The organism is Caballeronia sp. LZ043, assembly GCF_031451075.1.
GTDB lineage: Bacteria > Pseudomonadota > Gammaproteobacteria > Burkholderiales > Burkholderiaceae > Caballeronia.
The window spans coordinates 1,362,231-1,460,402 of the sequence record NZ_JARUXT010000002.1 but is presented as its reverse complement, the minus strand read 5'-3'; the positions used below and the strand labels follow the sequence as shown (position 1 = coordinate 1,460,402).

Here is a 98,172-nt window from a genome sequence, read left to right as displayed (position 1 = left end):
GAACTCGCCCTGTGCGACGTCAAGATCGGTCGGCGCGAGCGCGACGAAGTCGCCATAACGCTTGCACAGACCGCTGATCTGGAGATTGATGGTTGCCATGCGGATCTCTTCCTTGATGAACGATGCCAGGCCTTAAGTGAGAATCCAGCGGTTGAAGCGCTCGAGCGCCACGCTTTGATTCTCCTGCCAGTACTTTGCATCGATATGCACGCCGGTCTTCATGTTGTCCGGGAACGTCGGGCAGTTCTTCGCCTGTTCCGGCTTCACGTAGTTAAAGGATTCCGGTTGCGTGAGACCCGCCGGGAAGTACTCGACGAGCGCGGCCTGACGCTTCGGGTCGCTGGCGAACTTGATGAACTCGCGGCAGGCATCGGCGTTCGGCGTGCCCTTCAGGATCGCCCAGTTGTCGCAGCCCCAGATGTTCTGGTTCCACACGATGCCCACCGGCGCGCCCGAGGCCATCGCCGATTGCGCACGCGAGGCCCACGTCGCGACCATCGCGACTTCGCCCGAGTTGAGCATCTGCTCGACTTGCGCGCCCGTCGTCCACCACACATCCACTTGCTTCGAGATCTTGTCGAGACTTGCAAACGCGCGATCGAAGTTGATCGGATAGACCTGGCTCGTCGATGCGCCATCGGCCATCATCGCTTCTTCCAGCGTATCGAACGGATACTTGCGGATCGAGCGGCGGCCCGGGAAGTCCTTCACGTTCCAGAGATCGGCCCACGAACTCGGCGCCTTGCGGCCCTTGAACGCATCGGTGCGATACGCGAGCACGGTCGAATAGACATTGGTGCCCACGCCATATGCCGACATGTATTGCTTGGGAATCTTGGCGATGGTCGGATCGGATTCGAGGCCGTGCTTCTCGAGATATTCCTTGCCACCCGAGGTCAGCAGAAGAATCGCGGGCTGGCTGATCTTCGCCATGTCCCACGCGTAGCTGCCTGCTTCGACCATGCTCTTGATCTGCGCGGTCGGCTCGGCATTCGCCTGCACGCCCACCACTTCGATGCCGGTCTTCTCGAAGAACGGCTTGTAGTACACCGCGCCGTACGCCTTGGTGTAGATACCACCGTCGTCACGCACGACGATGCGCTTGCTGGCCGCGCGCGAAGGCGTCCAGACAAACGGGAACGCGCCGGCCACGATGCCTGCGCCTACGGTCTTGATCGCCGAGCGGCGGGCGGGGTTGAGGATCGTTTTGTCGTTATCGTGCTTGGGCTTCATATAAGTCTCCTGCGGTAAGCGAGGGGCGGTGGTGGCTTGATGAGGGGTGGATCAGAGCGGCGCGGCGGGAAAGAGACGCCCCGGGTTCATGAGGTTCGCGGGATCGAGCGCGCTTTTCACGGCACGCATGATCGACAGTTCGGCGGCGGACTTGTAGTGCGCCATTTCCGGCAAGCCCGTCTGGCCGACGCCATGTTCCGCGCTGAACGTGCCGCCGAGCGCATGCGCGGCATCGTTCACTGCACGGCGCACGGCAGCGCCCGCGGCGGCCTGGTCGGGCAGCGCGCGCCAGGCATCGAAGGTGTACATCGGCACCAGATGGATATTGCCGTCGCCCATATGGCCGACGATCACGATGCCGATCTCGGCGTCGAGCGCGAGCACCGCTTGCGTAGCCTGCTCGATGAACGCGGGCACCGCCGACAACGGCACCGCGCAATCCGTGGTCAGTCCGATGCCGGCCTTCTTGTTGGCTTCCGTCACGCTGTGCCGCACTTCCCACAGTGCAGCGCGCTGACGGTCGCTGCTCGCGATGATCGCGTCTTCGAGCAAGCCCGCTTCGGCCGCTTCTTCCAGCGTGGCCTGCAACACGCTTTCCATGTCGGATGCGCCCTGCGTGTCGCCCAGCTCGACCAGCACGTGCCAGTCGTGCGCGCCTTCGAGCGGTGCGCGGCGATCCATCACGTGCTCGACGACCAACTGCAATTGCCGTGCGTTCATCAGTTCGAACGCCGAGAGGCGCGAGCCGCAGTTGGCCTGGAACATCCCGAGAATCGTCAGCGCGGCTTGCGGGTCGGTCGGCGCAAACCAGGCGAGCGCGTGATGCGTCGGCAGCGGATGCAGCTTGAGGGTCGCCGCCGTGATGATGCCGAGCGCGCCTTCCGCGCCAATGAAAAGATGCTTGAGATCGAGGCCGGTATTGTCCTTGCGCAGCCCGCGCAGGCCGTTCCAGATGGTGCCGTCGGCCATGACCACTTCGAGGCCGAGCACGTTCTCGCGCGTATTGCCATAGCGCAGCACGCTGGTGCCGCCGGCGTTCGTCGAGAGCGTGCCGCCGATCTGGCACGATCCCTCCGCGCCGAGACTCACGGGATAGAGTCGCGCGACATCGGCGGCTGCATCCTGCACGGTCTTGAGGACGCAGCCCGCTTCCACTTCCATCGAACCGTTCGCGGCATCGATGCTGCGAATGCGGCGCATGCGCGCCAGGCTGACGATGACAGGCGGTACGCCGTGCGTCGCCGGCACCGCGCCGCCGCACAGGCTGGTGTTGCCGCCTTGTGCGAGCAAGGGCACGCCCGCCGCCGCGCACAGGCGCACGACACCCGCGACCTGCTCCGTCGATGACGGCTGCACCACGCACAGCGCCGCACCGCGATAACGCCCGCGGAAGTCCTCGACGAAACCGCTCATGTCCTCCGCCACGGCGATGACCGCATCATCACCCAGCAGACTGCGCAAACGGCCGATCAACTCAGATTCATCAAACAAGGCAAGCTCCATTGGGGCAAGGGTTCCACCCGTCGTTTGAGGCAAGAATAGGAGCGCCAAAATTGAAATAAAATCACAGTGATCGAATAGCGATTACTTTGGTCATGCTGCAACGCATTTTTGCTTAAGTTCAAGGACTTGCGAACTTAAAAACTTATTGCAAAGCCTTAGGCCGGAAAGCACCGGGGCATTGGGTCCGGTCCGCGTTTCGTCGTACACTCGCGCATCCGCCATCACTACAAGCTCGCGCCCGTGCGCATCGCGATGACCTTCGACCCAGCACTCAACGGCAGACAGCGCGCACTGCTCGATCGTGTCGCGCGAGATGGCTTCGCGACCATCGAAGACCTCGCCGCGCATTTCCAGGTGACGCCGCAAACCATTCGGCGCGACGTCAACTGGCTTTCGGAACAGAACCTCCTGCGCCGCTATCACGGTGGCGCAAGCACGCTGACCAGTTCGGAGAACACGGCCTACACCGCGCGCCAGCAGATGTATCTGGAGGAGAAGCAGCGCATCGCGCGACGCGTGGCTGCGGAGATCCCGAATCAGGCGACGCTCTTCATCAACCTCGGCACGACCACCGAAGAAGTGGCGCGCGCGTTGTGCCAGCACACGGGTCTGCGCGTCATCACGAACAACCTGAACGTCGCGAACATCCTCGCGGACGGGTCGGACGCCGAGGTGCTGGTGGCGGGCGGCCAGGTGCGCGCGCGCGACAAGGGCGTGGTGGGCGAGCAGGCGGTCGACTTCATTCGCATGTTCAAGGTCGACTTCGGGATCATCGGCATTTCGAGCATCGAGGAAGACGGCACGTTGCGCGACTTCGATATCGCCGAGGTGCGCGTGGCGCAGGCGATCATCGAGCAGTCACGCACCGTATTCCTCGCCGCCGATCATTCGAAGTTCGGGCGCGCCGCACTGGTCAAGCTCGGGCATCTGTCGCAGATCGACGCGCTCTTCACCGACGCCCCGCCACCCGACTGGATAGCCGACACGCTCGCCGCCGCGGACATCGCCGTGCGCGTGGCGCACTGAATTCCAGTCGTTCAGACGTCCTGTATCGGCGAGCCGTCCTTGTGCACGAAGCGGCCGTCCGCGTTGGCGCTCATCATGTCGATGTCGGAACAGGTCGTGAGATCTTCATGGACGCGGCTGCCGACTTCCAGATACACCGCTACCGCGTTTGAGCGGTTGATCAGGTGATGACCGTTTCCGGTGCCCTTCGGAAAGGCCGCGCACTCACCCGCGCGCAACACGGTTTCGCCTTCGTCTTCTATCAGCACGAGTTCGCCTTCGAGCACCTGCACGAACTCGTCCTCGTGCGAATGCCAGTGCCGCTGGCTCGACCATCCGCCCGGCGGCAGGTGCATCAGGTTCACGCCGAAGTCGCGCAGGCCGCCTGCGTCGCCGAGACGCTGACGCGTGCGCGTGGCGCACGGCGCGGCGAAGGGCTTCGGATAACCCGATCCCGCGATCTTCGGAACAGCGGCGATATCGACCTTGGGCATGCTGGCTCCTTGCTTGCGCACAGGTTGAAGAGCATCGCTCAAAGAGCGGCGCATGTGCAACCACGGCTTGCCATCGGCGGCATGCTGGGTTGCAATGACGGGCCCGGCTTCAACCCTCCACCAACAAGGACGCGAACATGATGCAGGATCAACGGCGCTGGCTCACTATCGGCGGTCCGGTCGTGTTCCTGCTGCTCTGGTCGGCGGGCTTTCCGATGGCCAGGACCGGCCTGCACTACGCCTCGCCGCTGACGTTCCTCTCCATTCGCTTCGCACTGAGCGTAGGCGTGCTGCTCGCGGTCTGCGCGATCAAGCGTCCGCGCTGGCCCGCCGACGCGCGCGGCTGGCGGCATCTCATCATCGTCGGCTTTCTCGTGCAGGTGATGTACTTCGGCCTCAGCTATCTCTCGATGACCGCGGGCATCGCCACCTCGGTGCTGGCGCTGATCGTCTCGTTGCAGCCGATCCTCGTCGGCGTGCTCGCACCGAAGCTGGTCGGCGAACGCATCGGCGCGCGCCGCTGGGTGGGCCTGCTGCTGGGTCTCGCTGGCGCGACCGGCGTGATCCTCGCGCGCGGGCCCTTGCAGGCATCGTCGCTCGGGCCGGTACTGCTGGCAGTGGGCGCGCTGATCGGCATCACGGGCGCGATGCTCTACGAGAAGCGGCTCGGCACCGCGCAGGATCCGCTCACGTCGAATCTCGTGCAGTACAGCGTCGGCTTCGTGTTCTGCGCGCCCATGGCGCTGTGCTTCGAGCACACGCAAGTTCACTGGACGCCCACGCTCATGGCGACGCTCGCGTATCTCGTGATCGGCAACTCGCTGATCGCCATCACGCTGCTGCTTGCGATGACGCGCGCGGGCAAGGTCTCGCAAGTGGCGTCGCTGTTCTTCTTCGTGCCGCCCGCCGCCGCCGTGATGTCGTATCTGATGCTTGGCGAAGTGCTGCCGGTGAGCGCATGGTGGGCGATGGGCATCGCGGTGCTGGGCGTGGCGATCGCTACATGGCGGCCGCGCGCATAGCGTCTTGCGCATGAAATCGAGGCGTTGCCCACTCTGTGAGAATGCCCGATGAATAGCATGACTATATGCCTCCAATGGCCGGGAAAACGCTAATCGCACGCGTCGAAAGTGCTGCATATAGTTTGTCTATTGAAGCCGACGCGCGGCATTTCGCTTTTCCCAATTACTAGTTCAAATACGCCGCGTTTTCGCACAATCCTCTCGCGCACTGCCTGCCACGTCATGGTCTCTGGCGGCATCTTTCATCCGTGAAAGATGCCCGCTCATGACGTGCCGCTGAAACCCTGTATCTGAAAGCGATCGACGATCAGTCGACTCATCGACTCACGAAGAACAGACCGGAGGAAGACATGGCGCAGAATCGGGACGACGACACGAAAGACGGCAACGGCTTCATCAATTCGAGCCGGCGCGGGCTCATGCAAGGCGCGGGGCTCGGCGCCGCGCTCTCGCTGCTCGGCGGCGTGGCGGGCACCGGCGGGCTGATCTCGAGCGCGCAGGCCGCCGAAGCCGCGTTTCCGCAGCACAAGAAATGGAAGATCGTGTTCGTCAATCACGTGACGACCAACCCGTTCTTCGTGCCGACGCAATACGGCATTCAGGACGCATGCTCGATGTTCGGCATGGACTATCAGTGGACCGGCTCCGCCACGTCCGATGCCGGTGAAATGGTGCGTGCAGTGAACTCCGCCATCGCCGCGAAAGCTGACGCGATCGCCGTGCCCATCGTCGATCCGAACGCCTTCGACAAGCCCATCCAGGCCGCGCTCGACGCCGGCATTCCTGTCTTCGCCTATAACGCGGATGCACCACGCGGCAAGGTCAATCCGCGTCTCGCGTATATCGGCCAGGACCTGTATCAGTCGGGCTATCAGATGGGCGAGCGCATCGCGGGCATGATCGACAGCGGCATGGTCGCGCTGTTCATCGCGACGCCGGGTCAGCTCAACATTCAGCCGCGTCTCGACGGCGCCAGCGACGCCATCAAGAAGTCCGGCAAGAAGATCGACATCCAGACCGTGGCCACGGGCGCGACCGTCAACGAGGAACTCTCGAAGATCAAGGCGTTCTATCTCGGCCACCAGGACCTGAAAGGCATGTTCGCCGTCGATGCAGGCAGCACCCAGGGCGTCGCCCAGGTGATGAAGGAATCGAACCTGCCATCGAAGGGCGTGCATGGCGGCGGCTTCGATCTGTTGCCGCAGACCATCCAGCTCATTCACGAAGGCTTCCTCGATTTCACCATCGACCAGCAGCCTTATGTGCAGGGTTTCTATACGGTCATGGAAGCGTTCCTGTTCCTCGCTTCGGGTGGGCTGGTCGGGCCGGCGAACATCAATACGGGTCTCAAGTTCGTGACGAAGGACACCGTCGAGCCGTACCTCAATACGTCGACGCGTTATGAAGGCAAGACCACCAAGCCGGAAATCGTGCCGATGAAAGGCGCAATCAAGTCCTGATGAACACGATGAACCAACCTGGCAACGCAGCGACACCCGCGCGGATTGCAGCCCCGCGCGGGGCATGGATGTCGCACTGGGCGCCCGAGCTGCGCATCCTGCTGGTGGCCGTGCTGCTCTCGGCTTACTTTCAGTTCGTCAATCACGACTTCCTGCTCAGCGGTCCGAGTCTCGTCAACCTGTCGCAGTTCATCGCGCCGGTGGCGATCATCGCGTTCGGCGAAATCATGCTGATGATCGGCGGCGACATCGATCTGTCAGCGGGCATGGTGTTCGCCTTCGCGCCCTTCATGATGGTGTTCGCCAACGACGCCGGCGCGCCGATGTGGCTCGCGGTGATCGCGGGACTCGTCGCGGCGGCGATCATCGGCTTCGTCAACGGCGCCGTGACGGTGTTCCTGCGCCTGCCTTCGTTCGTGACCACGCTCGGCACGCTGTTCCTCATCAACGGCATCACGCTCACCGTGTCGCGTGGCACGCCGGTCGCGACACCGGGCACGCCCACGTTCGCCAACGTAATGGGCGCCTGGGGCTACAGCGAGATCATCTGGACCGTGGCGATCGCCGTCGTCATGCATACGCTGCTGCGCCACACGCGCTGGGGCCTGCATACGCAGGCGTCGGGTGCGAATGCGCTGGGCGCGAGCGAGGCCGGCATTCATGTGAACCGGCTGCGGCTCGGTAACTTCGTGCTCGCCGCCGTGCTCGCGGGCTTAACCGGTATCCTCGAAGGCTTTCGCATCACCTCCATCGATCCGCAGGCCGGCGGCAACCAGATCATGTTCCTCGCGGTGGCGGCGGCGGTGATCGGCGGCACGCCGCTGACGGGCGGTTCGGGCACGATCGTGGGCGGCCTGCTCGGCGCCGCGGTGCTCGGCATCCTGAGCGACGGCTTCACGCTGATCGGCATCAACGCGTTCACCTTCAACATCATTCTCGGCGCCGCGATCCTCGCCGCGATGATCTTCAATATTCACGTCGGGCGCATTCGCCGCAAGGGAGCGCGATGATGTCGGAAGTGCAAACAGCTCCCACTGATCTCGCGTTGCGTGGCGATCGTATCGTCAAGCGTTTCGGTGCAGTGACGGCGCTCGACGGCGTGTCGCTCACACTCGGCAAGGGCGAGATTCTCGGCATTCTCGGCGACAACGGCGCGGGCAAGTCCACGCTTGTCAAGATCCTCACGGGCTTTCATCAGCAGACCGAGGGCGCGCTGCACGTGCATGGCGAGGAGACGCTGCTCAAGTCCGTCGATCATGCGCGTTCGCTCGGCATCGAATGCGTGTATCAGGATCTCGCGCTGGCGAACTCGCTGTCCATCTATCACAACATGTTCCTCAACCGCGAGATCGTGCGGCGCGGACCCTTCCGTCTCGTCGATCACAAGCAGATGCGCGAACGCGCGGCGCAACTGCTCGACGATATCGGCGTGCATGTGCCTTCTGTTGACCTGCCGGTGGAGCGGCTCTCGGGCGGACAGCGCCAGGCCATCGCGGTGGCGCGCGCCGTGAATTCGAACGCGAGGATCCTGCTGCTCGACGAACCGCTCGCCGCGATGGGCGCACGCGAGGCCGCGCTCATCATCGACCTGGTGATGCGTTTGAAGGAGAAAGGCGGCCTCTCGATCATCATGATCATGCACAACTATGCGCAGACGCTCGACATCGCGGATCGCATCATGTTGATGCAGCGCGGACGCGTGACTTACGAGCAGCGCAGCGCGAACACGTCGGTGGCGGAGCTGATGGATATCGTGAGACGGGAATACCGGGCGATGCGCGCGACCACCGCGCATTGAGCGTCATCGACGTTTGAGCCAGTCGCGGTGAGCTGGCGGGACCAACATGGATTACCGCAATCCCAAGCAACGCAAGAGCATGCACGGACGCATCGTGCAGGAACTCGGCATGCAGATCGTGAGCGGGGTCTTTGCGCCCGGCCAGCGTCTGCCCGCCGAGCCCGCGCTCTGCGAAAGCTATGGCGTGAGCCGCCCCGTGCTGCGCGAGGCGACACGCGTGCTGGTCGCCAAGGGACTGGTGGTGTCGAAGCCGCGGGTGGGCAGCGTCGTGCGGCCTCGCGACGAGTGGCACATGCTCGATCCCGACGTGCTCGTGTGGACCATCAGCCGTCTTCCCGAAGGCGAGTTCTTCCGCTCGCTGATGACCGTGCGGCAGGTCATCGAGCCTGCCGCCGCCGCGCTCGCGGCGATCTCCGCTTCCGAGGAGGACATTGCGCGCATCAGCGCGGCCTTCGATCGCATGGAACGCGCACAAACCGCCGATGAACTGCTGGTGCCCGACCTCGAGTTTCATCGCGCGATCATGACGGCGACGCACAACGACATGCTCGCCTATATCGGCAACATGCTGTCGCTCGCGCTCAGCGAGTCGATCAAGCTGACGAGCCGCCATCCGAACACGCACGCGCTGTCATTGCCGCGACACAAGGCAATCTTTACGGCCATCGCCAACCGCGATGCGCTCGGTGCGCGGCAGGCCAGCGTCGTCCAGCTCGACAATGCCCGCGCCGACGCCAACTCGATCCTCGGCGGCGCCGCACTCGAATCCGCAGGGCCTTTCACACGTTAGGCGCTCGCGGGTTCATCGCGTGTCATTCCACGTGATACGCGTCTCAAGTTCATTTCCCTCTCGCCGTAAACCCTGACTAAGACCGGCCGCTGCTGCACGGTCTCCATCCTGCCCCTCCCTTCCCGCACTTTCTCTCGTGGAACGGCCATTGGGGTCTTGCGACGAGCACTCCACACCGTCGAGCGCCCCCTCTCCGGCGCGAGATGAAGGTCCATCATCGGTCCGTCCGTTTTTACGGACGACTCGCGGAACGCGCACCTGGTTCGTGGAAATAAAAAACTGACCATCGGGTAGTGCGTTTCACATGACGAACTTTGAATCTCTTCGTTCCTCGGGCTTCCGCTTTTCGCGCGTGCGCGGAGTTGCAATGTCCGCCGCTACGCTCGCGATGAGCGTGATGCTCGCCGCATGCGGCGGCGGCGGCGGTGGCGGTGGCGACAATGCAGGCACGGCATCCGCCGCGAGTCCGACAGCGAGTGCCGCAGCGAGCGGCACGTCGACGTCGGCCCAGGCTTCGACTGCGAACGCATCGGCGACTGGCGGTACGTCCGGCGCGAGCACGTCCACCAGCGGCGCCGCCGTGGCTCCCACGAATGCGGCCGCCGCGACCAGTCCGGTCGTCACCACGCCGGTGCCCGTCACCAGCAACGACACGTCGACCAGCCCGGCCTCACCGTCGAGCCCTGCATCGACGGCGACGCCTGCGTCATCCCCCCCCGGCGAGGTCACGTCGCCTACCAATCCCGTGTCCACTCCGAGGCGCTTCTATGGGGTGAACGGACACAACAACGAAGGCGGCGCCTACGACATCTCCAGCCCCGCCGTGCAACTGGCGCAGTTGCAGGATCTGGGCGTCAAGTACTATCGCAACGAGGTGTACAGCCCGGGCACCGCGAGCAAGCTCGCGAACATCGCCGCGATGATGGACGCGGGCGGCGTGACCGTCTATCCCGTCCTGCTGATGGACTACAGACTCTTCGCCAACGAGACGCAGGCCTATAACGCCGGCTTTGCACTCGGCCAGCAGACCGCGACCTCGCGCCGCTATCCCTATTACGAAGTGACCAACGAGATCGAAGCCGAAGCGCTGAACGGCAATGTCGACGGCGTCTATCCGCAGCAATACGACACCGGCACGTTCAGGATCGTGCGCGGCATCATCCGCGGCATGATTGCGGGCATCAAGTCGGTGGATACGTCGGGCAAGATCATCCTGGGCGGCGGCACGTGGCTGCACTACGGCTTTGCGCAGATGCTCGCGGCCGGCATGGAACCCGACGGCAGCATCAGTCATCCGACGGTCGACTGGGACATTACCGCGTGGCACTGGTACTCGGAGCAAGGCGACATCACGAACGCATGCGGCGGCACCGGATGCCATAACGTATTGCAGGCCCTCAACGCCTTCGGCAAGCCCATCTGGCTCAACGAGATCGGCGTGCGTCCGAACTACGGTTCCGATCAGGCGATTGCCGCCTACCTGACCGGCAACACGATGATGGCGCAGTTCGTGGCGCTTGCATCGACGTACGATATCGAATCGATCCAGACTTACGAGCTCTACGACGACCCCGTCGGCGGCGAAGGCAACTACGGCTTGCTCAAGAACGACGGCGTCACGCCGAAAGCCGCTTACTCGGCCTACAAGAACTTCGTCGCCACGCATCCGATGTGAGTCGTCTGCATGTCCGGATGCGCTAGAGGACGGCGATCCAGGCGAGCAGCGTGACGATCGAGAACAGCGTGGTCATCGAGATGACCGCGCCCACGACATGCTTTTCGATGTCGTATTCCACCGCGAGCACATATGCACTCTTCGCGGTAGGCACGGCCGCGCACACCACGGCCGCGACGGTCGCGGTGTGACCGAGGCCGGTCGCGAGACAAAGCGCATAGACGACCAGCGGCACGACCGCGAGCTTCAGGGCCGTGAGACAAGCGTAGCAGCCGAGCCGCTCGCGCAGTTCGCCGATGGTCAGATCCAGTCCGATGGCGAACAGCGCGCAAGGCGTCAGCGCTTCGCCGAGAATCGTCAGGAAGGCATCGACCGGCGCGGGCAACCGGACGCCGATGATCGACCAGAGCAAGCCGACGAGCGTCGCGAGGATCACGGGGTTGGTCGCGATCTGGCGGATCAGTGGAGCCGCGCGCAGAGTGTGTGAGCTATCGCGACGGCCCAGTTCGAGCAGCACGACCAGCATCGGAAACATGATGGCGCCGACGAACACGGTGGCCACCGCCGCTGCGAGCACGCCCGGCTGTCCATAGAGGGTCTTGAGTATCGGCAGCGCGACGAAACCCGTGTTGGTCATGGCCACCGCGGCGGCGAGCATGGCGCTCGTGCTCAGGTTCATGCGCGCGGGCCACGCGATGCGCGCGCCCGACATCATGGCCGCGAAGCAGAGCATCGAGCCGCCGCCGAATGCCGCGAGGAAGCGCCATTCGAGCAGCGAGTGCAGCGGCTCTTTCGCGATCGTCACGAAGACCAGTGCGGGCATCGCCACGTAATACGCGAAGCGCATCAGCGCGGCCGCCAGCGTGCGCGGCATGTAGCCGGAAGCGCCTGCCAGCCATCCCGTGACGATGATCGCGAAGATCGGAAGAATCATTCCGGCGAGATGCATGGCGGCTCCGACAAGGAAGGCGGACCTGCCCGCAGGCGCATGATGCCTTGCGGTGATTCGCCGCCATTATCGAAGAAAAGCCGCCTGCACCTTGCCGTGTTGCGCAATCACCGGTTTCCAGGCTTCACTGACCGCTGTAGATGTTGCAGCTCAGTCCGACGACGCATGCCTGATTCGTGCTCGGCGTCCACGCATCGCGCGAGGCGCCGCTGGCCTTGCTCGTCGACATCGTTCCGCCATAGCTCATATCGGACATGCTATTGCTTTGCGTGGTCTGCTGTTGCGCGGCGCCAGAATCCGGCGCCATCTGCATGTCCTGCGCGAAAACCGCAGCGCTCATCGCGAGTGCGCCCGCCGCCGCAGCGGCGTAGAGGAAGCTTGCTTTCATTGCCGTCACCTCATTGATCAAATCATCACATTCGGAGCCGCAAGCTTGCGACGGGCTTGCAGCCTGACCTTGCACGGCCGCGTCGAGCGGACTTCTTGTTTCATGCGTATGAGAGAACGCATTCATACGCTATACCGTCGGACGGTAAATTCAATTCCCGATCCATTCGAATCATGGTTGGCATGCACGACGTCGGGGGTGGGCGAGGGCTCGTTTAAGCAGACGATGAGTCGCACACGAAGCGCTTTCCGGCCGGCGCGCTTACGAAGCTTGCGACCGACTTTGCTATATTGGATTTCCCGCTCTGGAGTTGCTTGCAATGCGCGTCGGCAGACCTGTCAAACCGCTTCCTCACCCGGACTGCGACTATTGCGGCGCGCCCGCGACGCTCGCTCGCATGGGCGACGAGCCGTATCCCTATCGCGACGATCACGGACCGCTCTGGATCTGCGTGCCGTGCCAGGCATGGATCGGCATTTTCGCGCGCAGCACGCGCCATGTTCCGCTGGGCAGGCTCGCGGATGCGCAGCTGCGCGATCTGAAGACGAAGCTGCATGCGGCGCTTGAACCGCTCGTGCAGGCGAAGGTGCGACGCGATGGCTGCAACGTGTTCGAGGCGCGTTCGAAGGGCATGAAGTGGCTCGCGCAGGCGATCGATGTCGAGCCGGACAAGTGCAGCATCCATACGCTCGATGCGGAACAGTGCGAACGTGCTATTGCCATCGTCGAGGCATTCGAAAAAGAGCGCGGCAACCACCCTTCAGATTCTGCGGACGACGATCGTTAACCTGAAAACGATCAACCATCGGTCTTCGCATGTCACGCACCCTTCCCTTCCAGCGCTCGCCGCAAGCGACGCGCGCACGTCTCGGCAAAGCTCAGTTGCTTCCTATCCCGCGCGCCGTCGCCGACGAGCTCGCGCTCGGCGCACACATGGCGCTGGCTGCCTTGCGCTCGGGATCGCAAGATATCGCGCCCGCGCAGAGCATCACCGAAGCCATGCTTCTGGCGAAGTTTCTCGCGGAAGCGGGACATGGAGATTTCTCGCAGGAAGAGTTGATCCTTGCTGATCAGACTATGGCCTCTGTTTTCGATGATGGGCGTAAGTCGGGGCGTTGGACGTTGCCCGCTGAGGGATTCGAGCGTCTTGCCGCGATCGTGTCTCTCTATGATCACCAGTTGCGTCGCGCCACACTGGGTGCGCTTTCGGTTGCTAGCGAGCGGCTGGAGCGGTGCAAGGCGGGGGAGCCATATCAGGTGGTTCAGCCCGTGCGGGCGCGGGGGGCGGTGGGGGTTTGAGGTTTTTGGATCTGTTTAGCGGGTTTGATGCGCTTGAACGGAGTCAGGCCGGTCACTCTTTGTGCAGCTCGTCAGCCGTTGTGGGATTGCTGCCGGTTGAGTTGGCTCCTTTCGGTTTCCGTGCGCGATGAGTCGATCAGGTATTTATTGGCTCGACTTCGCGGTGGGTCGCATATTGGGCGTAATCCAATGCCGCTCGGTGTGGGCGGTTGGCGAGTGTGGACTTGCCGCGGTGCGGTCGGTGCGGTCGGTGCGCGGAGAGCTAGTTGGCCACTCGGCCGATCGTTTATGGTTTGGGCTCAAGTGTCTGGTTGAGCCTGGCCAGGTTGCTGGGACGCGCCACGCGTTCGCGTGTTACAGCGTGACGCTGAGAATCTACATACCAGACGCTCTTCCTGTCTTTCAGCAAAGGTCGCATAGCGTCGACGTTTTGCGTAGATACATTTCCAGTCATCCAAACCTCCGGCGCTGGACCACCATCATTACACTGGTTGTATCGTTTGATACGCTTCAGGTCAGTACCAGGCGCTCAACTACGCTTCTTGCCGCCATTAAGCGTTGTCCTCGGTCACTAGCTTGACACTCACGTGTTTTTCCGTGAAACAAGTTCAGGAATACTTTGTATCCTATTGATTTTTATAGCTTTAATTGGATTCTAGTTTCTTCTTGAATGTTTCACGCGCGAAACCGGTTGAATTGGATTAAGCCGGCCTTGCGGATCAGCGCGGAATGCGGATGGATTGGCTCGTTTCGTCGATTCCGGCCCGCAATACCTAGAGTCTTCTCTTTCGCCGCATCAAGCTCGGCACGAGCGATTGGGCTGCGTCGGCATTCTTGCGAATTCGGTTGAGCGACTAGCGCTCTCCTGCTGTTTGGCGTAAGAGCGTGGACTTGCTGGATTGGACCCGGACGTATGCTGCGCGTTGACTTTGAACATGGCCTGTCGTGCCAGTCCCGAGAGCGCGGACCGCTCGAATTCAGGACGCGTAATCCAAATCAGGTGCAGCATTTCAATGCGATGCTTGGTACGGAACTATAGGGCCTAACTATTTACCCCTTGGTCGGTGTCACGTCCGCGCATCAGCGGGCGAGAATAGGGTGCGTCAGATTGCGCCTGTACCGAGCCGCAGACATACTGATTTGCGTGTGGTTCTCACGCAACCCATCCGATACGCAGATTCATAGCTAACGCAACGCACCCCAGCCGCGCTCCAAGGTGCTCAGACAATTGGGCGCTATCGCTGCAACTCAAGTGAATCACCGCCCAACGCTTTTCAGCGGTGATCAAAGCTTGAGTATCGTTTGCGCAGCACGCTTGCTTATCGATTCAAACTTGGCAACCTTCAGGTCTTCTCTAACTCCTCGAGCGCCCTCGTCCGCGAGTCCTACGTATCTCGCTGCTGGTAAAAGTTTGGCGCCTTCATATCCCTGGACGCGCCGTTTCGCAGAATTTGGCTCTGCTGAATCCATTCGGATCTAATACAGGACGCTCCGAGCGTCCGAATTCGGACACTGTTGGTTGGCGACTATGGCCTCGCATAGAGATCCAGCAGCCTTCCTCTTCGCCTTGTCCATCTAGGTCTTTTGCTGGTGTCCGAATTCGGACACTGGCACCCGCTCGCATCGGATGCGTTTCTCGCTTATTGCAACTTGTGAACCGCGATCGTCCTCGGCCATGAAATAGAGCTAGCTCGCGCTATCTGTTCACGGTATCGTCTGTTCGCAGCGGTCGATTGCACACATCTGTCCGTCAAACTTAAGCGCCATCCAGACTTAGAAGGCTACGAGGCTCGGGACCTTCCCCCCCTAACAACCACTGATCGACAACCATCTGACGTTGTCCGAATTCGGACACTCGGTCGTGAAGCGTCTCGAAGGCGAATAACAAACCCGCCGAAGCGGGCTTTGATCATTCGAGCCGGCGCAGAGCTCTGGAGCGTCGTGGCCAATGTGTTGGCCCAATAGCGACTGCACACCCGCACTGTCCGAATTCGGACACTTAGTCCTCAAACCTCCCTTGAAGACCGCCTCCTCACCACTCCTTTAAGACCGTCCGAATTCGGACACGCCACCGCAAAGCGTCTCGCATCCCCAATAAAAAACCCGCCGAAGCGGGTTCTGATCATTCCGATTGGATGGAAAACATCTTCCCTATGTGTTCCCTCAGCTGATTTTCCTGCTCCTCCGTAACCACACCCGCTTTGAACTTGAAAGTAAGGCCCTTGACGTCCTTCGTAATGCTGCCCGCCTGAACCTTACCTGCGAAAATCTTGAGGATGCTTCTACCGCCGGCGTCGCTTGTCGGATTTCCCCGCGTAGCTTGAGCATTCATGCTCGCTGCAACCTTCGTCTGTACCAGATCTCCAGACACAACCTGCGGCCACAGTTCCTGAAGTGCCTTCAACCCCTGCTCACCAGTCTTCTTAAGCGCGTTGGCGATATCCTGCGCCGACGACGCGCCCAGCACCGATGGCTTGAGATCCAGATCACGCTTCACGAAATCGGGCAAGGCGTCGTACGCAAGGAAGCGATACAAGTCGCTCCTCGAGATTCCCATCGCCTCCGCAAGCCTTGTTCGATTCGGGAATTCCGACTCCGCTCGACGAATCGCAATCGCAATTTCATAGTCGGAGAGATCGTCACGAGTGACATTCTCCATGAGCGCCAACGCAGCCATGTCCTGATCCGTGCACTCGATTACCACCGCACGAACCGTTTCGCGATTGATCAGCTTGTGCGCTCGCCAGCGTCGTTCGCCTGCTACCAGCTGGAACGAGTCACCAACGCGACGAACCGTAACAGCCTGCAGCAGTCCCACTTCGCTAATCGAGCGAGCGAGTTCCGAAAGCTTTGCTTCACTGAACTGGCGTCGGGGTTGCCACGGGTTGGGCACAATCTCATCGACGCGAATTTCTGTTTCAACGCCTCGAGCTTCCAGCTCCTGAATCCGCAACTGTGCCGCAGCCAATGCGCTCGTAATCCCAGGCATCGTCTGCGGACCACGATTCGTCTTATCCTTTTTAGCCTCTCCCTTGAAGTCCGCAGGCTTCGGCAGATTGGCCGTCTTGGCCATGAGTTGTTCGCGTATGTTATTGCTCATGCCGACTCCTTCCAGGATTTCACAAACATGTCGTCCAGCCACTTGGCGTACTGCATCATCGGTTGCCGGACACGCTGAAGCGACTTTGCCGTCGAGTGTGTGCTGACCACGTCCAGTGCCGTCGAAAAAGACAATGCGCCGCCGCTCATGACGGAACTCGAGGGAATCTCGAACGGATCGAGCCATCGGCCATATGCGCTTTGCGCCCACTGTCGAACCACTGGCGCCGACGACGTCTTCCCGTAATCCACCTTCGACAACAGGATGGAGATAAAGTCATAGACCTTGTCTTCCTCGTAGGGAAGGAAGTCCTCAGCGACATCCGAGAAGAGACGCCAGAACGCCAATGAGCTGATGAAGTCGAGGTTCTCGGGAATCATCGGCATGAGCAACGCGTCGGCGGCCAAAAGCGCGTTCAAGTTCATATATGACAGCGACGGCGACGTGTCGATCAAAATATAGTCGTACTGCGATCGAAGCGGTTCGAGGCCTTCGCGAAGCACAGCCCAGAACCGATACCCTTGAATCGTCTTCTGCCGCGCAGGCAACAGGAACTCAGCTCCGTAGAGGAAAGTGTGGCCCGGTATGATGTCGAGTCCGTCCCAGTACGTCGATTGAACGCTGGCGCCGAGACCGCCTTCCACGTTCTGGTCATATATATAGGGCAGCACGGTGTCGTCGCCCGAAATCTCTTTCTCAGCGTAGAGTCCGCACAATTCCGAAGCCGATGCCTGCGGATCAAGATCGATGAGCAGCACCTTGCGTCCGAGCAGCGTCAGCGCCTGTGCGAGGCAAACGGTCGTCGTCGTCTTCGCCGATCCGCCTTTCAACTGAGCGGTCGTCAGCACCTTGCCCCGGAATGCGCCATCGCCTTCGTCGAGACGCGTCTGATAGATATCAGAGGCCATCTTCACCCACATACGAACTTCCGGCAGCGTAAACGTTCGGCTCCGGCCTGTCCCATTCAATGTGCCCGCGGGCAACCCGCCTTCTCCCTTCGTCACGAGATATTGAATCTGCTGCCGCGTCAGATTGCACATCTCGGCCAGTTCGCTGATCGTGTAGTAGGGCGCCACTTTCCTCGGCCGGGGCGCCAGGATTTGCTCTCGCAGGTTGTCCGAGAAGGGTTCCAGGTTGTCTGCGAACTCCGCGACTTCGCGGAGTGTGACCTTGCGGTCTTCCATCGGTAGCGTGCCAACGTTAGCCATTCTGCGCTTTCTCCATGTATTGACGTCGAAGCGCAGAATACACGAATATGCGTAAACGAGGTTGTAGCGCCGCGAGATTTCAGGATTTTCCAATCCCGAACCGCCTTAAACCCTTGATTTCACTGGTGCTGCGCGTCCGATCCGGCCGCATTCAGCACCCGGAAACGGCCCTCCGTACGTATCAAATTCGCCGCATCAAGCAACCCGAAACAGTATCCGCACAAAAACCACCCCGGGGGCGGTTTTTGTGCACGGATGTCCGAAGCTCAAATAATGATCAATTTCATAGACTTAGCACACGTACCTCACATCAAACCTGATGATTGCTGCCTGTGTTCGTTCGGTTATTTTGTAAACCTTAAACTCGCAAACCTACAAACAGAGAGCAGTAAACCCTTTCAAATCAAGCGACCGCCCTGTGGATAGGGACGGTTTTTGTGATCAGCAGGGCGGTTTTTGTGCTGGTGTAAACGCATTTTGGGCAACCCTGGGCGATTTTTGTGTCGACCGGGGCGGAAATTGTGCGCATCGGATGCTCGCCGGGGTGCTTTTTGTGTCGCTCCGAACGACTCCGGGTTGGACCGGCCACGGGGCGGTTTTTGTGTTGACACCTCTTGCTCGCCTGATAGAGTGCCCGTGGACCGCAGTCGACAAACGCATGGAAAACCGAGAACTCACCGTTACCCCTCAGCAACTGGCGCTGGACATCTACGAAGACATGTCCGCCCAGGGCTCGGCTATCTGCGAGTCGACGAGGGACATCGGTTTCCTGCGCAACAACATCTTCACGCGTGTCGGCGGGCTCGGCATCGCCGCGCGCCGCGTGCTGGACGCCGCTTACTTCATCGTCGCGACCAAGGCGCCGGAAGAGTTGATCGACGACAAGGTCTACACCTTTTCGGCCGACATCAACTACTTCAAGTGGCTGATGCGCTACGACAGCCGCAATCACAGCCACCTCATCACACAGATGCGCGCTGCGGCCCGGGCTCGCGTCGAAATCATGACGGCCCCGTCGATCGAGGAAATCACCGAAAAGGATTCGTGGGGCACCATCAGTCTGCTGGGCGATTGCTACATCGAACGCAACGTCGTGTGCATTCTGCTGGCGGGACGCGTCATCAAGTACCTCATCAGCCCCTACAAGGCTCACTGGCTCAGCTTGCGGGCCTCGACGGCCTTCTCGCTGTCGCTGTCCCGCGCCATTTACGACCGCCTGATTCCCTGCGAGGGTCACGGCGTGACCGAATGGTTCGCCTACGAAGAGGTACTCGAATGGCCGGGCAAAGTCGGCGAATCGCGCAAAGAGGTGAAGGAGTTCAAGAAGCGCTTCCTGGAACCCGCCATCGACCAGTTGAACGAGGTGTCGGATTTCGATGTCAGCTGGGAGCCCAACGCCGAGCGCGTACCGCCGGAGAAGCTCAAGATCCGTTTTCGCTTCACGAAGAAGCAGGGCGCGGATGCAGCGCGCGCCGGCATCCAGGACTCGATGTACCTCCTGCTGCACAACGAATTCGCCTTCGATACCCCTGACTTCGAGCGTCTCGCCAAGCAGCGCGACCTCTGGACCGACGAGCGCCTCGAGCAGGCGATCGAATACACGCGCTACAAGCTCAACGAAGGCAAGGTGACGGTGAGTCCGCGCGGCTACCTGTTCAAGGCGCTGGAGGGGAATTACCGGATCGGCGAAGCGGATCGCAAGATGGCGGCCGTCAAGGCTCGTCAGCTCGAGGACGATCGCAAGGATCGCCGTTCGCGCGATGCCGCGCAGGCCAAGCTCGAAGCCAGCATCCAGGTGCAGAACGACACGGCGAAAGCCAAGATGAGCGAGGAGGTCCGCGCGGGCCGCGAATACTTCGAGTCCGCCGATACCCCGTTGCGCCGCGATCTGTGCCACGCGTTCCTGAGCCAGCTGATTCCGCAGCGCCTGATCGAGAAGCAGGGGCTGTCGCGCGATGCGCTGAATGCCGACAACATCCTCACCGTGAACCGCGTGGTGTGCGATGCATTCTGCTCGCACGTGTTCGCGAAGATGAAGAAGGCGCGTCCGAGCCGTTGAAACGCGCCGGGCCGTGCGTCCCCGCTACCGGCCATCCAATGGCTTCTGAAGCGCCGCCAGCACCGCGCCGACCACGAGCACCAGCGCCGAATACACCAGTCCTCGCGTGAGCCCTGCGCTGTCCGAGATCTTGCCGATCACCACCGGCCCGACGATCTGCCCGAACGCGAACACGATGGTAAAGGCGTTGATGCCGCGCGCCCACTGGGCGGACGGGAGGTTGTGCCGCACGAATGCCGTCGTCGACGCCACGGCGGACAGGAAGGTCGCGCCGAACAGGGCGCCCGAGACGAAAGCCGCGAGCGGATGCACGATCATCGCGGGAACGAGCGTCGCGACGGCGAGCAGCGCGTTGAGGATCGCGAGCGCCTGGCCGCCGCGCATGCGATCGAGCAGCGTGGACCACATGCGCGCCGAGAAAACCGTCGCCACGCCGAGCAGCACATAGAAGCTGCTCACGACCGGCGCACTCATGCCTGCATTGCGCAGCAACGCGACGATGAAGGTCATGTAGCCGATATAGCCGATGCCGAAGCACGCATACCCCGACAGCGCGAGCGCGAAACGGCGCCGCTGCACGGGAGCGCTTTGCGCCGCGTGCGTCGCATGGCGTGCCGTCGACGCGGACTGCGCGCTATCTATCCGCCGCGCGGCCGACGCCGCCACCACTGAAAACACCGCGCAGCCGACGGCCAGCGCGAACCACGCGTAGCGCCAGCCGTGCAGGGTGGGCAGGACGGTGAACGGCACGAGGATCGACGAGATGACGATGCCCCAGCCGGTGCCGCCGTAGTAGATCCCGATGATGAGTCCGGCGTCGCGCGGCGAGAGCGAGGCGAGCCGGGCCGCCAGTACACCGCCGCTCACGAAGATGAGTGCGCTGCCGATGCCGGTCGCCACGCGCAGCGCGAGCAGCGCGCGGGTGCCGGTCACGGCGCCGCTCGCCGCCATCAGCACGACCGTGGCGATGCAGCCCGCGACGAACAGCGAGCGCGAGGTGAAGCGCGTCGACCATCGGGAGAAGGCGAGTGCCCCGAGCAGGTAGCCGAACGCATTCGCGGTGTTCATCGCGCCGGCCTGGGCGAAATTCCACGCCAGATCCTGGCGCATCGGCGGCAGCAGCAAGGCGTAGGAGAAGCGCGCGAGGCCAAGCGCGATCGCGCTGCCGAGCGATAACGCGATCGCGAGCTTCAATGCCTGCACGCGTTCCACTTCGCGCTCTTCATCGCGCGCGTCATTACGCTGGCTCACCCTCTGTCGTCCTCTTGTCGTTTTGCGCCCGCCGTATGGTATCGCGTCGAATGGTCACACTGCTTACACGAACGATGGCTAAGCTTCGCGACGCTGCGTCGATCGGCGCGCCTCTGCCGGAGAACCCGATGTCGTTCGTGCCAGGCCGCTGCATGGCGGCGGGAGTCGTCGTATTACTGTGCGCAATCGTTTGCGGATGCAGCCGTCCGGACGCGGATGCCGCGCGTCCGGCGCCGTCGTCCACCTCCACTGCGCTCGACAATCCGGCGCCCGCCCCGACCGACACCAGCGAGCTTCAGGACTGGGCCAGACAGGCTACCGGCAGCACCTCCGTCCGCCCGGCGCAGGCAGGCAGCGCGCAGGCATCGTCGGACGCGCTTGCGACCCCCGTGATTCATACGGTGGATTGACCTTTCCCCTCACCCTCCCCGCCTACCGATGAAAAACAAGAACCGTCGTGACTTCCTGCGCGCGTCCGCCGAAGCGGCCGGCGCGGCCGCCGCGCTGAACGTGATGCCGCTCGGCATCCGCCAGGCCCTGGCGATCCCCGCCAACAACCGCCATGGCTCGATCGAGGATATCGAGCACATCGTCGTCCTGATGCAGGAGAACCGCTCGTTCGATCATTACTTCGGCACGCTGCGCGGCGTGCGCGGCTATGGCGACAAGAGCGCGGTCACCTTGCCGAACGGCAAGCCCGTCTTCCATCAGCCGACGACAGCGGGCGCGGGCGAGCTGCTGCCGTTCCATCCGGCCGCGGCCAACCTCGGGCTGCAGTTCCTGCAGGGCTTGCCGCACGACTGGGTGACCGGACACGCCGCCTTCAACGGCGGCCTGTACGACCAGTGGATGCCCGCCAAGGGCACGACGACCATGGCGTACCTGCAGCGCAACGACATCCCGTTCCACTACCAGCTCGCGGACGCCTTCACGATCTGCGACGCCTATCACTGCTCGATCAACTCATCGACGGATCCGAACCGCTACTACATGTGGACCGGCTACGTCGGCAACGACGGCACCGGTGGCGGCCCCGTCGTCGATAACGCGGAAGCGGGCTACGGCTGGTCGACGTTCCCCGAAGTGCTGGAACGCGCGGGCATCTCGTGGAAGGTCTATCAGGACATCGGCACCGGTCTCGACGCGAAGAACAGCTGGGGCTGGACCGACGACGCCTACATCGGCAACTACGGCGACAACTCGCTGCTTTACTTCACGCAGTATCAGAACGCGCAGCCGGGCAGCCCGCTGTACGAAAAGGCCCGGCGCGGCACGAACGCCGCCGCCGGCGACGACTACTTCACGCTGCTGAAGCGCGACGTCGCGAACGGCACGCTGCCGCAGGTCTCGTGGATCGTCGCGCCGGAGGCGTTCTCCGAGCATCCCGAATGGCCGGCGAACTATGGCGCGTGGTACGTCGATCAGGTCCTGCAGGCGCTGACGTCGAATCCGGAGATCTGGAGCAAGACGGCGCTGCTCATCAATTACGATGAAAACGACGGTTTCTTCGATCACGTCGTGCCGCCGTTTCCGCCGGCGTCGAGCGCCAATGGCCTTTCCACCGTCGATACCACCAACGAGATCTTTCCCGGCAGTTCGAGCTACGCGACCGGACCGTACGGACTCGGCGCGCGGGTGCCGATGCTGGTCGTGTCGCCGTGGTCGCGCGGCGGCTGGGTGTGCTCGGAGACCTTCGACCACACGTCGGTGATCCGCTTCATCCAGAAGCGCTTCGGGCGCGCGCACGGTCTCGCCGAACCGAACATCTCGCCGTGGCGCCGCGCGATCTGCGGCGATCTCACGTCCGCCTTCGACTTCCGCCGCCCGAACGCCAATCTGCCGACACTGCCCGCCACGACCGCCTACGCGCCGCCCGACAAGCTGCGTCACACGCCGTATCAGCCGGTGCCGCCCGATGCCCAGACCGTTCCGCAGCAGGAGCCGGGCGTGCGTCCGGCGCGCGCGCTGCCGTACGAGCTGTTCGTGCGCGCGAAGACCCACGCGTCGAAAGATGCCGTTTCGTTCGATTTCATCAACACCGGCAGCGCGGGCGCCGTCTTCCTGCTCTACCAGAACGCCAGCACGACGGCCCCGCGCTCGTACACCGTGGAAGCGCGCAAGCGCCTCGCGGACCGCGTCGCGGCGGAGACGGACGGCAGCTTCGATTTCGTCGTGCATGGCCCGAACGGCTTTGTGCGCCGCATTGCGGGCACGGTCGGGAAAGCGCATTCATGGTGGTCGGGCGAGCAGGCCCAACCGGACGTCGCTGAAGGTTACGACGTCGCCAACGGCAACCTGCAACTGCGGCTCGAGAACCGCGGAACGGCTGCGTGCACGTTCAGCGTCAGCAACGCCTACGCGCCGACGAAGACCGTCACGCGGCGCGTACGCGGCGGCGATACGGCGCAGGTCTACCTCGATCTGCGCGACGCGCACGGCTGGTACGACGTCGAAATCAAGGTCGATACCGACGCCAAGTTCCTCCGCCGACTGGCCGGCCACGTCGAAACAGGCCAGGACAGCATGAGCGATCCCGCGCTCGGCACGTGACCTCGGCCGCGGCGCATCCGCCGCGGTGACTCCCGGATCGTGCGTCCGTCGCCGGGCGCGCGACCGTCTCCATTTCCCCGTTTTCCGGAACTCTTCCGCTTCAATCCGTTCGGAACCACCTGGTTGCGCGCGCCGTCCGCGCTTGCCTGTCCCGCTGCGACGCGCTGGAACGCACGTCGCCGGGCGGGGGATGCCCGGATGGCCGAATGCCCGGCGGACGAAGAAAATCGATTTCGCGCCACCGCTCGAAGCTGAGAATCGTTTCGACGGCGAGGTAGGTAACGGAAAGCCGGCGCGTCGGGCCGCACCATCATGCCAACAATGAATGCAGGTGCAAACGGAGACGGGGATGAGAGTACGAGCAACTGTGCTGCTGGTTCGACACCAGGCGGTGCTTCTGGTCCGGGAACACGGCGGCCCGTGGCTGCTGCCGGGCGGGCCGGTGGGATTGAACGAGCTGGCGCTGGTCGCGGCGGTGCGGGCGCTGCATGAGGATACGGGGGTCGAGGCGAGCGCGGCCGCGTTCCTGTTCCAGCAAGTGTCCGCGCATCACCTGCATCATGTTTTCCGCGTCGCGATTCCGGACGACATGCATCCGCGCGCCGCGATGGGCGGCGGCATCGACGACGTGCTGTGGGTCGCGCCCGCCCAGCTCAACCGGGTCGCCATGACGCCCGGTACGCGGGCGATCCTGAGCCGGGCGACGGGAATCGGCATCGATCCCGCCGAAGCGCTGCACGGCCACGACGATCCGGGCGCGCGCATCGACAGGCGGCGGCGCTAACGGCGCGCGCCGCCTTATTGTGGCGCCGACGCGGCCGCTGGCTCCGGCAGGATCGGCGGCATGGTGGTGAAGACGGGCGGCTGCGGCTGCGGCGGCGGCGGCGCTTCGGTCACTTCGGCCTCCGGCTCGGCCGGCGCGCGCTTCACGCGGACGGATTTCTGCGGCGCAGTCTGTTTCGTCGCGCTCGGCTTCGGCTCTTTCGTGAAGGTCTGCGCCATCCACGCGCGCAGGCGCGTCACCGTGCTTTCCCACAGCCCCGGCGTTTCCTGCGTATCGAAGCGGGCGCGCGCGTCGATCAGACGCGAGCGCAGCGCGCGCTGCATGAAATCGCCGACGATTGGCAACGCACTGTGCGCGCCTTGCCCCCAGTAGTCGCTGCGCAGCGTGACGCGGCTGTCGTTGAAGCCGACCCACGCGCCCGCCACCAGTTGCGGCTGCATCAGGATGAACCAGCCGTCGGCGTTGTCCTGCGTCGTGCCGGTCTTGCCCGCGACATCGCCGCGAATCCCGAAGCGCGTGCGGATGGTCGTGCCCGTGCCGCGATTGATGACGTCGCGCATCACGTCGACGAGCTTGCGGGTCGCATCGACCGAGAGCGCGCGCTCGGGTGCGTTCTCGAACTGCGCGAGCACCTCGCCGTCCTTGTTCTCGATGCGCGTGACGAGCAGCGGCTCGATATAACTGCCGTCGTTCGCGATCGTGCCGTACGCCGACACCATCTCCTTGAGCGTGACCGGACTCGTGCCGAGCGCAAGCGACGGCACGACGTCCAGATGACTCTCGCGCACGCCCATGTCGCGCGCGAGCCCCGCGACGCGTCCCGGCCCGACCGATTCCATCAGCTGCGCGGTGATGCGGTTCTTCGAATACGCGATGCCGTCGCGCAGGCTGACCGGCTTGCCGCTCGGCGGGGCATCGTCGGTCGGACGCCAGGTTTCGTTGCTGTTGACCGGAATCTCGACGGCCTGATCGACGATGGTGTCGGTCGGCTTCGCGCCGTGTTCGAACGCCGCGCCATAGACGAAGGGCTTGAAGGTCGAGCCGGGCTGGCGGCGGGCCTGCGCGACGTGATCGAACGGATCCTGCGCGAAATCGCGGCTGCCGACCCAGGCCTTGATCTGGCCATTGCGCGGATCGAGCGCGACGAAGCCGGCCTGCACGCGCGTCTTGCTCTCGCACAGCGACTGCATGAAGCCGCGGTCCGCGCCGAGCTTCGCGAGGGCGTCGGCGTCGTTCATGCCGCCGTCACGCGCCGCGCGGTACTCGCCCGTCTCGCGGATGAACGCGTGCGCGAGATCCGCGTTCGCCTTCGCGCAGCCGCCGCGCGTGCCCCACGCCGCGTTGGCGATCGACTGCAACTGGTTGCCCTGCAACACGAGCGCGTTGGTCGCCATGGTCTGGAGACGCGAGTCGATGGTCGTGCGCACGACGAGGCCGTCGGAATAGATGTTGTAGTCGTTGTCGTCGGCCCAGGCGATCAGCCACTTGCGCAGCTGTTGCGCGAAATGCGGCGCGCGGCCGGGCTCTTCGGTCTGGCGTTCGAAGTCGATGCGCAACGGCCGCTTGACGAGCGCGTCGAGCTTCGCGGCCGGCAGATGGCCGAACTTCACCATCTGGCCGAGCACGATGTTGCGCCGGTCGAGCGCTCGCTCGGGATTGATCACCGGGTTGTAATAGCTGTTGCCCTTCAGCATGCCGATGAGCGTCGCGCTCTGGAGGGCGTCGAGTTCGCCCGCCGACTTGCCGAAATACGTGCGCGCGGCCATCTCGATCCCGTACGCGTTGTAGAGGAACGGCACGGTGTTGAGATAGGTTTCGAGGATTTCGTCCTTCGAATAGACGGCTTCGATCTTGAACGCGGTGATGGCTTCCTTCAGCTTGCGCGTGAGCGTCTGCGAGCGGCCGATCTCCTCCGGAAACAGATTGCGCGCGAGCTGCTGCGTGAGCGTCGAGCCGCCTTGCCGGTCGCCCTTCAGCGTATGCAGCGCGGCGGATGCCGTGCGCTTGAAGTCGATGCCGTGATGCGTGTAGAAGCGCCGGTCTTCGGTCGCGATGAGCGCGTCGACGACCTGCGGCGAAACGGACTTGAGGCTCACCCATTCGCGATGCGTGGGCTTGAATTCGGCGAGCAGCTTGCCATCGGCGGAATAGACCTGCGCAGGCTGATCCACCTTGGCGCGGCGCAGGTCGCGGATGCCGGGCGTGAACGGAATCAGCACCAGGACGTACAGCACGAATAGCGCGGGCAGAAGCAGCAATGTACGCGGCCGCAGATGCGGACGCAGCCGAGGCAGCAGGCGGGCCTGCAACTGGCCGACAAGCTGGCCGAGAAGCGCCCGGGCCAGGGCTTTGAGATCAGACGCGGTCACGACGAAACGGGTTGCTCAGACAAGAAAACCCTGAATCCTAGCGTAATTTTTCAGCAGGCTGACCGTTGGGCGCGTGGTCGGCTCATGCCGGCCTCGTGCCGGCGGTCTCACCGATAGGAAATGCCGTGGTCGAAAGAATCTCGCGCAACACGACGAAAGTGCGAATCTGCCGCACGCCCGGCAGATAAAGCAGCTTCTCGGCATGCAGGCGGTTGAAGCTGTCGCTGTCGCGCGTGCGGATCAGCATGAAGAAGTCGAACTCTCCGGTCACGACGTGACACTCCATGCAGCCGGGCACCTTCTGCGCGGCTTTCTCGAAGGCATCGAAGGAGTCGGGCGTGGAGCGGTCGAGGATCACGCCGATCACCACCAGCATGCCGGCGTCCAGCGCCTTCGGATCGAGCAGCGCGACCGTGGCGCGGATCAGCCCCGCTTCGCGCAGCCGTTCGACGCGCCGCAAACATGCGGGCGGACTCAGATTGACCTTTTCGGCCAAGGCGACATTCGAGATCGATGCGTCGCGCTGCAATTGCCGCAGGATGGCGCGATCGACCCGGTCGGTCTGATGCGCCGTCAGAAGGGCGTTTGCGGGGGGCGGGGTTTTTTTCATTGCGTTTGAAGTCGCTTAAACACCGTAAAAGTTTGCCATGACGGAAATTGGTGAATGAACGTTAGGAGAAAGCGAATTCTTTTGCAACCCATCCACTGCGAGGATTCTCTAGCATTGTTTCAAGGCAACGCTTCACGCGCGTCGGCCAGAATTCCATCATCAGGAGGATGCTCACCATGAACCTGCAACGTTTTCCCCGCTATCCGCTCACCTTCGGACCGTCGCCCATCCAGCCGCTCAAGCGCCTCTCCGCGCATCTGGGCGGCAAGGTCGAGCTCTACGCCAAGCGCGAAGACTGCAACAGCGGACTGGCGTTCGGCGGCAACAAGACCCGCAAGCTCGAATACCTGATTCCGGAAGCGCTCGCCGAGGGCTGCGACACGCTGGTGTCGATCGGCGGCGTGCAGTCCAACCAGACACGTCAGGTGGCGGCGGTCGCGGCGCATCTCGGCATGAAGTGCATGCTCGTGCAGGAAAACTGGGTCAACTACTCGGATGCGGTCTACGACCGCGTCGGCAATATCCAGATGTCGCGGATGATGGGCGCGGACGTGCGTCTCGTCGCCGATGGTTTCGACATCGGCATCCGCAAAAGCTGGCAGGAGGCGATGGAAAGCGTGCGCGCCGCCGGCGGCAAGCCGTTCCCGGTGCCGGCGGGCTGCTCGGAGCATCCGCTGGGCGGACTGGGTTTCGTCGGCTTCGCGGAAGAAGTGCGCGCGCAGGAAGCGGAACTCGGCTTCAAGTTCGACTACATCGTCGTGTGTTCGGTCACGGGCAGCACGCAGGCCGGCATGGTCGTCGGCTTCGCGGCGGACGGTCGGGCGCGGCGCGTGATCGGCATCGATGCGTCGGCGAAACCCGAACAGACGCACGAGCAGATCCTGCGCATCGCGAAGCACACCGCCGAACTCGTCGACCTGGGCCAGGATCTCACGCGCGAGGACGTCATCCTCGATACGCGCTTCGGCGGCCCCGAATACGGCTTGCCGAACGACGGCACACTCGAAGCCATCCGCCTGTGCGCGCGGCTCGAAGGCGTGCTGACCGATCCCGTCTACGAAGGAAAGTCAATGGACGGCATGATCCAGATGGTGCGCAACGGCGAATTCCCCGAGGGCTCGAAGGTGCTGTACGCGCACCTCGGCGGCGTGCCGGCGCTCAACGCTTACAGCTATCTGTTCCGCAACGGCTGAGTCGCGCTACGGCGCGGTTTCGCTGAAGGCATGGCGGAAGGCGTCGAAGAGGGCGGCGATGCGTTCGCTGGTATCGGCGTCGAAGACCGGAATGCGCGAGCCGAGCATGTGGTCGAGCAGCGGCGGCGCGGGGTCGTCCACGCGCAGGATGGCGAGCAGTTGCGCTCGCACATCGCCGGTCGCGAGCGCCGCCGTATCGCGGCCCAGCAGCGCCGCGCCGGCGATGTCGGGATCGTGGCCGTGACGCTCGACGAGATCGAAGGCATCGTAGTAAAGACGGTCGAGCTGGGCGGCCTGGGCGTAGCGCGCCATCAGGAACAACAGGTCGATGGCGTCCTTGCGGTCGGACGCGTGCCGGTCCTGCCAGGCGACGATCTTCAGCATCGCCTGCGCGGGCAGCGACGCCACCGGCACGATCAGATCCGCGGCAATGCGCACGGGCAGGGCGGCTTCGAGCGCCTGCCGGAAGCCCGCGACATTCATTCGCACCGACTGATCCGGCGGCCACGCAATCTCGCCGTGTTCGTCCTGCACGCCGCCGAAGGGCACGATGTCGAGCCAGGTGCGCTCGCCGGTATGCGGCGCGCTGAAGTCGAGTCGATGCGCCGAGCGTTTCGGCGCGTGAAAATGACCCGAGGCGATCAGCGTGCTGCGCAGCGCGTCGTGGCCGGTCCAGCTCTGGATCGAGATGCCGATGTCCACGTCAGCAGTGGCGCGGATGGCTTCGATGTCGTGCACATGCGTCAGCAACAGGTCTCGCGCGCTCGCGCCGCCGACGAACCACGCAATGCCCGTGGCCCGCGACGCCGCGACGACTTCGCGCAGCATCGCCGCGACCGGTGCGGCGAGCGGACGATGCGGCAGCAGTTCAAGCGGCAAGATAGCGTTCACGCAGCATCCTCGCGGTTTCGAGATTGCGCGGATCGCCGCTCGCCATCAGATCGGCATAGACGAGCAGCGGGGCGACCACGTTCGGCGGCAGTCCCTCCACAGGTGCAAGCTTGACCGGCGCGCGCAGGAACTCGACGTTGCCGGCGGGATCCGGACGCAGCCGCGCCTTCATGAGCCACTCGCGCGGCACGGTCTCCGCGCAGTATGCCGTGACGCTGGCCGGCTTCAGATACTCGGTCAGGATGGCGGCCGCGGGTTCACCGCCGAACTGGCATTGGCCGGGGAGTTCGGGGACATCGCGCCACCAGTCGTTCGAATCGGCACGATAGCGTCCCAGCACGAGCGATTCGCGCAATTGCCGCGGATAGAGTGTGACCCATTCGTCGATCAGCCGTTCGCGATCCGCGAAACGCAGGCCGCCGCCGTCCGGACGTTCGATCAGATCGCGATGTTCGAGCAGCGCACGCACCGCGTTCTGCACGGTGCCGTGACTGACGCCCGCGGTCTGCGCGATATCGCGATAGGCGCGCTCCAGCAGGGAAGGATCGACGAGCAAGGCGAGCGTGACGCGCAGGGTGGATCGGGTCCAGGTTCTGACGCGGCGCGTCCGGCTTTCGGCGACACGCGGGCGCCCCGAAACGATCACGACGCAATTGCCTTCGATGAGACTGGCGTTGCCGGCGAGATCGAGCGCATCGATATCGAGTTCCCGGCATGCCTGGATCATGTTCGGCGAAAGATGGGTGGTGACGAGCGTCAGCCTTTCAGTGTGCGCCGCGGCGGCGACCGTAAGGGCGCTGAACCGGTCGACGGTTTCGCGCACGACCACAAGTCGCCTGAAGCGCATGGCGCCGGCGCGAAATTCGATGGCGGCATCCTGCGGGCTGCCCCTGGGCGTTTTCACGCGGCGCGCCACCAGCCCGGTGGCGTTGCTGAAGGCCGCCGCCGCTGCATCCGCCATGTGCTCGAGATGTTCTCGTCGAGGCTCGACACGCGCTGCCATGAAAGGTCCATTTGTCCAATTTTCAGCAGTGTACACGAAACGTGGACAGACGAAAAAATTGGACAGAGGCACTGCAGCGCGTACGGGAGACGTCAGAGATAACTACAGATGTAGTCGAGCGTTTCAGTGACGTCGATGTCGAAGCGGCTCTTGCCCGGCACCGAGAACGACTCGCCCGCGCCATAGGTTTGCCAATCCTCGCTGCCGTCCAGGCGAATGCGGCAGGAGCCGGCTTGCACTTCCATCAATTCCGGGGCGTCGGTGCCGAAGTTGAGCTGGCCCGGGAGAATCACGCCGAGCGTCTTTTTCGTGCCGTCCGCGAAGAGGACTGTGTGCGATACGCACTTGCCGTCGAAGTAGACGTTGGCGCGTTTGATAACGGAAACCTGGTCGAATTGCGTTGCAGCCGTCATGGCGAAAATCCTCGAAGTCCAACGGGATAAGAATGAAGCACGCAGCATGCATTCGTGCGGTCCGCCATCTTACAGGCTTGCGCCATGTCGGCAGCAATCCTCCGATGAGACTCCTTGATTCGATCTTTGCGGAATGAATGTCCGCTTTGTCGGGCTGGGCAGGAACGCGATCTTCGAATGGAAATCCGCCTTCCCCGTTGTCCGGCTTCATTACGAATGGGCGTGATCGGCTAATAAAGAAAATTCGAAAAACCTCTGACAAAACATGCCTGCCCAAGAATGTGCGCGCTCGCACATTGTTAAGCTTCTTGTCCGAATAGCATTCTTTCCGACGGATAAAAGCGAGAGGGTAATTACATATCGAACGTGCGGTTCAAAAGGTTAGTAAACCGTAACAACGATTGTTCGGACGTAATAATCGCACGATGAAATCGACTGAAGTTTGATCGTCGGTGCGGCTTGCGACGATTCGAGTCAGCGCTTCCATCGGATCAGGAAATCCGATCTTCAGATCAATAACTCAGGATTCCGAACGTGAGAGAGAGGGCCATAAAACCATCGCCACTGCCCGGCGGCGCAAGCGTCGGGAAAGAGTCGCGAACCCTGCCCGCCGTGGCAGGATCGAGCCATTGCGTATCGTCGCCATGCGTTGCGACGATACATCCCGAAAGCCATGCGTCGCACGCCTCCAATCTGTTCGTTGCTGCCGGGCGGCGTTCAAACTGTCGCCGAAAACCCGGTGTCAGGAAGAAGCGCATTCACGGTGTGATCAGCAGGCTATCAATGCCTGGATAAGCTTCACCCACGGAAAGAAAAAGCTTTATTTCCAGACGTCGCTTACAGCTTCGTCGCGGACATATCGATCGTCTTTCCATCCAGAAACAGTGTTTGCCCAATCCGTATCCGGAGATGAGCTTCTTCGGCCTGGCCGATAACGCTCACTCAAAGAGATTCAGTTTTCCTATGGAATGGCAAGTCAGCAATCAGTCAGCTTGATGTCAATTTATCGATCTCAACAATAGACAGATGAATAGTGGAAAACCCAATGTCTTCCCTAACGAATATGCAGGAAAACGAAATTCTTCCAACTCAGACAAATGAAAGAAATATCTGTGTGCGCTATCCCACAGTCCAGTATGGGGCGCGCCATGCAGTATCGAATAAAGGCTCCTCCGGAACCGTGATCCTCTATTCGCGTGATTTTACGTTTGCCAGTTGCCCGTGTGGTCCAAAGGGCTCGCGGGCATTATGTGCATCGAAAGCCGTTCGTGTTCCGCGGGACGTGTAGCTCGTCGCCGAAAACCGAAACACGTTCTTAATTATTAATTCGGAACCCGAACTGGAAGGTTGGAGGGAAACAGATACAAGGCCGTTCAGCAACCCCGCGATTTCTGAAAATAAGTTTTCACCGAATGCGAGGAACGCATGAAAGTTGCCATCGTTCATGATTGGCTCGTCGTTTCCGGCGGTGCCGAAAAAGTGCTCGAGCAGATTGTCAATTGCTTTCCCAAGGCCGATATCTTTACGATCGTCGACTTTCTGAAGGATAGAACCTGTCTGAACGGACGTCCGGTTCGTGCGTCATTCATCCAGAAACTGCCTTTTGCGCGCCGGCAGTACCGCAACTACCTGCCGCTCATGCCGATTGCAATCGAACAGCTGGACCTATCCAGCTATGATCTGGTGATATCGAGTTCTTATGCGGTTGCCAAAGGCGTGATCACCGGACCAAATCAGCTTCATGTGAGTTACGTCCATTCGCCAATACGTTACGCATGGGATCTCCAGCACCAGTATCTGAAAGAAGCCGGCATCAGCAAAGGATTGAAATCCGCGGTCGCGCGCGTATTGCTGCATTACGTTCGCGGTTGGGATGCCCGCACGGCTAATGCAATCGATCACGTCATTGCCAATTCAGGATTTGTCGCGAGGCGAATTCGAAAATTCTATGGACGCGATGCGACGGTGATTTATCCACCGGTCGATGTAAGTCATCTTCCGATGCGGCAAGACAAGGAAGATTTCTACGTCACGGCGTCGCGCTTCGTGCCTTACAAGCGTATCGATCTCATCGTCAAGGCGTTTTCCGAAACACCTGAACGGCGCCTGATTGTCATTGGCGACGGGCCTGAAATGCGCAAAGTGAAAGCGCTTGCGGGTCCCAATGTGCAATTGCTTGGCTACCAGCCTTTCGAGGTCTTGAAAGATCATCTTCAGCGAGCGCGGGCGTTCGTGTTTGCTGCTGAAGAAGATTTCGGCATTTCCGTGGTGGAAGCGCAGGCGTGCGGCACGCCCGTCATCGCGTATGGCAAGGGCGGCGCGCTGGAATCGGTGATTCCGTTGCCGGAGGATCGGCCAACGGGGGTGTTCTTCCCTGAGCAGACGTGGGAGTCGTTGCGCGGTGCCGTGGATTTCTTCGAATGCAATTCGCATTTGTTCAAGCCGGCAAATTGCCGGCACAACGCCGAGCGATTCAGCGCGGAGCAATTCAGGGCGCTGTTCCAGGCGTTCGTGACGACGCGTCTTGCACAGTTTCAGGCGGAGCTGCAGGGATGCCGCCGTAGCAACCGCACTCTGCTGAACGAACCGATTGTGCTTTCGGAACCGGAAATTACACCGCAAGTGTCACATCTGATCGGGTAAAACCATCGGAGCAGGGCAGGTGCAGGAGACCAAGTGCAGCGCCAGCGCAGACTCATTCAAATCGAGCGCATAAAAAACAGTTGGATCGAAACAATCGAACCCAGCCGCTTCGGGTAGTGCAGTTCCCTCCTTTGTCAGTTCAAACCCAAGACGGCCAGACCTGGCCGAACGGTCGGACGTTCCTTTCTCTCGCCCTCCGCGATTCAGTTTTCTCTCCCCGCAGTGCGGATCTCTCCGAACGATCGGATTAAATCGCGCTTTTTCAGCTATTTCTTCATTCCCAAGGCCGGGTATGAATTACCTCTTAATGCTGAAACAATAAAAGCTGATCGGTATAAAAAGGTTATGTCTTTACATAGTACAAAAAGCAAAAAGCACAAGGTTCGGAAGCGGTCTCGGCCTGAAAGCCTGAAATCAACTGCTGATATGAGAAATAAAGATAACTAAGTAGTGAAGGGTACGAAGCGCTAAGCGGAAGGCTACGGACGTCGTCCAGAGCCTTGCCGGGAGCGCTTCAGAAGGGTTTCAATCAAGCCGGAACGAACCTTCCGGCGGCATGTGATAACATCTGAAGAATACCTATGGAGGCCTAATAAAGGGGCCGGGTCGCCCTAAATAGCACGGGCTAACCACTACTTATAATATTATTACAGGTCTTATCATAAGTTACAGCCGGATACATCTCGGTTACGGACTGTAACGGCCAATGGTCAGTATTATTCGGACACCTGCCGTTGTCTTGGCGACTGTATTCGAACGTGTTGGGCACGTTGAACGCCCCGATGCGACATGGGACACGACTAACGCAGTCCCTGATCGTCGCGCCGAATCCTTCTCCATAGCGGATGGCATCGCAAACGTTTGCGCTGCCGGCTTCGCGCCAGGTTCGTAGGCCGGTCGCCGCGCGAACGGTCTTCCTTCGCAGGTCATGCGGTTCTTGATCTTTATCGGGGCACGACTCCCGAGGGTCTCGTTCGCGCGCTGTTTTCAATCCGATAATTGGTCATACGTAATCTCATGAGAAAGCCCGCACTACTCCTCTCATCGCTTGCCATTTCCTCCGTTGTCCTGACCTTGGCCGCATGTGGCGGCGGCTCCGATACCAGCGGCCCCGACGCAGTCGCCAACGCCGCCGATTCGCCGGCAGCCGTGCAGAATCGCGCCCGCAACCACAGCACGACCAAGAGCACCCAGGCAACCGGAACCAATGCCACGCCTTCGGCCGTCACCTGCTCCACGGGCACCCGATCGACGTTCTACGGCATCAACGGCCACCTGAACATGGGCGGCGCTTATTCGAAAAGCAGCTTCGCCACCCAGATTGCGCAAGTGCAGGATCTCGGTTTTGCGCTTTACCGTAACGACGTCATCGATCAATGGGGCGCCAACAACGTCGCTGCGTTTGCAAAGCAGGCCAAAGCCACTTCCGGCCCTTGCGTGACGATTTACCCGACGATCGGACCGAATAACTCGGACTGGGGCAGCAACGAAACCGATGCCTATAACCGCGCCTATGCACTCGGCAAGGCGAGCGCAACCGCGATGAAGGGCTCGGTACCCGTCTATGAAGTCGGTAATGAAATGGAAAACGCGGCGCTGGTCGGCAATGGCGACGGCAACAAGCCTTCCGACTACGACAACACGTGGTTTTCCAAGGGCCGTGGCGTGATTAACGGCACGATCGACGGCATTCGCTCGGTCGATACCACTACGCCGATTATCCTCAGCTCGATCAGCTGGCTGCACTTTGGCTTCGACGACATGCTTCTCGGCGGCACGGGTCCGGATGGCTCGAGCGGCCACCAGATTCCGAAGGTCGACGCAGTCGCGTTCCACTGGTATTCGGACATGGGCGATATTGAAAATGCCTGCGGCGGCACGGGTTGCTATAACGCCCTGCAGAAAATGGCTTCGTATGGAAAGCCGATCTGGCTGACGGAATACGGCGCACGTCCGGAAATGGGTTCGCAGAGCACGATTGCTTCGTATATCGTCGGTAACAAGATGCTGGGCGATTTCGCCACGCTGGCCGCGAAATACAACATCCAGAGCACGGAGTTGTATCAGCTGTATGACGACGCATCGAATGGCGGCGACGGCAATTACGGCGTGATCCAGGACGACGGCAAGACCCAGAAGACCAGCTACGCCAAGGTCAAGGCGTTCATCGCAGCGAATCCGAAGTAAGTTTTAATCGCGCACCGTTCCCTGAGCAAATGCGGCGTGCCCATGCGCGCCGCAGAGAATGATAAAAAGGGAACGGCTGCTCGTCTGCGCAGCCAGGCCACTACCTCCGAACCACCGGATTTTCAATCAGTACATCAACTGAATGAAAAGCTCATCCTCATCGACGGTTCAATCAAAAACCCGGTAATCGTTTCGTCGTAAGTTATGGCGCCGACGGGGTCCGTGCGTTTCGCAACATACGGACTCCATAAGTTGCGCGATGCTTTCGGATGCAATCGTTTGACGAATCGTCTCATGCGTATCGCCCGGCTCATCGAACGATACGTTCAATCTGTTCCCATTCCGGCATGACATTGCATTAAGGAAGTTTCGATGTCATCGGCCGGTGCTTCGATTGCGGCATTCCCGTGCCGCGCATGTTGGTTTCGCAAGCTTCGCTCATCCGCAGGCGACTCGCCGAGCGGGATAACTGTTTCGAAAGGCCGTGTGAACAGGAAAAGACGAACATGGAACAGCGAAGAATCGACGTTGGGCCCGCCTTGATGCGCGCAGGAGATGAAACATGGGCGGCCGCCGCCGAGTTGTCGCGGCTGATTACGGATAACCTCAAAGTCGTCATTCTCATCATTGCCACGGCGGTCGCAGGCGCGGCAATTTACGCCTTCCTCGCCACGCCGACGTATTCCGCGGATGCCGTCCTGCAAGTGGATATGCCCAATCCCAACGGGCTCGGCGTCACGCCGCAATCGCAACAGCAGGCACAGGTGCTCCAGGGAACCCTGCCGACCGACGCCGAGATGCAGATCATCCAGAGCCGCAAGGTGCTCGGCCCGGTGCTGGATGAATACAGGCTGTTCGTTTCGGTGACGCCGAAGAAGATGCCGGTGTTGGGCACCATCACGGAGAAATTCGCGACGCCCGGTACACCCTTGCCCGCTTTCTTCGGTCTGGACTCGTATGCGTGGGGCGGGGAACACGTGGCGATCGATACGCTCGACGTGCCGCCCAAGCTCGAAGACAAGCCGATGATGTTCGCGGCGCTCGAGCACAATCGCTATCGCCTGCAGGATGCGGCGGGCCGTGTGCTGGTGGAAGGCGAGGTGGGCAAGCAGGCCACCGGCAACGGCGTCACGATGCTGGTGACGAGCCTTGATGCGCGGCCCGACACGCGGTTCACGGTCGTGCGCTACAACGAGCTCAACGCCATCGAGCGTTTCTCGCGCCAGTTGCGCGTGACTGAACTGGGCAAGGCTACGGGCGTCGTGCAGATTTCGTATGAGACGAGCGATCCGACGCTGGCCGCTGAAGTCACGAATGCCATCGCGCAGACCTATATCACCTTGCACATCGCGCAGCGTCGGGAGGAAGCCAGCCGGATGCGCGCGTTCGTCGACAGCGAATTGCCGCGCATGCGCGATGAACTGAAGAATGCCGAAGCGGAGCTGAGTCAGTACAAGATCACCGCCGGGTCGATGCAGCCCAGCACCGAATACGCTTCTTATCTTCAGGCATCGATCGACCTGGACCGGCAGATTGCCACGCTCGGCGTCCAGCGTGCGGAACTGCTGAACCACTATGTGCCGGACGCGCGTGAAGTCCGCACCGTCGACAAGCAGATCGAGTTGCTCAAGGCCGCGAAGCAGAAGTTCGAAGCGCGCTTCACCAACCTGCCGACCTCGGAACGCAGGTCCGCGGACCTGACGCGCTCCATGAAGGTTGCCGAAGAGATCTACGTCGCGATGTTGAACAAGTCGAACGAGCTGGCCGTGACGCAGGCCGGCACGATCGGCAACGTGCATATCATCGACAGTGCGCTGCGGCCTTCCGTGCCCATCAAGCCGAAGCGTGCGTTGATGATCCTGATGGCCGCGGTGCTCGGCACGGTTGTCGCGCTGATCTTCCTGTTCGTGCGCCGGCAGGTCTCGTCGGGTGTCGAAGATCCGGATCTCGTCGAACGGCGCCTGCATCTGCCGGTATTCGGCACGGTGCTGTTCAGCAACGAGCAGGCGCGCGTGAACAAGGGCGGCAGCCCGGTTCCGCTGCTTGCGTCGAATGTCATGCCGCGCAGCCACGACGTTCAGACCATGGCCAGCGAGCTCTTCGCGAGACTCAAGTCCACGCCTCGCGAGCCCGTGACCGAGGACGCGGCTGCCGCTTCCGATGCACGCGAAGCCGCGAAGCGTTTCGTGCTGGCGATGCAGTGGCCCGACGACCTCTCGCTGGAAGGCTTGCGCAATGTGCGCACCGCGCTGCAATTCGACATCAGCGATGCGCCCAACAACATCCTCATCATGACGGGCGCGACGCCCGGCACGGGGAAGAGCTTTGTATCGGCGAATCTCGCGGTGCTCCAGGCCGAGACCGGCAAGCGCGTGTTGCTGATCGATGCCGATCTGCGGCGCGGCCATCTTGCCGCGCGCTTCGGTCAGGAGAAGACCAGCGGCATGGCGGAATTGCTGGCGGGAAAGATAGAGTGGGATGAGGCGATCCGCCCGGTCGGCGTGAACAACCTGTCCTTCATTCCGGCCGGCGAGTATCCGTGCAATCCGTCGGAGTTGCTGTCGACGCCGCGCATGCTGGAGTTGCTCAAGCTCTTCAGCTCGACCTACGACCTCGTCATCGTCGATACGCCGCCCATTCTCGCGGCCACCGATGCGAGCATCATTGCCGCTCACGCCGGTTCGACCGTGCTCGTGATTCGTCCGTCCGTGCAGACCCAGCGCGAGTTGCAGGAGACGCTCAAGCGCCTGGACCGTACGGGTGCGCGGGTGGTCGGTGCGATCTTCAATGCGATGCCGCGCCGTCGCAGCGAGAAGCGCAGTTATGACTATGTGAGCTCGTACGCGGCGGCCACGCCGGGGCGCGCGAAGTAACGCCAGGCAAGGGAGCCCGCATCGTGGCTCCCTGCAATGCAAGCGGCGAGTACGTCTTCAGCGCCTGACGGCGGCGATTGCGCTCGTCATCTGAGTCACATAACGATCGAGGGAGAAGTGCCGCTGTGCGTCGTCGCGCGCGCGCTCGGCGAGCCGTTGCCCGAACTCCGGCGCGGCGCGAATCACGCGGATGGCTTCGACCAGCGCTGCGGGATCGCCGGGCTTGACCAGCCAGCCGTTCTCCAGATGCCGGATGATTTCCACGACACCGCCCGCCGCCGACGCAACCACGGGCCGTCCCGCCGCCATGCCTTCCACTATGACGCGGCCGAACGGCTCCGGTTCGGTCGATGTATGGAGGATCACGTCCATGGCCTGCATCCAAGAAGGCATGTCGTGCTGGAAGTTCGCGAAGTGCACTCGATTCGCGACGCCCAAACGTTGCGCGAGTTGCTTGAGACGCGCTTCATACGCGTCTTCGCCGAACAACGCCGCGCCCACCAGCACGAGATTGACTTCGGGCAGACGCGGAAGCGCTTCGATGGCTATGTGCTGACCTTTCCAGGGCGCGAGGCGTCCGAACAAGCCTGCAAGCCACGCATCGCGCGGCAGTCCGAGACGCTCGCGCAGCGCGCCGATATCGCCGGCATCGGTTTGCGCGAAAGCCGACGTATCGATGCCGTTGTGCACGATGGTGATGTCATCGGCGCGCAGTCCGGTCAGCGCCACGAGCGCGTCCGCGCTGGCGCGTGAATTGGCGATGATGCTGTCGACGGCATGACGCGCGATCCACTTGACGAGCATCCGCTGCACGCGCCCGAAGTGATCCGCCGACACGATGTCATGCAGATACCAGACCACCGGCCGCCGATGCAGGCGCGCTCCGAGCGCACCGAGCACGAGCGCTTTCTGCGTGTTGAGAAACAGCACGTCGTGACGGCGCGCCACCTGCGCGATCGAGCGGATCTGCGCGAGGATGGCCGGCAGCGCGCGGATCCAGCCGAGGCGCATGGCTTCCCGGTCGATGCCCGAGACACGTTCGTTGCAGAGCGTCTGCACGCGCACGCCGGCCGCTTCCAGCCGGTTGCGAAACGGCCCTTCGGCAAGCAGCACGACCTCGCCACGCGAAGCACAGGCGGCGGCCAGTGGCAACAAGGCGAACTCCGCGCCGCCCAGTTCGCCGGCCTGATCCACGAACAGCACGGTCCGCGTGCGAGTGTCTTCCGGTGCGGCATCCCGTGCCGTGGGCACAAGGGGAAGGGCTAGTCGATCGAGTTCGGGCGTGTTCATGTTCGTGGCTCGAAGGGTCGGGAGGGCGCGTGCAATACGGCTTCTAAGAAGGTCATCGGCCGGGCATGTCGTGGCCATCGGCGAAGTGCGCGGCTTCCTTCATCGATGGCGTCCGGTGCAGCGCCGCTGCCCCCGCATAGATCTGCATGTATTCGTTGCATACGCGCTGAGCGGAGAAGGCATCGAGGTTCTGCGCTGCGCGCAGTTGCCATGTGCGGCGGCTCTCGTCGTCCAGCAACAGCCGCTCGACGGCGCCCGCCAAGCCGATGCGATCCGAGACCGGAACCATGATGCCGGCCGCGCCTTGATCGAGCGTTTCGGGTATGCCGCCGACGTTCGTCGCCACGATCGCGCAACCGGCCTCGCGCGCTTCCATGATGGCAAGCGACGAAGTCTCGCTGTGCGAAGGCAGCACGAACACGTCGGCCTGGGCGAGATAAGGCCGGGGATCCGCGATATAGCCGAGGAAATGCGCGCTGTCCTTCACGCCGAGTTCCAGCGCGAGCGCTTCGAGCTTCGCGCGGTCCGGCCCATCGCCAACGATATAGAGCTGTGCTTGCTCGACACGCGACTTCAGATGCCGGAACGCGTGCAACAAGTCATGAATGCCCTTGCGTTCATACAATCCCGACACGGTGACGAGGTTCGGCCGATGCAAGGCTGGCACCGGCACGGTCGCGCCTTCACGCTCGAAGCGCGGCGCACCGATGATGCCGTTGCGCACCACGCACAGCCGCGCTTCGGGAATGCCGCGCTGTGCCATCGAGCGGGCCACGGCCTCGCTCACGGCAACCACGCGATCGCCCAGTCCCATCAGGTTCGACGCGCGCTGGAATTCGTTGTGGATCGTCGTGACGAAGGTGTACGGCGTGCGCCCCCGGCCGATGCGCGCCAGTACCGCGCCCGTCATCATGTGCGCGTGGACCACGTCGGGACGCGTCTCCGCGATCACCCTGCGAAAGCCCCACAGCATTGCCGGCACTCGCCACGGCCGCGGACTTTGCGGGAGCGTCAGATGTCGCACGCCGTGTCGTTCGAGAAGCGCCTCGAAGCTCCCGCCGGAAGACGCCACGGCAACCTGATGCCCCGCCTTCGACTGGAGGCAGGCAAGGTCCACCATCACGTTCACGATGCCGTTGCCGATCTTCTCGGCATGATTCGCCAGGTGCACGATCTTCATTGCATTCGACCTCACGTTTGCGGAATGACCGCTCAGGCACTGCGCTTCATGCTCAGCTTCATGAGTACGCCGAGCACCATGTCGCGCAGCGTGGACGACTTGTAGAGCGAGAAGCCGGCGTTGGCCGCGAGCATGAGCAGGCCCGTTGCGGCGAGCAGCGCAAGGCTGCCCACGGTGTTGGCGAGAACCAGGCTCAGGACGAGGAAGACGAGTTGCGAAAGCATGTCGGGCACGACGCGTTTCGCGCCGACACGCGAGAGGAAAATCAGAATCCCGTAATCGACGAAGCCGCGTATGACCACGGTCACGCACGCGCCGAGCAGACCGAAGCTCGATATGGCGATCCACAGGCAACCGACGAAGAACGGCACTTCGATCAGCCCGAGCCGCACGAGGGTCGCGGCGTTCGCCTGCGCCTGCACGAGCACGCGAAGCACGTTGGATTGCCCGACGATCCACGCCGCGAGCACCAGTGTGCGTCCGGCGGGCGACGACACGGCCGACAGGTCATGGCCGATCCACACGTCGAGAAACGGCCCGAGAGCGAAGATCGCGACGATGCCGATCGGCGTGAACAGCGCAGTGAGGAAGCTGAGCGAGTTCTGCACGATCTCGTCAGCGTGTGCGCGCTCGCAGGCGACGAGGCGGGGAAACAGCGTGCGCGTCAGCGAAAGCGGCAGCAGGCTGAGCCGTGAGACCAGGTTCTGCGGCACGGAATAGTAGGTGACGTAGCGCGCGCCCATCACCATGCCGAGGATCACCGTGTCGAGCGTTTCCATGATCGTCGCGATCACGGTGGTGAGCATGATCCAGCCGCCATAGCCGAACAGGTTGCGGATCGTCGACAGGCGCGGGCCCAGCACGCGTTTGATGTGCAGCACGCGCACGGCGGCTACGCCCAGCGCTACGAGCGTGCAGAGCCTGACCAGCGTGATGGTGGCGAGCACGGCGGGCAGGCTGGGACGCGTCAGCAGGACCACGGCAATGGGCAACAACTGCTCGACGAAGGTGCCGACCGTCTGGCTCGTGTTGAGAATCCCGAAGCGCTGCGCGCCTGAAATGGAGGCGACGAATACCGCCGAGAGATTGGCGACCGGAATGCAGAGCGCGAGCCACGGCAACGAATCGTGAAGTTCGCCCTGCAAGGCCGGCGGCAGCGACGTCATGTGATGCACATACAGCAGGGCGGCGCCGTAGATGATCGCGGCGCCCGCGATCCCCGTGCAGAGATTGGTCCACACCGCGCTCCAGAAGACGCGGTCGATGGGAAGCTCGTTATTCGACAGATGCGCGCGGGAGATGCGGTTTTCCGTCGCGATGCCCATGCCGAGATCGAGCATGGCGAAATAGGCGATATACACGCCGACGAGCGCAATGATGCCGTAGCGCTCGAGCCCCAGCAGCCTGATGTAAGTCGGAACCGTGACCAGCGAAACGAAGGTCGGCAGAATCAGTCCCGTGAAATTGATGGCGAAGTTACGAAAGATGGCTTTGTCCATCGCGTCTCCGTGGTACTTCGTCGTATCCCGAATGTCTGCAATCAGCGTCGGGACGAGCCGCTCTGGCAGCCGGTCGAAAAGACAGCGTAGATAAAGTGATTCGTCAGCGCATTCGCTTCGAATAAAAATACTTGGCAATGCTACGTGAGCGACTTTTGGGCTTATGTGCGAGTTCGTACGAAGCGCCGGGAATAGAAAAACAACGTGCAAAGCATGCCGGTTTATTTCTTATGAATTAATTGCGGAATGGCTTTGTCTGAATAATATGAATGCATTCAAGGCTTATCGAAGATTACTGAAACCAGATGGATTCCTGAGCAACGCGCCGTCTTTACATGTCCGCGTGAAACGGGAAATGAGTCGGTGCGAAAACGTACATAGAACCTCTGCTGAATCGCTGTACCCTTAGCCCGCGCAGCCCCGTTCATCGACACGACTCGACTTCACATTCGCTCGCCGGAACGAGGACATGAACCCTACGATCAATCGCTATTTCACCGTCTGGGCGCTGTTCATCCCGATATCGTCGGTGCTGGTGATTCCGTCCATTCAGGGAACCGTTCCAGGTTTCCTGTTCAGCTTTCTTTCTCCGCTCGTCGTGATGCTGGCGGGAGCAAACCTGCGCGCGCGCTATGTCACGACGCTGGCCATGGCGTTTCTGTTATGGCTGTTCTTCTTCTCCGGCAGCCAGCTCGCCGACATGATGGTGGATTACACCATTCGCTTCAAAGGTGTGGTGCTGGTCAATCCGCTCGATCGATCGTTCGTGTTGCGCAATTCGCTCTTCACGCAATCGCTCTATCTGATGGTGATCGTGTTGTTCGGTGTTTTCGTCTCTCTCTTCTACGACAGAAGCTGGGATAAACCCTTTATCGCCGGCGGCGTGCTGATGGCCTTGTTCGGCCTGTATGAATTCGTGTACTTCCTTATCTTCGGCGTGTCCGGCGACGTCATCAGCAACCGGGGCTTCGGCTCCGATCTCGGCACCAACGACGTGATGTCGATCGCCTTCCAGACCGTGGACCTCGCGGGACACACGTTCGCCCGCATCAAGAGCCTGACCGGCGAACCGTCCATGTACGTGTTCTCGATCTTTCCCTATTGGGTGTATGCGCGCACCGTGTCCCGCTCGCCGTGGCCCGCCCGCATCATCGGGCTGTCGCTGGTCCTGACCGTGTCGACGACGGCGCTCGTCGGTCTCCTGTGCTTCGCGGCGGTCAAGGCATCGCGCATGAGGATCGATGTCCTGCGCGTCCTGCTTTCGCTGCTGATTCTCGTGCTGCTGTGCTACGTGTTCCGCAACTACATCGGCGACTTCTTCGAGCACGGCATCATCGACAAGGTGAATGGCCGCAACGACTCCGGCGCCGAACGCTTCGGCAACTTCATGGCGAGCATCGAGTTCTGGGCGTCACTTCCGCTTGCCAATCAGATTGTCGGCGTGGGCTTCGGCTATATCCGCTCCACCGACATGGCGTCCACGCTGCTGGTCAACAATGGCATTCTTGGCGTCGCGCTCTTCAGCTGGCTGTTCCTTTATCCCGCCTTCAGGCTCGACAGCTCCGAACGGTCGCAGGCGCTGCGCATCTCGCTGATTGCCGTCTTCGTGATGATGATGATGTCGGTTCCCGAGTTCGCCTATCTCGCGCCCTGGGCGTTCGTCGGCATGGCGTATCACAGGCTGCGCGAATACCGGTTCGCGGGAACGTCCTTCGACATGAGCCCGCCTCAGGCCGCGCCGCCCGTCGTGGCCCGGCACGCCGGGCAGGGATCGCGCTCATGAGGAGGGCGGTGGCAGGCTGGCGGAACGTGGTGCTGCGCGTGATCGCGGCATGGATGTGCGCGCTCGTCGCCCTGAGCGCGCAGGCGGCGGACGCCGATATCAGCTTCACCGTGCAGAACCCCGTCCAGGGCTTGCTCAGCCAGGGGGCGGGCAAGAAGAGCATCCGGTTGGCCATCGACGGCAATCAGGCGCTGACCGGCACGCACCTGGCGCTGAGCCTGCGTGGCTATCAGGAAGATGGCGTGCCGGTGCTGACGCCCATTGCATCGTGGCGGCAGATGGTGGGAAGCGTGCTGCTGTCCGCCGTGGTGACCGTGCAGGCCGATCTGCCCGCGGTGGGCTTCTATCAGCTGGACGTGCAACTGCTTTCACCGAATGGCGCCACGCTCGCGCGTCGGCAGATCAATCTCGCCGCGCTGCCGCACCGGACCACGCTGGGTCCGGCGGACTTCGGCGTGGGCGCGAACTTCGACCAGGGCGACAACGCGCCGGCCACGCTGCTGTCCATCATCAAGTCGGCCGGCTTCTCGTGGATTCGCGGCGAGCTGACGTGGGACACCATCGAGAAAAAGCCCGGTGTGTTCATGTTTCCTGCGCAATTCGATGAGTCGATGAAACTCGCGCATGAAATGGGGCTGACCACGCTCGTGCTGCTGGACTACGGCAATCCGGTCGCTTACCCCGAGCTGTTCAAGGAGAAGCTCAGCTTCCCGATGACCGCCGCCGCACGCGATGCGTTTGCCCGTTATGCCGATGCCATGGTCAAGCGCTACAAGGGGAAGGTCAATTACTGGGAAGTCTGGAACGAGCCGCGCCTGATCCTGATCGGCTACTCGCCTTATGTGGAGTTGCTGAAGCGCGTCTATCCGGTCATCAAGCAGGCGGATCGGCAGGCGGGCGTGATTGCCTGCGGAGGCGAATGGGGCGGCGTTCCCGTCGATGCCTGCTTCAACGCGATCCGCGCAGCCGGCGCCATCGACTACAACGACGGCTTCAGCATTCATCCTTATATGTATCCGGCCGCGCCCGAGGTGGGCTTCGACGGGGACAAGTCGCCGGTCAAGCCCGTCAGCATGATGACCATCTGGCCTTATCTGAGCGGTCTGACGGCGAAGAACCGTCCCAGCGACGGCCGGCGCCTGCAGGTGTGGGTGACGGAAATCGGCTGGCCGAGCGCGCCGGTGTCGAAGCAGCAGAACGAGACGAAGCAGGCCGCGTACTTTCTCCGCACCTATCTTCTGACGCGCCGCTTCAACACGGCGCGAGGGGTCTGCTGGTACGACCTGGTGGACGACGGCACCGACCCCGACGACCGGGAAAACAACTTCGGCCTGGTGCGCGCCGATCTCTCGCCGAAGCCGGCGTTCGCCGCTGCCGCCGTGTGGTCTGCGACGCTGGGCGATCGCGCCTGGAGCAAGGCATGGGTCGATAGCGCCGACATCAAGGTCTATCAATATGGTGGCGGCACCGGCAACGACAGCCCGGTGATCAGCGGATGGTCGGTGGCGAAGCGCGACTCGGTGCATCTGGCGCTGCCGGCGGGCGATTACGTGCAACGCAACTGGGACGGCCGCGAGACGGCGGTCACGGTCGCGGACAAAGGCCTCGACTGGCCGGTCGGGCCCTTGCCGCGCTATCTGTTGCCGAAGCAGCCGCAACAGCCAGGACATCAGGACCAGGAACAGAAGCATCGACCCGCATTGATGAGCGAGGAGAACAGGCGATGAACCCGAAGAGGATGGTGCGCGAGCTGATGGCGCGTTCGCTGTTATGGAGCGGCGCGTGCGCGATGGTGCGGAGGACGTTCTGGCGCGACAAGGTCGCGATCCTGCTGTATCACGACCCGAGTCCGGAATCGCTGGACCGGCATCTCAGCTATCTCGCGACGATCTGCGAGATCATCCCGCTGGCGGAGATCGACCGGCCGTCGAACGGCAGGCCGCGCGCGGTCATCACCATCGACGACGGCAATGCGGGCAACGCGAAGCTGCTGCCTGTGTTCAGGAAACACAACGTGCGCCCGACGATCTTCGTGTGCAGCGGCGTGGTGGCGAATCAGCGGCAATTCTGGTGGCAGCACGAGGGCGCGGCGCGCGAGGGCGTCGCGCGGCTCAGGCGGCTGTCGAATGCGGAACGCCTGTCGCGGCTGCGCGCACATGGCTTCTCGCCGCTCGCGGAAGGCCATGCAAGCGCATTGACGGCGGAAGACATCGCCGCGATGAAACCGTGGGTGGACTTCCAGTCGCATACGCGCTTTCACCCGGTGCTGCCGTGCTGCGACGACGCCGAATGCGAGGTCGAGATCAGCGCGGCCCGTCAGGAAGTCGAACGCCTGGTGGGCGCGGACTGCCTGCACTTCGCGTATCCGAACGGACGCTACGGCAAGCGCGAGATCGCGTATTTGCGGGCGGCGGGGTATCGGACGGCGCGAACCTGCGATGTCGGCTGGAACGATCAGCGGACCGACCGCTTTTCGCTGAAGGCCATCCCGGTGGACGACGAAGCGTCGATTCCATGGTTCGCCGCCAAGCTCTCGGGCATCCCGCTGTTCCTGCGCTACATGGCGAGCGGCAGCTTCAACGGCAAGATGCCGCAGATGTGACGGGTGAAGTGAAGGCGCGCGTCACTCGCGCGCCTTCCAGACAGCACTCAGCGCGTTGATTTGCACAGCGCCATCATCGAGACGCCGCCCAGGACGTCGGCGACCAGCGCCGCGCTGATCATCGAGAGCGCGAGCCGGGGCGCCACGGCGAGCGCTGAACGCACCGTCACGCCCGTCTTGAGCCGCTGCATGAAGGCCAGGGGCAATTGATCGTCGATGATCCCAAAGCCGCTGTCTTCGAGCGTGGCCCGCGCGCTGCGCGTCGAGAAGTAGTGCAGGTGGCCCACGGACTTGCGCAGGTCCAGGTAACCGCGCGTCAGCAACGAGGCGACGTTCATGTCCAGCGGGATATTGAACAGCCAGTAATTCGCCTTGGGACGCGCCGTGCGCAGGAAGCCGAGATAGTCGTCGACGTGCTCGAAGACATCGAACATGATGCCCAGGTCGACGTGCTGATCGATGTCCTGGAGCTCGGTCACGCGAAACTCAAGATTGGGGTGGCGGAATTCGTTCTTCGCGTCGGCGATCGACTGCGGCGAGATGTCGATGCCCAGCGTCGGCACCTTGTATTCCTGCGCCAGCAGGGCGGTTCCTTTGCCGCCGCCACATCCTACGTCCAGGATGGACTCCGGCTTGATGCCGTTCTTGCTCAGGATCCGCACGGCATTGCTGAACTTGTACTCCGCGTCCTGATCGTGCGAGGACTTGTTGCCGGTCCAATACTCTCCGCTTTCATAGAAGTTCGCATTCGACATTCCAGTCTCCAGACGTTCCGCTTGCGCGGGAAGCTGTTTGATCGAGGGACAGCGATCGACGCACGGTCGACCGGCGCGGGGAGGATGAATGAAAGTGCCGGTCGAGCATGCCTCCCGCTTTCGACGCCGTCCGTGCGCCATCGAACGGAGTTCTTGTCGGAGGATATGCGTGGCGGTAAATCTGCCGGAAAGCGCGTCCAGCAAGGCGCTGCGGGCCATCGGTGCAAGCGTCGGTCCGCCTGAAACACGCAATCGTGTACGCAATGCAACATTTTTTGACGAACCTTGCGTTCGGTGTGAGCGGCCGGTGGCTCCGTGCACGAAACGAAATGAAATCCGCCCGGGCCCCGCCGCACAAGGCTCCCGGAACTCAGTGCGGCGACGCAGTCGGAATCTCCCCTCCAAACGGTATCCACGAATGCAACGTTTTTCGCAAAACGCTTGTTACGTCGTGAAAGGGGCTCCGGCATTCGCAATCGAGCCCGGCGGCAATTCTTGCCGGTGCCTTGATCCACCGCCTGACGGGCCATTCAGCAGACGAAAACGTTAGCGCGTTGCGGGGGTCTGTGCGCTTACGGTATGAACGTCACTGTTCACGTCTGAATCATTTTTGTTCGGCCCCTGTTCGCGCATTCGGGCGTCGGGACGCAAACACACACAGACCCCATACAGAACGTGGCCTGGCACACCTCTCGCTAATGTATGACCAAGCACGAAGGCCGCCGCGATCCAAAACCACAAGAAGCAGCGGCGGCCAAGTGCAACGGGGCTGGTCACAGCGGCTTCGACGATCGACACAGAATTGATCGCGAAGCCGCTGGGGGCCAGAAAAAAATCAGGCGCAAAGAAGCGCACAGAGAAAAGAGCATAAGAACATGTTGACACTTCAATCGGATCTGCACGGCAATCACCTGTTGGGCGCGCTTCCGGCGCAAGAATGGCAGGCCATCGCGCCGCATCTCGAACTCGTCCAGTTGCGCACCGAGCAACTCCTCTGCGACTCGGGCCAGCGCATTCATCACGTGTATTTCCCGACGACGGCAATCATCTCGCTGCTCCACACGATGGAAGACGGCGGTTCGGTCGAAGTCGCGGCAGTCGGACGCGAAGGCATGTCCGGCGTGCCGGTCCTGACCGGCGGCGACACGATGCCTACGCGCGTGCAGGTCCAGTGCTCCGGCTTCGCGTATCGCATGAGCGCGGGCGCACTGCGCGAGCACTTCGGCCGCTCCGACTTCCTGCGCCGCGTGATGCTGCTGTATATGCAAGCCCTCCTGACGCAAGTCGCACAGACGGCTGCGTGCAATCGTCACCACTCGCTGTCGAAGCAACTGTGCCGCTGGCTCCTGATCCAGACGGACCGCACCCCGTCGGACCAGCTGCGCGTGACGCAACAGATGATCGCGGACATGCTCGGCGTGCGTCGCGAAGGCGTGACCGAAGCCGCCGGCAAGCTGCATGACGCGGGCCTGATTCATCACAGCCGCGGCTGCATCAAGGTGCTGGACCGCGCGGGCCTGGAAGAGCGTGCGTGCGAATGCTACGGCATCGTCAAGCGCGAATTCGACCGGATGCTGCCGCGTCGTCAGGTCGAAGCGCTGGTGTAAGCATGAGAGACCGTGACGGAGCGGCGCAGGCCGCTCGCGTCATCGGTGGATGAAGCGGATCCGTCCGTCGTAGAGCATTGAAGCCGGCAAAGAAGCAAGCGCGCCCCGCTCAGTTCACTTCCCAAGATTCTCCATCGTCGCCGTGCCGTCGGGCCCTTCGCCTGCGCGTGCCGTCGCGCCGCGCGTAGCGGGCATGCCCTTGAGCCACAGGTACAGATCGCGCAGCGCTCGCACGATGCCGTGGCCGATCACGCCCCACGCCGAATTGCCGATCTGCATCGACCACGCATAGCTGCGGTTGCCACGGCCCCAGTAGGTCTTGAAGCGCTCCGAGCCGACGCCGAAGTCGATGTCGTAGTGCTGCTCCAGCGCCCACTTCACCGCGTGTTCCCACGCCACCGCGCCGGCGCCGAACTTGCCGTAGGCCGGATCGAAACTGGCGATCACCGCGTTGGCGAGCGGATTGCCGTGACTCATGATGGATACGGCAATCGGCTGGTCGCCGAGCATGACGGCAATCAGACGCGCAGGCGGTTCGCCCGTGGGAAAGCCGCCGGGCTTGGTCAGCGTCGCCATCAGGTAGGTCTGGTAATGCGACGAGAACAGCCACACGCCCTGCTTGCCGGTGCGCTCGCCCCACTGGCGCTTCCACGCGAGCATCGCGCGCACGCATTGATCGATCGTGCTTACATCGGACGGCTCGATCATCCGCACGCGCAGGTCACCTTCCTTCGCGAGACGCCGTTCCAGCTGCCCGGGCTTCTTGCCGTTCATGGTGCCGAGCGATCGGCAGTACGTGGCCCAGTCGGTTTCGTCGCGCAGCTGCGCGACCCATGACTCGTGGCGCGAACGTCCCAGCACGTGCCGTTCGCGCAGCGCGATGCGATGCAGCTCGGAACCTTCGTTCACATACGGCAGATGCACGAAGTCCGCCTTGCATTTCGCGCAGGCGAGGCGCCACGCCGCTTCGATCATGCCCGCTGCGCGCGGTCCGTCCTCGACGAGCACGCTGGTGTAGTCGGCGGCATCCGGGCTGAGCGGCAGCAGATAGGTCCAGAGAAAGCGCCGCCACGAAACGAGCGGCCAGACGAGCCGCAGTTCGCCGTTCTCGCGCAGCACGATGCAATGCAACTTCCTTCCCTGAGCAGCGGCGACGTGCCGCCAGGCGAGCAGGCAGATGTCGAAGCGCTGGAAATACCGTCCGTTTGCCTTGAGCCAGAGCGCATTCCATTCGCGTTCGAGCGCGAGGAAACCCTGTTCGTCGCAAACCACTTCAAGTCGTGTTTGGTCGTGATGGTCGTTCATTGAATCCCCGAGACCCGCTGCGCGGGCGCGACTGCGCCCGTCACGGATGCTCCGGCGGCGGACGTCTCGCTCGCGTCCTTTCCGCCAGTTCATGCCTTTTACGAATTTACTCGGGGTGACGGCGACTTGTCGGCCAACTATCAGTGCTTTTCACGCAGAAAGCGAAAGATAATGGCATTTTGTCTTTGGAATAAACGAATTTACGCAATTATTCGTAAGCTTTTGTTTTTCTCTGCGTAATGCGTTGGTAAAGAGAGATGTCGCATGCCGTCAGGCGCCGGCATGCGCACCGCGCAGATGAATGCCGAGCGCGCGCCGTGCGCTCAATGCGAGCAACACACAGGACAGCGCGTTGAAGAGGAACAGCCCGCTCGGGCCGACGACCGTCATCAGCGACGACGCCAGCGCCGGGCCCGCCATGCCGCCGAACGAGAACAGCGCGAGCAGCGTCGCGGAAATGGCCACCCGATGATGCGGCTCGGTCCGGTCCTGCACGTGCGACACGATCAGGCCGTACTGCGTGAAAGTGACCGCTACATAGGCGAGCGTCGCGCACCAGGTGACCACGCGCACGTCGATGCAGAACAGCACGAGGCTCAGCGTCGCCGAGATCGATGCGGTGATGTACACCAGGCGACGCCGGTCGAAGCGATCGGAGAGGCGGCCCATCGGCCATTGCGGCACGAGTGCGCCAATCAATGCAACGCCCATGAAGGTCGCGAGCTCGCTCGTCGAGAAGCCGGCGCGTTGGAGGTAGACCGGCATCATCGCGTAGAAGGCGCTGTAGATGAAACCCGCGAGCACGCAGCCCGGCACGGCGAGCGGCGCGGCGGCCATCATGTCGCGCACGCTTTCCCGCCAGGTTCGCGCCGGTACGCGGTGCAGGGATTCGTCGGCAACCTTGACGGGCCAGCCTTCGAGCAGCGTCACCGGCATCACGGCCGCCGCGAACAGCGCGGCCGCGATCGAGAATTGCTGGCCGCCCATGCCCGCGCCGAAGTTCAGCAGGAACTGCCCGCTGCCCACCGCGAGATAGTTGATGGCCGCATACGTGCCGAAGACCTGTCCGCGCTTCTCGTTCTCGACCGTACCGTTGAGCCAGCTTTCGATCGACACATACAGGCCCATGAAGGCGAAGCCGGTCAGCAGGCGCACGAGCGCGAGCGTCCACGGCGATTGCGCGGCGCCGAACGCGAGCGCGAGGATCGATGCCGCCGCCGAGTACGCGACGAACGTCCGGTGCTGTCCGATGCGGTCGATGAGCCTGCGGTTGACCATCGCGCCGAGGATGAAGCCGGCGTAGTAACACGACTGAACCAGACCGATCACGATGGTCGGATAGCCGGACTGCATGATGCGCAACGGAATCAGCGTCTGGAACAGGCCATTGCCGACGATCAGCAGCGCATAGCTGATGAGCAGCCCTGCGAGCGCGCGATAGCTGCTGCCCGCGCCGGGCGGATGCACATGCGGTGCGGCCTCGGGAGGCGCGGGTGCGGCGGGCGGCGTCTGCCGGCCAAACAGCGCGGCTTCGGTGAGCGGCCCGGTGCGCGTGACGGCGGGCGCTTCCGGTTCCTGGCTCGTGTCGTTCTGTGCTGCGCTTTCTGCTTCGCTTGCTGTCTCTTCCTGTGTTCCGTGCGGCGGCTCTGCGGCATCGCCCGCCGGATCTCGTGCGATTGCGTCTTCAGCTTTTGACATGACACCCTTGAAGTTCGCTATCGGGCGGCCCTCGTCTTCGGGTGACAGGACTCGCCCGCGCTTGCTCGTGCTTGCTCGTTGTTGCTATTAAGCGCTCAGACAAGAATGGTAACCGGCTCCGCCGCTGTCGATGGCGTCATTTGCTTCTTGTTACCGTGGGCGGTTTTCTGTACCCCACTGTATCCGCCCGATCCGCCGACACAGTGCGTTGCACGCGCCGCGCGTCTCGACACACGGCGGATACGTACGGCGCTTCAAATGATCCCTCGCCGAATAGACCTGACAACGAGAGGAAAAGATCATGAAGGACCGCATCGATAACCGCCGCCGCCGTCTGCTCGGCACCGCCGTCGCCGGCATCGGCTTGCTTGAGATGGGGCTGAGCGGGCTCGTCGAGGCGGCGGAAGCGCGGAACGCTCCCGCACCCGCGTTGCCGGAAAGCTTCACGCACCTGAAGCATATCGCGACCCCGACGCTCAGCATCGCCTATGCCGAAGCGGGGCCGCGCAACGGGCCGGTCGTGATCCTGCTGCACGGCTGGCCGTACGACATCCACAGCTACGCCGAAGTCACGCCGATGCTGACCGCAGCGGGCTATCGGGTCGTCGTGCCGTATCTGCGCGGCTATGGCCCGACGCGCTTCCTGTCCGCCGATACCCCGCGCAACGGCCAGCAGGCCGTGCTCGCGCGCGATGTGATCGAGATGATGGATGCGCTCTCGATCGAGCATGCGGTGCTGGGCGGTTTCGACTGGGGCGCGCGCACGGTGAACATCGTCGCGGCGCTGTGGCCGGGGCGCGTCAAGGCGATGGTCTCCGTGAGCGGCTATCTGATCGGCAGCCAGCAGGCGAACCAGGCGCCACTGCCGCCGCAGGCCGAGCTGTCGTGGTGGTATCAGTTTTACTTCGCGACCGAACGCGGCCGCGCGGGCTATGACGCCAACCGGAACGATTTCAACCGGCTGATCTGGCAGACGGCGTCGCCGCAATGGCACTTCGACGACGCGACCTACGCGCGTTCAGCCGCGGCGTTCGGCAATCCGGATCACGTGGACATCGTGATTCACAACTATCGCTGGCGGCTCGGGCTGGCGCACGGCGAGCCGCAATACGACGCGCTCGAGGCGCAACTCGCGAAGGGGCCGTCCATCGGCGTGCCGGTCATCACGCTGGAAGGCGATGCCAACGGTGCGCCGCATCCCGCGCCGGCAGACTATGCGAAGAAGTTCACGGGGAAGTACGAGCATCGGACGATCACGGGCGGAATCGGGCATAACCTGCCGCAGGAAGCGCCGCGCGCCTTCGCCGATGCGGTGATCGACGTCGCTCGCATGTAACGGCCGTTCAAAGCCCGAGACACACCGCGCCCGCGGCGACCACCACGCAGGCGATCCAGCGCCGCGCGTCGACGTTCTCGCGCAGGAACACACGGCCGATCAGCGCCGCGAACACGACGCTGGTTTCGCGCAATGCGGACACGGCGCCCATCGCGCCCGACTGCATCGCCCAGATGACGATGCCGTACGCGGCAATCGAGACAAGCCCGCCCGCAATCGACGAGACGACCGACATCGGCGCGGCGAAGACGGGCTTCCAGATGGCATCGGCGCCGCGTCGCACGACGAAGATCAGCGGCATGAACCAGTAGAAGAGGAACATCCACGCCGTGTAGGCGAACGGCTGATCGCCCGAGAGCCGCACGCCGATGCCGTCGATCACGGTATAGACCGCGATGGTCACGCCGGTGGTCAGCGCCGCGAGCGCGCCCGCGCGCGAGACGTGCCGCCCGCGCAGCGCGAGCGCCATGATGCCGGCCGAGATCAGCGCGATGCCGAGCACGCGAAGCGCGCCGATGCCCTCATGCGCGAACAGCGCCGCGCCCAGGGTGACGAGCAGCGGCGACGAGCCGCGCGCGATGGGATACGCCTGCGCGAGATCGCCGCGCCGGTACGAACGCACGAGGCTCACGTTGTAGACCACGTGCACGAGTCCCGACGCGATCACATACGGCCACGCTGCCGGGGCCGGCAACGGCAGCCACACCACCGCGACGAGCGATACCGCGCCGATGGCGATGCTCATCCAGGTCATCGAGAAGAAGCGGTCGCGATTGCCGTGCAACATCGCGTTCCAGCTTGCATGGAGCAGGGCGGCGAGCAGGACAACGCCACCGGTATAACTGAGCATGAGCGTGCTTTCGGGCTGTGATTGGCGTATTCAAGAGAATAACTATCTTGTAAGCCGCTCACAAACCACTTATCTTCGGATGTCGCGTCAGAAAATCTCTCCTGAAGATGAACCGGACCTTGCCGCCGTTGAATGCGTTGCGTGCCTTCGAAGCCGCCGGACGGCTCGGCAGTTTCAAGCAGGCCGCCGCCGAACTCCACGTCACGCAAGGCGCGGTGAGCCAGCAAGTGCGTTTGCTGGAGGCGTGGCTCGGCGCGCCGCTGTTCGAGCGCCATAACCGGCGCGTTGCGCTGACGCCCGCCGCCGAGGCCTATCTCGGGCAGATCGGACCGCTGTTCGATCAACTGTCGCAGGCCACCGCCCGCTATGGACTGTCCGAAGCCGTGAGCCGCACGCTCAGCGTGAATGCGCCCGCGACCTTCGTGCTGCGCTGGCTGGTGCCGCGACTCGAAGACTTCCGCCGCGCGCATCCGGATGTCGAAGTGAGGGTGGAGACGTCGAACGAACCGGTCGAGGCGCTGAAGGAGAGTCACGACATCGTGATACGCGGTGGTCCGGACACCTTCTACGGCTATGCGATGCAGCCGTTCCTCGCCGAAGAGCGCCTGCCGGTGTGCAGTCCGGCGCTGTTGCGCCGCGTGCCGCTGCGGGTTCCGCAGGATCTGGAATGGCACACGCTGCTGCACGCGTCGAGTCTGCCGCGCGTGTGGCCCGACTGGCTCGCGAAAGCCGAAGTGCCGACGCTGCGTCCGGCCGCCGTCATGAGCTTCGACCATTTCTATCTGACCTTGCAGGCGGCCGTCGACGGCATGGGCATCGCGATGGGTCCAACGGCGCTCGTCTCCGACGATCTCGCGTCGGGCCGGCTGATCGCACCGTTCGACGCGCCGCGCTTGCCGTCGCGTACGTACTGCACGTATGTCGCGGAAGGCCGTCAGGACGAACGGCTGATCGTGCTGTTCCGTTCGTGGCTGGAACGCGAGGGCGACGCGTGCGCGCGGGAACAGACGGCGCGTTAGCCGTAGCGCTTCACCGCGCGCCAGAACGCGGGCCACGGTTGACGCGGACCGTCGCAGACGTAAATGTCGCGCTGGCGCATCGAGCTGTTTGTAATGCCCAGCGGCGTGTCCGCATGCCCGGCGATCCGGCACGCGACGAGTTCGCGTTGTCCGAAATCATCCGGCACACCGACGACGATCAGCGGTTGCGGCGGCGGATTGCCGTAGCCGCGAAACCAGTTCGTATTGGTGCCGGAGATCGCCGGCGGCAGGCCGTCGCGCGCGCCATAGAGTCTGAGCGCGGCGACCTGGGCCGAATCGGCGGCGAGAATGCCTGCGCTCGCGCGCTGCCCGGCGGGCAGCGCATCGCGGACGCGCACGACGGCTTGCGCAAGTTCCGGCCAGCCGAGTTCCTCGTTGAAGTTGCCGCCGTTGAGGCGGTCGGCGCTGCGCCACCATGCCGACCCCAACGGCGCGACCGGCAGCACGGGCGCCGCGCCCAACACGCCGCCGAACCCGAGCAGCGTCCACACGCACATGCCGGCGATGCGTGCCCGACGCGCGTCCAGGGCGGCCAACGCGCGCTCGCCGCAGACGGCGCCGGCGGCCAGCAGCATCGGATAGGCGGGCGCCATGTAGTAGTCGCGGCCGTGCGCGACCATGAACAGGACGAGCGGCACGACGAACATCCAGCCGATTGCGCGGAAACGCATGCTGTCCGCGCCGAACAGCACGCTGTAGAGCCCGGCGAGCCACAACGGAAGCGTGAACGGGCTTGCCGCGATCCACAACTGGCCGGACAGGAAGCCTGCGGTGCGGCCCCGCGCGACATCGCGTTGATGGATGCTTTCCAGGAAGTCGAGCGAGATGAAGTCATGCCGGATCTGCCAGACGAGATGCGGCAGCACGATCACCCCCGCGAGCGCCACGCCGCTCCACAGCCACGGACTGCGCAGATGCCGCCGCGCGGGCGTGAGCAGCACGCCGGCGACGATGCCCGCCGCGAGAAACGACATCGTGTACTTGGTCAGCAAGCCGAGCCCGACCGCGATGCCGACGCCGATGAACCCGCGCGGATCATCGGACGACAGCACGCGCAACAAACAGTACGCCGCCGCCACCCAGCACAGGTAGTCGAGGCTGACGTACTGGAACAGGCTGCCCGCATTCAGGGCGACGCTGCTGATTGCGGCGGCGAGCGCGGCCACGGTCTGAGCGAAGCGGGTTCCGCCCATGTGCCGCGCCATCAGTCCGGTGAGCACGAGCGCCACGCTCATCGCGAGCGAGGAAAAGACTCGCAGCCCGACGAGCGACGGCCCGAACAGCGTTGTGACCACATGCGCGAGGAACGGCATGACCGGCGGCACGCCGACATAACCCCACGCGAGCGCGCGGGCGTCTTCGAGCGTCGACAATTCGTCGCGATGAAAGCCGTAGCGGCCGTTGGTGAAGGCGTGCAGCAGAAACAGCGCAATGCCCAGCAGCATCAGCACGACGAAGTCGCCGCTTGCGCCGGGCTTGCCACGCGCGCGTTCCATCGGCCGACGCGCCTCAGCGCACCAGAAACCCGTAGGCCAGCGGATCGCGTTCGTCGATGATCCAGTTCGCGAAGCCGCAGATATACGCCTCGCCTTCGATTTCCGGAATGACCGCCGGAAAGTCGTGCACCATGGTCTCCTTCAGCACGCGCCCCTTGAACACGGTCCCGACGATCGACTCGTTCACCAGCGTTTCATCCGCGCCGAGCTGTCCGCGCAGATAGAGCTGCGCGACGCGCCCGCCCGTGCCGGAGCCGGTCGGCGAACGGTCCACTTCGCGGTCCGCGAACACGCAGCAGTTGGCTTGAGTGGAGCCGGGATGACGCGGCGCATTGGCGATGATCGTGCCGTAGATGTGATTGATCTCCGGAATGTCCGGATGCGCGAGCGGAAACGCCTGGTTGGCCGCTGCCTTCACCTCCGCGCCGAAACGGATCAGCTGCTCCACCGATGACTCGCGCACCGGCAGGTCGTGCGGCGCGCCATCGGTGTAGAAGTAGAACGCGCCGCCGTACGCGATGTCGCCCGTGACCGTGCCGAAGCTCGGCGTGTCCACGGTCACGTCGCGCTTCCAGATGAAGGACGGCACGTTCACGAAACGCACGGAGCCTGCGTGATCGCCATCCCACTTCACGAACGCTTCGATGAAGCCGCACGGCGCATCGATGCCCACGCGCGTCTCCGGGCTCGTGCGCTGCACCCAGCCCAGTTCGACCGCCGCCGTGGCCAGCGCGATGACACCGTGTCCGCAGTGATCGCTATAGCCTTCGTTGTGCAGGAAGATGATGCCGAAGTCCGCTTCCGGCGATACCGGTTCGGTCAGATAACCGCCGTACATGTCCGCATGGCCGCGCGGTTCGAACATCAGCGCGCGGCGGATGTCGTCGGCGTGTTCCTTCAGCCAGGCGCGGCGCTGCACGATGGTGTCGCCGGGCAGACGCGGCAGGCCGCTCGTGACGATGCGGAACGGCTCGCCGCCGGTATGGACTTCGACGGTCGAAATGGATCGGGAGAGTTTCATTGCGTTGTGCGGTGAGACTTATTGAGCATAGGGAACGGGCAGGCCATTGCGGATCATGTAGACCGTGGTAGGCGCGCCCTGCAGGTCGCCGCTGGCGTCGAACGAATAGGTGCCCGCGACGCCCTTGTACTTCTCCTTCGCCAGTTGCGCGATGAGCTTCGCCTTGTCGGTGGTGGTGCCGGCCTTGACCATGGCGTCGGCGAGCATCTTCACGCCGTCGTAGTAATTGACGCCGTAGACCTGCGTGTCCGTGTGATAGGCATCCTGGTACTTCTTCAGGAAGGCGCGGCCTTCCGGCGTCTTGTCCAGCGCCACGCCGCCCTGCGCGCAATAGACGATGGACGCCGCCTCGCCCGCGACCTTGCCCATGTCGGCGGAACAGATGCCGTCGCCGCCGAGCAGCTTCGCGCGGATGCCGCGCTGCTTCATCTGCTTGGCCATTGGCGCGCCTTGCGACGCATAGCCGCCGAAGAAGATCACATCGGGATTCTTCGACTTGATCGCCGTGAGAATGCCGAGGAAATCGGTGGCCTGTGAATTGGTGAACTGCTGGTCGACGATCTTGATGCCATTCGCCTTCGCCACCTTCTCGAACTGCTCGGCGACGCCCTGGCCGTACGCGGTGCGGTCGTCGATGATCGCGGCGGTCTTCGCCTTCAGCGTCTTCGCGGCGAATTCGCCCATGGTGCCGCCGAGTTGCTCGTCGCTGGCGCCGATGCGGAAGATGTTCTTGAAGCCCTGCTTCGTGAGCGCCGGGTTCGACGCCACCGGCAGCAGCGGAATGCCCGCCGTGCTGTAGACGCGCGAGGCCGGAATCGCGACGCCCGAGTTATATGGCCCGAGCACGGCGAGCACGTTGTGATCGGCAAGATTCTGCGCCACCTGCACGCCAACTTTCGGGTCGGCCTGGTCGTCCTGCGAATCCAGCTTGAAGGTCACGCTCTTGCCGCCGATGCTGATGTTCGCCTTGTTCAGTTCGTCGATGGCGAGCCGCGCGCCGTTCTCGTTGTCCTTGCCGTTCGGCGCCTGCGGGCCGGTGAGCGGCGCGGAGTGGCCGAACGTGACGACCTCCTGCGCGGCGGCGGACGCGGCCACGGAGAAAACGGATACGGCAGCCAGGGCAAGGACGGGATAGCGCATGGACTCGTCTCCAGACGGTTTCGAAGGAACACCAATGTAGTGCAGATGGATGGGGCTCTCAAGCAGTTAAAAATTCGACCGGTCGTTCTGGTAAGGTCACGAAGCCCGCTTGCGCACGTGCAGCAGAATCTGCTGCGGCACGGGCCACGAACCGCACAAGCTGCGGTTGCAGCGAGCAACATCGGCTCCGGCTGCCGCCACGTCTCACTACACTGACTGCTCCACCCCTCGCCATCAGACAGGAGCGACCGTGAAACTCACCGACTTCGACACCCTCACTTTCGACTGCTACGGCACGCTGATCGACTGGGAAAGCGGCATCTTCGAAGGGCTGCGTCCGCTGCTCGAACGCGTGAAGCCTTCGTTGACGCGCGATCAGGTGCTGGAAGCGCACGCGCGGCATGAATCCGCGCAGCAAAAGTACACGCCGGCGAAGCGTTATCAGGATCTGCTGCCCATCGTGTACAAGCGTCTGGCCGAGGAATGGGGCGTGCCGCATACGCACGAGGAATGCATCGCGTATGGCCGTTCCATTCGGCACTGGCCGGCCTTCGCGGATTCGGCGGAAGCACTCCAGTATCTGAAGCAGCATTACAAGCTCGTGATCCTGTCCAACGTGGACAACGAGAGCTTCACGCACAGCAACACGAAGCTGCAAGTGACGTTCGATGCGATCATCACGGCGGAAGACGTCGGTTCGTACAAGCCGTCGCCGCGAAATTTCGAGTACCTGATCGAGAAGCTGGGCGAGCGCGGCATCGCCAAGGAGAAGATTCTCCATACCGCCGAAAGCCTGTTCCACGATCACAAGCCGGCCAATGCATTCGGTCTGACGTCGTGCTGGATTTATCGGCGGCATGCGCAGCCGGGCTTCGGCGCAACCATGGATCCGGGCGCGCAGCCGACTATCGCGTTCCGCTTCAACAGCATGGCGGAACTCGCGCAGGCGCATCGCGAAGCGTTGGCTCAGTCATGAGGAGAAGGCTGTGCGGCTCACCGAGTTCAAGGCACTGACATTCGATTGCTACGGCACGCTGATCGACTGGGAAGCCGGCATCGCCGCCGGGCTGACGAAGCTGGCGGCGCGGCTTCCCGTCACGCTCACGCGCGATCAGATTCTGGAAGCGCATGCGCGTCACGAATCGAAGCAGCAGTTGCTCACGCCCGATCTCGCCTACAACCGCTTGCTGGAAATCGTGTACAAGCGCGTGGCGGAAGAATGGAAGGTCGGCTATGCGTGGGACGAGGCCGTCGCTTATGGCGCGTCGGTCGGCGACTGGCCCGCGTTTCCGGACTCGGCAAGCACGCTTCAGTATCTGAAGAAGTATTTCAGGCTGGTCATCGTCTCGAACGTGGACAATGCGAGCTTCGAGGCGAGCAAGCGCAAGCTCGGTGTCGAGTTCGACGCCATCGTGACCGCCGAGGACGTGGGTTCCTACAAGCCGGCGCGCCGCAACTTCGACTATCTGTTCGACGTGCTGGCCCGGCTCGGCGTGGACAAGGGGGAAACGCTGCACGTGGCGGACAGCAATTATCATGATCTGCTTCCGGCGGAGGAATACGGCATGCATGGCTGCTGGATTCACCGGCGCTTCGAGCAGCGCGGCTTCGGCGCGACCGTGAAGACGCTCACGGAACCCGCCGTCGACTTCAAGTTCACGAGCATGGCGCAACTCGTCACGGCGCATCACGCCGAACTCGCCGAAGGCTGACGCAGCCGCGTGGCGCCCATCGATCCCGCACGACATGAACCACCGACAGAAGCTGGACCGCATCGACATCAGGATCCTGGCCGAACTGCAAAAGAACGGCAACATCACGAACGCGAATCTCGCGAGCGTGGTCGGGCTGTCGGCGAGTCCGTGTCTGCAACGCGTGCGGCGGCTCGAAGCGGCGGGCATCATTGCGGGCTATGGCGCGCATCTCGATCTGACGCGCCTCACGAGCACGGTGACGGTCTTCACCGAGATCATGCTGCACGATCACCGCCGTGAAGACTTCGTGCGCTTCGAGGCCAATCTGCGCGATGTCGAGGAAGTCACCGAGTGTCATCTCGTCAGCGGCGGCTATGACTACCTGCTCAAGTTTCTCGTCAAGGATATCGGTCACTATCAGGAGGTGATCGAGAAGCTTGTCGACCGGAACGTGGGCATCGAGAAATACTTCAGTTATATCGTCATTCGCTCGCCGTTCGTCAGGCATACGGTGCCGCTGGCGTCGCTGCTCGCCGACGACGAGCGCTGAGCGCGCCCCCGAGCTTTCAAAACGCCGGACGGCATCCTATTCTGAAGTTCTTTGACAGGAGCAAGCCATGGCGAAGATGAAGGCAGTGCAGGTGGCGCAAGCGAATGGTCCGCTCGAAGTGGTCGAACGCGACGTGCCAGAACCGCCGGAAGGCCATGTGCTCATCAAGGTTCAGGCGTGCGGCATCTGTCATAGCGATTCGCTGACGAAAGAAGGGCTGTGGCCCGGACTCCAGTTTCCGCGCGTGCCGGGACACGAGATCGCGGGCGTGATCGAGAAACTCGGGGCGGGCGTCGAAGGATGGCAGCAGGGGCAGCGCATCGGCGTGGGCTGGCACGGCGGACACTGCGGTCATTGCGAGCATTGCCGCCATGGCGACTTCGTGCTTTGCCAGAAGGCGCTCGTGCCCGGCATCAGCTATGACGGCGGCTATGCCGACTACATGGTGGCGCCGCAGGAAGCGCTGGCGCGCATGCCCGACGATCTCGCCGACGTCGATGCCGCGCCGCTCCTCTGCGCCGGCATCACCACCTTCAATGCGCTGCGCAACAGCGGCGCGCGCGCCGGCGATGTGGTCGCGGTGCTGGGCATCGGCGGGCTGGGGCATCTGGGCGTGCAGTTCGCGCGCAAGATGGGCTTCGAGACCGTGGCGATCGCGCGCGGTCAGGACAAGGCGCCGCTGGCGAAGGAACTGGGCGCGCATCACTACATCGACAGCGAAGCGCAGAACGTCGCCGATGAACTGAAGGCGCTGGGCGGCGCGCGCGTGATCCTGGCGACAGCGACGAGCGGCCGCGCGATGAATGCGGCCATCGGCGGGCTCGGACTGAACGGCAAGATGATCATGGTGGGCATCTCCGACGAACCGGTCGAGGTGCCGATCACGCAGTTCATCATGGGGCGCAACTCGGTGCAGGGCTGGCCGTCAGGCACCGCGGCGGATTCGCAGGAGACGCTCGCGTTCAGCGCGCTGTCCGGCGTGAAGCCGATGATCGAGGAATATCCGCTGTCGCGCGCGGCCGAAGCCTATGACCGCATGATGAGTGGCAAGGCGCGCTTCAGGGTGGTGCTCACGCCGGGCAAGTGAGCCGGTAGCGCGTCTGTCTACGGGTTCAGGTGGCGAGCGGCGCGACCGTCGCGTTGGGCAGCGCGAGCAGCTGTTGCGGCGACAGCAGCAGCTTCGCCTCGCGCACGCCCGCGCCCATGACCACGCGCGCGCGCTCCATGACGGCGGCTTCCACCAGCACGAGCCATGAGGCCGGCACGCCGAACGCGGTGATGCCGCCATACTCCATGCCGGAGTGTTCGGTGGCCACTTCGCGCGACGCGAACGAGATACGCTGCGCGCCGAGTGCGCGCTTGACCGCGCCGTTCACGTCGAGCCGCTTCGAAGCCAGCGTGACGATCGCCGCGTATTGTTCGCCGCCATCCTTCTTGTAGCGCACGACGATGGTGTTCGCGCAATCCTCCAGGTCGATGCCGAAGCGCTCGCTGCATGCGGCGGTGTCGGAGGCGTCGTCGGGAACGCGGAACACGGTGATGTCGGTGCCGTGCAGCGTGGCAAGCACGCTGGCGGGGAGCGTCGCCGCGATGTCAGCGGCGGACATGTGGTCGAGATTGAGCGCGTAGTCGTCTTGGGGCGTGTTCATGGGCGGTCAGGCAGGCGTGTGGGACGCAGAAGGTTCTCAGGGTAACCGATGCGCGTCCGCGACGCTTCTAAGCTACTTGCCGCGTGCGCCGTTGCGCTTCTCGCCGAGAATCTTGACGATGACCTTGGTAGGCGAACTGGTGGCGAGCCGCGCGATTTCGTCGACATGCACCCAGCGGCAACGCGCGATCTCATTGCTGGCCCGTGCCTTTGCGCTCTTCGAGATGTCGCAGAAGAACACGTGGTGATGTTTCTGGTCGCCGCGATAGTTGAACAGATGTTTGGCCGACTTGCCCGACAGGCGGGTTTCTTCCTTCAGCTCGCGGAGCGCGGCATCCGAAAGGTCTTCGCCGCGCTTGAGGATGCCGCCGGGCAGCGCCCATTTGGATTCGCGCCGCGCGACCAGCAGAATGCGTTTGCCTCTTCGGCAGACGACCGTGGCTCGTTTCCTCAAATTCGCTCCGATGTTTTTGTTCTCGCGTTACCGTTGGCAGGGTCTCGCCCTGTCGGGCAGCAGCTAGTGTACCCAAGGCGAATTTTCTTGTGGAGCACCTTGCACGATCTTTTGCACCGATAGCCGTGTTCGGCGCTGCATGACCCTTCCTTGAACGTAGAAGCCGTCGACCCAAAGAAAAGCCCCGGCGGATGCGCTCGGCCGGGGCAAGTTTTTTACGTCTACCGGTACGTCTGTGACACCTGCTGTTTTTGTGCTGTGACTGCTGTGACTGCTGTTACTGCTATCACTGCGACTTCTAAACGGCACATTCCCCGACAACGCCACTCCATCTGCTGCAACCACTCCGGTACTTCTGCGACTACGACACCTGCTGCAACCGGTAAGAAAGTTGAGGGTAAGCCGGTTTGCTCAGTGAATATCGCTTCGCTTTTGCTGGCGCGGTGCGTTGCGCCATGTAAAGAAGTGTACGCAGCCATGCGCGATTCAATTGCCCGAAGAAGCGTCGCTTTCGGCTTCTGTCCAGTGAATTCGCGGACGCCTTCGGGCACGCTTAAAGACGCGAGACAGGGACACGGTTTGTCCACGGTCGAACGCTACACTGGGTTTCACTCAAGCCCTGCATGGACCATGACCGAACCGTTACATCAAACCTGTGAGCCGCCGCAGGACGCGCGGGCGCTGGTGCTGAACTGGATCAGACGAGCCCGCGAATCGCAGATCCGTCACTACACGATGGCCGACCGTCTGACCGCAAGCGGCAGGAAGCTCGGACTGGCTGTCATCGGCATCACGACCGCTACGGGCACGTCGGCTTTTCTCTCGCTCGTCGCTACCGCCATCTCGCCGCAGTTGCGCATCGTGATCGGGCTGACGAGTATCGGCGCCGCCGTGCTCGCGTCCTTGCAGACCTTTCTGCGCTACAGCGAGCGCGCCGAATTGCACCGGCGCGCGGGGGCGCAGTACGGCGCCGTGAGACGCCGCCTGGAAGCGATCCACGCAGCGGATCCCTATCTGCACGACATGCGCGACATCGAAGGCGTGCGCGACGAACTCGATCAGATTGCGCAGAATGCGCCACATTTGCCGCGCGGGATCGTCGCGCGCGGATAAGCCTTACAGCAAGCGCACAGCGGCCTTCATGCGCCGCTTCTGCTCCTTCTTGAGCGAGCGCAGCGCTTTCTGTGCGGCCGCGCCATCCGGCAGCGCGTCGAGATGCTGTTCCAGCAGCGCGCGACTTGCGACGACATCGTTCAACGCCCCGAAGCGCTTCTGCATCCGCTTGAGGCCCTTCAGCGTCTTGCGTTGCTTGCCGCCGAGAAGCGGCTCGAAGAACTCGACCAGATAGCGTACCTTTTTGCCAGCCTTGCGTACATCGTGCAGCTGCGCGTAGTCCTTGCCCTTCGCCTTCGCGGCCGAGCGTATGCGTTTGCTCAGTTGTTTTTCCGCAGCCGTCACGCGCTTCCGGGCGAACTGGGTCAGCGGCGTGCGTTGCGCCGCCGTATTGAGTTCGCGGTTCGCCTCGCTCAGCGACTCGTGCAGCATCTGCTTGAGCTTCGCGTGCGAGAGCGTATCGCGGCTTTTTGCGGCAGTTGCGCTGCGTTGTTCGCGGAAGGCATCGAGCAAGGGCGCGCTGCTTTTCTTGTCGACGAGTTCGATCAGGATGTCCCAGTCGCGCGTATTGCCTGCCGCGCTGGCCAGATACTTCAGGAGGGCGCGCTGCTGGTCGTCGAAATCCTTCTTCAGAATCGGTCGATACGCCCACAGCAAGGTGCGCAGCCTCCGCAGTGCAACACGCAGCTTGTGCAGTTCCTCGGCGTCCGTGCTGTCTTCGAGCACCGTGGCCTGCGCGGACGCTTCGCCGATCAGCGGATTGGCATAAGTGGAGAAGCTCGATTCCGCTAACGCGCCATTGTTTCCCTTTTTCATGTCGGTGTCCCTAGTCTTGCGGAATGGAGATAAGGGCAAGAAACGTACCGAACGTTGCAGACAATGACATAGCAACAAACAGGGTGCCGCAGGACCGCGCCGGCGCCAGGATGTCGGCTCGACTCCCCGCTAAAAGAGGTTCAGCCATGTTGCCGCTTCTGCCGCTTCTGCCGCTTCACGCACTTTTCGCCCCGCACGGCGATGGTGTCAAGCCTCAACTGCTCGTGTTGCTCGTCCGTCCGGCCGAAGCGGACGCCGGTCTCAGCGTCCCCCTTGAAGAGAACGACGTGACCGGCGTGGAGGATCAACGCCCGCGCCGCTTCTCCAGCACGATGGTTTCGAAAAGCGCGTAGTCCGCCGTGGGCGTCTTGTCCGCGCCGGGGGCGTGATAGTAGTTGATCGTGATGGAAGTGCGGCCGCCGTGCTCGCCCGGATCGTGATCAAACACGGCAATGCCATAGCCCGTGCCGGTGTCACGCTGCGCCGACCAGATCGCGTCCTCGACGGCATCCGCGACAGGCCGCACGAACGTGCCCGCCGTCGTGCCGGGTACGGGCCGGTTCGGCTTCGTGAAGACCTGCGCCTGCGGCAGGCCGGTACCTGTATCAGTGCCGTAGACATCGAGCGGCGCGCTGGTGCCGCCGCCGCCGAGAATCAGATGCACCGTGCCGTGCGAGGTATCGATCGGATCGTTGGCGCGCGGCGAGCCGTGTACGGGACGCGGCTGCAGCGTATCGACGCGTTCGCCCGTCACGGCGTCACGGCCCGCGTGATGATTGCAGCCGCGCACCGGATGGCTGCGTTCATAGTCGTGATCGTGGCCGCACAGCACGAGATCGACGCCATAGCGGTCGAACAGCGGCAGCCACGCTTCGCGGATGCCCTTGTCGGAGCCGTTGCCCGTCTTCGACGAACTAAGCGCGTCCTGATGCATCTGCACGATGATCCAGTCGATGCCGTCGTCATGCGAGGCTTCGCGCAAGGTCTTTTCGAGCCAGCGGCTCTGCTCGCCCTGGCTGTAGCCGCGCACATAGAACGAGGTGCCGGGGGCGATCGGCGGATTGCCGGTGCTCGCGGCGGGCACCAGCGGATTGGGTCCGGCCACGAAGGCGGCGCCGTCCTGATAGACGACGTCGTCGGAATCGAGCGAGATGAACAGCACCGAACTCACGCGGAAGCTATACCAGCGGCCCGGAAAACGCGTGCCGTTGTCAGGCAGCGTGTAGCGCGTCAGATACGAATCGAAGCCCTGCCGGCCGTTGTGAAACTCGATCTCGTGATTGCCCGGACACGGCATCCACGGACGGTTCGCGGCGGACGTCTGTGCGTTGTTGCCGAAGTCGCGCCACACGTCGGGCTGGCTCGCGGGGTTGAGGTTGGCGTAGCAGAGGTCGCCGTTGAGCAGATGGAACAGCGGCTCGAAGCGCTCCACCGCCTGCACCGCGAAGCGGCTCTGCGGCGACGACAGCACCCAGTTCGTGTTCGGCGTCGCCAGGTCGCCGTAGCTGGTGAAGCGGAACGCGTGCCGTCCGCGCGGCGCCGTGCGGAAGCTCGACGTGAAGGGCTGGCCGGCGTTGCTGTCGTTGTCGGCGGTGACTTCGTAGTGGTATTGAGTATCCGGACGCAGGTCGCGCAGCCGCGCATGATAAGTACACACGATCTCGCCGTTGAGGCCATCCGTGTAAGTGCGCTGCACGGCATGGATCATGTGGGCGTGGCCATCGTCCGATTGCAGCCGCACGCGCGGCGCAGTGGCCTGTGCGAGCGACGCCCAGCTGATGATCACCTCGCTCGACGGATCCTCGCCCCAAGTGAGGTGGATCTGTTCGGGCGTGCCGTCCGGCGTGTCCGTCGTTGCCGTAGCAGAGCGGCTCATTGCGCCTGCTGCGGTGGCGAGGCCGGAGGCGCCCGCGAACTTCAGGAAGCCGCGGCGCGAGGCGAGCGGTGCGGAGTCTTGCGGGTTCTTCGTGACCATGTGCGTATGTCTCGTCGTGGGGAAGATTCGCCGTGTCACGAGACATTATTGTCATCGGCATGACCGTGCCGTGACACTGCACGAGTTCATCCGTGCATCGAACGGAACGCTGTCATACGCGCGCGCTCCAATGAAAGCGGACCACTTCAGGAGTCATGCTCATGGCACGCAACGAATACGTTCTCTTCAAGGGCAAGGTCACGCTCGGCGTTCCCTTTCTGCAGGGTTACAAAGGCGATCCGCATTATGTGATCGTCAGCGAGGATCAGGAGGGCAATGAGTTCCGCATCGTCACCAACGTGAAGTCGGACAGCACGCTGACCGGCCCCGAAGGTTACTTCGTGCTTTATCAGTGGAATCAGTATTTCGAGCATCCGATGACCGCGGATCTCGAGAAGATCGCGGCAGGCGTGTCCACGTCGAACTTCCCGAAGCTGGACTACGTGCACGATACGAAACTCGTCGACCTGAGTGCGATGCGCCCCATCGCGCTCGACGAGGAAGGCGAGCACAACGACATCAACGAGTTGCTCAACGAGATGTTGCAGCTCGACATGTCGGGCGACGGCGTGCCCTATGTGTATCCGACGCCGACGTATAAAGACAACCGGCGCGGCTGGAAGCCGACGAAGGACGTCACGGTGTACGGCTTCGGCTTCCTGTTCGAACCGGACAAGGACGGCCTTCACGAAACGCACATGAACCAGGGCAATCCGAAGCCCGCGAAAGGCAGCAAGGTCAGGGACCACTCGAACGAGAACGGCGTCTTCCAGGACGGCGCCGTGATGGTGGAAGTGGACGGCAAGTTCCAGGCGTTGTTCGTCGCGTTCCAGACGCAGCTCGTGCCCACCGACAATCGCGGCTACCCGATCCCCGGCACATCGCATCCGATCCTGGGCTAGCTAAGCGGCATCCAGGGTTCGCGCGTAGGACTTCAGGTACTTCATGCCGGTATCGCACATGATGGTGACGATGTGCGCATCCGGCCCGAGACGCTCGGCCACGCGCAAGGCCGCCGTGACGTTCGCGCCGGTCGAGGTGCCGCAGAACAGCCCTTCCTCGGCGGCGAGGCGAAAGGCCATGGCGCGGGCGTCATCGGTGGAGACGCGTTCGAGTTCGTCCGCGATGCGGTCATGCCACAGCGGCACGACATAACCCGCGCCAATGCCGTCGATCTTGTGCGCGCCGCTCGGCCCGCCCGACAGCACGGCGGACTCCGCCGGCTCTACGCCAACCACGCGCACGCGGGCGTCATGGCCGCGCAAGGTCGCCGAGATGCCGCGCAGTGAGGCAGACGTGCCCACGCTCTGCACGAAGGCGTCGATGCGGCCTTCTGTCTGCCGCCAGATTTCGTCGCCCATCTTCGTGTACGCGTGAAGCTGGTCCGTGTTCTCCATCTGCGCAGTGATGTACGCGCCGGTTTCTTCCGCGATGCGATGCGCCTCGCGGATCATGTCGCGCGTGAGCTTCTCCGTCTGCTTGCCGTTCTCGCTCGGGACGATGGTCAGCCGCGCGCCGAGCAGCCGCATGTGATCGAGCTTCTCCTTCGAAAACGCGTCCGAGCTTACGAGATGCAGCGGATGTTGTTTCACCGCGCACACCAGCGCGAGCGACACGCCGGTGCTGCCGCCGGTGTATTCGACCACCGCGCCGCCGGGCTTCAAACGGCCGTCGCGCTCGGGCGCGTCGATCATCGCCAGCGCGATGCGGTCCTTCATGCTGCCGGTCGGATTCTGGCTTTCCAGTTTCAGCGAAATGCGCGCGCCATTGGACGGCACGACGCGGCGCAGCGTCAGCAGCGCGGTGTTGCCGATGGTGTCGAGAACGGAATGCGGAGCGAGGTCCATGTGCGTGCCGGGGTCGGTGAGATCGAGCTGGAATACTTCGCAGTCTAGACGTCCGGGCACGCGCGGAATATAGTCGCAAATGACATTATCGACATCATTTGCGACATGCGACTTTCCATCCTGGCGCTCGATGGCGTGTTCGATACCGGACTGGCCGCGCTGCTGGACACGCTCGGCACGGCCAACGAGCTGGCCGCTGCGCAGGGCAGCACGGCTGCTCCATTCGAGTTCAACCTGGTCGGCGTGCGGCGGCGCGTGCGCACGGCGCTGGGCTTTTCGACACAGCCCGAACCGGTCGCCGAAGTGCGCCAGCCGGACTGGGTCGTGCTGCCCGCGCTCAACGCCAAGCAGCCCGAGCCGCTGCTCGCCGCACTGGCGCGCCCTGACGTGCGCGAAGCGATCGGCCATCTGCGCGGCTGGCATGCGCAAGGCATCGGCGTTGCCGCAGCGTGTACCGGCACCTTCGTGCTCGCGGAGGCGGGCTTGCTGGATCACGGCTTGGCCACGACGACCTGGTCGCTCGCGCCCGCGTTCCGGCAGCGCTTTCCGGCAGTCGATCTGGACGATTCGCGCATGGTGGTCGCGTCGCGGCGCGTCGTGACGGCGGGTTCCGCGATGGGTCATCTCGACCTCGCGCTGTGGCTCGTGCGGCAGGCCAGTCCCGAACTGGCCACGATGGTCGCGCGTTTCCTGCTGATCGACCAGCGCGCGTCGCAGGCGCATTACATCGTGCCGGATTACGTCGCGCACGCGGACCCGCTGATCGCGCGTTTCGAACGCTGGTCGCGCGAGCACCTTTCGGCGGGCTTCTCGCTCAATGACGCGGCGAGCGCGCTGTGCGTCGGGCCGCGCACCTTGCAGCGGCGCACGGAGGCGGTGCTCGGCAAGTCGCCGCTGGCGTTCTTTCAGGATTTGCGGATCGAGCGCGCGCGGCAGCTCGTGTCGGCGGGATGCGATCTGGAGAAGATCGCGAGTGAGGTGGGGTATGCGGATTCCGCGACCCTGCGCACCTTGCTGCGCCGCAAGCTCGGACACGGCGTAAGGGAGATGCGCGCGGATCGGCGCTGAAGGCGCGCATGGCGGCGCGCCTCCAGGCGTTACATCATTCGAGCTCGACGCCCTTCAGCTCGGGAATGAGCGTGAGAGTCGCGATGACATCGACGATATAGATGCACGCCAGCGCGGCGATCGCGATGCCGAACGAGTAGTAGCTCGCCACCGCGCCGATCGCCAGCGGTCCGAAGCCGCCCACGGCCCGCCCGATGCTCCACAGCACGTTCTGCGCGGTGCCGCGTGCATGCGTCGGATAGAGCTCGGCCATCAGTGCGCCGTAGCCGCCCATCATGCCGTTCACGAAGATGCCCACCACCATGCCGCCGATCAGCAGCGCCTCCGGCGTGGTCATGCGCGAGTAGATGAACACCATCACGAGCGCGCCGATCTGGTACATGACGAAGGTCGGCTTGCGGCCGATCTTGTCCGCCAGCTGCCCGAAGATCCAGATGCCGACGAGCATGCCGAGGATCGACGCCGCCGTCCACGTCGCCGACTTCGCGAGCGTGAAGCCGAAGGCCTTCGTCAGATAGCCGGGCATCCAGATGATGAGGCCGTAGTAGCCGAAGTTCTGCACCGAGCACATGATGATCATGCCGATGCTGCGGCGCGTGGTCTCGCGGTCGCGGAACAGCGTCTTGAGGGGGAACTCGTGGCGCTTGCGGGCGGCCTTCTCGATGAAGATCTCGGACTCGCCGATCGCCTTGCGGATCACGAAGGACAGCACGGCGGGCGCGAGGCCGACGAGAAACATGCCGCGCCAGCCGATATGCGGCAGCAGGATCGGCGTCACGATGGCGGCGATCAGCACGCCGATCTGCCAGCCCATGCCCACGTACGACGAGACGCGGCCGCGCTTTTCAGCCGGCCAGGCTTCGATGGCGAGCGCCATGCCGATACCGAACTCGCCGCCCAGCCCGAGGCCCGCGATGAAGCGGTACGCGAGCAGGTCGTGATAGCCCTGCGCGAACGCGCACAGCCCGGTGAACACGGCGAACAGCAGGATCGTGTAGGTCAGCACGCGCACGCGGCCGAGATAGTCGCTCAGAACGCCGAAGCCGATGCCGCCCGCGACGCCGCCGACCAGCGTCCACGTCACGAGCGAGCCGGCCTGCGCCGAGGTGAGGCCGAGGTCCGCCGAAATCAGGCTCAGCATGAAGCCGAGGATCAGCAGGTCGAAGCCGTCCATCGCGTAGCCGGAAATGGACGCGACCAGCGCGCGGATGTGCGGCGGCCCGAAGATCGACTTCGGCGGGGCGCTGCGCGCGCCCTCGGCCGTGTGGTCGAGAGGTTGGTTCATGAGTGGTCTCCTCGTGGACGCATCAGTTGATTGCGTCGGGATCGTGCGGCAGCGGCTCGCCTGCGCCGGTGCGCTCGACGATCAGCCCGTAGTGTTCCGGCCGGCGATGCTTCGCGAAGTTGAAGACGTGTTCGCGGAAGGTGTCGCCGAGTGCGAGATCGATGTTGGCGAAGATCACTTCGTCTTCCTCGCTCACGCTCTGGGCGGCAATCTCGCCCGACGGCGCGACGATCACCGAGCCGCCGATCATGTGGAAGCCGTCTTCCTTCCCGCACTTCGCGGCGGCGCCGATCCACATCGCGTTCTGATAGGCGCTCGCCTGCAGCGAGACGAGATGCGTGTGCATGCGCAGATGCACCGGCTCCGGCCAGTGGATGTTCAGCGACGGCGTGTTGTAGCCGAGCACGCCGAGTTCCGCGCCTTGCAGCGACATCGCGCGCCAGGTTTCCGGCCAGCGGCGGTCGTTGCAGATGCACATGCCGAGCTTCGCGCCCATCGTCTCGACCACCGGGAAGCCCGTGTTGCCCACTTCGAAGAACTTCTTCTCCAGATGCTGGAAGGGGGCGTCCGGCTTGTGATCCGAATGGCCCGGCAGGTGCGTCTTGCGATACTTCGAGACGATCTTGCCGTTGTCATCGACGATGATCGCCGTGTTGAAGCACTCGCCCTTCGCGGTCAGTTCCGCATAGCCGAGATAGAAGCCGATGCCTGCGTTGCGCGCGGCGTCGAAGAGCGGTTGCACGTCCGGGTTCGGCATCGAGCGCTCGAAGAAGCGTTCAATGGCCGCTTCCTGGCTCATCCAGTAGCGCGGGAAGAACGTGGTCAGCGCCAGTTCCGGGAACACGACGAACTTCGCGCTGCGAGCCTTGGCCTCGTTCAGCATCTCGACCAGGCGCTTGACGACGGCCTGACGGTCGTCGGCGAGATGGACCGGGCCCATTTGCGCGACCGCGAGACCGATTTTGCGTGACTTGCTCATGACTTCCTGTTTCCTTGTGTGATGCGGTTTCAGTGCTTGTCGGTGTAGCCGAAGCCGGCGTGGCCTTCGGCGTTGCCGTCGGCGAGTGCGCGGAAGAACTGGCCGCGCGCCGAGACTTCCCGTTCGTTCTGGAAGGGCAGCGGCGTCGAGCGCGGGACGAAGCGGCCGCTGCCGGGCTGTGCATGCAGCACGCCGTCATCGACGATCACCCGTCCCGCGCTGATCACGGTGCGCGGCCAGCCGGTCACCGTCATGCCTTCATACGGCGTGTAGCCGACGCGGTCATGCAGCGCCGGGGCCGTCAGCGTGACTTGATGCTGCGGGTCCCACACGGCGATGTCCGCGTCCGCGCCCGCCTGCACGAGGCCTTTGCGCGGCGCGATGCCGTACATGCGCGCGTGATTCGTCGCGCTCAATGCGACGAACTCGGGCAGCGTCATGCGGCCCTTGACGAAGCCTTCCGAGAACAGCAGCGGCAGGCGCGCTTCCAGGCCGGGCATGCCGTTGGCCATCTGCTTGAAGGTGGTGGCGTCGCCGTGCGGCAGCTTGCCGGTTTCATCGAAACGATAGGGCGCGTGATCCGACGACACGGTTTGCAGCACGCCGTCCTTCAACGCCGTCCACAGCGCTTCCTGTGCGTCCGCGTCGCGCAGCGGCGGGCTGCAGCAATACTTCGCGCCTTCCACGCCGGGCAGGTCCATCGCGTCTTCGGTCAGCAGCAGGTAGTGCGGACAGGTTTCGCCGTACACCTGCGCGCCCATGCGCCGCGCCGCGCCGATGGTCGCGAGTGCGTCGCGCGCGGACACGTGCACGATCAGCACGGGCACGTCGAACAGCTTCGAGAGCTGGATCACGCGGTTCGTCGCTTCGGCCTCGGCCAGCGCCACGTGGCTCGTCGCGTGATATTTCGGCGCGCTGCGGCCGTTTTCCAGCAGCTTCTGCGAGACCCAGCGGATCACGTCGTTGTTCTCGGCGTGCACCATCACGAGCGCGCGTTCGCGGGCGGCGAGCGCGAGCACGTCGAGCATCTGATAGTCGTCGATCTTGAGCTGCTCATAGGTCATGTAGACCTTGAACGACGTGATGCCCTTGCGGATCTGCTCGACGAGATCTTCCTGCAGCGTCTTCTTGTCCGTCTCGGAGACGATCAGGTGATAGCTCCAGTCGATGACCGACTTCGCCGTTGCGAGCGCCGCGTACTCTTCCGCCACCTGCTTGAGCGAATGTCCGCGATGCTGCGCGGCGAAGGGCACGATCATCGTCGTGCCGCCGAACGCCGCGCCGACGCTTGCGGAATACCAGTCGTCGGCGCCCATGATGCCCATGCCCGAGCGCTGCTCGACGTGGCAATGCGTATCGATGCCGCCCGGAAGCACGTACTTGCCGGTGGCGTCGATGTCGCGCTTGCCGGCGGGCAGGCCGCGCGCCACTTCGACGATCCGGTCGCCGACAATGCCGACATCCGCCTCGAAAACCGCTTCGTCGGAGGCGACGCGGCCGTTGCGTATCGTGAGATCAAACTGCTGCATGAACTGTCATCCGCTTGAAAATTCAGGGTTGCGCGGCAAGTTGCGCGCTGTCCGCGCGCGCCGCGAGCCACCAGTCGACGCAGGCGCGCGCGAGCGCGTCGGTCGGGTCGATCGCATGATAGGCGGCGCCGGCCAGCGCCACCGGGATTTCCGTGCAGGCGAGCAGCAGCGCATCGGCGCCGCGCGTGACCAGCGCGTCCGCCGCAGCGGACAAGAGCGCGCGGGCGTCGTCGAGCCGGCCGGCCTTCACTGCCGCAATGCCCGCCGATACATACATCGCCTGCATCGCCTCGTCCGGTTCAATGGCCTCGATGCCGCGCGCCGCCAGCTGATCGTGATAGATGCGCGCCTTGAGCGTCGCGGCCGTCGCCAGGATGCCCACGCGGCGCGCCCGCGGATAGCGGCGCGTCAGCGCAGCCAGCGCCGCTTCGCCGATATGCAGCACAGGCAGCGTGCTCGCTTCCGCCAGCCGCTGATGCCACACGTGCGCGGTATTGCACGGAATCGCGATCGCCGCGCAGCCCGCGCGTTCCAGCGTGCGCAGGCCGTCGAGCAGATGCGGCCAGGGCGCGTCCGAACCGGCGAGGAACGCCGTGCTGCGGTCGGGCACTTGCGGCACGTTGTGGACGATGACCGGCATGTGTTCCTGATCGGACGCGGCGGGCGTCGCCTGGATCAGCTTGACGAGGAAATCCGCCGTGGCGAGCGGGCCCATGCCGCCGAGCACGCCCAGTCGCGGCAGCGGCGCTGCGATGTCATTCATGCGTCACCCCGCTCGCGGCACACCGCGAAGGCCAGAGCGGCGGCGCTCGAACACGGATCGATCACCGGCACGCCGAGCGCCGCTTCGAGTCCGGCGCGCAAGGGCGTCATGCCGGCGCAGCCGAGCACGATGGCGTCCGCGCCGTCCGTTTCGCACAGGGCACGGCCGGTCGCGATCAGCTTGTCGAGCGCCAGTGCACGGTTGCCCGATTCCTCGACGCTCAGTCCGACCGCACGTTCGCCCGCCACCGCCGCACCGATGCGGGCAGCATGATACGCCCGCCAGTGGCGCGGCATGCCGCGCGTGCTGGCCGCGATCACGCCGACGCGCGAGCCGAGTGAAAGCGCGCTCGCCATGGCCGCCGCACCGATGCCGATCACCGGCCGGCGCGTGATTTCGCGGGCGGCGTGCAGGCCCGGATCGCTGAAGCAGGCGATGACGAAAGCCGCCGCGTGCGCGTCGTGCTGCTCGACGAAATTCGCGACCGCGACGGCCGCGCGGTCCGCATCCCGCTGGGTCACGATGCCGCCCGGCACGGCGTGCAGCGTGTCGAACGCGACGGGCGCGTCGTCGCCGGCGCGCAGGGCGCGGACGGTCCGCTCGATGTCGCGCGTGACGTCGGCGAGACCATTCGGATTCAGGAAATAAATGGGAGCTGACATGACTCGGCGCCAAGAAAACGTGAATAGACCAACTTGATTCGCACGATATCAACGGGGCTCCGCGCTGTGAAATAGTCCAAATTTGGTATCCCATAGACGCAATGCATGGCTGCGTGGCGGGCGCGTTAAACTGCCGGGCCAACGCCACGCCGATGCTCACGAGAAATGAACTACGACGACGCCTCTCCCCATTCCCGCACGATGAGCATGCGTCAGATCGAGGTCTTCCGCGCGATCATGATGACCGGCTCCATCAGCGAGGCGGCGCGCTCGCTGTACGTGGCGCAGCCGTCGGTGAGCCGTGTGCTGCAAGTGACCGAGCGACGGCTCGGCTTCCTGCTGTTCGAGCGCACGCGCGGACGCCTGTATCCGACCCCGGAAGCCAAGCGCATCTTCGAAGAGGTGATGCGCGCGTATGAAGGCATCGAACGGGTGGACGATCTCGTGCGCGCGCTCTCGGATGGTTCGAGCGGCACGCTCAACGTCGTATGCAGCCCGAGTCTGGGCGTGCATCTGGTCCCGCTCGCCATCGCGCGCTTTCATGCCGAGTTCCGCAAACTGCCCGTTTCGTTCGAGCCGCTCACCCACAATCACCTCGTGCCGCGCGTGCTGTTCGGCAAGGGCACGATCGGCGTGTCGATGTTCGAGGTTCAGCATCCGAACATCGTCACCGTGCCGATGGAAAGCGGCCAGGTGCTGTGCGTCGCGCGCAAGGGCACGCTCGGGAAGCGGCGCGCGCTCGAGCCGAAGCAGATCGCGGCGCTGCCGTGGATCGACTATGAACACGACACCCCGCTCGGGCGCATTGTCGGCACGGTCTTCAGCGACGAGCGCAGGCCGGAGCCGGTCGTGCGCGTGCGCTCGGCCATCAGCGCCTGCACGCTCGCCAGGGAAGGCGTGGGCGTGGCGATCGTGGATCCGTTCTGTATCGACGACGCCATGCGCGACGCGCTCGATGTCGTGCCCCTGCGCGCGGAGGGCTCGCACCGGCTGACGGCGAGCCTCGTGTATTCGCATGTCGAGCCGCTCTCGAACGCGGCGCGGCGCTTCGTCGAGATCCTGGACGCGGTGCTGAAGCAGCACCTGGCGCCGCGGCGCGCGCCGAAACCCGGCTGAAGCCCGCCCGAGGCATCTTCACGGACGGCTCGGGCACCGTTTCATGCGACAATCTAGCCCGCAAGAAATACAGGCAATGGGTTCTGGAGATACACATGACCACCCGAGCGGACGAGATTTTGACGACGCTTGAGCGCGAAATCCTGTCGGGGCAACTGCCGCCCGGGTCGCGGCTGGAAGAAACGGAGCTTTCCGAGCGATTCGAATGTTCGCGCACGCCGATCCGCGAGGCGCTGCGGCAACTGGCGTCGGAAGCGCTGATCACGATGCGGCCGCGCCAGCCCGCGATGGTGGCGGCGCTCTCGGCCCGCAAGCTGCTCGAAATGTTCCAGGTCATGGCCGAACTCGAAGGCCTGTGCGCGCGCCTCGCCGCGCGCCGGGCAACGCCGCAGCAGATCCAGCGCCTGCGCGACACGCAAGCGGAACTGCGCGAGACGCTCGATTCGAACCACGTCGATGCGTTCTACGAGATCAACCGGCGCTTCCACGAGATCGTCTACGAGGCGAGCCAGAACGAGTTTCTCGCCGACCAGACGCGCGGCCTGCGCAACCGGGTGTCGATCTACCGCAAGATGGTCACGCAGAAGGTGCGCCGGCGGCTCGATACCGTCGATGAGCACGAGCAGGTGATCGGCGCCATCGAACGCGGTGACGGCGATGCCGCCGACAAGGCGATGTCCGCGCACGTCAATCTGCTGGGCGAACAGATGCTGGATTTCATCGCGCTGTTTCCGGAGCCTGCCGAGCTGGCCGAATAGGGTGTCATTGAGGAACCGGCGGCACGAGGTAGTTTCTACCGACCGGTTCTCGAGCCATTTCCGGCAAACTTGTCATCTGTCGGTGCTTCGCCGATACTCGGCAGTCCGCCCACGTTTTCCTTTTGTCGATTTAGACGGTATTTGCTCATGAGCACAATTCTCGAAAGTGTCCCCGTTGGCCAGAAGGTCGGCATTGCATTCTCCGGCGGTCTCGATACCAGCGCCGCGCTTCACTGGATGAAGCAGAAAGGCGCCGTGCCGTACGCGTACACCGCGAATCTCGGCCAGCCCGACGAGGACGACTACGATTCGATCCCGCGCCGCGCGACCGAATATGGCGCCGCCGGTGCGCGCCTGATCGACTGCCGTGCACAACTGGTTTCCGAAGGCATCGCCGCGCTGCAAAGCGGCGCGTTCCACGTCTCGACGGCGGGCGTCACCTACTTCAACACCACGCCGCTCGGCCGCGCCGTGACGGGCACGATGCTGGTCGCCGCGATGAAGGAAGACGGCGTCAACATCTGGGGCGACGGCTCCACGTACAAGGGCAACGATATCGAGCGCTTCTACCGCTACGGTCTGCTCGTGAACCCGGATCTCAAGATCTACAAGCCGTGGCTGGATCAGCAGTTCATCGACGAACTCGGCGGCCGCTCCGAGATGTCGGAGTTCATGCGCCAGTCGGGCTTCGCGTACAAGATGTCGGCGGAGAAGGCCTATTCCACGGATTCGAACCTGCTCGGCGCCACGCACGAAGCGAAGGATCTGGAAAGCCTGGAAAGCGGCATCCGCATCGTCAACCCGATCATGGGCGTGGCGTTCTGGCGCGATGACGTGAAGGTGGACCGCGAGGAAGTCACCATTCGCTTCGAGGAAGGCCAGCCGGTCGCGCTGAATGGCAAGACCTTCCCGAATGCCGTGGAACTGCTGCTGGAAGCGAACCGTATCGGCGGCCGTCATGGTCTCGGCATGAGCGACCAGATCGAGAACCGCATCATCGAGGCGAAGAGCCGCGGCATCTATGAAGCGCCGGGACTCGCGCTGCTGTACATCGCGTATGAGCGGCTCGTGACGGGCATTCATAACGAAGACACCATCGAGCAGTATCGCGAGAATGGCCGCCGTCTCGGCCGTCTGCTGTATCAGGGCCGCTGGTTCGATCCGCAAGCCATCATGCTGCGCGAAACGGCGCAACGCTGGGTCGCGCGCGCAATCACCGGCGAAGTGACGGTGGAATTGCGTCGCGGTAACGACTACTCGCTGCTCAGCACGAAGTCCCCGAACCTCACGTATCAGCCGGAACGCCTCTCGATGGAAAAGGTTGCGTCGACCTTCTCGCCGCGTGACCGCATCGGCCAGTTGACGATGCGCAATCTCGACATCACCGATACGCGCGACAAGCTGCGCATCTACTCGCAGGTTGGCTTGCTGACGCCGGGCGAAGCGTCGGCGCTGCCGCAGCTGAAGAGCGAAGAGTAAGTTTTTGCTGCCGCCGCAACGGCGGCAGCGGTAAGCGCAGAGATACGGCCATCGGTCTTCGGACCGGTGGCCGTTTTTTTATGCCGATGCGCCGCGTGTCACGCACCTGTCACGCCCTGAACCAATAATCCCCGCGCCCGAACACATAAAAGTCAGACCAGACGGGCGGTCGCTACAAGCGGCCTGTATTGCAACGACACGGGGATTCACAGATGACCATCAGGCAGCGTATTGCCTTGCTCGTCGTGCTCATGCTTTTGGCACTGGCGGCAATCGGCGGCTATGCCGTCAAGCGGACTCACGGCAGCGCAAGCGAAGTGCATCAGGTGACGCAAGGTGTGGTGCCAAGCGCGCTCGCCTCCGCGGATCTCGCCGCGCAAGTCAAGGACGTACAGATCGCGACGATGACGCTGGTCTATGCACCGGACGCACAGATCGCCGCGCAGGCGCGCGAGCTGTTGACCGAACGCGAGCGCACCTTGAAAGCAGCGCTCGACGTGCAGGAGCGCGCCGCGCACAGCACCGCGCAAAAGGGCCTCGTCGTGCAGGCGCGCGAGAGCCTCGCGAACTACTTTGACGCCATCAAGCAAACCGAGCAGATGCAGGCAGAAGGCAAGAGCGCCTTCGCGCAGGCTTTCCTGTTCGCGAACGTCGCGCAGTACAAGGACGAGCTTCAGGGCATTGTCGAGACGCTGCGCATCGAGAAGAACCGCGAGAAGGACGCGGCCATCGGCACGCTGAACGACGCGCTCGCCACGACGAGCGTCATCATCGCCGCGGCCACGGGTGTCGCCGTGCTGATTCTGGTGGGCATCAGCGTGCTGCTCTACCGGCAGATCTCGCTGCCGCTCAGCCGCATGCAGATCATGATGAGCGAGATTGCATCGAGTCAGGACTTCACGCGCCGCGTGCCGGTGGAACGCATGGACGAGATCGGCCATTCGATCGTCGCGTTCAACGGCATGATCGAGAAGATCCAGGAAAGCTCGCAGCAACTGAAGCAGCGCACCGCCGACATCCAGGCGATGTTGCAAAACATGCCGCAAGGCATTCTCACCGTGGTGCCGGGCGCGACGATCCATCCCGAGTATTCGGCGTTCCTCGAAGCAATCTTCGAGACGGATCAGCTTGCCGGCCTGCGCGTGATGGATGTGGTGTTCGGCGCTACGGATCTCGGCAGCGATACGCTGGACCAGCAGGGCGCGGCCATCGATGCCTGTCTCGGCGAAGACATCATGAACTTCGACTTCAATCGGCATCTGCTCGCCGATGAAATCGTCAAGGACATGGGCGACGGCCGCAAGAAGGTGCTCGACCTGAGCTGGTCCGCCATCACGAACGAGGAAGGCGTGATCGTGCGCCTCATGCTGTGCGTGCGCGACGTCACCGAACTCAAGGCGCTGGCCGCCGAAGCCGGAGAGCAGCGGCGCAGGCTCGACATGATCGGCGAGGTGCTCGCCATCAGCCAGGAGAAGTTCGAGCGCTTCATGCAGAGCGCGGCGAGCTTCGTCGGCGAGAACGAGCGCATCATTCGCGAACACGACATTCCGAGCAAGGAAGCGGTCGCGCAACTGTTCCGCAACATGCATACGGTGAAGGGCAACGCGCGCACCTATAGCCTGCAACATCTGACGAGCGTGGTGCACGACACCGAGCAGCGCTACGACGCGCTCCGCCAGGACAGCGGCGACACGCTCTGGATTCGCGACGAGCTGATCGCCGACCTGGAGCGCGTGCGCGCGGCGCTGCAAAGCTATGCGACGGTCAATGAAGTGAGCCTGGGACGCAAGACATCGGCGGGACAGGTCGGGATCGATCGCGAGTTCATCCAGAAGAACATCGAGCTGCTCGAAGCCGCCGATGCCAACGACGCCGAGGCGCTCGCCGCCGTGCGCGCTTCGCTGCATCGCATGTTGCGGGTGCTCGATACGGAAAGCATCGGCGATGCGCTCGATGCGCCGATCGGCTCGCTGCCTTCGCTTGCGAAGGAACTCGGCAAGCCTGCGCCGCGCGTGAGCGTGACCGATCACGGCTGCCGTATCGGCGGCGAACTGGCGGGCCGTCTCGCCAATGTCTTCACGCATCTTTTGCGCAACAGCATCGATCACGGCATCGAAACGGCGGAAGAACGGATGGCGCAAGGCAAGCCGGCGGCGGGCTCGATTTATGTCGATGCACGCATGCACGGCGATGATCTGCGCATCACGCTCGGCGACGATGGCCGCGGTCTCGCGCTGCACAAGATCCGCGAGCACGCGCTGCGGCGCGGCTGGCTGGATGCCGCGACGATTCCCGCCGACGAAGCCCTCGCCGAACTCGTGTTCCGCCCGGGATTCTCGACCGCGCAGAACGTGACGGAAGTGTCGGGACGCGGTGTCGGCATGGATGCGGTGCGGGCGTTCGTCGAGCGGGAAGGTGGCCGTATCGAGATGCAGTTCATTGATGAAGGTCACGGCGCTGCGTTTCGCGCCTTCCGGACGGTCGTGTGGCTGCCGGCGAGCGTGGTGATCGAGGAAGAAGCCGGCTTCGATGCCGTGATTGGATAACAGAAGGTGATGGTGATGGAGTACAAATGGATGGCGGCCTGCGTGGGCGTGATGTTCGTCGTGAGCGTGATGCTCTGGGCGCACAAGATGAGCAAGAGGCATCTGGGCATTCAGCTGCAACAGGACAGCGCGTTTCGCGAGCGGATCAGTGCGATCGAAAACGCCTGCCGCGATGAACTGGCGGCAAGCCGCAAGCGCATCGACGAACTGACGCAACAGGCGACTTCGCTGCAAGCCGCGCTCGACCGCGCGCATGCCGAACGCGACGACCTGCACGACACGCTGACGGCAGCACGAGCGCACGCGGGCGAGCGCCTGCAACAGGCGAGCCGTATCGCCGATGAAGCCGCGCGCCTCAGGGTGCTCACGCTCACGTTCGAGCGCTGGCACGAGCAGATGATCTCGCTGATGGCGCAGAACCGCGACATGCATTCGAAGAACCAGGAGCTTTCGGCAATCGTGCAGCACGTGCTGATCGTGTCGCTCAATGCGTCGATCGAGGCGGCGCGCGCGGGTTCGGCGGGACGCGGGTTCTCGATTGTCGCGAGTGAAGTGCGGTCGCTGGCTTCGCGGTCGCAGGAGTTGTCGAAGAGCTATCGCGACAGCCTGCTGCGCAACGACCTGACCACCGCCGCCACGTTCCAGGACATCCAGGCGGGCGGCAAGATGATCACGGCGTCGCTCGGCAGCGTGGAAATGCTCGCGGGCCGGTTCCGCACGGAGATGGAACAGGTGGCCGCATGATTTCGGAAGAGGCACGGCGCAGTATCGGGCAGATTGTGGAGCAGGCCGTGTGTGCGCGATTGCGCGCGCGAGACGATGCGCCGATGGAGATCACGGAAGCAGACGAGCAGCAGCATCGCGCGACGTTGCCGCAGCATGCATTGGTGTTGACGATCTCGTCACTCACGTTTCGCCTGCTCTTCGTGCTGCACTTCAGCGACGACGACGCCACCCGCGCCTGCTATCCCGGCCTGAATCGCGGGCACGCGCTGGCGGACGTGCTGATGGAGCACGTCAACCTGTGTTGCGGCTCGATCAACCAGCAACTGGTCGCGCATTTCCCGGATCTGGGCATGTCGACGCCGTTTGCGCTGAGCAGCCGCTGCATCGACTTCATCGAAGAGCTCAAGCCGGATCATGTCTGGCGCTACGCCCTGCGTCCGGGCGGCGTAGCGCATCTGGCGGTCACGGCGTGCGTCTGCGCGCAGGCGCCCGTGGACTTCGCGGCAAGCGCCATGGAGGAACAGAGCGAGGGCGAACTCGAACTGTTCTGAACACGCGCGGGACTGTGTCAATGGCAATGAAGCGCCTCGGGCGCAAGGAATGAGAAAGATGGCAAAGGTATTGGTAGTGGATGATTCGAGCACGGTACGCGATGAGGTGGCCGGCTTTCTGAAGAGCAGCGGACTGGATGTGGCGACTGCGGTGGACGGCAAGGACGGCCTGGCGAAACTGCGGGCGGATGCGGGCATCCGTTTGATCATCAGCGACGTGAACATGCCGAACATGGACGGCCTGACGATGGTCGAGAAGATTCGCGGTGAACTCGCGAACCAGACGGTCAACATCATCATGCTGACGACGGAAAGCAGCCCGGCCATGAAGGAGCGGGGCAAGGCGGCGGGCGTGAAGGGCTGGATCGTGAAGCCGTTCAAGGGCGATGCGGTGATCGCCACGTTCCGCAAGCTGGCTTCATAGCGAAGTGAAGCGGGCGGTGTGAGGGACCGCGCTTTCTGGGAGAATCGATTTCTTCTCTCTACGCGGCGTCACGTCACTCAGGCTATGGGCCCACAACTCGACATCGATCTGCTGCGCAACTTCGTCGCCATTGCCGAATCTGGCGTGATGAGCCGCGCGGCCGGCGAGGTCGGGCGCACGCAGGCCGCATTGAGCCAGCAGATCAAGCGGCTGGAACTGATCGTCGAGAAACCGCTGCTCGTACGCGGCGCGCGTGGTGTCACGCTGACCGTGCACGGCGAGCGACTGCTCGTGCATGCACGCAGGATTCTGCGTACGCACGATGACGCCGTGGCCGAACTCATCGGCGAAAGTTTGTCCGGATCGTTGCGGCTCGGTTGCCCCGAAGATTACTCGCAAGTCTTCGTCCCGCCGATTCTCCAGGGATTCGCGATGCAGCATCCGCAGGTGCTGATCGAAGTAGTCTGTGCGCCGACCGTGCGCCTGTTGCATCTGCTCGATCAGCATGACCTCGATCTGGCCATCGTCTCCGTGCCCGACAGCGCCCGCAGCGATCAATTCCTGCGCCGCGAATCGTTCGTGTGGGTCGGCAGCGGCGAAAGCGACGCGATGAATCACGACCCCTTGCAACTCGCGCTCTCCGAGCCGGGCACGCTGGATCATCAGGCGGCCATTACGAGTCTTGAGCGCATCGGGCGGAAATATCGTATTGCTTATGCAAGCGCCAGTCTCGCGGGACTGACAGCGGTGGTGCGCTCGGGACAGGCTATCGCGGTGCTGACGCAGCATGCCGTGCCGGCTGATCTCGTGACCTTGCCGGCATCGAACAGCTTGCCTGCATTGCCTTCCGTGGGCATCGTGGTGCAGCGGGGCCGTGGGCCCTCTTCCCGGCTGCTCGACCGCTTCGAAGGGCACGTCAAATCCGTGCTGCCGCTGCTCTGACCCGGCGCAACCGGGCAGCGCTTATGCCCGGTCATTCTTCTCCATCCCCGAATGGTGCCTTCTTGGTTTGAAGGATTCTGCCGTCGCGATCAATCCGGCAACATGGATTCAGTTGCGCTGCAGACATAACCCCGAGAGCCTCCATAGCTTCTGACGAATGCAGCGTTGTGATGTCCTTCCAACAGGAGATTCAATCATGACTTCGATTCCAGTCGTTCGCTACCAGTCTGAAAACATCGACGGCCTCAACGTGTTCTATCGCGAAGCCGGTCCGAAGGATGCGCCCGTGGTGTTGCTGCTGCATGGCTTCCCCACTTCGTCGCATATGTTCCGCAATCTCATTCCGGTACTCGCCGGACAGTATCGTGTGATTGCGCCGGACTATCCCGGCTTCGGTCAAAGCGATGCGCCAGATCACAAGACCTTCAAGTACGGTTTTCAGGCCTTTGCCGATATCGTCGATACCTTGCTGGCGCGGCTTGGCGTCGAGCGCTTTGCCATGTATGTGATGGACTACGGCGCGCCGGTGGGTTATCGGCTTGCGCTGAAGAATCCGGCGCGTGTGACGGGTCTGATCGTGCAGAACGGCAATGCGTATGAAGAAGGACTGCGTGAGTTCTGGAATCCGATCAAGGCTTACTGGAACGACAACTCGGCGAAGAATCGCGAAGCGCTGCACGGTCTCGTGACGCTCGATATCACCAGGTTCCAGTACACCGACGGCGTCGCGGACGTGTCCCGTATCAGCCCCGACAACTGGGTTCACGATCAGGCTCTGCTCGACCGTCCGGGCAACCGCGACATCCAGATGGACCTGTTCCTCGACTATGGCACGAACGTGCCGCTCTATCCGCAGTTCCAGGCGTTCTTCCGTGAACACCGGCCGCCGACGATCATCGTCTGGAGCAAGAACGACAAGATCTTCCCGGAAGACGGCGCGCATCCGTATCTGCGCGATCTGCCCGATGCGGAAGTGCACATTCTGGACACGGGACACTTCGCGCTGGAAGACAAGCTCGATGAGATCGGTCCGCTGCTGCTCGGCTTTCTTGATCGCACGATTGGCGCGAAGAAGGCCTGAGCGAACTAAGTCATTAGCGAGTCCGTGAGGGCAAATCAGGGTAATCCCTGATTTGCCCTTTATTTTTGTTCCCGTCACTGTAAACGGATGTTGTTGACGAAGTACATTTTCAACATTCATTCGTTCAAGGTGACTTTGCTTGAGTTCAACGATCATCCAGGGCGTCAGCGCCCGAGCGCTTGCCGAGGCCTATGCCGAGGGCAGCGCCGATCCCGTCGAGGTCGCGCAACAGGCGCTGTCGGCCGCGCGCGGGGCCAATAGCGCATTCATCTCCTTCGATGAAACCCGCACGCTCGACGAAGCGCGCGCCTCAGCGCAGCGCTGGCGCGACAAGCGTCCGGCCAGCGGGCTCGATGGCGTGCCGGTCGCGTGGAAGGATCTCTTCGATATCAGCGGCAGCGTCACGACGGCCGCTTCCGCGCTGTATCGCGACCGCGCGCCCGCCACGGCCGACGCGCCGCTCGTCGCGGCCAGCGTGCGCGCGGGACTGGTCGGCATCGGCAAGACCAATCTCAGCGAGTTCGCGTATTCCGGGCTCGGCCTGAATCCGCATTACGGCACGCCATTCAATCCGGCCTTCGAGGGCGCGCATCGCGTGCCGGGCGGATCGTCGTCGGGCAGCGCGATTGCGGTCGCGATGGGCGTCGTGCCGATCGCCATCGGCACCGATACGGCCGGCTCCATTCGTGTACCGGCGGCGCTGAACGGCATCGTCGGATATCGGGCGAGCCGGGCGCGCTATCCGCAGGCAGGCGTGACCGGCCTGTCGCGCTCAGCCGACACGCTCGGGCCGCTTGCGCGCACCGTCGCGGATTGCGCGGCATTCGATGCCGCCGTGCGCGGGCAACCCGCCATCGCAACGCCGGCGGATGTGCGCGGACAACGCTTCATCGTGCCGTCGGGATGGCAGGCGCGTTTTGCGGTGACGGACAGCGTCGCGAACAACTTCATGCGCTTCGTCGCGATGCTCGTGCGGGCCGGCGCGCGCATCGACGAAATCCCGCTCGCGGCATTCGACGAAACCTGCGAACTGCTGAAGACACGCGGCTGGTTCGGTTCGCTCGAAGCGTTCGAGCTTTATCGACCGGTGCTCGATTCCGCCGATGCCGAGCGTGTCGATCAACGCGTGCGTACGCGCCTCGAACTGAGCCGCGACGTGCCGCCTTCACGTCTTGCCGAACTGCTCGATGCACGCGCGCCGTTGATCGCGCGCCTGCGCGAAGAACTCGCAGACGCGACCATGCTGCTGCCGACCGTGCCGCACGTCGCGCCTGAAGTCGCGCCGCTGGAACGCGATCCCGACCTGTTCGCGGAGGTCAATCTCGCGACGCTCTCGATGACGATGCCCGGCAGTTATCTCGACACGCCCGCGTTCGCGATGCCGACAGGCGTCGACGAACAGGGACTTTCCACCAGCGTGCAGTTGATGCGCGCGCAAAACGACGACGACGCGCTGATCGGCGTTGCACTGGCCGTCGAGCAGACGGTCGCACTGAACTGAATTGCTCAAGGAGAACGGTATGGCCAAGGAAATACTCGTTGCATTCGGCATCGACGTGGATGCGGTGGCCGGATGGCTCGGCTCGTATGGCGGAGAAGATTCGCCCGACGACATCTCGCGCGGCTTGTTCGCGGGCGAGGTCGGCTCGATGCGGCTTTTGAAGCTGTTCGAGCGCGAGAAGATCAGAACGACCTGGTTCATCCCGGGTCACTCGATTGAAACCTTCCCGGAGCAGATGAAGGCGGTTGCGGATGCGGGACATGAGATCGGCATTCATGGCTATAGCCATGAGAATCCGATTGCGATGACGCCCGAGCAGGAAGAGGCGGTGCTCGACCGGAGCATCGAACTGGTGACGCAACTGGGCGGCAAGCGGCCGACCGGTTACGTGGCGCCGTGGTGGGAGTTCAGCAACGTCACGAACGAACTGCTCGTGAAGAAAGGCATCAAGTACGACCACAGCCTGATGCACAACGACTATCACCCGTACTACGTGCGCGTCGGCGACTCGTGGACGAAGATCGATTACAGCAAGCATCCGGACACATGGATGAAGCCGTTGCAACGCGGTCACGAAACGGATCTCGTCGAGATTCCGGCCAATTGGTATCTCGACGACCTGCCGCCGATGATGTTCATCAAGAAGGCGCCGAACAGCCATGGCTTCGTGAACCCGCGGCATCTGGAAGAGATGTGGCGCGACCAGTTCGACTGGGTGTATCGCGAGCATGACTATGCGGTGTTCCCGGTGACGATTCATCCGGACGTGTCGGGCCGTGCACAGGTGCTGCTGATGCTCGAACGATTGATCGCGCATTTCCGCAAGCATGAAGGCGTGCGCTTCTGCACGTGCGACGAGATTGCCGACGACTTCCTGCGGCGCAGCCCACGCAAGTCCTGACCCTCACCGACCCAAGGCCCCGACCCATGAACTCCTCTCCCTTGCGCGAAGGCGCGACGATGGACGGCCAAGCGCCGTCCGCTTCATCCGGATTCAAACTCGAGACGATCCTGCCGGCCGACGTGAAGCGCGCGACCATCGTCGCGTTCTTCGCGTGGGTGTTCGCCGTGTATGACTTCATCCTGTTCGGGACGCTGTTGCCGGAGATCGGCAAGCACTACAACTGGGATGCTGCCGCGCAGGCGGAGATTGCCACGCTCGTGGCGATCGGTACGGCGGTGATTGCGTTTGCGATCGGGCCGTTACTCGATCGCCTGGGCCGCAAGGCGGGCCTGCTGTGGACCGTGGCGGGCGCCGCGGTCTGCTCGGGACTCACGGTGGTGGGCGGCGCGATGGGACAGGTTCCGCTCGTGCTGATCCGTTCGCTTTCCGGCTTGGGTTATGCGGAGGAAACGGTCAACGCAACCTATCTCAACGAACTGTATTCGGCCGCCAACGATCCGAAACTCAACGCCCGCAAGGGCTTCATCTATAGCCTCGTGCAGGGCGGCTGGCCAATTGGCGCGCTGATCGCATCGGGGCTGACGGCGCTGCTGCTGCCGCGCATCGGCTGGCAAGGCTGCTTCGTGTTTGCGACGTTTCCGGCCATCGTCATTTTCTTCATGACGCGACGGCTGAAGGAAAGCCCGCAGTTCCTGCTGCACAAGCGCATCAAGCAATTGCGCGAAGCAGGGCAGGACAGCGAGGCGCGCGGACTGGCAAGCGCCCATGCGGTGGATTACGAAGAACATAGCCGCGCGGGACTTGCGGAAGCGTTTCGCGGTAGTGCACTACGCGCGACGCTCGTGCTCGGCGGCGGCATCCTGCTGAACTGGTCGGCGATCCAGGTCTTCAGCGTGCTCGGCACGACGGTGCTCACGCGCGTGCATGGCGTGTCGTTCGAGAACTCGTTGCTGATTCTCGTGCTGTCGAATGTTATTGGTTATTGCGGTTATCTGAGCCATGGCTTTATCGGCGACAAGATTGGCCGGCGCAATACGCTGGCGATCGGCTGGATGCTCGGCGGACTGGCGTTCGCGGGCATGTTGTTCGGGCCGAGCAGCTCGGCGGTGGTCGTCGCGTTGTATAGCCTCGGGCTGTTCTTCCTGATCGGACCGTATTCGGCGGCGCTGTTCTTTATCGGCGAAAGCTATCCGACTGCGATTCGCGGCACGGGCAGCTCGATTGTTCATGCGATGGGTCCGATTGGCGCGATTCTCGCGGGCGTCGGCGTCACGTCGATGCTCAATCATGGCGGCGACTGGCTGCATGCGGCGCTGTGGTTCGGCGCGGTGCCGTGCTTCCTGTCCGGCGTGCTCATTCTGTTCGCGCGGCATGTCGATCCCGCCGACGTCAAATAACCTGGAGGTCTTCGTGAAAGTTGCATTGGTGACAGGCGCGGCAAGCGGTATTGGGCAAGCGCTGGCGGTGGCGTATGCGGAACAGGGCGTGGCGGTGGTGGGCGGATACTTTCCGGGTGATCCGCACGATCCGCAGGCCACCGCGCATGCCGTGGAAGCGGCGGGCGGGCAATGCCTGATGCATGCGGTGGACGTGACATCGGCGGATGAAGTCGAGGCCTTTGCGCAGGCGGCGATGGCGCGCTTTGGGCGCATCGATTACGCGGTGGCGAATGCGGGCTTGCTGAGGGCATCGCCGTTGACGGACATGAGCGATGACCAGTGGCATCAGATGCTCGATGTCGACTTGTCCGGCGTCATGCGCACCTTTCGTGCGGCGGCGCGCCACATGACGGACGGCGGCGCGATGGTGGCGATTTCATCGATTGCGGGCGGCGTGTACGGCTGGGAAGATCACACGCATTACTCGGCGGCAAAGGCAGGCGTGCCGGGCTTGTGCCGGGCGGTAGCGATGGAACTCGCGCCGCGCAATATCCGCTGCAATGCGGTGATACCGGGGTTGATCGAAACGCCGCAATCGCTCGATGCCGTCAATTCGCTCGGACCCGATGGCTTGCGCGAGGCGGCGAAGGGCATTCCGCTAAAACGTGTGGGCGCGCCGCGCGAGATCGCGACGTTGATCCGCTTTCTCACGAGCGATGACGCTTCGTACATCACGGGCCAGTCGATCATCGCGGACGGCGGCTTGACTGTGCGCTGGCCGGGCTGAACACAACGTGGAGGCATGAATCATATGGCATCGACCTTTTCACTCGATGGCCGTCGCGCGGTGGTGACGGGCGCGGCGAGCGGCATCGGCGCGGCGATTGCGAAAGCGTATGCGGAAGCGGGCGCGCGTCTCGTGCTGGCGGACCTCAACGCGGCGCGTCTCGCCGCGCAAGCCGATTTATGCCGTGCGCAGGGCGTGCGTGTCGAGACCATTGCCGCCGATGTGGGCGACGAAGCGGGCGCGCATGGCATTGTGGACCGGTGCATCGAAGCGTTCGGCGGCATCGATATTCTCGTCAACAACGCGGGCATGTTGACGCAGGCGCGTTGCGTCGATCTCAGCGCGTCGATGTGGGACGAGATGATGCGCGTGGATCTGCGCAGCGTGTTTTTGTGCTCACGACGCGCGTTGCCCGCGATGACAGCGCAGCGTTGGGGGCGCATCATCAACGTAGCGTCGCAACTGGGCATCAAGGGCGGCGCGGAACTGACGCACTATGCGGCGGCGAAGGCGGGTGTGATTGGTTTCACCAAGTCGCTCGCGCTGGAGGCGGCGCCGGACAATGTGCTGGTGAACGCGATTGCGCCTGGGCCGATCGAGACGCCGCTCGTCGATGGCATCTCTTCGGCGTGGAAGGAGATGAAGTCGAAGGAACTGCCGTTGCGGCGCTTTGGACGCGCGGAGGAAGTGGCGCCTACTGCGGTGCTGCTGGCGTCGGATCCGGGCGGCAATCTGTTTGTCGGGCAGACGCTGGGTCCGAATTCCGGCGATGTCATGCCCTGATGCAAGGAGTGGATGGCTATGTGCGGCATGTGCGGATTGCTCGGCGGCGGACGGCATTGGTCGAACACCGTGGCGGCGGGCGAAGGCGCGAACGCGCGGCGGCAACGCTATGTGCAGGTGGCGCATGCGAACCGCGTGCTCGAAGGGTATCGGCTGACGCTCGCGGATTTTCATGGACAGTCGTTCGTGCTGTCATCGCCGACGGGTGCGCAGCTTATCGTCGAGGACTTCATGCAGATATGGAAGGCCGCTGAAACGATGCTTGGCAAACCGCTCGATCCGCTCGCCATGTTCGCCGATGACGACGAGGCGCGATCATGAGTCTCGCCTACGATGTCATTCCGGTCACGATCGTGACGGGCTTTCTCGGCAGCGGCAAGTCGACGTTGCTGGCCGATGTGCTCAAGGGCGATGCGGCGCGCGACACGGCCGTGCTCGTCAATGAGTTCGGTGAAGTCGGACTGGATCATTTGCTGCTGGGCGAAGTCGAAGCGCAGACGGTGCTGCTCGACAACGGCTGCATTTGCTGTGCGATTCGCGGTGAACTGAAGGATGCGCTGGCGACGCTCTTCTCGCGACGCGCGCGCGGCGAGGTTCCGCCGTTCTCGCGTGTCGTGCTGGAGACGACGGGACTCGCGACGCCCGCGCCCATCGTCGCGACCTTGCTGGGCGACCGGATCGTGTCGAGTCATTATTCGATTGGCGCGATTGTCACTGTGGTCGATGCGCTCAATGCGGAGCAGCAACAGGCGCGTCATCCAGAATGGCTTGCGCAGGTTGCGGCGGCGGATCGGTTGTTGATCAGCAAAGCGGATCTTGCCGGGGATGCTGCTGTCGATGCGCTCGAAGGCATGCTGGCACGATTGAATCCGGCAGCGCGGACCATGCGCCGCACGCAGCGTGACGATGCTTCGCTGGTGCTCGATGTCGCTGCCAATGTGCATGACTTCGCGGATCTGGTGTTCCGCTCAGGTTCGCGCGCCGTTGGGGGGGGCCGCCCGCTTGCGAGTTTGAATGCGCATCGCGGGAAGTTATCGGGTATCGAATCGTTTTGCATCGACTTCGATGAGCCACTCGACTGGCCCGTTTTCACGCTCTGGTTCACGATGCTGCTGAACCGTCACGGTGATAACATCCTGCGAGTCAAAGGCCTGCTTGCGCTTGAGGGCGCACAGCAGCCGGTTGTCGTGCATGCGGTGCATCATCTCGTGCATCCGGTCCTGCATCTCGATGCCTGGCCGGACGGCGCGAAGCATTCGCGTCTCGTGTTCATCGCGGAACATCTCGATGGCGATGCCGTCCGCGATTCGTACCGGCGTTTCAGCCGGCATCTTCATCCACACACAGCAGAAACCGTCGATTGAACACTGCTCGTTCGAGTCCCTCAGCACCCGCGGTGCATCCCTCCAAGGTCGAGTTGCGCGTCCTGGGCACGAGCGTCACGCTTCAGGAACATATCCGCAAGCGCGCGGAACAGGACCTTGGCATCAAGCTGCGCTTTGTCGTGCAGGACGGCGGCAGCGTGCAGCGCGATGGCGTCATGCATCCGGATCGCTACGAACTGTACGACCAGTGGTTTCATAGCATCGATTGTTTGTGGCCGACGCATGCGCTTCAGCCTGTGGAGCTTTCACGCATTCGCCGCTGGGATGAAGTCAATGCGTTGCCGCGGACGGGTCGGCTCGCGAAGACGAAGGCTCAACCAGCAGGTGGCGCGGGCTGTGTGCCTGCCGATCGGCTGTTCGTGCAGGCGGATGGCACGCTTGCGCGCAAGCCAAGCGAGCGCATCAGCATGCTGCCGCTCACGCATAACGCGGATAGCTTCGTGTATCTGCCCGATTCGATGCCTGCTTCGCTCATCGATGGCGAAGAAAGCTGGGCCTGGCTTCTTGCGCCTGAACTCGCGGGACGCGTGGCGTTGCAGGCGGATGCGGCTATCGGCGCTATCGATGCGGCGCTTGCTGTCGAGGCCAGCGGGCTGATGCGGTTTCGGGATATCGGCAACCTGGAGATCGAGGAGATCGACGGACTCATCGGGACGTTGATCGAGTTCAAGCGGCGCGGGCACTTTGCAGCGTTCTGGTCGAGCTTTGCTGAAGCGGCGCAGTTGATGATCGCCAACAAGGTCGTGATTCAGAGTATCTGGTCGCCGGCTACTGTGGAGCTTGAGCGGGCGGGGTTGAACTTTCGGTTGGCTCGGCCGCGTGAGGGGTATCGGGCCTGGTTTGGCGGCATCGGGATTTCGCGGCTGGCGCATGGTCGGGTGCTCGATGCGGCTTACGAGTACCTGAACTGGTGGCTCGAAGGCTGGGCCGGCGCGACGATGGCGCGGCAAGGGTTCTATATCTCCAATCCCGAGCGTTCACGCGCGCAGATGAGCGACGCGGAATGGGCCTACTGGTACGATGGTGCGCGCGCTTCCGCCGAATTGCCAGGACCTACCAGCAAGCATCTCGTGCCAGTCGGGCAAGTGCGGGATGGCGGCGGGTATGTCGCACGCATGAGCCGGATTGCCGTGTGGGATTCGGTGATGGATGAGCATAACTACCTCGTGCGCCGATGGACCGAGTTCATGAGGTCCTGATGGCGCAAGTGCTTCTATGCAGTTGCTTTCACGATGACAAGACGCGCAAGCGCTTCCTCGCATAAGGTTGTTGCGTCGATTGACGCGACGCAAATTGCCGATACGCAGATCGAGGCGGATAGCCGGCTGCGATATCGCGTGATTCATGACCGGCTTAAGTCGGCTATTGCTGTTGGCGCGATTGTGCCTGGGCTCGTGTTGCTCGAAGGGCCTGTGGCGCGGTTGTTTGGGACTAGTCGGGTGCCGGTTCGGAAGGCGTTTGAGATGCTGCATGCCGGGGGCTTGCTGCATACGTTTGAAGGGCGAGGGTATCTCGTTGCTCAGGCCGATGGAGGAGTGCCAGAGCCTTTGCGCGTGCGTTTGTCGGAAGAGACGCTTGGGTTTGATCGCAGGCCGGAGCCGCTTTCGATTCCCTCAACCAGTGAGCGGATCCTTGATTCGCTCGAGGCGGCTATCTCACTAGCTATCGTGTTTGGTCACTTCAGGATCGATGAGAGTGAAGCGGCTGAGGGGTTTGGGGTTAGTCGGGGGACGGTTCGGGAGGCGTTAAATCGGCTGCGGGATCGGGGGTTGGTCGAGAAGTCCGCTTACTCGCATTGGCTTTGTGGGCCGCTTACGGCTAGAGCCGTGGCGCAGGATTATGAACTGCGAGGGTTGTTGGAGCCGGCTGCGTTGGTGGCTAGTGGGCCTTTGTTGGGGGCTTTGGTGCTTAAAGAGGCTCTGGCGGATGTTGAGAGAGCTATCGCCGATCCGGATTCGGTCGATGCGGGGGAGTTGCATCGGCTCGAGACTACGCTTCATGACACGTTTTTAAGTCGAGCGCCTAATGGGAAGCTGCTTGCTGCGATTGGGCACGCGCATATGCCGCTTATCGTTAATCATGCGTTTTATGACGCGTTTCAGCTGCATCCGGATAAGGGGACGTTGGTGGAACATCGCGGAGTTATCGAGTCTCTAATTCGTCGCGAGTATCGGAAAGCCGCCGACGCGCTCGCCGAACATCTCCATAACGGGCAGGTTCGGACCAGGCAAAGGCTTAAGGTGCTCGCCGTGTTGCCGGATCCGGAATTGCCTGGGTATTTGCAAAGGGTGGCTTGAGGGGGCGGGAATGGGCGGTAGGTAAGGGCGGAAATTCGGGCACTGAGGACGTCAACAAACTACTCCGCTGACAGATGTAGGTAAGGCTGTTGGGGATAAAAGCGCGGCTCCTAGTCCTAGAAAAGCCTCTGTTAGTCTAAGCCCGTGAGTGACCGCTTCCGATCACGCCGCCTCCCGCCAACCACATGTGGCGGCTGCGCAGCACTCAGCGGTTTAGTCCATTCTCGACAGAGGATCGTCACCACGGAAAGCGGCTAAATTCCCTATGAGCCGAAAGTTAAGATTAGCTTGAAAAATGTAATACAATAATGTTCAACTCTCTCTCAACTGCTGAGCCCAATTGAGATCGACTCAGCTTGATTGATCTATCCAACACTAACAAGAGAGAACAGGACGGAGACCGTGATTACGTTCGAGATTGAAGAGGTACGACGTAGGCTTAGCGATTTTCTAGATCGTGGCAAGAACGACGATGATCTTATCGCTTTATTGCACCGCGGAGTACATTTCTGCGCGATAGAATGCGAGCTCGTCGACTATAAGGAATCCGCTTTTGGCGACGCAATTGCATTAGCGAAGGCCATCAAGCACATCGTCGCACTTCACAATACCTATGGCGGGTATTTGATAGTGGGCGTCGCAGAGGTAACGGCCGAAAAGCAGTTCGAGTTGAAAGGTTTCGATGCGTCGAAGCTCGATCTCAAGCAAGTGAAAGACAAAATCTTTAGTTATACCGGTTCACATATTAATATCTCCGTGCATGATTTTATAGTGGACGGGCGCAGTGGATTTTCTATATATGTGCCGAAGCGCGGAGCTGGCGTGAAGCCTGTCGCGTTCGGTAAAAGCGGACCGATTCAAGAGAAAAAAAGCCCAATATTTGAGGCTGGCGACGTCGTCTTCAGATCTGGTGACAACACACGAGTGGCGCGCGGAGATGAGTTCGAGTTTCTTTACGGCGTTCGGCAGAACCCGTACGTTGATTCCTATCGCCTGTTTGATTTGTTTAGCGAACTCGGAAATCCACTTCCTCACAATCTTCCAGACAGAAACTTCATATGCCCAAAGTTCATCGGTAGAATCGAGGTACTGCGAAAGCTCTGGACGTGGCTGTCTGACCAATTTTCTTATGCGAAGGTGCTTGCTGGAGAGGGTGGATTGGGGAAAACATCGATCGCATATGAGTTCTGCGAGAAGGTGTGTCGTGCCACGCCTAGTGGACTAGAGCGGATTGTATGGGTGACCGCTAAAAAGCAGCAATTTTCGGGAGATAGAAATGACTTCATCGGTGTTCCCGAAACTCACTATGCCAACTACAAAGAATTGTTAGCGGTTCTTTGTCGAGAATGTGCCATCCGTGACGAAGAAATTCGAGGGGCGGACGAACGCTTGTTGCAGTCTTTCCTACGGGAAGCAATTGCTATCGTTCCGACTCTATTTGTGATTGATGATGTCGATTCACTGTCTCTGAATGACCAGAAGCGAGTCATGGAACTGGCGTGGCAGTTCGGTAGCCAAGGGTCTCGGTTTTTATTGACCACTCGGCGAAATCTCTCGTTTTCTACAGACCTAACAATTGAACTGGATGGCCTAAGGGGGCAGGAATTTCTGGATTATTTAGCGACGCTTCGCGAACGCTACAAAGGACCGGAACTCAAAGAATCAGAAGTTCGAGCCTTGGAATACACGACAAAAGGATCCCCTCTTTTCACTGAATCTTTGTATCGCCTAGTACGAAGGGGCGTCTCGTTTCACGCCGCCATTAAGGAATGGAAAGGAAAGTCAGGTAATGAGGCACGTGCTGCGGCATTGAAACGGGAAATTGAAGCCCTTCCAGAAGAAGCAAGGCGCGTATTGTTTGCTGCGTCACTCCTACGTAACTGTTCGCGGACTGAGCTTGAAGAATCGACGGGTTACACCGGCGAAACGATTGGTGATGCTTTGGACGAGTTATCCTCGTTGTTCCTAGTGTACGCTCCGCCTATTTCGACGGAGCCTAGATTCGAGGTTTTCAACGCCACTCAGAGTGTCATACAAACCATAAAGGTCAGCCTTGTACCGGACCATGCCAAATTCGAGGCTCACGTTCGAGCACTGCGGCGCCACGATGCAGAGATCAAGACTCAGAAGAACAATCAGATTGTGGCCAGCGCAATCACAGAGGCTCTAGCGTTCCTGCGTGCGTCTGACGTTTCCAGTGCGCTGAAAACGGTGGCGGCTGCTCAACGAAAAACTCGTTACCACGTCGATCTGTACGTTTTGCAGGCGCGTTGTTTCATTTCTGAAATGCCGAAGCGCGCCAGTGAAGCGCGAGTTGCTGCACGCAAAGCCTTCCATGGAGGAAATCGTAAGCCTCTACTCTTCGGAGTCTGGTACGACGCAGAAACCTCCTTGAAGCATTGGGTCGGCGCAGCGGACGTATGCGACCTGGCGTTAGCTAACGCAACGGACTCACGTGAAGATTGGTTGCTGAAACGAGCCGCCGCGCATTTTCAGTTGGGGAGTCAGCAACAAACTGCGAGGTCGCAAGAATTGGCGTTGCGATCGTTCTCGCGCGCGGCCGACGATATTTCTACGGCTATGACTACAAGGGCAACCGACCGGAGAAGTCTAGCGAATGCGGAGGTTCTACACGCCACGCATGACGCAATATTTTTGGCGGTTGAGTCAACGGGTGGTGACGACGTGAAGGTGGCGTTGCTCGACGAGGTCTTGCTAGCAATCAAAAGAGGCGACCGCCGCTGGAAAGTTTTCGATCGTCTCGGGAGGACATGGTTGGGATTGTACAAAGCACGCGACCGTCGGCAAGGACGCGAAGCAGAATTGCGGCATCTTCTTCGTGATCGATCTTCGCAGGTCCGTCGTGTCTTCGACGAAGCGATCGCCTCCGGCAATGGTGGACACCCTTTCGCGAAGCTGTACGCTCCGATTAGAGAGAGCATTGTAGAGGCTGCGTCCTAACATCCGCACACTCTCTTCCACCGCGTCAATTTATGTTTGCTCCGGAACCGCTTATCGATCGTTCGTTAAGCGAGCGCGAACTAGCGCTTATTTCCGCGAACTGGAGCGTAGGCACCGACATTATGGTGGCTTGGCTGCGCACCTTGCACGCTAATCGTGATGCATCGGTGTCGGCAAGGGTAGGGCAGGATCCAAGGCTCAAAGCGCCGACGCGATCAAGCTAGCGTCCGTGTTGATATGTGGAAATGGACCGTACAGCAGCGACATGAAACTAAGCGCGCGCACCGAAATGAGCTGCTGACGGGCTGCATTGGAAAGATCACAAGGACATCATTACGGACTGAAGCAAGCCGTTCGTAAGCGGCCAGCCAATCCGTCTTGAGTTTGGTCGAGGCGCTTGGGAGTATCGTGTCCACCTAACGAATAAGCGGACACGTGAACACTATCGAATCGGAATCACTCCCCGAGCGTCGTCGTCGACAACGCTATAGCGAGGAATTCAAGGCGCAGGTTGTATCGGCCTGCCAGGGAATCGGCGTATCGGTTGCGGCAGTCGCTCTGGAACACAGGCTCAAAGCGAATCTGCTGCGGCGCTGGATCGATCAGGCGGAAGGCCGACTTCCCAGGAGACCGCTGGGCCGTCCGCCGGCCACGACCCCGTCGCTGCCAGCCTTTGTGCCGGTGGCATTGGGAGCGCCGAATCCGCACTCGCCGGAGATCCGCATTGAGATACGCCGGGGAGATCAGTCGATCACGGTGAGTTGGCCGGTATCCGAGGCAACCCAGTGTGCCGTCTGGCTGCACGGGTGGCTGCGGT

Annotated in this window: 86 protein-coding genes; 52 read left to right on the top strand and 34 right to left on the bottom strand. The window is 62.8% G+C overall.

Features of this window, described 5'->3' with window-relative positions; all coding sequences use genetic code 11:
• Window positions 1–132: 132 nt before the first annotated feature.
• Window positions 133–1,233 (bottom strand): ABC transporter substrate-binding protein, encoded by a 1,101-nt coding sequence (locus QCE64_RS20240; RefSeq protein ID WP_309922833.1) that lies wholly within the window; start codon window positions 1,231–1,233, stop codon window positions 133–135.
• A 51-nt stretch (window positions 1,234–1,284) separates the two neighbouring features.
• Entirely contained in the window at window positions 1,285–2,646 is a 1,362-nt protein-coding gene (locus QCE64_RS20235; protein WP_404987418.1) for an FAD-binding oxidoreductase, read from the bottom strand.
• Between the two features lie 342 nt (window positions 2,647–2,988).
• Here QCE64_RS20235 and QCE64_RS20230 point away from each other — a divergent pair, with 342 nt between their 5' ends.
• Window positions 2,989–3,762 (top strand): DeoR family transcriptional regulator, encoded by a 774-nt coding sequence (locus QCE64_RS20230; RefSeq protein ID WP_309922828.1) that lies wholly within the window; start codon window positions 2,989–2,991, stop codon window positions 3,760–3,762.
• Between the two features lie 11 nt (window positions 3,763–3,773).
• Here QCE64_RS20230 and QCE64_RS20225 read toward each other — a convergent pair whose 3' ends face one another.
• The gene (locus tag QCE64_RS20225; protein WP_309922826.1) at window positions 3,774–4,235 is read right to left on the bottom strand and encodes a cupin domain-containing protein; all 462 of its coding nucleotides are present in this window, start codon (window positions 4,233–4,235) and stop codon (window positions 3,774–3,776) included.
• Window positions 4,236–4,372: 137 nt separating this feature from the next.
• Here QCE64_RS20225 and QCE64_RS20220 point away from each other — a divergent pair, with 137 nt between their 5' ends.
• The 5 genes from QCE64_RS20220 to QCE64_RS20200 all read left to right on the top strand — a co-directional run bounded on the left by QCE64_RS20220 (window position 4,373) and on the right by QCE64_RS20200 (window position 9,305).
• The gene (locus tag QCE64_RS20220; protein ID WP_310005762.1) at window positions 4,373–5,257 is read left to right on the top strand and encodes a DMT family transporter; all 885 of its coding nucleotides are present in this window, start codon (window positions 4,373–4,375) and stop codon (window positions 5,255–5,257) included.
• Between the two features lie 350 nt (window positions 5,258–5,607).
• A complete protein-coding gene (locus tag QCE64_RS20215; protein WP_309932797.1) occupies window positions 5,608–6,717 on the top strand; it encodes a sugar ABC transporter substrate-binding protein in 1,110 nt (369 codons plus the stop codon).
• Window positions 6,717–7,727, top strand: coding sequence for an ABC transporter permease (locus tag QCE64_RS20210; RefSeq protein ID WP_310005760.1), 1,011 nt, complete (start codon window positions 6,717–6,719; stop codon window positions 7,725–7,727). Before QCE64_RS20215 ends, QCE64_RS20210 begins: the two co-directional genes overlap by 1 nt.
• Window positions 7,724–8,515: an ATP-binding cassette domain-containing protein gene (locus tag QCE64_RS20205; protein ID WP_309932795.1), complete on the top strand. Its 792-nt coding sequence runs from the start codon at window positions 7,724–7,726 to the stop codon at window positions 8,513–8,515. Before QCE64_RS20210 ends, QCE64_RS20205 begins: the two co-directional genes overlap by 4 nt.
• Before the next feature lie 46 nt (window positions 8,516–8,561).
• Window positions 8,562–9,305 (top strand): FadR/GntR family transcriptional regulator, encoded by a 744-nt coding sequence (locus tag QCE64_RS20200; protein ID WP_309922817.1) that lies wholly within the window; start codon window positions 8,562–8,564, stop codon window positions 9,303–9,305.
• Between the two features lie 300 nt (window positions 9,306–9,605).
• Here QCE64_RS20200 and QCE64_RS20195 read toward each other — a convergent pair whose 3' ends face one another.
• A complete protein-coding gene (locus QCE64_RS20195) occupies window positions 9,606–10,058 on the bottom strand; it encodes a hypothetical protein (protein ID WP_309932794.1) in 453 nt (150 codons plus the stop codon).
• A 19-nt stretch (window positions 10,059–10,077) separates the two neighbouring features.
• Between QCE64_RS20195 and QCE64_RS20190 the strand changes: the two genes are divergently transcribed.
• Entirely contained in the window at window positions 10,078–10,980 is a 903-nt protein-coding gene (locus QCE64_RS20190; RefSeq protein ID WP_310005758.1) for a lipopolysaccharide biosynthesis protein, read from the top strand.
• Between the two features lie 22 nt (window positions 10,981–11,002).
• Here the strand turns inward: QCE64_RS20190 and QCE64_RS20185 are convergent, their stop codons facing one another.
• Both QCE64_RS20185 and QCE64_RS20180 read right to left on the bottom strand, forming a co-directional pair.
• Window positions 11,003–11,929 carry an AEC family transporter gene (locus QCE64_RS20185; protein ID WP_309932790.1) on the bottom strand — a complete coding sequence of 309 codons (927 nt, stop codon included), beginning with the start codon at window positions 11,927–11,929 and terminating at the stop codon, window positions 11,003–11,005.
• Window positions 11,930–12,053: 124 nt separating this feature from the next.
• Window positions 12,054–12,317, bottom strand: a complete 264-nt coding sequence (locus QCE64_RS20180; protein WP_309922809.1) for a hypothetical protein — start codon at window positions 12,315–12,317, stop codon at window positions 12,054–12,056.
• Between the two features lie 319 nt (window positions 12,318–12,636).
• Between QCE64_RS20180 and QCE64_RS20175 the strand changes: the two genes are divergently transcribed.
• Window positions 12,637–13,104: a zinc-finger-containing protein gene (locus tag QCE64_RS20175; RefSeq protein WP_309922807.1), complete on the top strand. Its 468-nt coding sequence runs from the start codon at window positions 12,637–12,639 to the stop codon at window positions 13,102–13,104.
• Between the two features lie 29 nt (window positions 13,105–13,133).
• Window positions 13,134–13,616, top strand: coding sequence for a hypothetical protein (locus tag QCE64_RS20170; protein WP_310005756.1), 483 nt, complete (start codon window positions 13,134–13,136; stop codon window positions 13,614–13,616).
• A 2,122-nt stretch (window positions 13,617–15,738) separates the two neighbouring features.
• On the opposite strand, the gene QCE64_RS20165 is transcribed toward QCE64_RS20170, so the two are convergent.
• Together QCE64_RS20165 and QCE64_RS20160 are read right to left on the bottom strand one after the other, a co-directional pair.
• The gene (locus QCE64_RS20165) at window positions 15,739–16,716 is read right to left on the bottom strand and encodes a ParB/RepB/Spo0J family partition protein (protein WP_309922803.1); all 978 of its coding nucleotides are present in this window, start codon (window positions 16,714–16,716) and stop codon (window positions 15,739–15,741) included.
• Window positions 16,713–17,924 (bottom strand): AAA family ATPase, encoded by a 1,212-nt coding sequence (locus QCE64_RS20160; RefSeq protein WP_310005842.1) that lies wholly within the window; start codon window positions 17,922–17,924, stop codon window positions 16,713–16,715. Before QCE64_RS20160 ends, QCE64_RS20165 begins: the two co-directional genes overlap by 4 nt.
• 658 nt (window positions 17,925–18,582) lie before the next feature.
• On the opposite strand from QCE64_RS20160, the gene QCE64_RS20155 reads away from it, so the two are divergent.
• Window positions 18,583–19,983, top strand: coding sequence for a replication initiation protein (locus QCE64_RS20155; RefSeq protein ID WP_310005754.1), 1,401 nt, complete (start codon window positions 18,583–18,585; stop codon window positions 19,981–19,983).
• 24 nt (window positions 19,984–20,007) lie between these two features.
• On the opposite strand, the gene QCE64_RS20150 is transcribed toward QCE64_RS20155, so the two are convergent.
• The gene (locus QCE64_RS20150; RefSeq protein WP_310005752.1) at window positions 20,008–21,234 is read right to left on the bottom strand and encodes a YbfB/YjiJ family MFS transporter; all 1,227 of its coding nucleotides are present in this window, start codon (window positions 21,232–21,234) and stop codon (window positions 20,008–20,010) included.
• Window positions 21,235–21,308: 74 nt separating this feature from the next.
• On the opposite strand from QCE64_RS20150, the gene QCE64_RS20145 reads away from it, so the two are divergent.
• From QCE64_RS20145 to QCE64_RS20135, 3 genes are all read left to right on the top strand, one after another.
• Window positions 21,309–21,644 (top strand): hypothetical protein, encoded by a 336-nt coding sequence (locus tag QCE64_RS20145; protein WP_309922799.1) that lies wholly within the window; start codon window positions 21,309–21,311, stop codon window positions 21,642–21,644.
• Window positions 21,645–21,672: 28 nt separating this feature from the next.
• Complete coding sequence (locus QCE64_RS20140; protein WP_310005750.1) at window positions 21,673–23,784, top strand: phosphocholine-specific phospholipase C; 2,112 nt, start codon at window positions 21,673–21,675, stop codon at window positions 23,782–23,784.
• Window positions 23,785–24,133: 349 nt separating this feature from the next.
• Window positions 24,134–24,568: an NUDIX domain-containing protein gene (locus QCE64_RS20135; RefSeq protein WP_310005748.1), complete on the top strand. Its 435-nt coding sequence runs from the start codon at window positions 24,134–24,136 to the stop codon at window positions 24,566–24,568.
• A 14-nt stretch (window positions 24,569–24,582) separates the two neighbouring features.
• Here QCE64_RS20135 and QCE64_RS20130 read toward each other — a convergent pair whose 3' ends face one another.
• Together QCE64_RS20130 and QCE64_RS20125 are read right to left on the bottom strand one after the other, a co-directional pair.
• Complete coding sequence (locus tag QCE64_RS20130; RefSeq protein WP_310005746.1) at window positions 24,583–26,937, bottom strand: transglycosylase domain-containing protein; 2,355 nt, start codon at window positions 26,935–26,937, stop codon at window positions 24,583–24,585.
• Window positions 26,938–27,019: 82 nt separating this feature from the next.
• On the bottom strand, window positions 27,020–27,547 hold the full coding sequence (locus tag QCE64_RS20125; RefSeq protein WP_309932782.1) for an Lrp/AsnC family transcriptional regulator: 528 nt from the start codon (window positions 27,545–27,547) through the stop codon (window positions 27,020–27,022).
• A gap of 176 nt (window positions 27,548–27,723) precedes the next feature.
• Here QCE64_RS20125 and QCE64_RS20120 point away from each other — a divergent pair, with 176 nt between their 5' ends.
• Entirely contained in the window at window positions 27,724–28,740 is a 1,017-nt protein-coding gene (locus QCE64_RS20120; RefSeq protein ID WP_310005744.1) for a 1-aminocyclopropane-1-carboxylate deaminase, read from the top strand.
• Window positions 28,741–28,746: 6 nt separating this feature from the next.
• Here QCE64_RS20120 and QCE64_RS20115 read toward each other — a convergent pair whose 3' ends face one another.
• The 3 genes from QCE64_RS20115 to QCE64_RS20105 all read right to left on the bottom strand — a co-directional run bounded on the left by QCE64_RS20115 (window position 28,747) and on the right by QCE64_RS20105 (window position 31,047).
• Window positions 28,747–29,631 (bottom strand): nucleotidyl transferase AbiEii/AbiGii toxin family protein, encoded by an 885-nt coding sequence (locus QCE64_RS20115; RefSeq protein WP_309932780.1) that lies wholly within the window; start codon window positions 29,629–29,631, stop codon window positions 28,747–28,749.
• Complete coding sequence (locus QCE64_RS20110; RefSeq protein ID WP_309932778.1) at window positions 29,609–30,634, bottom strand: type IV toxin-antitoxin system AbiEi family antitoxin; 1,026 nt, start codon at window positions 30,632–30,634, stop codon at window positions 29,609–29,611. The genes QCE64_RS20115 and QCE64_RS20110 overlap by 23 nt, the downstream gene beginning before the upstream one ends.
• Window positions 30,635–30,726: 92 nt before the next feature.
• Window positions 30,727–31,047: a pyrimidine/purine nucleoside phosphorylase gene (locus tag QCE64_RS20105; RefSeq protein WP_309922785.1), complete on the bottom strand. Its 321-nt coding sequence runs from the start codon at window positions 31,045–31,047 to the stop codon at window positions 30,727–30,729.
• 1,425 nt (window positions 31,048–32,472) lie between these two features.
• Here QCE64_RS20105 and QCE64_RS20100 point away from each other — a divergent pair.
• The 4 genes from QCE64_RS20100 (at window position 32,473) to QCE64_RS20085 (ending at window position 38,750) form a co-directional block, all read left to right on the top strand.
• Complete coding sequence (locus QCE64_RS20100; protein WP_310005742.1) at window positions 32,473–33,690, top strand: glycosyltransferase family 4 protein; 1,218 nt, start codon at window positions 32,473–32,475, stop codon at window positions 33,688–33,690.
• 1,017 nt (window positions 33,691–34,707) lie between these two features.
• Entirely contained in the window at window positions 34,708–35,877 is a 1,170-nt protein-coding gene (locus tag QCE64_RS20095; protein ID WP_310005740.1) for a glycosyl hydrolase, read from the top strand.
• A 42-nt stretch (window positions 35,878–35,919) separates the two neighbouring features.
• Window positions 35,920–36,078, top strand: coding sequence for a hypothetical protein (locus tag QCE64_RS20090; RefSeq protein ID WP_309932773.1), 159 nt, complete (start codon window positions 35,920–35,922; stop codon window positions 36,076–36,078).
• A 305-nt stretch (window positions 36,079–36,383) separates the two neighbouring features.
• Window positions 36,384–38,750, top strand: coding sequence for a polysaccharide biosynthesis tyrosine autokinase (locus QCE64_RS20085; RefSeq protein ID WP_310005738.1), 2,367 nt, complete (start codon window positions 36,384–36,386; stop codon window positions 38,748–38,750).
• 57 nt (window positions 38,751–38,807) lie between these two features.
• Here the strand turns inward: QCE64_RS20085 and QCE64_RS20080 are convergent, their stop codons facing one another.
• The 3 genes from QCE64_RS20080 to QCE64_RS20070 are packed head-to-tail and all read right to left on the bottom strand — an operon-like array spanning window position 38,808 to window position 42,719.
• The gene (locus tag QCE64_RS20080; protein WP_309922776.1) at window positions 38,808–40,040 is read right to left on the bottom strand and encodes a glycosyltransferase family 4 protein; all 1,233 of its coding nucleotides are present in this window, start codon (window positions 40,038–40,040) and stop codon (window positions 38,808–38,810) included.
• 52 nt (window positions 40,041–40,092) lie between these two features.
• Complete coding sequence (locus tag QCE64_RS20075; protein ID WP_310005736.1) at window positions 40,093–41,220, bottom strand: glycosyltransferase family 4 protein; 1,128 nt, start codon at window positions 41,218–41,220, stop codon at window positions 40,093–40,095.
• A gap of 32 nt (window positions 41,221–41,252) precedes the next feature.
• A complete protein-coding gene (locus tag QCE64_RS20070; protein WP_310005735.1) occupies window positions 41,253–42,719 on the bottom strand; it encodes an oligosaccharide flippase family protein in 1,467 nt (488 codons plus the stop codon).
• A 469-nt stretch (window positions 42,720–43,188) separates the two neighbouring features.
• On the opposite strand from QCE64_RS20070, the gene QCE64_RS20065 reads away from it, so the two are divergent.
• The 3 genes from QCE64_RS20065 to QCE64_RS20055 are packed head-to-tail and all read left to right on the top strand — an operon-like array spanning window position 43,189 to window position 47,104.
• Window positions 43,189–44,502, top strand: coding sequence for a hypothetical protein (locus QCE64_RS20065; protein WP_310005733.1), 1,314 nt, complete (start codon window positions 43,189–43,191; stop codon window positions 44,500–44,502).
• Window positions 44,503–44,510: 8 nt separating this feature from the next.
• Window positions 44,511–46,229, top strand: a complete 1,719-nt coding sequence (locus QCE64_RS20060) for a cellulase family glycosylhydrolase (protein ID WP_309922766.1) — start codon at window positions 44,511–44,513, stop codon at window positions 46,227–46,229.
• Complete coding sequence (locus QCE64_RS20055) at window positions 46,226–47,104, top strand: polysaccharide deacetylase family protein (protein WP_309922764.1); 879 nt, start codon at window positions 46,226–46,228, stop codon at window positions 47,102–47,104. Before QCE64_RS20060 ends, QCE64_RS20055 begins: the two co-directional genes overlap by 4 nt.
• A gap of 47 nt (window positions 47,105–47,151) precedes the next feature.
• On the opposite strand, the gene QCE64_RS20050 is transcribed toward QCE64_RS20055, so the two are convergent.
• Window positions 47,152–47,859, bottom strand: a complete 708-nt coding sequence (locus QCE64_RS20050; protein WP_309932767.1) for a methyltransferase domain-containing protein — start codon at window positions 47,857–47,859, stop codon at window positions 47,152–47,154.
• Window positions 47,860–48,734: 875 nt separating this feature from the next.
• Between QCE64_RS20050 and QCE64_RS20045 the strand changes: the two genes are divergently transcribed.
• Window positions 48,735–49,466 carry a Crp/Fnr family transcriptional regulator gene (locus tag QCE64_RS20045; protein ID WP_309815229.1) on the top strand — a complete coding sequence of 244 codons (732 nt, stop codon included), beginning with the start codon at window positions 48,735–48,737 and terminating at the stop codon, window positions 49,464–49,466.
• 114 nt (window positions 49,467–49,580) lie between these two features.
• On the opposite strand, the gene QCE64_RS20040 is transcribed toward QCE64_RS20045, so the two are convergent.
• Both QCE64_RS20040 and QCE64_RS20035 read right to left on the bottom strand, forming a co-directional pair.
• The gene (locus tag QCE64_RS20040; protein WP_310005731.1) at window positions 49,581–50,771 is read right to left on the bottom strand and encodes a GNAT family N-acetyltransferase; all 1,191 of its coding nucleotides are present in this window, start codon (window positions 50,769–50,771) and stop codon (window positions 49,581–49,583) included.
• A gap of 270 nt (window positions 50,772–51,041) precedes the next feature.
• Window positions 51,042–52,469, bottom strand: a complete 1,428-nt coding sequence (locus tag QCE64_RS20035; protein WP_309932765.1) for an MFS transporter — start codon at window positions 52,467–52,469, stop codon at window positions 51,042–51,044.
• Between the two features lie 301 nt (window positions 52,470–52,770).
• On the opposite strand from QCE64_RS20035, the gene QCE64_RS20030 reads away from it, so the two are divergent.
• Window positions 52,771–53,805 carry an alpha/beta hydrolase gene (locus QCE64_RS20030; RefSeq protein ID WP_310005729.1) on the top strand — a complete coding sequence of 345 codons (1,035 nt, stop codon included), beginning with the start codon at window positions 52,771–52,773 and terminating at the stop codon, window positions 53,803–53,805.
• Window positions 53,806–53,812: 7 nt separating this feature from the next.
• Here the strand turns inward: QCE64_RS20030 and QCE64_RS20025 are convergent, their stop codons facing one another.
• A complete protein-coding gene (locus QCE64_RS20025; RefSeq protein WP_310005727.1) occupies window positions 53,813–54,655 on the bottom strand; it encodes an EamA family transporter in 843 nt (280 codons plus the stop codon).
• A 107-nt stretch (window positions 54,656–54,762) separates the two neighbouring features.
• Here QCE64_RS20025 and gcvA point away from each other — a divergent pair, with 107 nt between their 5' ends.
• A complete protein-coding gene (gene gcvA / locus QCE64_RS20020) occupies window positions 54,763–55,674 on the top strand; it encodes a transcriptional regulator GcvA (RefSeq protein WP_310005725.1) in 912 nt (303 codons plus the stop codon).
• On the opposite strand, the gene QCE64_RS20015 is transcribed toward gcvA, so the two are convergent.
• From QCE64_RS20015 to QCE64_RS20005, 3 genes are read right to left on the bottom strand one after another with little or no spacing between them, the layout of a single operon-like run.
• A complete protein-coding gene (locus QCE64_RS20015) occupies window positions 55,671–57,191 on the bottom strand; it encodes a glycosyltransferase family 39 protein (protein WP_310005724.1) in 1,521 nt (506 codons plus the stop codon). The genes gcvA and QCE64_RS20015 overlap by 4 nt on opposite strands.
• Window positions 57,192–57,204: 13 nt before the next feature.
• Window positions 57,205–58,212, bottom strand: a complete 1,008-nt coding sequence (gene lhpH / locus QCE64_RS20010; protein WP_310005723.1) for a trans-3-hydroxy-L-proline dehydratase — start codon at window positions 58,210–58,212, stop codon at window positions 57,205–57,207.
• A gap of 18 nt (window positions 58,213–58,230) precedes the next feature.
• Window positions 58,231–59,352 (bottom strand): branched-chain amino acid ABC transporter substrate-binding protein, encoded by a 1,122-nt coding sequence (locus tag QCE64_RS20005; protein WP_309922745.1) that lies wholly within the window; start codon window positions 59,350–59,352, stop codon window positions 58,231–58,233.
• 250 nt (window positions 59,353–59,602) lie between these two features.
• On the opposite strand from QCE64_RS20005, the gene QCE64_RS20000 reads away from it, so the two are divergent.
• The 4 genes from QCE64_RS20000 to QCE64_RS19985 all read left to right on the top strand — a co-directional run bounded on the left by QCE64_RS20000 (window position 59,603) and on the right by QCE64_RS19985 (window position 62,683).
• Window positions 59,603–60,328: a haloacid dehalogenase type II gene (locus QCE64_RS20000; protein WP_309922743.1), complete on the top strand. Its 726-nt coding sequence runs from the start codon at window positions 59,603–59,605 to the stop codon at window positions 60,326–60,328.
• A gap of 10 nt (window positions 60,329–60,338) precedes the next feature.
• Window positions 60,339–61,064 carry a haloacid dehalogenase type II gene (locus QCE64_RS19995; RefSeq protein WP_310005721.1) on the top strand — a complete coding sequence of 242 codons (726 nt, stop codon included), beginning with the start codon at window positions 60,339–60,341 and terminating at the stop codon, window positions 61,062–61,064.
• Between the two features lie 34 nt (window positions 61,065–61,098).
• Window positions 61,099–61,596, top strand: coding sequence for an Lrp/AsnC family transcriptional regulator (locus QCE64_RS19990; RefSeq protein ID WP_310005719.1), 498 nt, complete (start codon window positions 61,099–61,101; stop codon window positions 61,594–61,596).
• Between the two features lie 67 nt (window positions 61,597–61,663).
• Window positions 61,664–62,683 carry an alcohol dehydrogenase gene (locus QCE64_RS19985; protein ID WP_309922735.1) on the top strand — a complete coding sequence of 340 codons (1,020 nt, stop codon included), beginning with the start codon at window positions 61,664–61,666 and terminating at the stop codon, window positions 62,681–62,683.
• Between the two features lie 25 nt (window positions 62,684–62,708).
• On the opposite strand, the gene QCE64_RS19980 is transcribed toward QCE64_RS19985, so the two are convergent.
• Window positions 62,709–63,245 (bottom strand): YbaK/EbsC family protein, encoded by a 537-nt coding sequence (locus tag QCE64_RS19980; protein ID WP_309922731.1) that lies wholly within the window; start codon window positions 63,243–63,245, stop codon window positions 62,709–62,711.
• Window positions 63,246–63,317: 72 nt separating this feature from the next.
• Window positions 63,318–63,698 carry an NUDIX domain-containing protein gene (locus QCE64_RS19975; protein ID WP_309922728.1) on the bottom strand — a complete coding sequence of 127 codons (381 nt, stop codon included), beginning with the start codon at window positions 63,696–63,698 and terminating at the stop codon, window positions 63,318–63,320.
• A gap of 630 nt (window positions 63,699–64,328) precedes the next feature.
• Here QCE64_RS19975 and QCE64_RS19970 point away from each other — a divergent pair.
• Window positions 64,329–64,811 carry an SLATT domain-containing protein gene (locus QCE64_RS19970; RefSeq protein WP_309922726.1) on the top strand — a complete coding sequence of 161 codons (483 nt, stop codon included), beginning with the start codon at window positions 64,329–64,331 and terminating at the stop codon, window positions 64,809–64,811.
• 3 nt (window positions 64,812–64,814) lie between these two features.
• Here the strand turns inward: QCE64_RS19970 and QCE64_RS19965 are convergent, their stop codons facing one another.
• The gene (locus tag QCE64_RS19965; RefSeq protein WP_310005717.1) at window positions 64,815–65,666 is read right to left on the bottom strand and encodes a CHAD domain-containing protein; all 852 of its coding nucleotides are present in this window, start codon (window positions 65,664–65,666) and stop codon (window positions 64,815–64,817) included.
• A 107-nt stretch (window positions 65,667–65,773) separates the two neighbouring features.
• Between QCE64_RS19965 and QCE64_RS19960 the strand changes: the two genes are divergently transcribed.
• Complete coding sequence (locus QCE64_RS19960; protein ID WP_310005715.1) at window positions 65,774–65,980, top strand: hypothetical protein; 207 nt, start codon at window positions 65,774–65,776, stop codon at window positions 65,978–65,980.
• Here the strand turns inward: QCE64_RS19960 and QCE64_RS19955 are convergent.
• Window positions 65,932–67,602, bottom strand: coding sequence for a fibronectin type III domain-containing protein (locus QCE64_RS19955; RefSeq protein WP_310005713.1), 1,671 nt, complete (start codon window positions 67,600–67,602; stop codon window positions 65,932–65,934). The two genes, QCE64_RS19960 and QCE64_RS19955, sit on opposite strands and share 49 nt — an antisense overlap.
• 161 nt (window positions 67,603–67,763) lie before the next feature.
• Here QCE64_RS19955 and QCE64_RS19950 point away from each other — a divergent pair, with 161 nt between their 5' ends.
• The gene (locus tag QCE64_RS19950; protein WP_310005711.1) at window positions 67,764–68,504 is read left to right on the top strand and encodes a DUF2278 family protein; all 741 of its coding nucleotides are present in this window, start codon (window positions 67,764–67,766) and stop codon (window positions 68,502–68,504) included.
• On the opposite strand, the gene QCE64_RS19945 is transcribed toward QCE64_RS19950, so the two are convergent.
• Window positions 68,505–69,449: a cysteine synthase family protein gene (locus QCE64_RS19945; RefSeq protein ID WP_310005709.1), complete on the bottom strand. Its 945-nt coding sequence runs from the start codon at window positions 69,447–69,449 to the stop codon at window positions 68,505–68,507. It abuts the gene before it with no gap.
• A gap of 105 nt (window positions 69,450–69,554) precedes the next feature.
• On the opposite strand from QCE64_RS19945, the gene QCE64_RS19940 reads away from it, so the two are divergent.
• Window positions 69,555–70,517 carry a helix-turn-helix domain-containing protein gene (locus QCE64_RS19940; protein WP_309922713.1) on the top strand — a complete coding sequence of 321 codons (963 nt, stop codon included), beginning with the start codon at window positions 69,555–69,557 and terminating at the stop codon, window positions 70,515–70,517.
• Window positions 70,518–70,551: 34 nt separating this feature from the next.
• Here the strand turns inward: QCE64_RS19940 and QCE64_RS19935 are convergent, their stop codons facing one another.
• Genes QCE64_RS19935 through QCE64_RS19915 form a run of 5 tightly spaced genes read right to left on the bottom strand, consistent with a single transcriptional unit; the run spans window position 70,552 to window position 75,735 of the window.
• Window positions 70,552–71,802, bottom strand: coding sequence for an MFS transporter (locus QCE64_RS19935; protein ID WP_310005707.1), 1,251 nt, complete (start codon window positions 71,800–71,802; stop codon window positions 70,552–70,554).
• 22 nt (window positions 71,803–71,824) lie between these two features.
• Entirely contained in the window at window positions 71,825–72,781 is a 957-nt protein-coding gene (locus QCE64_RS19930) for an N-carbamoyl-D-amino-acid hydrolase (protein ID WP_310005705.1), read from the bottom strand.
• 29 nt (window positions 72,782–72,810) lie between these two features.
• The gene (hydA, locus tag QCE64_RS19925) at window positions 72,811–74,310 is read right to left on the bottom strand and encodes a dihydropyrimidinase (RefSeq protein ID WP_310005703.1); all 1,500 of its coding nucleotides are present in this window, start codon (window positions 74,308–74,310) and stop codon (window positions 72,811–72,813) included.
• Between the two features lie 22 nt (window positions 74,311–74,332).
• Window positions 74,333–75,073: an amino acid racemase gene (locus QCE64_RS19920; RefSeq protein WP_310005701.1), complete on the bottom strand. Its 741-nt coding sequence runs from the start codon at window positions 75,071–75,073 to the stop codon at window positions 74,333–74,335.
• Window positions 75,070–75,735, bottom strand: coding sequence for an aspartate/glutamate racemase family protein (locus QCE64_RS19915; RefSeq protein ID WP_309922697.1), 666 nt, complete (start codon window positions 75,733–75,735; stop codon window positions 75,070–75,072). The genes QCE64_RS19920 and QCE64_RS19915 overlap by 4 nt, the downstream gene beginning before the upstream one ends.
• 165 nt (window positions 75,736–75,900) lie before the next feature.
• Between QCE64_RS19915 and QCE64_RS19910 the strand changes: the two genes are divergently transcribed.
• From QCE64_RS19910 to tnpA, 20 genes are all read left to right on the top strand, one after another.
• Window positions 75,901–76,851 (top strand): LysR substrate-binding domain-containing protein, encoded by a 951-nt coding sequence (locus QCE64_RS19910; RefSeq protein ID WP_309932731.1) that lies wholly within the window; start codon window positions 75,901–75,903, stop codon window positions 76,849–76,851.
• Between the two features lie 95 nt (window positions 76,852–76,946).
• A complete protein-coding gene (locus QCE64_RS19905; RefSeq protein WP_309815137.1) occupies window positions 76,947–77,609 on the top strand; it encodes a GntR family transcriptional regulator in 663 nt (220 codons plus the stop codon).
• Between the two features lie 147 nt (window positions 77,610–77,756).
• The gene (gene argG, locus QCE64_RS19900) at window positions 77,757–79,088 is read left to right on the top strand and encodes an argininosuccinate synthase (protein ID WP_309815133.1); all 1,332 of its coding nucleotides are present in this window, start codon (window positions 77,757–77,759) and stop codon (window positions 79,086–79,088) included.
• Between the two features lie 212 nt (window positions 79,089–79,300).
• Window positions 79,301–81,634 carry an ATP-binding protein gene (locus QCE64_RS19895; protein WP_310005699.1) on the top strand — a complete coding sequence of 778 codons (2,334 nt, stop codon included), beginning with the start codon at window positions 79,301–79,303 and terminating at the stop codon, window positions 81,632–81,634.
• Window positions 81,635–81,643: 9 nt separating this feature from the next.
• Window positions 81,644–82,378 carry a methyl-accepting chemotaxis protein gene (locus QCE64_RS19890; RefSeq protein ID WP_404987417.1) on the top strand — a complete coding sequence of 245 codons (735 nt, stop codon included), beginning with the start codon at window positions 81,644–81,646 and terminating at the stop codon, window positions 82,376–82,378.
• Window positions 82,375–82,911: a hypothetical protein gene (locus tag QCE64_RS19885; protein WP_310005697.1), complete on the top strand. Its 537-nt coding sequence runs from the start codon at window positions 82,375–82,377 to the stop codon at window positions 82,909–82,911. The genes QCE64_RS19890 and QCE64_RS19885 overlap by 4 nt, the downstream gene beginning before the upstream one ends.
• 58 nt (window positions 82,912–82,969) lie before the next feature.
• Window positions 82,970–83,335, top strand: a complete 366-nt coding sequence (locus tag QCE64_RS19880) for a response regulator (RefSeq protein WP_309922682.1) — start codon at window positions 82,970–82,972, stop codon at window positions 83,333–83,335.
• 84 nt (window positions 83,336–83,419) lie between these two features.
• Window positions 83,420–84,277, top strand: coding sequence for a LysR family transcriptional regulator (locus tag QCE64_RS19875; RefSeq protein ID WP_310005695.1), 858 nt, complete (start codon window positions 83,420–83,422; stop codon window positions 84,275–84,277).
• A gap of 196 nt (window positions 84,278–84,473) precedes the next feature.
• Window positions 84,474–85,358: an alpha/beta hydrolase gene (locus QCE64_RS19870; RefSeq protein WP_310005692.1), complete on the top strand. Its 885-nt coding sequence runs from the start codon at window positions 84,474–84,476 to the stop codon at window positions 85,356–85,358.
• Window positions 85,359–85,497: 139 nt separating this feature from the next.
• Window positions 85,498–86,859, top strand: coding sequence for an amidase (locus QCE64_RS19865; protein ID WP_310005690.1), 1,362 nt, complete (start codon window positions 85,498–85,500; stop codon window positions 86,857–86,859).
• Between the two features lie 19 nt (window positions 86,860–86,878).
• A complete protein-coding gene (locus QCE64_RS19860) occupies window positions 86,879–87,760 on the top strand; it encodes a polysaccharide deacetylase (RefSeq protein ID WP_310005687.1) in 882 nt (293 codons plus the stop codon).
• 26 nt (window positions 87,761–87,786) lie between these two features.
• On the top strand, window positions 87,787–89,160 hold the full coding sequence (locus QCE64_RS19855) for an MFS transporter (protein ID WP_309922672.1): 1,374 nt from the start codon (window positions 87,787–87,789) through the stop codon (window positions 89,158–89,160).
• Between the two features lie 13 nt (window positions 89,161–89,173).
• Window positions 89,174–89,929: an SDR family NAD(P)-dependent oxidoreductase gene (locus QCE64_RS19850; RefSeq protein WP_309922670.1), complete on the top strand. Its 756-nt coding sequence runs from the start codon at window positions 89,174–89,176 to the stop codon at window positions 89,927–89,929.
• 24 nt (window positions 89,930–89,953) lie between these two features.
• Window positions 89,954–90,712, top strand: a complete 759-nt coding sequence (locus QCE64_RS19845) for an SDR family NAD(P)-dependent oxidoreductase (RefSeq protein ID WP_309932838.1) — start codon at window positions 89,954–89,956, stop codon at window positions 90,710–90,712.
• Window positions 90,713–90,724: 12 nt separating this feature from the next.
• Entirely contained in the window at window positions 90,725–91,033 is a 309-nt protein-coding gene (locus QCE64_RS19840; RefSeq protein WP_310005685.1) for a hypothetical protein, read from the top strand.
• The gene (locus QCE64_RS19835; protein WP_310005684.1) at window positions 91,030–92,076 is read left to right on the top strand and encodes a GTP-binding protein; all 1,047 of its coding nucleotides are present in this window, start codon (window positions 91,030–91,032) and stop codon (window positions 92,074–92,076) included. The genes QCE64_RS19840 and QCE64_RS19835 overlap by 4 nt, the downstream gene beginning before the upstream one ends.
• A 32-nt stretch (window positions 92,077–92,108) precedes the next feature.
• Entirely contained in the window at window positions 92,109–93,296 is a 1,188-nt protein-coding gene (locus tag QCE64_RS19830) for an extracellular solute-binding protein (RefSeq protein ID WP_310005681.1), read from the top strand.
• A 33-nt stretch (window positions 93,297–93,329) separates the two neighbouring features.
• Complete coding sequence (locus QCE64_RS19825) at window positions 93,330–94,394, top strand: GntR family transcriptional regulator (RefSeq protein ID WP_310005679.1); 1,065 nt, start codon at window positions 93,330–93,332, stop codon at window positions 94,392–94,394.
• A gap of 402 nt (window positions 94,395–94,796) precedes the next feature.
• Entirely contained in the window at window positions 94,797–97,355 is a 2,559-nt protein-coding gene (locus tag QCE64_RS19820) for an ATP-binding protein (protein WP_310005677.1), read from the top strand.
• Between the two features lie 435 nt (window positions 97,356–97,790).
• A partial coding sequence (gene tnpA / locus QCE64_RS19815) for an IS66-like element accessory protein TnpA (protein ID WP_310005675.1) occupies window positions 97,791–98,172 on the top strand: 382 nt, incomplete at its 3' end.

Coding starts and splice junctions, on each gene's coding strand:
- QCE64_RS19915 (WP_309922697.1), bottom strand. CDS start 75,735: ATGTCAGCTCCCATTTATTTCCTGAATCCGAATGGTCTCGCCGACGTC.
- QCE64_RS19935 (WP_310005707.1), bottom strand. CDS start 71,802: ATGAACCAACCTCTCGACCACACGGCCGAGGGCGCGCGCAGCGCCCCG.
- QCE64_RS19840 (WP_310005685.1), top strand. CDS start 90,725: ATGGCTATGTGCGGCATGTGCGGATTGCTCGGCGGCGGACGGCATTGG.
- QCE64_RS20205 (WP_309932795.1), top strand. CDS start 7,724: ATGATGTCGGAAGTGCAAACAGCTCCCACTGATCTCGCGTTGCGTGGC.
- QCE64_RS20140 (WP_310005750.1), top strand. CDS start 21,673: ATGAAAAACAAGAACCGTCGTGACTTCCTGCGCGCGTCCGCCGAAGCG.
- QCE64_RS20235 (WP_404987418.1), bottom strand. CDS start 2,646: ATGAGCGGTTTCGTCGAGGACTTCCGCGGGCGTTATCGCGGTGCGGCG.
- QCE64_RS19950 (WP_310005711.1), top strand. CDS start 67,764: ATGGCACGCAACGAATACGTTCTCTTCAAGGGCAAGGTCACGCTCGGC.
- QCE64_RS19955 (WP_310005713.1), bottom strand. CDS start 67,602: ATGGTCACGAAGAACCCGCAAGACTCCGCACCGCTCGCCTCGCGCCGC.
- QCE64_RS19910 (WP_309932731.1), top strand. CDS start 75,901: ATGAACTACGACGACGCCTCTCCCCATTCCCGCACGATGAGCATGCGT.
- hydA (WP_310005703.1), bottom strand. CDS start 74,310: ATGCAGCAGTTTGATCTCACGATACGCAACGGCCGCGTCGCCTCCGAC.
- QCE64_RS19905 (WP_309815137.1), top strand. CDS start 76,947: ATGACCACCCGAGCGGACGAGATTTTGACGACGCTTGAGCGCGAAATC.
- QCE64_RS19870 (WP_310005692.1), top strand. CDS start 84,474: ATGACTTCGATTCCAGTCGTTCGCTACCAGTCTGAAAACATCGACGGC.
- QCE64_RS19990 (WP_310005719.1), top strand. CDS start 61,099: ATGAACCACCGACAGAAGCTGGACCGCATCGACATCAGGATCCTGGCC.
- QCE64_RS20170 (WP_310005756.1), top strand. CDS start 13,134: ATGTCACGCACCCTTCCCTTCCAGCGCTCGCCGCAAGCGACGCGCGCA.
- gcvA (WP_310005725.1), top strand. CDS start 54,763: ATGAACCGGACCTTGCCGCCGTTGAATGCGTTGCGTGCCTTCGAAGCC.
- QCE64_RS20090 (WP_309932773.1), top strand. CDS start 35,920: ATGCGCGCCGCAGAGAATGATAAAAAGGGAACGGCTGCTCGTCTGCGC.
- QCE64_RS20005 (WP_309922745.1), bottom strand. CDS start 59,352: ATGCGCTATCCCGTCCTTGCCCTGGCTGCCGTATCCGTTTTCTCCGTG.
- QCE64_RS19970 (WP_309922726.1), top strand. CDS start 64,329: ATGACCGAACCGTTACATCAAACCTGTGAGCCGCCGCAGGACGCGCGG.
- QCE64_RS19945 (WP_310005709.1), bottom strand. CDS start 69,449: ATGGACCTCGCTCCGCATTCCGTTCTCGACACCATCGGCAACACCGCG.
- QCE64_RS19855 (WP_309922672.1), top strand. CDS start 87,787: ATGAACTCCTCTCCCTTGCGCGAAGGCGCGACGATGGACGGCCAAGCG.
- QCE64_RS20095 (WP_310005740.1), top strand. CDS start 34,708: ATGAGAAAGCCCGCACTACTCCTCTCATCGCTTGCCATTTCCTCCGTT.
- QCE64_RS20225 (WP_309922826.1), bottom strand. CDS start 4,235: ATGCCCAAGGTCGATATCGCCGCTGTTCCGAAGATCGCGGGATCGGGT.
- QCE64_RS19835 (WP_310005684.1), top strand. CDS start 91,030: ATGAGTCTCGCCTACGATGTCATTCCGGTCACGATCGTGACGGGCTTT.
- QCE64_RS19825 (WP_310005679.1), top strand. CDS start 93,330: ATGACAAGACGCGCAAGCGCTTCCTCGCATAAGGTTGTTGCGTCGATT.
- QCE64_RS20125 (WP_309932782.1), bottom strand. CDS start 27,547: ATGAAAAAAACCCCGCCCCCCGCAAACGCCCTTCTGACGGCGCATCAG.
- QCE64_RS19890 (WP_404987417.1), top strand. CDS start 81,644: ATGGTGATGGAGTACAAATGGATGGCGGCCTGCGTGGGCGTGATGTTC.
- QCE64_RS20200 (WP_309922817.1), top strand. CDS start 8,562: ATGGATTACCGCAATCCCAAGCAACGCAAGAGCATGCACGGACGCATC.
- QCE64_RS20175 (WP_309922807.1), top strand. CDS start 12,637: ATGCGCGTCGGCAGACCTGTCAAACCGCTTCCTCACCCGGACTGCGAC.
- QCE64_RS20035 (WP_309932765.1), bottom strand. CDS start 52,469: ATGTCAAAAGCTGAAGACGCAATCGCACGAGATCCGGCGGGCGATGCC.
- QCE64_RS19880 (WP_309922682.1), top strand. CDS start 82,970: ATGGCAAAGGTATTGGTAGTGGATGATTCGAGCACGGTACGCGATGAG.
- QCE64_RS19920 (WP_310005701.1), bottom strand. CDS start 75,073: ATGAATGACATCGCAGCGCCGCTGCCGCGACTGGGCGTGCTCGGCGGC.
- QCE64_RS19930 (WP_310005705.1), bottom strand. CDS start 72,781: ATGAGCAAGTCACGCAAAATCGGTCTCGCGGTCGCGCAAATGGGCCCG.
- QCE64_RS20210 (WP_310005760.1), top strand. CDS start 6,717: ATGAACACGATGAACCAACCTGGCAACGCAGCGACACCCGCGCGGATT.
- argG (WP_309815133.1), top strand. CDS start 77,757: ATGAGCACAATTCTCGAAAGTGTCCCCGTTGGCCAGAAGGTCGGCATT.
- QCE64_RS19860 (WP_310005687.1), top strand. CDS start 86,879: ATGGCCAAGGAAATACTCGTTGCATTCGGCATCGACGTGGATGCGGTG.
- QCE64_RS20040 (WP_310005731.1), bottom strand. CDS start 50,771: ATGAACGACCATCACGACCAAACACGACTTGAAGTGGTTTGCGACGAA.
- QCE64_RS20065 (WP_310005733.1), top strand. CDS start 43,189: ATGAACCCTACGATCAATCGCTATTTCACCGTCTGGGCGCTGTTCATC.
- QCE64_RS19940 (WP_309922713.1), top strand. CDS start 69,555: ATGCGACTTTCCATCCTGGCGCTCGATGGCGTGTTCGATACCGGACTG.
- QCE64_RS20165 (WP_309922803.1), bottom strand. CDS start 16,716: ATGAGCAATAACATACGCGAACAACTCATGGCCAAGACGGCCAATCTG.
- QCE64_RS20075 (WP_310005736.1), bottom strand. CDS start 41,220: ATGAAGATCGTGCACCTGGCGAATCATGCCGAGAAGATCGGCAACGGC.
- QCE64_RS20155 (WP_310005754.1), top strand. CDS start 18,583: ATGGAAAACCGAGAACTCACCGTTACCCCTCAGCAACTGGCGCTGGAC.
- lhpH (WP_310005723.1), bottom strand. CDS start 58,212: ATGAAACTCTCCCGATCCATTTCGACCGTCGAAGTCCATACCGGCGGC.
- QCE64_RS19895 (WP_310005699.1), top strand. CDS start 79,301: ATGACCATCAGGCAGCGTATTGCCTTGCTCGTCGTGCTCATGCTTTTG.
- QCE64_RS20105 (WP_309922785.1), bottom strand. CDS start 31,047: ATGACGGCTGCAACGCAATTCGACCAGGTTTCCGTTATCAAACGCGCC.
- QCE64_RS19885 (WP_310005697.1), top strand. CDS start 82,375: ATGATTTCGGAAGAGGCACGGCGCAGTATCGGGCAGATTGTGGAGCAG.
- QCE64_RS19960 (WP_310005715.1), top strand. CDS start 65,774: ATGTTGCCGCTTCTGCCGCTTCTGCCGCTTCACGCACTTTTCGCCCCG.
- QCE64_RS20160 (WP_310005842.1), bottom strand. CDS start 17,924: ATGGCTAACGTTGGCACGCTACCGATGGAAGACCGCAAGGTCACACTC.
- QCE64_RS19845 (WP_309932838.1), top strand. CDS start 89,954: ATGGCATCGACCTTTTCACTCGATGGCCGTCGCGCGGTGGTGACGGGC.
- QCE64_RS20100 (WP_310005742.1), top strand. CDS start 32,473: ATGAAAGTTGCCATCGTTCATGATTGGCTCGTCGTTTCCGGCGGTGCC.
- QCE64_RS20050 (WP_309932767.1), bottom strand. CDS start 47,859: ATGTCGAATGCGAACTTCTATGAAAGCGGAGAGTATTGGACCGGCAAC.
- QCE64_RS20110 (WP_309932778.1), bottom strand. CDS start 30,634: ATGGCAGCGCGTGTCGAGCCTCGACGAGAACATCTCGAGCACATGGCG.
- QCE64_RS20120 (WP_310005744.1), top strand. CDS start 27,724: ATGAACCTGCAACGTTTTCCCCGCTATCCGCTCACCTTCGGACCGTCG.
- QCE64_RS20085 (WP_310005738.1), top strand. CDS start 36,384: ATGGAACAGCGAAGAATCGACGTTGGGCCCGCCTTGATGCGCGCAGGA.
- QCE64_RS20145 (WP_309922799.1), top strand. CDS start 21,309: ATGGCTAAGCTTCGCGACGCTGCGTCGATCGGCGCGCCTCTGCCGGAG.
- QCE64_RS20025 (WP_310005727.1), bottom strand. CDS start 54,655: ATGCTCAGTTATACCGGTGGCGTTGTCCTGCTCGCCGCCCTGCTCCAT.
- QCE64_RS19980 (WP_309922731.1), bottom strand. CDS start 63,245: ATGAACACGCCCCAAGACGACTACGCGCTCAATCTCGACCACATGTCC.
- QCE64_RS20080 (WP_309922776.1), bottom strand. CDS start 40,040: ATGAACACGCCCGAACTCGATCGACTAGCCCTTCCCCTTGTGCCCACG.
- QCE64_RS20015 (WP_310005724.1), bottom strand. CDS start 57,191: ATGGAACGCGCGCGTGGCAAGCCCGGCGCAAGCGGCGACTTCGTCGTG.
- QCE64_RS20220 (WP_310005762.1), top strand. CDS start 4,373: ATGATGCAGGATCAACGGCGCTGGCTCACTATCGGCGGTCCGGTCGTG.
- QCE64_RS20135 (WP_310005748.1), top strand. CDS start 24,134: ATGAGAGTACGAGCAACTGTGCTGCTGGTTCGACACCAGGCGGTGCTT.
- QCE64_RS19985 (WP_309922735.1), top strand. CDS start 61,664: ATGGCGAAGATGAAGGCAGTGCAGGTGGCGCAAGCGAATGGTCCGCTC.
- QCE64_RS19875 (WP_310005695.1), top strand. CDS start 83,420: ATGGGCCCACAACTCGACATCGATCTGCTGCGCAACTTCGTCGCCATT.
- QCE64_RS20185 (WP_309932790.1), bottom strand. CDS start 11,929: ATGCATCTCGCCGGAATGATTCTTCCGATCTTCGCGATCATCGTCACG.
- QCE64_RS20215 (WP_309932797.1), top strand. CDS start 5,608: ATGGCGCAGAATCGGGACGACGACACGAAAGACGGCAACGGCTTCATC.
- QCE64_RS20045 (WP_309815229.1), top strand. CDS start 48,735: ATGTTGACACTTCAATCGGATCTGCACGGCAATCACCTGTTGGGCGCG.
- QCE64_RS20240 (WP_309922833.1), bottom strand. CDS start 1,233: ATGAAGCCCAAGCACGATAACGACAAAACGATCCTCAACCCCGCCCGC.
- QCE64_RS20030 (WP_310005729.1), top strand. CDS start 52,771: ATGAAGGACCGCATCGATAACCGCCGCCGCCGTCTGCTCGGCACCGCC.
- QCE64_RS20230 (WP_309922828.1), top strand. CDS start 2,989: ATGACCTTCGACCCAGCACTCAACGGCAGACAGCGCGCACTGCTCGAT.
- QCE64_RS20055 (WP_309922764.1), top strand. CDS start 46,226: ATGAACCCGAAGAGGATGGTGCGCGAGCTGATGGCGCGTTCGCTGTTA.
- QCE64_RS20180 (WP_309922809.1), bottom strand. CDS start 12,317: ATGAAAGCAAGCTTCCTCTACGCCGCTGCGGCGGCGGGCGCACTCGCG.
- QCE64_RS20070 (WP_310005735.1), bottom strand. CDS start 42,719: ATGGACAAAGCCATCTTTCGTAACTTCGCCATCAATTTCACGGGACTG.